General features: G+C 46.4%; 88 protein-coding genes and 1 pseudogene (2 of these 89 running past the window's edge). 40 read left to right on the top strand and 49 right to left on the bottom strand.

Features of this window, described 5'->3' with window-relative positions; all coding sequences use genetic code 11:
- On the bottom strand, window positions 1-409 hold the 5' portion of the coding sequence (locus ABIE50_RS31670; RefSeq protein ID WP_142685894.1) for a heme exporter protein CcmB. Its footprint begins 260 nt before the window's first position; 409 of the gene's 669 nt are visible here — the first part of the coding sequence; its start codon is at window positions 407-409; the stop codon falls past the left edge of the window.
- A gap of 125 nt (window positions 410-534) precedes the next feature.
- On the opposite strand from ABIE50_RS31670, the gene accC reads away from it, so the two are divergent.
- Together accC and ABIE50_RS31680 are read left to right on the top strand one after the other, a co-directional pair.
- On the top strand, window positions 535-2025 hold the full coding sequence (gene accC / locus ABIE50_RS31675) for an acetyl-CoA carboxylase biotin carboxylase subunit (RefSeq protein WP_209863131.1): 1491 nt from the start codon (window positions 535-537) through the stop codon (window positions 2023-2025).
- Window positions 2026-2101: 76 nt separating this feature from the next.
- A complete protein-coding gene (locus tag ABIE50_RS31680; RefSeq protein WP_209863133.1) occupies window positions 2102-2584 on the top strand; it encodes a GtrA family protein in 483 nt (160 codons plus the stop codon).
- Between the two features lie 35 nt (window positions 2585-2619).
- Here the strand turns inward: ABIE50_RS31680 and ABIE50_RS31685 are convergent, their stop codons facing one another.
- The gene (locus ABIE50_RS31685; RefSeq protein WP_142685891.1) at window positions 2620-3189 is read right to left on the bottom strand and encodes a thymidine kinase; all 570 of its coding nucleotides are present in this window, start codon (window positions 3187-3189) and stop codon (window positions 2620-2622) included.
- Window positions 3190-3279: 90 nt separating this feature from the next.
- Between ABIE50_RS31685 and ABIE50_RS31690 the strand changes: the two genes are divergently transcribed.
- A complete protein-coding gene (locus tag ABIE50_RS31690; protein WP_209863136.1) occupies window positions 3280-4227 on the top strand; it encodes a DUF8457 domain-containing protein in 948 nt (315 codons plus the stop codon).
- Here ABIE50_RS31690 and ABIE50_RS31695 read toward each other — a convergent pair.
- Window positions 4197-5459: a 3-deoxy-D-manno-octulosonic acid transferase gene (locus ABIE50_RS31695; RefSeq protein ID WP_209863139.1), complete on the bottom strand. Its 1263-nt coding sequence runs from the start codon at window positions 5457-5459 to the stop codon at window positions 4197-4199. The genes ABIE50_RS31690 and ABIE50_RS31695 overlap by 31 nt on opposite strands.
- Window positions 5460-5568: 109 nt before the next feature.
- On the opposite strand from ABIE50_RS31695, the gene ABIE50_RS31700 reads away from it, so the two are divergent.
- The 6 genes from ABIE50_RS31700 (at window position 5569) to rfbD (ending at window position 11546) form a co-directional block, all read left to right on the top strand.
- Entirely contained in the window at window positions 5569-6708 is a 1140-nt protein-coding gene (locus ABIE50_RS31700; RefSeq protein WP_209863142.1) for a DegT/DnrJ/EryC1/StrS family aminotransferase, read from the top strand.
- A complete protein-coding gene (locus tag ABIE50_RS31705; protein WP_209863144.1) occupies window positions 6705-8018 on the top strand; it encodes a UDP-glucose dehydrogenase family protein in 1314 nt (437 codons plus the stop codon). Before ABIE50_RS31700 ends, ABIE50_RS31705 begins: the two co-directional genes overlap by 4 nt.
- 20 nt (window positions 8019-8038) lie before the next feature.
- A complete protein-coding gene (locus ABIE50_RS31710) occupies window positions 8039-8983 on the top strand; it encodes a UDP-glucuronic acid decarboxylase family protein (RefSeq protein ID WP_142685886.1) in 945 nt (314 codons plus the stop codon).
- 14 nt (window positions 8984-8997) lie between these two features.
- The gene (gene rfbB / locus ABIE50_RS31715) at window positions 8998-10053 is read left to right on the top strand and encodes a dTDP-glucose 4,6-dehydratase (RefSeq protein WP_209863147.1); all 1056 of its coding nucleotides are present in this window, start codon (window positions 8998-9000) and stop codon (window positions 10051-10053) included.
- Between the two features lie 55 nt (window positions 10054-10108).
- Window positions 10109-10585, top strand: coding sequence for a dTDP-4-dehydrorhamnose 3,5-epimerase (gene rfbC, locus ABIE50_RS31720; RefSeq protein ID WP_354028272.1), 477 nt, complete (start codon window positions 10109-10111; stop codon window positions 10583-10585).
- Between the two features lie 94 nt (window positions 10586-10679).
- Window positions 10680-11546: a dTDP-4-dehydrorhamnose reductase gene (gene rfbD, locus ABIE50_RS31725; protein WP_209863150.1), complete on the top strand. Its 867-nt coding sequence runs from the start codon at window positions 10680-10682 to the stop codon at window positions 11544-11546.
- A 102-nt stretch (window positions 11547-11648) separates the two neighbouring features.
- On the opposite strand, the gene ABIE50_RS31730 is transcribed toward rfbD, so the two are convergent.
- On the bottom strand, window positions 11649-12344 hold the full coding sequence (locus ABIE50_RS31730; RefSeq protein ID WP_209863152.1) for a TapB family protein: 696 nt from the start codon (window positions 12342-12344) through the stop codon (window positions 11649-11651).
- A 179-nt stretch (window positions 12345-12523) separates the two neighbouring features.
- Here ABIE50_RS31730 and tyrS point away from each other — a divergent pair, with 179 nt between their 5' ends.
- Window positions 12524-13804 carry a tyrosine--tRNA ligase gene (gene tyrS / locus ABIE50_RS31735; RefSeq protein ID WP_142685881.1) on the top strand — a complete coding sequence of 427 codons (1281 nt, stop codon included), beginning with the start codon at window positions 12524-12526 and terminating at the stop codon, window positions 13802-13804.
- A 104-nt stretch (window positions 13805-13908) separates the two neighbouring features.
- Here the strand turns inward: tyrS and ABIE50_RS31740 are convergent, their stop codons facing one another.
- A complete protein-coding gene (locus tag ABIE50_RS31740; protein WP_209863155.1) occupies window positions 13909-15186 on the bottom strand; it encodes an amidohydrolase family protein in 1278 nt (425 codons plus the stop codon).
- Between the two features lie 30 nt (window positions 15187-15216).
- A complete protein-coding gene (locus tag ABIE50_RS31745) occupies window positions 15217-18264 on the bottom strand; it encodes an amidohydrolase family protein (RefSeq protein WP_354028273.1) in 3048 nt (1015 codons plus the stop codon).
- A 188-nt stretch (window positions 18265-18452) separates the two neighbouring features.
- Here ABIE50_RS31745 and ABIE50_RS31750 point away from each other — a divergent pair, with 188 nt between their 5' ends.
- The 4 genes from ABIE50_RS31750 to ABIE50_RS31765 all read left to right on the top strand — a co-directional run bounded on the left by ABIE50_RS31750 (window position 18453) and on the right by ABIE50_RS31765 (window position 22328).
- Window positions 18453-18896, top strand: a complete 444-nt coding sequence (locus tag ABIE50_RS31750) for a DUF4890 domain-containing protein (protein WP_209863158.1) — start codon at window positions 18453-18455, stop codon at window positions 18894-18896.
- Between the two features lie 26 nt (window positions 18897-18922).
- Window positions 18923-20293 carry a glycerate kinase type-2 family protein gene (locus ABIE50_RS31755; protein WP_209863161.1) on the top strand — a complete coding sequence of 457 codons (1371 nt, stop codon included), beginning with the start codon at window positions 18923-18925 and terminating at the stop codon, window positions 20291-20293.
- A gap of 84 nt (window positions 20294-20377) precedes the next feature.
- Entirely contained in the window at window positions 20378-21553 is a 1176-nt protein-coding gene (gene uxuA, locus ABIE50_RS31760) for a mannonate dehydratase (protein ID WP_209863164.1), read from the top strand.
- Window positions 21554-21857: 304 nt separating this feature from the next.
- Window positions 21858-22328, top strand: a complete 471-nt coding sequence (locus ABIE50_RS31765) for a MarR family winged helix-turn-helix transcriptional regulator (RefSeq protein ID WP_209863166.1) — start codon at window positions 21858-21860, stop codon at window positions 22326-22328.
- Window positions 22329-22334: 6 nt separating this feature from the next.
- Here ABIE50_RS31765 and ABIE50_RS31770 read toward each other — a convergent pair whose 3' ends face one another.
- Entirely contained in the window at window positions 22335-22538 is a 204-nt protein-coding gene (locus tag ABIE50_RS31770) for a hypothetical protein (protein WP_209863168.1), read from the bottom strand.
- Entirely contained in the window at window positions 22522-23058 is a 537-nt protein-coding gene (locus tag ABIE50_RS31775) for a hypothetical protein (RefSeq protein ID WP_209863170.1), read from the bottom strand. Before ABIE50_RS31775 ends, ABIE50_RS31770 begins: the two co-directional genes overlap by 17 nt.
- Window positions 23059-23102: 44 nt before the next feature.
- Here ABIE50_RS31775 and ABIE50_RS31780 point away from each other — a divergent pair, with 44 nt between their 5' ends.
- The gene (locus ABIE50_RS31780) at window positions 23103-24401 is read left to right on the top strand and encodes a hypothetical protein (protein ID WP_209863172.1); all 1299 of its coding nucleotides are present in this window, start codon (window positions 23103-23105) and stop codon (window positions 24399-24401) included.
- Here the strand turns inward: ABIE50_RS31780 and ABIE50_RS31785 are convergent, their stop codons facing one another.
- The 4 genes from ABIE50_RS31785 to ABIE50_RS31800 form a co-directional block, all read right to left on the bottom strand.
- Complete coding sequence (locus tag ABIE50_RS31785; protein ID WP_142685872.1) at window positions 24402-24638, bottom strand: hypothetical protein; 237 nt, start codon at window positions 24636-24638, stop codon at window positions 24402-24404.
- A gap of 101 nt (window positions 24639-24739) precedes the next feature.
- Window positions 24740-25897: an alginate lyase family protein gene (locus ABIE50_RS31790; RefSeq protein ID WP_209863174.1), complete on the bottom strand. Its 1158-nt coding sequence runs from the start codon at window positions 25895-25897 to the stop codon at window positions 24740-24742.
- Between the two features lie 4 nt (window positions 25898-25901).
- Window positions 25902-27701, bottom strand: a complete 1800-nt coding sequence (locus tag ABIE50_RS31795) for a glycoside hydrolase family 36 protein (RefSeq protein ID WP_209863177.1) — start codon at window positions 27699-27701, stop codon at window positions 25902-25904.
- 68 nt (window positions 27702-27769) lie between these two features.
- A complete protein-coding gene (locus ABIE50_RS31800) occupies window positions 27770-30292 on the bottom strand; it encodes a glycoside hydrolase family 95 protein (RefSeq protein ID WP_354028274.1) in 2523 nt (840 codons plus the stop codon).
- Between the two features lie 362 nt (window positions 30293-30654).
- Here ABIE50_RS31800 and ABIE50_RS31805 point away from each other — a divergent pair, with 362 nt between their 5' ends.
- Genes ABIE50_RS31805 through ABIE50_RS31815 form a run of 3 tightly spaced genes read left to right on the top strand, consistent with a single transcriptional unit; the run spans window position 30655 to window position 32554 of the window.
- Window positions 30655-31536, top strand: a complete 882-nt coding sequence (locus ABIE50_RS31805) for an AraC family transcriptional regulator (protein ID WP_209863181.1) — start codon at window positions 30655-30657, stop codon at window positions 31534-31536.
- A gap of 51 nt (window positions 31537-31587) precedes the next feature.
- Entirely contained in the window at window positions 31588-31866 is a 279-nt protein-coding gene (locus tag ABIE50_RS31810; RefSeq protein ID WP_209863183.1) for a hypothetical protein, read from the top strand.
- A 22-nt stretch (window positions 31867-31888) separates the two neighbouring features.
- Entirely contained in the window at window positions 31889-32554 is a 666-nt protein-coding gene (locus tag ABIE50_RS31815) for a siderophore-interacting protein (RefSeq protein WP_209863186.1), read from the top strand.
- 11 nt (window positions 32555-32565) lie between these two features.
- Here ABIE50_RS31815 and ABIE50_RS31820 read toward each other — a convergent pair whose 3' ends face one another.
- The 5 genes from ABIE50_RS31820 to ABIE50_RS31840 all read right to left on the bottom strand — a co-directional run bounded on the left by ABIE50_RS31820 (window position 32566) and on the right by ABIE50_RS31840 (window position 40709).
- On the bottom strand, window positions 32566-33168 hold the full coding sequence (locus ABIE50_RS31820) for a response regulator transcription factor (RefSeq protein ID WP_209863189.1): 603 nt from the start codon (window positions 33166-33168) through the stop codon (window positions 32566-32568).
- 340 nt (window positions 33169-33508) lie between these two features.
- Window positions 33509-34969, bottom strand: a complete 1461-nt coding sequence (locus ABIE50_RS31825; RefSeq protein WP_209863192.1) for a sulfatase family protein — start codon at window positions 34967-34969, stop codon at window positions 33509-33511.
- Between the two features lie 381 nt (window positions 34970-35350).
- Window positions 35351-36694: an alpha-L-fucosidase gene (locus ABIE50_RS31830; RefSeq protein WP_209863195.1), complete on the bottom strand. Its 1344-nt coding sequence runs from the start codon at window positions 36692-36694 to the stop codon at window positions 35351-35353.
- A gap of 36 nt (window positions 36695-36730) precedes the next feature.
- On the bottom strand, window positions 36731-38890 hold the full coding sequence (locus ABIE50_RS31835; protein ID WP_209863199.1) for an alpha-galactosidase: 2160 nt from the start codon (window positions 38888-38890) through the stop codon (window positions 36731-36733).
- Between the two features lie 22 nt (window positions 38891-38912).
- Window positions 38913-40709, bottom strand: coding sequence for an alpha-L-fucosidase (locus ABIE50_RS31840; protein ID WP_209863201.1), 1797 nt, complete (start codon window positions 40707-40709; stop codon window positions 38913-38915).
- 678 nt (window positions 40710-41387) lie between these two features.
- Here ABIE50_RS31840 and ABIE50_RS31845 point away from each other — a divergent pair.
- The 4 genes from ABIE50_RS31845 (at window position 41388) to ABIE50_RS31860 (ending at window position 46147) form a co-directional block, all read left to right on the top strand.
- Entirely contained in the window at window positions 41388-41960 is a 573-nt protein-coding gene (locus ABIE50_RS31845; protein WP_209863204.1) for a TetR/AcrR family transcriptional regulator, read from the top strand.
- A 39-nt stretch (window positions 41961-41999) separates the two neighbouring features.
- A complete protein-coding gene (locus ABIE50_RS31850) occupies window positions 42000-42440 on the top strand; it encodes a universal stress protein (protein ID WP_209863206.1) in 441 nt (146 codons plus the stop codon).
- A 355-nt stretch (window positions 42441-42795) separates the two neighbouring features.
- Window positions 42796-45375 (top strand): phosphatidylglycerol lysyltransferase domain-containing protein, encoded by a 2580-nt coding sequence (locus ABIE50_RS31855; RefSeq protein WP_209863209.1) that lies wholly within the window; start codon window positions 42796-42798, stop codon window positions 45373-45375.
- A gap of 55 nt (window positions 45376-45430) precedes the next feature.
- Window positions 45431-46147: an AcvB/VirJ family lysyl-phosphatidylglycerol hydrolase gene (locus ABIE50_RS31860; protein ID WP_209863212.1), complete on the top strand. Its 717-nt coding sequence runs from the start codon at window positions 45431-45433 to the stop codon at window positions 46145-46147.
- On the opposite strand, the gene ABIE50_RS31865 is transcribed toward ABIE50_RS31860, so the two are convergent.
- The 5 genes and pseudogenes from ABIE50_RS31865 to ABIE50_RS31890 form a co-directional block, all read right to left on the bottom strand.
- On the bottom strand, window positions 46137-46832 hold the full coding sequence (locus ABIE50_RS31865; protein WP_209863214.1) for a LytR/AlgR family response regulator transcription factor: 696 nt from the start codon (window positions 46830-46832) through the stop codon (window positions 46137-46139). The genes ABIE50_RS31860 and ABIE50_RS31865 overlap by 11 nt on opposite strands.
- Window positions 46833-47758: 926 nt before the next feature.
- The gene (locus ABIE50_RS31875) at window positions 47759-49123 is read right to left on the bottom strand and encodes a TlpA family protein disulfide reductase (RefSeq protein WP_209863216.1); all 1365 of its coding nucleotides are present in this window, start codon (window positions 49121-49123) and stop codon (window positions 47759-47761) included.
- 199 nt (window positions 49124-49322) lie between these two features.
- The gene (locus tag ABIE50_RS31880) at window positions 49323-51506 is read right to left on the bottom strand and encodes a DUF5916 domain-containing protein (protein WP_209863217.1); all 2184 of its coding nucleotides are present in this window, start codon (window positions 51504-51506) and stop codon (window positions 49323-49325) included.
- A 185-nt stretch (window positions 51507-51691) separates the two neighbouring features.
- Window positions 51692-52135 carry a chitobiase/beta-hexosaminidase C-terminal domain-containing protein gene (locus tag ABIE50_RS31885; RefSeq protein WP_354028303.1) on the bottom strand — a complete coding sequence of 148 codons (444 nt, stop codon included), beginning with the start codon at window positions 52133-52135 and terminating at the stop codon, window positions 51692-51694.
- A gap of 3 nt (window positions 52136-52138) precedes the next feature.
- Window positions 52139-54305, bottom strand: a pseudogene (locus tag ABIE50_RS31890) (family 20 glycosylhydrolase); the annotation flags it as partial.
- An 895-nt stretch (window positions 54306-55200) separates the two neighbouring features.
- On the opposite strand from ABIE50_RS31890, the gene ABIE50_RS31895 reads away from it, so the two are divergent.
- Window positions 55201-56784 carry an FMN-binding glutamate synthase family protein gene (locus ABIE50_RS31895; protein WP_209863222.1) on the top strand — a complete coding sequence of 528 codons (1584 nt, stop codon included), beginning with the start codon at window positions 55201-55203 and terminating at the stop codon, window positions 56782-56784.
- A 175-nt stretch (window positions 56785-56959) separates the two neighbouring features.
- Here the strand turns inward: ABIE50_RS31895 and ABIE50_RS31900 are convergent, their stop codons facing one another.
- The 6 genes from ABIE50_RS31900 to ABIE50_RS31925 form a co-directional block, all read right to left on the bottom strand.
- Window positions 56960-57736: an amidohydrolase family protein gene (locus tag ABIE50_RS31900; RefSeq protein ID WP_209863225.1), complete on the bottom strand. Its 777-nt coding sequence runs from the start codon at window positions 57734-57736 to the stop codon at window positions 56960-56962.
- A 115-nt stretch (window positions 57737-57851) separates the two neighbouring features.
- On the bottom strand, window positions 57852-58577 hold the full coding sequence (gene pgl / locus ABIE50_RS31905; protein ID WP_209863227.1) for a 6-phosphogluconolactonase: 726 nt from the start codon (window positions 58575-58577) through the stop codon (window positions 57852-57854).
- A 46-nt stretch (window positions 58578-58623) separates the two neighbouring features.
- The gene (gene zwf, locus ABIE50_RS31910; protein ID WP_142685849.1) at window positions 58624-60129 is read right to left on the bottom strand and encodes a glucose-6-phosphate dehydrogenase; all 1506 of its coding nucleotides are present in this window, start codon (window positions 60127-60129) and stop codon (window positions 58624-58626) included.
- Between the two features lie 24 nt (window positions 60130-60153).
- Window positions 60154-61572: an NADP-dependent phosphogluconate dehydrogenase gene (gene gnd, locus ABIE50_RS31915; protein WP_209863230.1), complete on the bottom strand. Its 1419-nt coding sequence runs from the start codon at window positions 61570-61572 to the stop codon at window positions 60154-60156.
- A gap of 143 nt (window positions 61573-61715) precedes the next feature.
- On the bottom strand, window positions 61716-64295 hold the full coding sequence (locus ABIE50_RS31920; protein ID WP_209863233.1) for a phosphoenolpyruvate carboxylase: 2580 nt from the start codon (window positions 64293-64295) through the stop codon (window positions 61716-61718).
- Window positions 64296-64639: 344 nt separating this feature from the next.
- Window positions 64640-65482, bottom strand: a complete 843-nt coding sequence (locus ABIE50_RS31925; protein WP_209863236.1) for an energy transducer TonB — start codon at window positions 65480-65482, stop codon at window positions 64640-64642.
- A gap of 1076 nt (window positions 65483-66558) precedes the next feature.
- On the opposite strand from ABIE50_RS31925, the gene ABIE50_RS31930 reads away from it, so the two are divergent.
- The gene (locus ABIE50_RS31930; protein ID WP_209863239.1) at window positions 66559-67389 is read left to right on the top strand and encodes a YitT family protein; all 831 of its coding nucleotides are present in this window, start codon (window positions 66559-66561) and stop codon (window positions 67387-67389) included.
- Between the two features lie 47 nt (window positions 67390-67436).
- On the opposite strand, the gene ABIE50_RS31935 is transcribed toward ABIE50_RS31930, so the two are convergent.
- Entirely contained in the window at window positions 67437-68492 is a 1056-nt protein-coding gene (locus ABIE50_RS31935; protein ID WP_209863242.1) for a cellulase family glycosylhydrolase, read from the bottom strand.
- Between the two features lie 186 nt (window positions 68493-68678).
- On the opposite strand from ABIE50_RS31935, the gene ABIE50_RS31940 reads away from it, so the two are divergent.
- Window positions 68679-69800, top strand: a complete 1122-nt coding sequence (locus tag ABIE50_RS31940) for an acyltransferase family protein (RefSeq protein ID WP_209863246.1) — start codon at window positions 68679-68681, stop codon at window positions 69798-69800.
- Window positions 69801-69909: 109 nt separating this feature from the next.
- Window positions 69910-70695 carry an SDR family oxidoreductase gene (locus ABIE50_RS31945; protein WP_209863249.1) on the top strand — a complete coding sequence of 262 codons (786 nt, stop codon included), beginning with the start codon at window positions 69910-69912 and terminating at the stop codon, window positions 70693-70695.
- Between the two features lie 183 nt (window positions 70696-70878).
- Here the strand turns inward: ABIE50_RS31945 and ABIE50_RS31950 are convergent, their stop codons facing one another.
- The gene (locus tag ABIE50_RS31950; protein ID WP_209863251.1) at window positions 70879-71529 is read right to left on the bottom strand and encodes a hypothetical protein; all 651 of its coding nucleotides are present in this window, start codon (window positions 71527-71529) and stop codon (window positions 70879-70881) included.
- Window positions 71530-71658: 129 nt separating this feature from the next.
- Between ABIE50_RS31950 and ABIE50_RS31955 the strand changes: the two genes are divergently transcribed.
- Window positions 71659-72894 carry a glycoside hydrolase family 88/105 protein gene (locus ABIE50_RS31955; protein ID WP_209863254.1) on the top strand — a complete coding sequence of 412 codons (1236 nt, stop codon included), beginning with the start codon at window positions 71659-71661 and terminating at the stop codon, window positions 72892-72894.
- Window positions 72895-72950: 56 nt separating this feature from the next.
- Here the strand turns inward: ABIE50_RS31955 and ABIE50_RS31960 are convergent, their stop codons facing one another.
- The 4 genes from ABIE50_RS31960 to ABIE50_RS31975 form a co-directional block, all read right to left on the bottom strand.
- A complete protein-coding gene (locus tag ABIE50_RS31960; RefSeq protein WP_209863256.1) occupies window positions 72951-74381 on the bottom strand; it encodes a SusD/RagB family nutrient-binding outer membrane lipoprotein in 1431 nt (476 codons plus the stop codon).
- Between the two features lie 13 nt (window positions 74382-74394).
- Entirely contained in the window at window positions 74395-77577 is a 3183-nt protein-coding gene (locus tag ABIE50_RS31965) for a SusC/RagA family TonB-linked outer membrane protein (RefSeq protein WP_209863258.1), read from the bottom strand.
- Between the two features lie 346 nt (window positions 77578-77923).
- On the bottom strand, window positions 77924-78313 hold the full coding sequence (locus tag ABIE50_RS31970; protein ID WP_209863262.1) for a hypothetical protein: 390 nt from the start codon (window positions 78311-78313) through the stop codon (window positions 77924-77926).
- A gap of 195 nt (window positions 78314-78508) precedes the next feature.
- Window positions 78509-79342 (bottom strand): N-acetylmuramoyl-L-alanine amidase, encoded by an 834-nt coding sequence (locus tag ABIE50_RS31975; RefSeq protein WP_354028275.1) that lies wholly within the window; start codon window positions 79340-79342, stop codon window positions 78509-78511.
- Between the two features lie 54 nt (window positions 79343-79396).
- On the opposite strand from ABIE50_RS31975, the gene ABIE50_RS31980 reads away from it, so the two are divergent.
- Complete coding sequence (locus tag ABIE50_RS31980; protein WP_209863265.1) at window positions 79397-80377, top strand: lysophospholipid acyltransferase family protein; 981 nt, start codon at window positions 79397-79399, stop codon at window positions 80375-80377.
- 45 nt (window positions 80378-80422) lie between these two features.
- Entirely contained in the window at window positions 80423-81454 is a 1032-nt protein-coding gene (locus ABIE50_RS31985; RefSeq protein WP_209863268.1) for a fatty acid desaturase family protein, read from the top strand.
- Here ABIE50_RS31985 and ABIE50_RS31990 read toward each other — a convergent pair.
- Together ABIE50_RS31990 and ABIE50_RS31995 are read right to left on the bottom strand one after the other, a co-directional pair.
- Window positions 81402-82106, bottom strand: a complete 705-nt coding sequence (locus ABIE50_RS31990; protein ID WP_209863271.1) for a DJ-1/PfpI family protein — start codon at window positions 82104-82106, stop codon at window positions 81402-81404. The genes ABIE50_RS31985 and ABIE50_RS31990 overlap by 53 nt on opposite strands.
- Before the next feature lie 68 nt (window positions 82107-82174).
- Window positions 82175-83071, bottom strand: coding sequence for an aldo/keto reductase (locus tag ABIE50_RS31995; protein ID WP_209863274.1), 897 nt, complete (start codon window positions 83069-83071; stop codon window positions 82175-82177).
- 1591 nt (window positions 83072-84662) lie between these two features.
- Here ABIE50_RS31995 and ABIE50_RS32000 point away from each other — a divergent pair.
- A complete protein-coding gene (locus tag ABIE50_RS32000) occupies window positions 84663-85616 on the top strand; it encodes an ADP-ribosylglycohydrolase family protein (RefSeq protein ID WP_209863276.1) in 954 nt (317 codons plus the stop codon).
- 129 nt (window positions 85617-85745) lie between these two features.
- The gene (locus tag ABIE50_RS32005) at window positions 85746-86555 is read left to right on the top strand and encodes a DUF6515 family protein (RefSeq protein WP_209863279.1); all 810 of its coding nucleotides are present in this window, start codon (window positions 85746-85748) and stop codon (window positions 86553-86555) included.
- Window positions 86556-86626: 71 nt separating this feature from the next.
- Here the strand turns inward: ABIE50_RS32005 and ABIE50_RS32010 are convergent, their stop codons facing one another.
- Entirely contained in the window at window positions 86627-88297 is a 1671-nt protein-coding gene (locus ABIE50_RS32010) for a TPM domain-containing protein (protein WP_209863282.1), read from the bottom strand.
- Window positions 88298-88370: 73 nt separating this feature from the next.
- Between ABIE50_RS32010 and ABIE50_RS32015 the strand changes: the two genes are divergently transcribed.
- The 4 genes from ABIE50_RS32015 to ABIE50_RS32030 all read left to right on the top strand — a co-directional run bounded on the left by ABIE50_RS32015 (window position 88371) and on the right by ABIE50_RS32030 (window position 91682).
- Window positions 88371-88895, top strand: coding sequence for a hypothetical protein (locus ABIE50_RS32015; RefSeq protein ID WP_209863284.1), 525 nt, complete (start codon window positions 88371-88373; stop codon window positions 88893-88895).
- Between the two features lie 183 nt (window positions 88896-89078).
- A complete protein-coding gene (locus tag ABIE50_RS32020) occupies window positions 89079-90176 on the top strand; it encodes a hypothetical protein (protein ID WP_209863287.1) in 1098 nt (365 codons plus the stop codon).
- Between the two features lie 99 nt (window positions 90177-90275).
- Entirely contained in the window at window positions 90276-90740 is a 465-nt protein-coding gene (locus ABIE50_RS32025; protein WP_354028276.1) for a VOC family protein, read from the top strand.
- 306 nt (window positions 90741-91046) lie between these two features.
- Entirely contained in the window at window positions 91047-91682 is a 636-nt protein-coding gene (locus ABIE50_RS32030) for a DUF5710 domain-containing protein (RefSeq protein ID WP_209863290.1), read from the top strand.
- On the opposite strand, the gene ABIE50_RS32035 is transcribed toward ABIE50_RS32030, so the two are convergent.
- The 3 genes from ABIE50_RS32035 to yhdJ all read right to left on the bottom strand — a co-directional run bounded on the left by ABIE50_RS32035 (window position 91677) and on the right by yhdJ (window position 94502).
- Entirely contained in the window at window positions 91677-92528 is an 852-nt protein-coding gene (locus tag ABIE50_RS32035; protein WP_209863292.1) for a tetratricopeptide repeat protein, read from the bottom strand. The genes ABIE50_RS32030 and ABIE50_RS32035 overlap by 6 nt on opposite strands.
- Window positions 92529-92597: 69 nt before the next feature.
- Window positions 92598-93635, bottom strand: coding sequence for an endonuclease/exonuclease/phosphatase family protein (locus ABIE50_RS32040; RefSeq protein ID WP_209863295.1), 1038 nt, complete (start codon window positions 93633-93635; stop codon window positions 92598-92600).
- A gap of 39 nt (window positions 93636-93674) precedes the next feature.
- The gene (gene yhdJ, locus ABIE50_RS32045; protein ID WP_209863299.1) at window positions 93675-94502 is read right to left on the bottom strand and encodes an adenine-specific DNA-methyltransferase; all 828 of its coding nucleotides are present in this window, start codon (window positions 94500-94502) and stop codon (window positions 93675-93677) included.
- Between the two features lie 192 nt (window positions 94503-94694).
- Here yhdJ and ABIE50_RS32050 point away from each other — a divergent pair, with 192 nt between their 5' ends.
- On the top strand, window positions 94695-95333 hold the full coding sequence (locus tag ABIE50_RS32050) for a Pr6Pr family membrane protein (protein WP_209863302.1): 639 nt from the start codon (window positions 94695-94697) through the stop codon (window positions 95331-95333).
- Here the strand turns inward: ABIE50_RS32050 and ABIE50_RS32055 are convergent, their stop codons facing one another.
- From ABIE50_RS32055 to ABIE50_RS32080, 6 genes are all read right to left on the bottom strand, one after another.
- Entirely contained in the window at window positions 95334-96356 is a 1023-nt protein-coding gene (locus ABIE50_RS32055; RefSeq protein WP_209863305.1) for a glycoside hydrolase family 5 protein, read from the bottom strand.
- Between the two features lie 12 nt (window positions 96357-96368).
- Complete coding sequence (locus ABIE50_RS32060; protein ID WP_209863308.1) at window positions 96369-100526, bottom strand: hybrid sensor histidine kinase/response regulator transcription factor; 4158 nt, start codon at window positions 100524-100526, stop codon at window positions 96369-96371.
- 109 nt (window positions 100527-100635) lie between these two features.
- Window positions 100636-101235 carry an IPT/TIG domain-containing protein gene (locus ABIE50_RS32065; protein ID WP_209863310.1) on the bottom strand — a complete coding sequence of 200 codons (600 nt, stop codon included), beginning with the start codon at window positions 101233-101235 and terminating at the stop codon, window positions 100636-100638.
- 18 nt (window positions 101236-101253) lie between these two features.
- Entirely contained in the window at window positions 101254-102390 is a 1137-nt protein-coding gene (locus ABIE50_RS32070; protein WP_209863313.1) for a glycan-binding surface protein, read from the bottom strand.
- A 33-nt stretch (window positions 102391-102423) separates the two neighbouring features.
- Complete coding sequence (locus tag ABIE50_RS32075; RefSeq protein ID WP_209863316.1) at window positions 102424-104106, bottom strand: RagB/SusD family nutrient uptake outer membrane protein; 1683 nt, start codon at window positions 104104-104106, stop codon at window positions 102424-102426.
- An 11-nt stretch (window positions 104107-104117) separates the two neighbouring features.
- Window positions 104118-107300, bottom strand: a complete 3183-nt coding sequence (locus ABIE50_RS32080; protein ID WP_209863319.1) for a SusC/RagA family TonB-linked outer membrane protein — start codon at window positions 107298-107300, stop codon at window positions 104118-104120.
- Window positions 107301-107758: 458 nt separating this feature from the next.
- On the opposite strand from ABIE50_RS32080, the gene ABIE50_RS32085 reads away from it, so the two are divergent.
- The 3 genes from ABIE50_RS32085 to ABIE50_RS32095 all read left to right on the top strand — a co-directional run bounded on the left by ABIE50_RS32085 (window position 107759) and on the right by ABIE50_RS32095 (window position 112518).
- On the top strand, window positions 107759-108787 hold the full coding sequence (locus ABIE50_RS32085) for an aldo/keto reductase (RefSeq protein ID WP_209863321.1): 1029 nt from the start codon (window positions 107759-107761) through the stop codon (window positions 108785-108787).
- A gap of 169 nt (window positions 108788-108956) precedes the next feature.
- On the top strand, window positions 108957-110006 hold the full coding sequence (locus ABIE50_RS32090; RefSeq protein ID WP_209863323.1) for a helix-turn-helix domain-containing protein: 1050 nt from the start codon (window positions 108957-108959) through the stop codon (window positions 110004-110006).
- A gap of 127 nt (window positions 110007-110133) precedes the next feature.
- The gene (locus ABIE50_RS32095; protein ID WP_209863325.1) at window positions 110134-112518 is read left to right on the top strand and encodes an outer membrane beta-barrel protein; all 2385 of its coding nucleotides are present in this window, start codon (window positions 110134-110136) and stop codon (window positions 112516-112518) included.
- Between the two features lie 5 nt (window positions 112519-112523).
- Here the strand turns inward: ABIE50_RS32095 and ABIE50_RS32100 are convergent, their stop codons facing one another.
- Window positions 112524-113651 carry a tetratricopeptide repeat protein gene (locus ABIE50_RS32100; RefSeq protein WP_209863327.1) on the bottom strand — a complete coding sequence of 376 codons (1128 nt, stop codon included), beginning with the start codon at window positions 113649-113651 and terminating at the stop codon, window positions 112524-112526.
- Window positions 113652-113908: 257 nt separating this feature from the next.
- On the opposite strand from ABIE50_RS32100, the gene ABIE50_RS32105 reads away from it, so the two are divergent.
- The gene (locus ABIE50_RS32105) at window positions 113909-114337 is read left to right on the top strand and encodes a hypothetical protein (protein WP_209863329.1); all 429 of its coding nucleotides are present in this window, start codon (window positions 113909-113911) and stop codon (window positions 114335-114337) included.
- A gap of 15 nt (window positions 114338-114352) precedes the next feature.
- On the opposite strand, the gene ABIE50_RS32110 is transcribed toward ABIE50_RS32105, so the two are convergent.
- Window positions 114353-115099: a LytR/AlgR family response regulator transcription factor gene (locus ABIE50_RS32110; RefSeq protein ID WP_209863333.1), complete on the bottom strand. Its 747-nt coding sequence runs from the start codon at window positions 115097-115099 to the stop codon at window positions 114353-114355.
- Window positions 115100-115115: 16 nt separating this feature from the next.
- Window positions 115116-115343 carry the final stretch of a histidine kinase gene (locus tag ABIE50_RS32115; RefSeq protein ID WP_209863336.1) on the bottom strand. Its footprint extends 1686 nt past the window's final position, so the window shows 228 of its 1914 coding nt (coding positions 1687-1914); its start codon lies beyond the right edge, outside the window — the gene reads right to left on this strand; the stop codon is at window positions 115116-115118.

Genomic DNA, 115343 nt, shown 5'->3' on the forward strand with positions numbered 1-115343 from the left:
GTAGCACCATTCCCACAAAATAAACGGGATTGATAATGGGATTCCCCAGGAAAGCAATGCTGCAAACCAGCGCGATGATGCTCATGAGGGTCATCAGAATCACATTATAGATCAGTTTTGCTGCAATAAAGCAACGCGGATTCACCAGGGAATAGAAATACAACAGCCGTCCACGGCTTTCCTGCATAAAGCTCTTGGCCACTGCATTTACGGCTACAAAAAGCTGTATCACCCAGAAAAGGGCGTTCCATACCTTATCGTCCGGCCGTCCCATCATCAGGTTAATAACGAATACGGTAGACACGATATAGAGCAATACCCCATAAAAGGCATACTGCTGGCGGAGTTCCAGTGTAAGATCCTTTTTTACAAGGGTGAAAGTCTGGTGCAGAGGGTTGCTTTTTTTCATGATCAGGCGCAAAGATAGCTAATCACAATTAGCTTTCAGCCGTTACTCATTTTTAAGTATATTTAGCCCCTCATTAAAAAATGACATCCCCATAGCAAAGGGGCCTTTTTAAAAGCAAACTGCCGATGAAGAAAATTCTGGTTGCCAATAGGGGAGAAATTGCATTACGCATTATGCGTTCTGCACGTGAAATGGGGATAAAAACAGTAGCGGTGTATTCCGAGGCTGATCGTACCATGCCTTTTGTACAATATGCAGATGAAGCCGTTTGCATTGGCCCTGCTCCCTCCAATCAGTCGTACCTGCTGGGCGAAAAAATAATTGCCGCGGCAATTGAAAAAGGTGCGGATGGTATTCATCCCGGTTATGGGTTCCTGAGTGAAAATGCCCGCTTTGCACAACAGGTAACTGATGCCGGCATTACCTTTATTGGCCCCTCGGCGGCTTCCATCGAGGTAATGGGAAGCAAGCTGGCAGCCAAACAGGCCGCGCAGAAATTCGGTGTACCGATGGTGCCTGGTACTGAAACGCCCTTACGCAGCGTAGAAGAAGCCCGGGAAGTAGTAAAGAAAACAGGTTTCCCTATCCTGATCAAAGCTTCCGCCGGTGGTGGAGGTAAAGGAATGAGAGTCGTGAACAATGCCGAAGAATTGGACGAACAGATCAGGATGGCTAAAAGTGAAGCCCTTAGCGCTTTTGGTGATGATGCTGTATTCATAGAAAAATATGTGGGCTCCCCACGCCATATAGAAATACAGATACTGGGCGACCGCCATGGTAATTGTGTGTATTTATTTGAAAGGGAATGTTCCATTCAAAGACGCCACCAGAAGCTGATTGAAGAAGCGCCCTCTTCCTGTCTTACGCCGGCAATCCGCGCGGCGATGGGACAATGTGCAGTAGATGTAGCCAGGGCCTGTGATTATTATGGGGCCGGCACTGTAGAATTCCTGGTGGATGAGCAGTTGAATTTTTATTTTCTCGAAATGAACACACGGTTGCAGGTAGAGCACCCGGTAACGGAGCTGATTACCGGCCTCGACCTTGTGAAGGAACAGATAAAAGTAGCCCGAGGCGAAAAATTGTCCTTTACCCAGGATAGTCTTAAAATAAATGGCCATGCCATTGAACTGCGCATCTGCGCCGAGGATCCGGCCAATAACTTCCTGCCCGATACCGGTAAACTGGAAACTTATATCCGTCCGCAGGGCTATGGTGTAAGAGTAGACGACGGATATGAACAGGGAATGGACATTCCAATCTACTATGATCCTATGATTGCCAAGCTTATCGCCTGGGGCAGCAACCGCGAGGAAGCAAGGCTGCGCCTGATCCGTGCCATCGGGGAATACCAGGTAAAGGGGATCAAAACCACGCTGCCTTTTGGCCATTGGGCTTTACAGCAGCCCGCATTCATTGAAGGAAACTTCGACACCAATTTCATCAATAAATATTTTACGCCACAGTCGCTGCTCACAGACGAAAAAGATATCAATAAATTGGCCGCCATACTGGCTGCATATGTGTGGCAGCAAAACAATATAAATTTACAGGAAGCGACTATCAGCAGCAATCCACGTGAATCGGCCTGGAAAAAAAGGAATATGTTAAGATAAGCTCAAACAGTTGTTAACTTTCGTTAAAGTGTTTTCAAAAAACGCCAAAACGTCTAACTTTGCGCCAATTTTAATTATGTTACGTAACATCATTTTACAGATCCTGCAATTCTTTTACCAGCCCTTTTCCAAGGTGATGCCCTGGCAAACCTTCCGCTACCTTGCGTGTGGCGGGGGCAATACGGTATTGGATATAGCACTGTACTCAATATGTTATAACCTGGTATTGCATAAGCAAATTGTTCACCTGGGCGCTATTGATATGAGCGCGCATATTGCCGCCCTTTTTATGGCAATGGCCGTTACGTTCCCTACCGGTTTCCTTCTCAGCAAATATGTAGTGTTTTCTGAATCCAATTTAAGGGGGCGCGTACAATTGTTCCGCTACTTTATGCTGGTAGGTATCTGTATTCTGCTGAACTATTTATTTATGAAGATATTTGTGGACCAGCTTCACTTCTATCCTACCATTGGTAAAATATTTACCACTGCGCTGGTGGTAATTTTCAGTTACCTTACCCAGAAGAAATTTACTTTCAAAGTGAAACAACAGGTATAAAAGAAAGAGGAAGGTCGGCGACCTTCCTCTTTCTTTTATACCTCCTCATAATAACAATGCCTGCATCTCGGCTCATACAAATCCTTCTCTCCTAATAACAACGTTTCTTTAGACGCCGATTTACGGTAAGAATAATTGGCGATATGCCCGCACTTTACACAAATGGCGTGCAGCTTGGTAATGTAATCTGCCTTTGCCAGCAGAAAAGGCATCTGGCCAAATGGTTTTCCTGTATAATCCATATCCAGCCCGGCAATGATAACACGTACTCCACGAAGTGCCAGCTGGTCACATACATTAGGTAACTCATCGTCGAAAAACTGTGCCTCGTCAATGCCCACTACATCTACTTCCTGGGCAAGCAGCAATATCTGTTGGGAATTTTCTATCGGGGTGGAAATGATCTTATTTTCATCATGAGAAGTGATGCTTCCTTCATCATAGCGGGTATCTACTGCGGGCTTGAATATTTCCACTTTCAGGTTGGCGATACGCACCCGTTTGAGCCGGCGGATCAGTTCTTCGGTTTTCCCTGAAAACATAGAGCCGCAAATAACTTCAATCCAGCCCCTCCGCCCTCCTGCAAGAGAAGGTTCAATAAACATATTATACTAATTTGATTACTAATTAATTAAAATATTCTAATTTTATGAAAATAAAATAATTTCAATCACTAACCCGTTAACAATTAAGGCATGGAAAAAATTAATGCATTAATTGATAAACTGCAGGAATTAAAAAATTCCGGGGCTGAGCTTTCAGCAATTTCGTACTACGCGCAATTGCTCCAGGCAGAGGTGTTGCATGCGCGTAACAAGCTGCATCAGCAACAGGTACAGTCCATCCAGGGAAATATCGCGGTAATTATGCCGACACAGCAACCTGTGGCAGTAACAATGCCCGCAGCTGCTGCGCCGCAAACTACAACATTACCTTCAAATAAACCGGCGGAAGCACCTGTTGCCTCGCCTGAACCGGAAGAAGTGAATGCCCGTGCGGCAAAACTAAATGATGTACCTACCCGTAACACTGTAATAATCTCTGAAGATATTAACACCCGCGCCGCAAAGGCAGAAGCCCCTTCAACAAACGAACAGGCAACAGCGCCAACGGCAACACCTGCGGAAATACCTCCTGCGGCAGACCTGGTTCCGCCTAAACCAGAACCGGTGGTAACAGCGCAACCTATTCCCACGCTGGTAGTTAACCAACCGGCAGCGGAAAAGCCCAGGTCCACGCCTGCAGCCACCTTGTTTGATGATATCCCGCCTGCAAAAGATACAGCATCCCCCGGTAACGGTGAGCTTAGAAAAGATCTCAACGAACTTGTTGGCAGTACCGGTACATCATTAAACGACCGTTTACGCCAGCAACAGGTTGAGGTAGCACAAAAGCTCGGAGAAATGCCTATTAACGATCTCCGCCAGGCCATTGGCATCAACGATAAATACCAGTTTATCCAGGAGCTGTTCAGGGGCGACCGTGACCTGTACGAACGTTCCATTAAAACCATTAATGAATTTGGTAATCTCCGGGAAGCCGACTACTGGATACAGCGTGAAATAAAAATTATACAGGGCTGGGAAGATGACAATCAGCTGGTGCAGCACTTTTATTCATTGCTGAGAAAGCGTTTCTCCTGAATATAATCCAATACTTTTTGGGTGGCGCCTTTATTGGCCGCCACATAATTCCCGGCAATGGCCGCCACATTGGTATAAGACGTTTTGTCGGCCAGCAACCTTTCCATATAAGTGTGGAGGTTCCTGTAATTATGTACCACCAATGCTCCGCCTGCCGACACCAACTCTACTGCTTCAAAATACTTTGCAAACCCGGGTCCTATGATCACCGGCTTGCTGTAAACCGCCGGTTCCAGTACATTATGTACACCATCTTTGCCGAAGCCGCCGCCTACGTAAGTAATAAAAGCGTACCGGTAAAGCGTGGTGAGCATACCAATATTATCTATGATCAGCACATCCGATCCTTTACCGTCCCCGTTCTTCAACCCCGAAAAAAGTTGTGCCCCTGGGAATAACGCAAGGATCGACTGGACGTGGCTATCATGAATTTCATGTGGGGCAAGGATGAGCTTTATGCCGGTTTCTCCCTTTTCTTTCCACCAGTCGCTCAACACTTTTTCATCTGCCGGCCAGGTGCTACCCGCCACAATCAACCTGCTTTCTCCGGAAAAAACGGAAATTTCAGGCAATTCCCGATGCTCATTCAGTAATGCAGCTACCCGATCGAATCGGGTATCGCCACTAACACTGCCGTTTTGAAGCCCTATTCCGCGGAGCAGTTCCAGCGAGGCATCATTCTGTACAAAGATGTGTGTGAGCTGCCGCAGGAGGCGCCGGAACATATTTCCGTATCCCTTAAAAAATACCTGGTCGGGCCGGAAAATACCTGATACCAGCAATGTTGGAATATTCCGCTGATAGAGGGTAGTAAGATAGTGATACCAGAATTCATATTTTATAAAGATGGCCAGGACGGGCTGAACAATATCCAGGAAATCGCGGGCATTGCGGCTGGTATCCAGCGGCAGGTAATATACATAATCGGCGCCCTTGTAATCTTTCCGTACCTCGTATCCGGAGGGCGAAAAAAAAGTTAGCAGGATCTTATACGAGGGCCAGGTAGTACGAATAGCTTCCAGTACGGGCCTTCCCTGTTCAAATTCGCCCAGTGAGGCAGCATGGATCCATATCACCGGGTGAGTGCCAATACCATCCTGTTGCATGCGCAACCGCCAGTTCTGCCGGCCCTCCAGCCAGCGGCGGGCTTTGGCTTTCCCTGCAAATGCAGCCAGGTGTACCCCCGCTTTATATAATTGAAGCCCGGCATTATAAATTCCTTTTGCTATCATTCTCCTGCGTACTTTTACTTAATTTTCAGCTGAATGCAAAGATAATCCCCATCCAATCCCAAAATTTGTAAATTTGCACACTTTAAACAAAATAAAAATATACGATCATATGGTTCCTATTCAGATGGTGGACTTGAAACGCCAGTATACGAAGATTAAATCACAGGTGGATGCAGCCATCGGCGAAGTGCTGGATAGTTCCGCTTTTATTAATGGTGGTGCGGTTCAAAAGTTTAGCAGCGAGCTGCAATCGTACCTGGGAGTAAAACATGTGATCCCGTGTGCAAACGGTACAGATGCGCTTCAAATTGCCATGATGGCGCTCGGACTGGAACCTGGTGATGAAGTAATAACTCCTTCTTTCACTTTTATAGCTACGGCTGAGGTAATAGCCCTGCTGCAGCTGAAACCTGTTTTTGTGGATGTGGACCCTAAAACATATTGTGTAGATATAGCGGCTGTAGAAAAGGCAATTACACCCAGAACCAAAGCCATTGTGCCGGTACATTTATATGGTCATGTAACGGATATGGAGCCGCTGATGGCATTGGCAGCAAAACACAAACTGTATGTGATTGAAGATAATGCGCAGGCGATAGGTGCTGATTATACCTTTGCCGACGGCACAAAGAAAAAGGCCGGTACCATTGGGCATATTGGCTGTACTTCTTTCTTCCCGTCCAAGAACCTGGGTTGCTACGGAGATGGCGGTGCTATTTTCACCAACGACGATGACCTGGCGGCAAAGATCCGCATGGTGGCCAATCATGGCCAGTCTGCACGTTATTATCATGATGTGGTGGGTTGTAATTCCCGTCTCGATTCCGTACAGGCTGCTGTATTACGCATCAAGCTTCCTTTGCTGGATGAATATATTACAGCGCGTCGTGCAGTAGCAGACGCTTATGATGCTGCATTTGCAGATATGCCCCAGATAACAACACCTTACCGCGCCCCTTACAGCTACCATGTATTTCATCAATACACCCTGCAGCTGAATGGCGCCGACAGGAATGAACTGCAAAAATACCTGGCAGAAAAAGAAGTTCCTGCAATGATCTACTATCCTGTTCCTGCTCACCGCCAAAAAATGTTCGAGCACTTCGGCGGCGCAGCTTTTGATCTCCCCGTAACCGATAATCTCACCACCAAGGTGATTTCCTTGCCAATACACACTGAAATGGATCCCGATCAGCTGGAATATATTATCCAGTCAGTTAAATCATTTTTAAACAATCTCCCCACATGAAGATTACAGTAGTAGGAACCGGTTATGTAGGTCTCGTGACCGGTACCTGTTTTGCCGAAACAGGAAATGATGTCACCTGCGTAGACATTGATGCCAACAAAGTAAAAAAGCTTTCTTCAGGCCAGATCACCATTTACGAACCAGGGCTGGAAAAATTATTTGAACGCAACCTCAAAGAAGAACGCCTGTCCTTCACTACCAGCCTGGAAGAAGGGATTAAAGACGCAGAAGTAATATTCCTTGCACTTCCCACGCCACCCGGAGCGGATGGGGCAGCGGATTTGTCTTTTGTGCTTAATGTTGCTACACACCTGGGGAAAATCATGACAGACTACAAGGTGATTGTAGATAAAAGTACAGTACCGGTTGGAACCGCAGAAAAGGTGACGTCTGCTATCGCACAAAACTGCAAAACTCCGTTTGATGTGGTTTCCAACCCTGAATTTTTGCGGGAAGGTGTAGCAGTAGATGATTTCATGAAACCAGACAGGGTGGTGATCGGTACAATGTCCGAAAGAGCGAGAAAAGTAATGGGTGAGCTATATGCTCCTTTTGTGAGACAGGGAAATCCCATTCTGTTTATGGATGAGAAATCTGCAGAGCTTACCAAATATGCCGCCAACTCCTTCCTGGCTACAAAGATTTCCTTCATGAACGAAATTGCGGTGCTATGCGAGAAACTGGGTGCTGATGTGGATATGGTACGCAGAGGCATTGGTAGCGACGATCGTATTGGTAAGCGTTTCCTTTTCCCTGGCATCGGTTACGGAGGCAGTTGCTTTCCTAAAGATGTACAGGCGCTGGTAAAATCATCGGAGGATGCCCAGTATGAATTTAAGATCCTGAATGCCGTAATGGATGTAAATGAAAATCAGAAGTTATTCCTTCTTCCTAAAATAAAAAATTTCTTTAAAAACGATCTGAAGGGCAAACACTTTGCTTTGTGGGGGCTTGCCTTCAAACCTAATACAGATGATATCAGGGAGGCACCAGCATTGTATATCATTGATGCCTTACTCGCTGAAGGAGCCACTGTAAGCGTTTTTGATCCTGAAGCTATGGCAAACGTAAAACAGGTACTTGGGGATAAGATTAAATATGCAGATCATCAATACACTTGCCTGGAAAATGCAGATGCCCTGATCATTGCAACTGAGTGGAGTGTGTTCAGAACTCCCGACTTCAATAAGATATCAGCCAGTCTTAATAACCAGGCTATTTTTGATGGCAGAAACCTTTTTGAGGTGTCCCGTATGAAAGAACTCGGCTATCATTATGAAAGTGTAGGACGCATACCGGCTACTTTGTAACTATTATTTATACCTGACATATGGAAAAGAAAAGAATACTCATTGCAGGTGCTGCCGGATTTCTGGGGTCTCACCTTTGCGACCGGTTCATAAAGGAAGGATTTCATGTAATTGGCATGGATAACCTTCTTACCGGCAATATCAAAAATATTGAACACCTTTTTCCGTTGCCGGAATTTGAATACTATCATCACGATGTCACCAAGTTTGTGCATGTTCCCGGCAAACTTGATTACATATTGAACTTTGCATCCCCGGCCAGTCCGATCGACTACCTGAAGATGCCTATCCAGACGCTGAAGGTAGGATCACTGGGCACGCATAACCTATTGGGACTGGCAAAGGAAAAAAAAGCACGTATCCTTGTAGCATCTACTTCCGAGGTGTACGGAGATCCGAATGTGCATCCACAACCTGAAGAATACTGGGGAAATGTAAACCCCGTTGGCCCGAGAGGAGTATATGATGAAGCCAAAAGATTCCTGGAATCCATTACAATGGCCTATCATAATTTCCATGGTGTTGAAACGCGTATCATTCGTATCTTCAATACTTACGGTCCCCGTATGCGGCTTAATGACGGACGTGCATTGCCTGCATTTATGAGCCAGGCACTGAATGGACAGGACCTGACCGTATTTGGCGACGGTAGCCAAACCCGTTCATTCTGCTATGTAGACGACCTGGTGGAAGGTATCTACCGCTTACTGTTAAGCGACTACCATCTGCCGGTTAATATCGGTAACCCACAGGAAATTACCCTGAACCAGTTTGCCGAAGAGATCATTGCATTAACAGGTTCCAAACAAAAAATTGTTTATCATCCATTACCCAAAGACGATCCCAAACAACGGCAGCCGGACATCACCAAGGCCCGCACCCTGTTAGGCTGGGAGCCCAAAGTAGGCAGGCAGGAAGGGTTAAAAATCACTTACGAATATTTTAAAGAGGCCTTATTAAAATAAAATTTTTCTCTGGAATGAAGCGTAAACTATTAATTACCGGCGGCGCCGGGTTTATTGGCTCTCACGTAGTACGGTTATTTGTCAATAAATATCCTGATTATCAGATTGTTAATCTTGATGCTCTCACCTACGCTGGTAACCTGGAAAATCTGGTGGATGTAAAAGATAAACCGAATTACATTTTTGAAAAAGGTGATATCACAGATGAAGCGTTCATTGATGAGCTTTTCGCCAGGTATCAGTTTGATGGGGTGATTCACCTCGCCGCAGAAAGCCATGTGGACCGCTCCATCATGGACCCGCTGGCATTTATTAAGACAAATGTACTCGGCACTGCAGTATTGCTGAACAATGCACGGAAACACTGGAAAGATAACATGAGCGGAAAACTGTTCTATCATGTGTCTACCGATGAAGTGTACGGATCACTGGGCGATGAAGGATTTTTCCTTGAAACTACCGCCTATGACCCGCGTTCGCCCTATTCCGCTTCAAAAGCCAGCTCGGATCATTTTGTAATGGCTTATTATCACACTTATCATTTGCCGGCTGTTATTTCCAATTGCTCCAATAACTATGGATCTCACCATTTCCCCGAAAAGCTGATCCCCCTGGCTATTCACAATATCAAAAACAATAAGCCGGTGCCGGTTTATGGGAAAGGTGAAAATATTCGCGACTGGTTGTTTGTAAATGACCATGCCCGCGCAATCGATACTATTTTCCATCACGGAAAAATAGGTGAAACCTATAATGTAGGCGGATTCAACGAATGGAAAAATATTGACCTGATTCAATTACTGTGCAAGATCATGGATAAAAAACTGGGGCGGCCTGAAGGCACCTCTGCACAGCTGATCACTTTTGTGAAAGACAGGGCAGGACACGATCTCCGTTATGCTATTGATGCTACCAAGCTCAATAAAGAACTGGGCTGGGAGCCTTCTCTCCAGTTTGAAGAGGGGCTGGAAAAAACAGTAGACTGGTACCTGGAAAATGAAGCCTGGCTCAACAATGTTACCAGCGGAAATTACCAGCAATACTATAACGAACAATATCAAAAAAGATAGTGATGCCGCAGTTAGCCTAAAAACTAACTGCTCATTGCTTTTATAGCTATTACACATGCCTTTTCAACAAACCGGGATACCCGACCTGTTAATTTACGAGCCCAAAGTTTTTGGCGATCACCGTGGTTATTTTTTTGAAAGTTACAATGCCAATACCTTCAGCGCCGAAGGTATTGAGTACAAATTTGTACAGGACAACCAGGCCCGCTCTACCTACGGGGTACTCCGTGGGCTTCATTATCAGCTGGAGCCTTATGCACAAACCAAACTGGTAAGGGTACTGGAAGGAAGTATTATCGATGCCGTTGTAGATATCCGTAAGGGATCTCCTACCTATGGTAAATCCTTTGCGATAGAACTCAGCGCCAGCAATAAATTACAACTGCTGGTACCTAAAGGGTTTGCACATGGTTATGCGGTGATCAGCCAAACAGCAGAAGTGATGTACAAATGCGATAACTTCTACCATAAAGGCAGCGAGGGAGGAATTATTTATAACGACCCCTCTCTTGGTATTGATTTGGGGCATTAACCTGGATGATGCCATCGTTTCCGAGAAAGACCTGATCCTCCCCACACTGGCAAACATTCAACATAATTTTATTTTTAACAGCTGATCATTTGCTATGAAGAATATTCTTGTTACCGGCGGAAATGGCCAACTAGGACAAGCCCTGCAAAAAGTAGCAGGCGATTATCCGCAATTCAACCTGTTATATACCGATTACCAGGACCTGGATATCACTGATGCAGACGCCCTGGCGGCCTATTTTTCTGCACAGCAGATCGATGCATGTATTAACTGCGCAGCATATACGGCAGTGGATAAAGCTGAGGAAGAGGAAGACAAGGCATTTCTGCTGAACTTCCAGGCAGTACTGGGTTTGGCTGAAATATGCGCACAACATAAGGCACAACTGGTGCATATATCCACGGATTATGTGTTCAGTGGCAAACAGAATGTGCCTTATACTGAAAACGATGAAACTGATCCGGAAAGCATCTACGGTGCCTCCAAAGTACGTGGCGAGGCAGCTGCCGCAGGCTACAATCCGGATACTATTATATTGCGGACCTCCTGGCTTTACTCTGAATACGCGGTTAACTTCGTAAAAAGAATGCGGCAGCTGATGCAGGAAAAACAGGAACTGAACGTGGTTTTCGATCAGGCCGGCACCCCTACCTATGCGGGAGACCTGGCCAAAGCCATCCTGGATATATTGCAATACAAGGCAGCTAATCCCGAAACTGCCATTGGTGGTGTATATCATTACAGCAACGAAGGCATTACCAGCTGGTTCGACTTCGCCGTAGCCATCAAAGAAATGACAAACGCCACTACTGCTATTTACCCCGTTACATCCGATAAATATAAAACAGCTGCCAAACGCCCCGCATACAGCGTATTGAATAAGGAAAAAATTAAAAGCACTTTTGGCCTCAACATCCCTTACTGGAGGGATAGCCTGGCCAAATGCCTGAAAAATAGCTAAAAGGAAAGTGGCTGTCTCCGAAATAGAAGACAGCCACTTTTTATCCGGGTCCTGATGGGAACATGTAAAAAGATGATCTACTTTTAATACATCCCTTTTGCTTTATTTCTTCAATGCGGTGATCATTGTTCCTCCCATATCTTTCCCATCCTTACTGGATGAGGTTTTCACCGGTCCGAAATCCTGCGCAAACCATTCCACTGCACTCAATTTCATTGGAATCCCCTGCCCCATCATCTTCATCTGGAAATTAATATCATAAGCAATTTTGAAACAATCCCAGCTTCCCGCAGGAGTGGTCACCTTCTCTTTTCCCAGCACCTTCCGGTTACTGATCTCATAACTGATCCCTATTTCCATTCCGTTCATATTCCCGCTCATTTCAAAAGTACCACCAGGCAGCTCCTGACCGGCATGCATTCCGGAGGGATAGTCAAGAAAAGACGCATTGGTTTTACCTTCCATTTTCATGTCTTTCATCTGCGGCATTGCCGGAATGCTCATTTTCATATCTATGGACACGCCATTGCCAGTGCACTTAAAATGCCCGGTTCCGGAGGTTACCTGCTTATTGCTTTTATCGTAAAACGTATTTGTAAAATCAGATACTGTTCCACCCGCTTCCCTGCGCACATTGGTAACCTTATAAACGCTTTTCCCGCTGGCAGTTCCCTTCGCATCGAAAATGGACATTTCAATTTCTGCATTATTAAGCAGATAATAGTATCCCTTGCAATCCTGTGCCAGCACCGGTACTGCAAAGCACAGCACAACAAAAAAAATAAAAGCTTTTTTCATAATATACCTGGTTTGGGGTAAGAAAGAATTTTGTCACATGCGTCTCCGGCTGTAGCTGGGGACTAAAGGCCGGTCTTCTTTATAAATTTACATAGATATTTGTTATACCAGCCAGGAATCCTTAAAATGGGCGAATCCTGTGAATTTTATGTAGGTTTGCAAAAATTATTATTAAAATCATGAATCTGATAGATGAACTGCGCTGGCGGGGTATGCTACAGGATATGATGCCTGGCACGGAAGAGCAACTGAAAAAGGAAATGACCACTGCGTATATTGGTTTTGATCCAACCGCAGAATCGTTGCACATCGGCAGCCTGGTTCCCATTCTGTTACTGGTGCATCTGCAAAAGGCAGGACATAAACCCCTGGCGCTGGTGGGTGGCGCTACCGGAATGGTAGGCGACCCCTCTTTTAAAGCGGAAGAAAGAAAAATGCTGGACCTGGATACCCTGCAAAAAAATGTAGCCGGTATCAAAGCCCAGCTGGAGCGCTTTCTCGACTTTGATGCTGCAAAACCAAACGCAGCAGAAATGGTGAATAACTTCGACTGGTTTCAACACATTACCTTCCTCGACTTTATTCGCGATACCGGTAAACATATCACCGTTAATTATATGATGGCCAAAGATTCGGTTAAAAAAAGGATCGAAGGCGACAACGGGATGTCATTCACAGAATTCACCTATCAGCTGATACAGGGCTACGATTTCTATCATTTATATACCGCCAAAAACTGTAAACTGCAGATGGGGGGCTCAGACCAGTGGGGCAACATTGTTACCGGCACGGAGCTGATCCGCCGTAAAGCAAGAGGCGAGGCATTCGCATTTACCTGTCCGCTGATCAAAAAAGCCGATGGTACCAAGTTTGGTAAAACTGAACAAGGCACCGTATGGCTTGATCCTAAACGTACTTCTCCCTATGCTTTCTACCAGTTCTGGCTTAGAACAACTGATGTGGATGCGGAAAGCTATATCAAAATATTCACCTTCATGGAACAACCGGAGGTGGAAGCTTTGATAGAAGAACACAGGAAAGATCCGGGGCAGCGACTGTTGCAGAAACGTCTTGCCAAAGAGGTAACGGTATTTATTCACGGTGAAGAAAATTATAACTTCGCAGTAGAAGCAGCGTCTATACTATATAATAAAAACACCGCCGAATTACTGTTATCCCTTTCCGAATCGGACCTGATCGATGTGATGGATGGCGTACCTCAGTTTGAGGTACCAAGAACAGACCTGGAAGCAGGTAAGGATATTGTAAGCCTGCTCGCTGAAACAGGCATTTTCCCCAGTAAAAGCGAAGCCCGTAAAACAGTACAGGGCGGGGGGGTAAGCGTAAACAAAATAAAAGTTCCCGGTATTGACATGATCGTAAATACATCTTCATTACTGAGAGATAAATATATTTTGCTGCAGAAAGGCAAAAGTTATTTCCTGGTAAAGGCTGTATAACCCTTCATCATAAAAAGAGAAGAGGGAAGATAAAAGCAATTATCCGCTTTTTATCTTCCCTCTTCTCTTTAAATCAAATATATCAGCAGCAAAACAAACTTTGCTTACAATCCATACTTCTTCTCATACTTTTCGTATAACTGTTTCTGCTTATTATCCAGATTTATTTCCCTTCCCTGGATAAATGTACGCGTAATTACGCTCGACTTCATATCAAGAATATCGCCGGTACTCACCGCAATATTTGCGTCCTTGCCGGCTTCAAGAGAGCCTGTCGTTTTATCGATCCCCAGTATTTTAGCGGCGTTAAGCGTAACGGCCGACAAGGCTTCTTCCTTTGTTAACCCATAAGTACTTGCAGTACCGGCTTCAAAACCCAGGTTACGTTGTTGCCAGAACCCTTCATTGCTTAAACAAAACAATACGCCTGCTTTCTGCAATTGCGCTGCTGTTTTGTAGGGCTGATCTACATCATCATCCTGCATTACCGGCAAAGCATGCGGTTGGGCCAGTACTACCGGGATATTATGCTGCTTCAGGATATCCGCAATAAGCCAGGAATCTGTTCCTCCCACAATCACTACATCGAGCTGAAATTCTTTGGCAAAGTCTGTTGCTATCAGCATTTCCTTTACCAGATCGCAATGAATAAACAGCTTTTGCTCCTTTGTAAACAGCTTCCGCATCGATTCAAATTTCAGGTTGGTAGCGGTGTGCTTACCTTCTTGCTGATAAGCTTTAGCCTCACGGAAAAATGTTTTCACCGCTTCTATTTGTTCCATTGCCACCTTCAACCGGTCGGGTGAGCCAGGGCCACCGCCAACAGGCGATACACGGGGCATAAAAAAGTGCAGTGCATTGTCTGTTTTATAGGCGGCATCTTCCCAGTTCCAGGCATCCAGCTGTACCACGGAGGAAACGCCGCTGATGATGCCTCCCTCCGGTGTTACCTGTGCCAGCAATATCCCGTTGGAGCGCAATGTATTGATTACTTTGGAATCTGCATTATACGCAATGATGGAACGTACGGAAGGATTTATTTCCCCTACTTCGCGTGCATCGATCGTAGCACGTACACTCTCAAATTCTACCAGCCCCAGGTTGGATTCGGGTGCAATAATGCCGGGGTATATATGCTGCCCTTTCATATCCAGTATGGTGGCATCTCCACCGGCTTCGGGAATGTTAGCGCCTACTGCAGTAATTTTCCCTTTGCTGAAAGCAATGGAACCATTTTCAATTACCTGTCCGTTACCTATATGAATAGTAGCATTGGTGAGGTATACGGGTTTATTTTGCGGACCCGCCGGAGATATCGTTTCCTGCGCCCGGGCAGCATACGCTCCCAGTACCAGGCTTAATAAAATCAATTGTTTTCTCATCGCTTGTTGCATTTAGCGGTGCTTAAAAAATTAGTTACCAATAGCCTGCTGATGTCCTCCCTGCAGATCTTCACAATGATATATTTCTTCCGCCACCAGTTCAGCCTTCCGGGTAGGTGTACCTTTTTTCTTTTCCCCGAGCAGCAGTTGGGTAAGACGGTTGCGCTCTGCTGCTATACGTTTGCGCAGCTGTAAATCGTAATCGCGGTCAAATTCCACGATACCATCAACAATGGTCTTTTCGGCTTTGGCGTAAATGCTCAGCGGGTTGTCGCTCCACAATACCAGATCGGCATCCTTACCCGCTTTGATACTGCCCATATGACTGTCTACATGCAGTAGTTTAGCAGGATTGATGGTGATCAGCTTAATGGCTTCTTCTTCTTTCATACCGCCGTATTTAATGCTTTTGGCTGCTTCCTGGTTCAGGCGCCGGGCCATTTCCGCATCATCGGAGTTGATGGCAGTGAGCACGCCCACTCCTTCCATAATAGCGGCGTTGTAGGGAATAGCGTCCTGCACTTCCATTTTATAAGCCCACCAGTCGGCAAAGGTACCTGCACCGGCTCCATGCGCTTTCATTTTATCGGCTACTTTATATCCCTCGAGGATATGGGTGAAAGTATTCACTTTAAAGTGGAAGCTGTCTGCCACATGCATGAGCATATTGATTTCACTTTGCACATAAGAGTGGCAGGTAATGAAACGTTTCTGATGCAATATTTCCACAAGGGCGTCCAGTTCCAGGTCACGGCGCTTGCCGGGGCCCTGTTTTTCATAATCAAGCGCACGGGTAAACGCATCTGTATAGATCTGCTCTACTCCCATCCTTGTTTGCGGGAAACGTACGGTATTACGTTCGCCCCAGTTGGATTGCTTCACATTTTCGCCTAATGCAAACTTGATGAAGGGATCCCAGTTGGTTACTTTCAGGGCTTCTGCATTTTGTCCCCAGCGGAGCTTGATCAGCTGTGACTGGCCACCGATGGCGTTAGCGCTGCCATGCAGCAAATGGGAGGCCGTTACGCCACCGCTCAGCTGACGGTAAATATTGATATCGTCAGGATTTAATACATCGGCGATCCGCACCTCTGCAGTCACGGATTGCGATGATTCATTCACTCCCCTGCTGAGTGCAATATGCGAATGCTCGTCAATGATGCCGGCGCTCAGGTGTTTTCCTGTACCGTCTATCACCCTGGCATTGCCGGCAGCAAGGTTCTTACCTACCTGGGCGATTTTACCATTGCGGATCAAAACGTCTGTATTTTCCAGTATTCCTTCTTTTTCGCTGGTCCACACGGTGGCGTTTTTAATCAGCAGGTCTTGTGGAGATGGCAATTTTTCCCAGCCATAACCATTGAACGGGTAATACACCGGGCCAGTGGCCAGGGGTGTTTCCTTCTTTACTGAATCCGCTTTTTCAGGAGCTGCCTTTACAAATACTGCTGTCCATTTTACAGGGTTGCCGCTGGTGTCGGCACCAGTACCTGTCCAGCTGTTATCACCGATAATACCGCTGAGACGTACATTGCTTTTACTGTTTTTAGCCAGTGGGAGCGACAATGTTACCAGCTTCCCGTTTACATCAATACGCCCGGGAAGAGTGTCTTTCTGTAAAACAGACAGTAAAGGCGCGGTAGCAGTGCCTCTCACTTCTACAGAGTAGCTGCCGCCCGGACTAAGGTTTACGGTATAGATACCGCGGATATCATTCCAGCCGTCGGCTTTAATGGTATAGCGGTTACCTTGAACCCAGTTTTGGTAAAGAATGGTCTTTTCGTTAAAAACGGGGCCTGAGGTAATGAGGAAGTTGGCCAGTTTACCGGGTTCCAGGCTGCCTACTTTATCATAAGCCTTTATGAGGGTGGCCGGTGTTCTGGTTAATGCCTCCAGTGCTTTTTGTTCGCTGAGGCCATAACTGATGGCTTTCCGTACATTGGCCATGAATTGTTTTACATCTTTCAGATCAGCGGCAGTTAAACAAAAGGGGATACCTGCCTTTTCAAACGCAGCAGGCTCACCGGGGGCCATTTCCCAGTGCTTCATGTCGGCCAGCGAAACGTAGCGGGCGTCTGCGGGATCTTCCATATCAATAGCGCCGGGGAAATTAAGCGGCAATACGAAAGCCGCTTTGGTAGCGGCCATTTCACTGATGCGCTGGTATTCATTACCACTGGCCCTGATAATATACTGTACTCCAAACTCGTCACCTATTTTATCTGCGCGAAGCGCGTCCCATTTATCGGTAACTTCGAACAGCTGGGGCAACTGCTGGCTGGCATTCCATGCTTCCAGGCTAAGGTTCACGCCTTCTTTTGCGGGCCGGGTCTTATACCACCGGGCATCCAGGTAAGTTTGCCGCAACAGGGCGATACAGCCCATGAGGGAGTTCGGGTAATTCTGGGTGGAGCTGCCTTTATCGAACGAATAGGCTGCTGCTGCTTTTTCCAGGATAACGGCTTTGTTTTCCCTGGTAGCAGCCAGGCTTACCAGCGCTGCCGTGCCACGGGCAATACCATCCGGCTGATGGGTAAGCACGGCGCCAAAGCCCGCTTCCCGCAGAGGCGCGGCCTTTCCATCATTTACTGCAAAAAGATCCACGGCATTTACTTCGCTTCTGATAGCCTGGTTCCAGCCATATGCGCCTTTGGTGTTAGACAGGAACTGCGGAGCCGCATTCCATGGAGACCCTCCTCTTTTGGGCTCCGATAAGCCATAATTACTGGAAATATCTACAAAGGAAGGATAAATATACTTTCCCTTACAATCCACTATCACCGCATCTTTTGGTATAGCTGCCGAGGTACCGGCCGACACTATTTTCCCGTCGCGGATCACCAGCGTGGCATCGTTAAAAGTGGTTTGCGGATCTTTTACAAGAGTAGCGTGCGTAAAAGCGAAGCATCCTTCGCGGGGATCGGCGATCCCGTTTACCGGGAAGGTTTCCTGGGCGCTGGCCACAGCACCGGTTGCCAACAGGGCCAGTAACAGCAGTTTACCGCGGTGCCGCTTCATAGCATAGGTAATACGCCGTAACAGCAGGGCTGCTCCGGGGTTCTCAAAAGCTTTTTTCATGTAAATCTTTATTTTTTCGGTTCAGATTCAGTTGATCCGCTAAATGTAATAAATCATTGAGGCGGGAATAAATAAAACGGCATATTTTTTATGAGTGGTAGGTGTATTTTGCATTCACACGAAAAAGGGATAATTTGAAAAGGGTTTACAGCTTAAGTTTGTTTAAATTCGTATAATACTTGCTGACTATGAAGTTTATTTCTGTTTATACATGGATGCTGCTCTCCGTTTTCTTTGCGGCAACTGCCCTCACCACCAATGCCCAGGTAAAGGATACTTCCGGCACAAGAGGCCGCTGGACGGCAGAAGGGAGAGCCGATAAAATTACGGACAAGATTTCTCACAAGGTAAATCTGAACAAAGACCAGGAAAAAAAGATCCTCGTGATCAACCAGGATATTGTGCGCCGGATGGATGCAATAAAAAACAATCCTTCCCTCACCAAAAAGGAACGTATGACCCAGTTTAAAGCACTGGATTCAGAACGCAGCCAGCGCTTTAAAAGCGTTTTTACGCCTGCACAGTATAAAAAGTGGAACGACTGGGAGATGAATAAAAAGGAACAACTGGAACAAAGAATGGAAAAAAAGCGGCAAAAGAAGGAAGCCAGGGATTCCACCCAGCAACGATAAATTTCTTAACTTGAAAAATATTGGCAGTGAGCTATCTCACTGCTTTTTTTATGCCTGTAAATATGATCAACACAACTGCCGATATAAAAGATATTTTCATGCAGGGCGTTGCTGCAGTACATCCGCAACAGCTCATCAGGAAAAATGTAGAGATAATGCCTGCCTCCCGGGTTATTAATATTTCGGGAGATAGCTACGCCATCGCCGAGCACGCGGTTGTTTGGATCATGGGGGCGGGGAAAGCTGCCGCCGCAATGGCACAGGAACTGGAAAGCCTCCTTGCCGGGCACTTTTCTTTGCAGGGAATGGTAGTTACAAAATACGGACATGCGTTACCGTTACAGCAGGTGGAACTGGTAGAGGCAGGCCACCCGGTGCCCGACGAACAAAGTGTAGCCGCTTCCGTTAAATTGCTGGAGATGGCGGCAAAAGTACAGCGAAACGACCTGGTTATCTTTTTGCTTTCCGGCGGCGCCTCTGCACTGCTGGCCGATGTACCGGCTCACAGCAGTCTAACTGAAGTACAGCAGTTGTTTGAAGCGCTGCTGAAAAGCGGCGCCGATATCCGCGAAATGAATACGGTACGAAAGCATCTTTCCGGCATCAAAGGAGGACTACTGGCCAGGAGCATATACCCGGCAACGTTATGTACCCTTGTGCTCAGCGATGTAGTGGGCGATGACCTCAGCGTAATAGGCTCCGGGCCTACAGTGGCCGACCCCTCTACATTTTCAGATACGATGGAGGTACTCCGCAAATATCATCTCACTGAAAAAATTTCAACGCACCTTCTTCAACACATCGAAAACGGTGTGGCAGGAAGGATCCCGGAAACGCCCAAGCCGGGCGACCCTTCACTGCTACATACACATAACTACCTTACCGGCACCAACCGCATCGCATTGGAAGCAGCTGCAGAAAAGGCCAGGGACCTGGGTTATCATCCTGTGTTGCTCTCTGATACTGTTACAGGAGATGTACATGCTGTAGCTGCCGACCTGGTGCAAACCGCGCTCAGATACAACGGGCCTCTGCCTGCCTGTTTGCTGGCTGGCGGGGAAACCACCGTGAAAGTGACCGGAAATGGCCTTGGTGGCCGGAATCAACAACTGGCACTGGCAGCAGGCATTGCACTTGAGCCTTATCCTTTCCTCACCTTTTTAAGTGGCGGCACAGACGGCAGCGATGGCCCTACCAATGCTGCAGGAGCTATCGTAGATGCATCAACGATAAAAAATGCCGGGAAAATGCAGCTCGATCCAAATAGTTTCCTGCAGCGGAACGACGCATGGCATTTCTTCTCAAAGGCAGGCGGACTAATGATTACAGGCCCTACTCAAACCAATGTGATGGATCTGATGATCATGCTGATCACTGTAGACGGCCTTAAAATTTGAAATCAAAGTTTGTATATGTGTGGATAGATTATATTTTTGGGGTTTGGAACTAGAAATTCTGGATTTACTAAACGTATTTGCATTATGCTGAGAATGGAACAGACATGGCGATGGTACGGGCCCAATGATCCGGTTAGCTTGTCTGATATTAAACAGGCAGGAGCTACCGGTGTTGTAACCGCATTGCACCATGTGCCTAATGGAGTGGTATGGACGAAGGAGGAGATACAAAAGCGGAAAGCCATCATAGAAGCAGCCGGTCTTACCTGGTCGGTTGTGGAGAGCGTGCCGGTACATGAAGATATTAAAACGCAAAGCGGCCGTTTTAAGGATTATATCCACAATTACCAGCAATCATTGCGAAACCTGGCCGCATGTGGTATTCGTACGGTTACGTACAACTTTATGCCGGTGCTTGACTGGACACGCACCGATTTGTCTTACACCGTAGAAGATGGCTCCAAAGCACTGCGCTTTGAGAAAGCCGCGTTTATGGCATTCGACCTGTTCATGTTGCAAAGACCGGAAGCAGAAAAAGATTATAGTGAAGAAGAAATTGCCCGTGCGAAGGAACACTTCGACAGCATGACCGAAGCAGATAAGGACCTGTTACAAAAGAATATTATTGCCGGGTTACCAGGATCAGAGGAGAGCTTTACACTACAGCAGTTCCAGGTAGCGTTGGATAAATACAAAGGCATTGACGCCACACAACTGAAGCTGCACCTCTTCTATTTCCTTCAGCAGATAGCGCCGGTGGCAGAAGAAGTGGGTGTTAAACTGGCCATCCACCCTGATGATCCTCCATTCCCGATCTTTGGGTTGCCCCGTGTGGTAAGCACCGAACAGGATGCCCGTGAGCTGCTGACTGCAGCTCCATATGCCGCCAATGGCCTGTGCTTCTGTACCGGTTCCTACGGTGTAAGGGCAGATAACGACCTCCCCGGCATGATAGAGCGCCTGGGAGATCATATCCACTTCATCCACCTGCGCAGCACACAACGTGATGCACTGGGCAACTTCCATGAAGCCAACCACCTGGAAGGCGACGTAGACATGTTTGCCGTAGTAAAAAATATCCTGCTCACCATGAAACGCCGCAATGTTTCCATTCCAATGCGCCCGGATCACGGACACCAGATGCTGGATGACCTGCATAAGAAAACCAACCCCGGATACAGCGCTATAGGCCGTTTACGCGGACTGGCAGAACTGCGTGGACTGGAAATGGGCATCGCCGGGGCTTTAGGCTCTGATTGACTGACATCTACCAGCATCAGGTCTGCACAAAGAGTAAAGGTGGGGATAAGCAATACCATCGTCGGACTGAGATGCTACACCAGGGCAGAAAGCGTATTTGAACATATACCGTAATGGCTGATTACGCGTACAAATAACACTACCCTTATAATATATTAAAGACCCGCCCCACCGGCGGGTCTTACTGTTTTTAAATAAACGATTATAAATTTTAAGTCACTGCACGAAAAATCACTGCTTTTTTGTAGCATTGCATCAGGACAAGATTTTATCAACTGTACACTTTTACCAAACCTACAATATGATGAGCGCAACTATAGATGCGAGATATGAGGCATGCCTAGCCAAAAGACCGGATAGCCTTGCCCGCCTGATCAATTTGTTCAAAAAAGATATAGACCTGCGTATTACACAGAAACTACAGGAACGCGGATACAAAAATTTCAAACTGGGCGATATGGTCCTCCTCGTACATATCGATGCCCAGGGCACTATTAACAACGACCTCGCCAGGAAAGCGCGTATCAGTAAACAAGCCATGAGTAAAGTGGTAAAGAACCTGGAAGCAGATGATTATATAGGCACACGTAAACATGATTCTGACAACCGCGCCAGCATTATCTTTCTCACAGAAAAAGGAAAAGAGTTTATGATCAATGCCTACGAAGCGGTGGACGAAGTACAGGACCTCTACGCCAGTATAATAGGTGAGGAAACGTTTACACAACTGAAAACAATCCTTAAACAATTAACGGCAGGCTTAAACCTGAGCTGATACTTCTTATTTCAACGTTATGTAGTACCTGCTGCCACTGTCTTTTACCAAAGGAACCTTAAGCGCCCTTTGCAGTGATACCAGTGTTTCATCTGCAGATTTATTCCCGAAGCCGACAGTGAGGCTGCGTTTATACAGGCTGGCTGCGGAAGGTGGTACCTGTATGTCGAGCCGGAAGTAACTGTTCACGGCATCAATCACTTCTTCCAACGGAGTATTCCGGAACGTGAGCCCGCCTGTTTTCCAGGCCAACTGTAAAAACCGCATTCCGTGTATACAGATCGGTATGCTCATCCAGTTGCATCCGTACCCGCACAGGCAATGCCACTTCAAACCAGGTATCTCCACCCAGCACATGTAATTTCGGGATTGCAGTGAACCCCTTCACATAGGCAAGCGAAGCGCCTTTGCCTGTAATAAGGGTACAACCCGGCACTGGCAGCAAGGTATCAATATGGCCGGTATTGTTCACATAATGTATTTGCTTCACCGGGGCCAGCCGGTAAAAATAAAGCAGCGTACCCACAACCACTATCAACACTGCCGCAGCGGCAACCAGCCATCTGCAGCTAACACGACGGGAAGATGACGGAATAGCCCAAAAGGTATCCTTTTCCGGTACGGTAACCCCTTCTGCCAACCATGCCGCCAGCCTGCTTTCCAGGTAAGCAGCCTGCTCAGGCCCTTCACTGCGGAAAACGGCGAATAAATAATTAGGCCACTTCCGCAAGGTTTAATATTTTTAATACAGAGGAACCGGCAAAAACGATATGTATGTCACCTGAACAATTAATAAATAACGACCAGGAATATATTGAGGGATTGCTTCACCATAAACCAGCAGTAATTGAAAATATCTATCAGCGGTTTGCATCTAAAGAAAAGCGGTTTATACTGCAAAAGAGCGGCCACGTAAAAGACGCAGCCCATATCTTCGAAGAAGCCCTGATGGACATTTATTACTTCGCCCGCCGCCATCCGCTGAAGGTCACTGACTTTGAGCCATTTCTCCAACTATTATGCAAGCGTATCTGGGAACAGGAACTGGAAAGAAGAGGACAGCGCATTCCCGGCCTGGAAGCTGAGGAGCTTTCTACCATGAGCAGGGATGATATCCAGGATGTGGAAGATGTGCTTAAAGAAGGAGAAAAACGGCGGCTCGCCTATCACTACTACCTTGCCCTTTCAGATGATTGTAAGGAACTGCTCCGCTGGTCACTCACTGATGGCTGCCTGCAGGAAGATATTGCCGCAGAAACAAGCATTCCGGTTAAAGAGCTTCCCGGCAGAAGAGCTGATTGTTTCCGCAGCCTGTTCAGGGATATCGATACCAAATTAAAAGCTAACAGTCTTTCCGAAAAAGACCTGCTGGAAACAGACCGCTTTCTCAGCGGCCAGATGAACGAGGCTGAACGTAAAGCCTTCTCCGACAGGCTGCAGGGCGATGCCTTGCTTACCCAGCAGGTAAAACGCTTCGACGCCGTTCGCCAGCTGCTGGGCCAGAGAATCTGTAACGATACCAACCGGGATGAATTGCAACACCTGTTATTCACTCATCGCAATGCGTGGTATACACTGAAAGATAATTCCCCTATTCCCATCCGGAACTATGTTATCCTCACTGCACTGATAGCGGCAGGATTGGCCATATTGCTGTATGTGAGCCCCTGGAGAAAAAATATTTACCGGCAATTTGCCTCTACGGAAATGCAGATCCCGGACATAGACAGCCTGCGGCTTCCCGAAGAAGCCATCGTACAGTTTAATCATGGCCACTTCAATGAGGCGGTAATGTTGCTGAACAAGGCATTGGCTGCCAATCCCGGCAATTTATACGCCCGCTACTATCGTGGTGTAGCACTGATCGATCAAAACCTGACCGGGGCCGCACGACAGGACCTGCTGACTGTTTTTAACAACAGCAGTGAGCTTCGCTATGAAGCTTCATTTTATATGGCCTTGAGCTACCTGAAAGAAGGGCGTAAACAACAGTGCCTCGAATGGCTATTGAAAATTCCATCGGGTGCGCCGAATTACCTCAAAGTGCAGAAACTGATAGAAGAATTAAAATGATTAATTCAGGTATTGTCCTTTACTACAGTGGATAATATTTTCTACTTCCCCTTTAATTAACTCATAAACAGGCGTCTTACCTGTTTTGATCTGTACCAGTTGTTGCAATACCAGGAAATAGATCTCTCCGCGGTTGCAGCCATCAATCTGGGCTTTTAAAATGTCATGCTTTACCTCTTCACAACCGGTGGCATCCAGTTTCTGGTAAATAACATACAAGTCATCCATCCAACTCATTTCTCTAAAGTTTAAACATAGTGTATAGTTACCTAAAGTTAAGGATTTATATTAAGAAAATAAAGCATCTGAATCTTAAATAATTGTAAACTCTAACGCACTCATAACCAGATAAGAGGATTTCGTACGGGCAGGTTCCGCAACACTTCCTCTTCTTCAGGATCCCGATTGAGCGATAGCCACAACCGGTAATATTCAGGGCGCTGAAGCGCCGCTGCGCCGAAAATAAGGAAAGGTTGTGCCACCGGCCAGTTATCCCAGTACATCACATCATGTGCATAAGGCCAGCTATTCTTATTATTTACAAACGGGTAGAGCCAGGCAATTCCTTTAGCGATACTCTTACTGCTGTCGGCCGTAAAGCGCCACAGGTCATTATCCGGGGTGCTAAGCAACTGGCAGATGGTGCTCATGGCATCGAGATTAAACAATGAATAGCCATAAGGTTTGGTACGTTTCAGCTCCAGCGGGAAACTACCGTCGGCAGCCATCTGGCGGGGTAACAATACCGTCTTATAACGGGTCCTGCAGAAGTCGAGTATTTCCCGGTTACCGGTAAAACGTGCAAATGCTGCTACCTGCATTACCCAGCAGGTGCCATGGTTATTGGCCGCATTCATTTCATCTTTCCCGTATGGATGTGTGGTAAGCCATTGCAGGTATTCGCTAAACCAGTTCTTAAAAACCTGCAGATCAGCGGCTGGAATAACGCCTGCCTTCTCCATAATACCCAATGCCTGCACCACTTCCATCAGGTGGATAGTGTCAATGATACCAATGCCACGGCCGGTTACTTTCCCTTTAATTGCCTGTGCATACAACAGGGCAGGGTTCATGCGCGTGGCGGCTGTTTCAAACCAGGCCTTCGCATGCAATAGCGCGTGCTGCAGATAGGTATTGTCTTTGGTAGCGATATATCCTGCTGCCAATGCTCCCATCACCCGGCTGAAGCGGATCATAGCCTGCCGGTGCGCCACGAAGTTGCCGGGATTAGTTTCACCGTCACGCTGAATATACACCCCGTTGGGGTTTTCCGGGTCCGGCCACCAGTAATCTCCTTCCGAATAAAAATCGTGTATCCCGCCTGCACTGCGCTCGCAGCGGAAAGCCGTAATTGTTTGAGGCGCCTGTTGGAGCGCCCAGGCTGCCCGTTTGATCACTTCCGGCCGCGTATCTTTAAGCAGTTGCAGCTGAAAAGGAGATTGCCCATGTATTGCACAGGAAAGCGTTATGAAAAAAGCCAGCAGAAAAATACGCATGGATCTATTTTTTGGGTGTTAATAACAATACCCGGCCATCATGCCCTGCCAGGTCCATTACAAAAGAACCGTTATGAATCCCAAGATCGGCGCCTGTCCAGTAGTCTGATACCTGGTATCGCTGATCCAGTTTTACTGTTAATTTTTTGGAAGATGATTGCCAGTTGAGAAGAATTACCTGTTTACCTGCTGTTGTGGTCAGTTGCCCGATTTCAAAACCAGTGCCTTCAAAAGCAGCGGCCTTCGCCGCCGGTGGTAAAGCCTTTCTCAAAACGTGTAACCGTTCCTGTGATATTTTTGTAAGATCATCTCCACTCAGCAGCATACCGCCGGTTGCATATAACAGTGCTGCATGAAAATTAAATTCATTGCCGGGCATGTTGCCGGTCAGCACCAGACAATCAGGATCATTCCACCATAAGCGGCCGTTTTGCCAGGCACGGTAAAGGTTTTCCCTTCCCGAACGCTCAAATACAGACCAGCTGCGTTTGATGTCCATAGAGCTACGGCTGCCATGAATCAATCCCAGCGAAGGCCACAGCGGATGATTGCATCCCAGTATAAAAGCATCCCCACTCCCTTTGAGAATGGCCTCCATACCCCGTCTGTACGCTTCTACCCTTGTAGCCTGGGTGTCATAAAAATGACCGCCATGAATGGCGCCCCAGAAATTGGCATCAAGCTTAAAATAAGTAACGCCCCATTCATTGCGCATGGTGCGAAACAATTGCTCCAGGTGCTGTTGCACAGCGGGGTTTGTTCCATCCAGCACATACCAGGGCTTCAGCCGCCAGCCGCCAAAAGTAACCAGGTCGCTACGCAAAGGTGCGCCCGATGCATCTTTTACCAGCCAGTCTTTATGATTCCTATAAACAGCGGAATTACTGTCGCAAATAAAAGGTGCTACCCAAATGGCCGGTTCAAAACCCTTTTCGCGGATCGTATGCAATACCTGCTGTACATTTCCACCGAAAGAATTTCCCGACTCAAGCCAGTCGCCCATATGTGGCTGGTAACCATCATCTACCTGTATATACTTCAGTGCTGGTATATTGTTCTTTATATAATCCAGGTTGTCATAAATATTCTGTGCGGTTACCTTTGGACCAAAGCAATACCAGGAGCACCAGCCTGTAGGCGGTTGTTTAAATTGAAGCCGGGGATGATGTTCCTGTATCCTGGCAGCAAAGCGGTCCAGCAGCACGTTCCCATCCCTGCCGGTGATCATCATTAGTTCTTCCAGGTTGAAACCAGTACCTGGAGCCAGTTCCAGATTCTCCAGGTCGGTTACGGTCTTGATAGTATCTGCCGAAATATAGAATTTGCTTACAAAACGCCTGCTGGAAGTATAGCCAAGTAATACCTGGTCGCCGTTTGCAGGGTATAAACGCAGCAGGTTATATACCGCCAGGTATCCTTCCGGCTGGGGAATTTTATAATGCCCGGCATCTGTATAGTTACCCAGCGTTTCAGGGTGGGCAAGAGTGCCTGCCGTTTGTGTAAGCATCTGGAATCCTTCTGCATAAAACGGGGTAGTGGGGGGCAATATCTTACCGGCTATGCCCGTCACTACTTCTTTCAATCTCAGCGGCCTACTACCGGTATTGACTATACGTATTTCACATTGATCATTCTTCCAGTTACGGATCACTTTGATATAACCGGGCGCTATGCGGCCATCAGCGGTGTACACCATCGGGGTACTACTTTTCAGCGTCTGAACAAACTGCCCCGGAGTTCCTGCCCGGGTATTAATTATTCCCAGGAGCAAACAGGGAATCAAAAACCAGCTATATTTTTTCATCGTGGATATTATTTGTTTATAGCATTCGCCCAAATAGTGTTAGTAGCTGAAGTAAACGGCGGAACAGTTCATAAAATATTATAAGTTTTACCGGGTGCAGTTGAAAAATCATACTCAAAAACTTTTTTCAACTGCAACACCGGCAATTTCGTTGGATCCTTTACAACAGTCCGCACAGGGAGCTGTAACTGGTAAAACGGGTTTGTATTATTACCAGCAGCCACTTTTGCCGGCTTACCATCAATACTAACGGGCAACTGCGTACGAATACGGCAGCTCCCGCCTAATGCAGAACGGATTACAGCATGTGCAAGCTGTCCGTTCTTCCATTCCATATCTACTTCAAAGCCGCCCCTGGCCTTTAATCCCTTTACACTGCCTGAAGGCCAGGCATCCGGTAATGCCGGCAGCAGGTATAGAACACCATCATGGCTCTGTAACAGCATTTCTGTAATACCAGAGGTTACGCCAAAGTTGCCATCAATCTGAAACGGAGGGTGCGCGTCGAACAGGTTGGGATAGGATCCTCCGCTGTTATCGGCTACACTCACTGCCTGCCCTCCTGCCAGGAATAATTGTTTGTTCAACATGGTATAAGCGTGATTGCCATCTTCCAGGCGCGCCCACCAGTTTATTTTCCATGATTTAGACCAACCGGTGCCTCCATCTCCCCTGAGCAGCAAGCTACGTATAGCCGCTGCCGATAGTACCGTATCTCTACGTGGTGAAATGAAATTCCCGGGGAACAAGCCATACAGGTGTGACACATGGCGGTGGGAATCTTCCGGATCATCCCAGTCTTTATACCATTCCTGCAATTGGCCATACTGCCCCGTATGGAACGGATACATTTCCTTCATGGTTTGTTTTATACGCGCTATAAGGTCCGCATCCTGCTGCAGCACCTCCGCCGCACGGATCGTGTTATTAAACAGGTCGTGGATAATGGACAGGTCCATGGTAGTGGCAATACTTACAGATCCTTCCCGTTTACCATTCACCATAAAATTATTTTCCGGTGTGGTAGAAGGGCTTGTTATCCATTGACCATTATTATCCTTCACCAGCCAGTCGAGCATAAAAACTGCTGCTCCCTTCAGATCCGGATATACCTGTTGCAGCATTTTCTTATCACCGGTGAACAGGTAATGCTCCCATAAATGCCTGCTCAGCCAGGCGCCGCCCATAGGCCATATAGCCCATTTGGGGTTACCGCTGGGATCAGAAAAATCAAAACCGCCAGCCGGGTTGGTCATACCCCATATGTCGGAATTATGATGAGCTGTCCAGCCTTTAGCTCCATAGTTAACGGAAGCGGTTACACGCCCGTGCCTGGCCAGCTGTGCGATAAAATCGAATAAAGGACCACCACATTCCGACAGGTTAGCGGTTTCTGATGGCCAGTAATTCATTTCCGTATTGATGTTAATAGTATAGTTGGAGCCCCATGGCGGCTGCATTTCTTTATTCCATAATCCCTGCAGGTTCATGGCCGGTCCTCCTTTACGGGAGCCTGATATCATCAGGTAGCGGCCGTATTGGTATAGCAGTGTAGTGAGTTGCGGATCGCGGTTGCCTCCGTGAAGGGTATATACTTTCAGTCGTTCATCTGTTGGCAGCAAGGCGGAACTGTCTTTTCCAAGATCGAGCTGCACACGGCTGAATAATGACGTATAGTCGTGTACGTGATCATCAAATAACCGGGCATAGCTTCCGGCCTGTTGTAAAGGGGTTATGGCAGCCAGGTGGGGATCCTTGCCATCGGGTAATCCATCTTTATAGCTGGTGCCTACTGATAAGAGAAGGACAGCTTCGGTAGCGCCGGAAATATGTATACCGCCGGTATCAGCTTTTACCTGTCCCCCGCTTACGCGTGCATCAAGATGTACCTCATAGTTAATACCTTTATTTCCGTAAACAACCTGTTTTGGTTCATAGGCCCTTGCCGCCACATACTCCGGGCATCTGCCTTTCATTACTACATAGTGTGGATTCACCACAGAGTTCGTATGCGGCATGGGGTTGGCGAAGCGGGTGCTGAAACTAAGCCCTCCGGGCTTACTGGTTGCATATCGTACCACCAATAACTGATTGGGATAACTGCAAAACACTTCCCTCGTATAGGCAATGCCGTTAGCCACATAGCGGACCCTGGCTATTCCATTGTTCAGATCCAGTTCACGTTTATATTGCGTAGCCTCACCGGGTATATCGCTGTTGATAAAAAGACTCCCCAATGTTAGATACCTGGCGCTATAGGTGCCCATCATTTTGCGGGCCAGCTGATCCGCTTCCATATATTTTTCCTCCGCCAGCAGGCGGCGGATAAGGGGCAGCACTTCTTTTGCTGCGGGATTATTACCATCACGGGGAACACCGGACCAGAGATAGCCTTCATTAAGCTGCAGTTCCTCCTGCTGTATACCTCCAAAAACCATGGCGCCAATGCGACCATTTCCAACAGGCAAGGCTTCCACCCATTGCCGGGCGGGTTGCCGGTACCAGAGCTTCAGAAGGGAATCTGCCGGTGATGCGGCACCGGCGCCTACGAAGGCTAACATCAGCCAAACTGCCAACAAATGCTTTATCATCAGTGTATTATTTTTGGAGTGTCTGAGCATGCAGACATTCGTCTTTCATCATGGAATTCATCAGTTTTCCGGCAAATGTTTTCAACACAACTCCGGCTGCTTTAAATTAGTATAGTCTGTATTTGTGCAAGACCTTTTAATGCTTGTTGTATCAATATAACCCGAAACTATGCAATCGGTTGCAAATAAACATATGCAATTTTACCTTTTTCAGGTATCTTTTTGAGGCAGCACAAAAAAGAAAGGAATACGGAGAAATGCAGGCTTGTTGAAATGAAAAAAGTATCTGTCGTTCAAAAAGAAAAAAAATTATACAATAATTGTTTCCCCTGATCGTCTGATAATAAAGTGAGGATGTTGCTATGAAAAAAGAAAAACAATCCATCATTGCATCATACCGGCTGGAAGAACTTCAGGTTGTTCCGGGGTTGATGATAGATGTTCATTATAAAAAAGCCGGGGAACCGGCGCATCACCCCAATGCTGATCTGACAACTGCCCACCGGCATGAGTTTTACACATTGGCGGTAACGGGTAAAACGGGAAGTCAGCATATGATAGATTTCAGGCTGATAGATATGCCCCCGGAGAGTATGTTCCTGCTGGCACCATGGCAGGTACATTTATCTTCGGATGCGGATCAGGCATTGGATGTGTACCTGATCTCTTTCACGGCTGATTTTTTACCAGCTGGTTTCCCTGCCTTACCTGTATGTATGGAATGCCCGGTAACACCCGACAGCCGTACCTACCAGGAGATATGGCACTTATGCGCACAGTTGCTGCAGGAGTTTAAGACCCGCAAAGCGCTTCAGGAGCAGGTATTACAGCATTACCTGGCAGTACTGCTGACATTCTTTATGCGTTGTCTTCCTGAAAACACCAAGGGATCCTCCCTGCAACCGGAATTATTGACCCGTTACCGGGAACTGATGGAAAAACACCTGCTGAGCTGGAGCAGCTCCGGCGATTATGCAAAGGCGCTGCATGTTACTACAGATCATTTGAACGAGGTAGTAAAACAGGAAACCGGGCAAACAGCTTCTGCTTTGCTGGCTGCAAGACGGATACTGGAAGCCAAGCGTATGTTACTGCATTCCACCCATGGCATCAAGGAAATAGCGTGGTGCCTGCAGTTCAACGAGGTTACCTATTTCAACCGCTTTTTTAAGCAACATACCGGGCAAACACCTGTTGCTTTCCGGATATCGAGCCGGGAAAAGTATAACTATAACCCGGAATAGTATAATAGTGGAAAAGTAAGGGTCCGTTAGTTTTGCTGAAACAATTAGTTTATGAAACCATCTGCAATTTTACCCGATGATGTTAACCATGTTGAAATAAACGGTCAAACCCTGAGGAAAGGTTCTGTAGCTGCTTTCCTTGCTAACGTTGCAATTATTGAGCAATGTACGGATACTCACAGTGAAGCCTACACTGCAGCGCGGAAAGACATGCTTGAACTGGTTCCTGCACTGGAAACCCTGAGCGTTTTCAAACACCTGAGCATCAGGTCCGAAAATATCAGGCGCCTTATTATCCAGGCTTACCCCTCTATGACCGGCATCTTATAATCACCCAATTATATTTACTTACATGATTTCGATTAAAGACAGGGCGACCAGTTTCCTGATGTCGCGCATAGGAAAAACTGCGCGTGTAATAAACCTGGCGCGGATAGGAAATTTTTTACTGGAGATACACCTGCAACTGCCACAGGCATTACCTGAACGGAGCACCCAGCATCTTAAATGCGAGGTGGCGCCATACACTTACCGCGATTATACTGTAGCAAACTGGGATACCGCTAAACAAACCGCCACACTCATAGTGGATTGCGGGCATGAAGGCGTTGGCAGTTCCTGGGCATTGAACCTGCAACCTGGTGATGAGGTATATTATGCCGGACCTGGTGGCGGCTTCCATCAACCGTCTGATGCACAATACCTGGTTTGCATAGGAGATGCAAGTGCCACCGGGCACTTCCATTCTTTGTATCTGCGAAAAGCAGCCGCACAGCAGTTTTATTGTTTCCTCCAACTGGAAGATCCTGCTACACGACAGCTACTGCAAATGCCTGTGCAACCGCTTTCCAATAACGGTCATTATCTCACCGATTTGCATGAATGGCTATACCATTATGATTTCCCGACAGGAAATACTACTTATTATGTAGCAGGTAATCAGCAGATGGTGATACAGGTGCGTAAATCATTACGTCAGCAAGGTAAACAGGTAAAGGCACAGGGGTTCTGGGGCTAAATCTTACAGCATCAGACCAGGTGTTCTTTCATTGCCTTTACAATAGCATTGGAGCGGGAATTTACATCGAGCTTACGATAAATATTCATGATATGGGAGCGAACTGTTCCCACGCTGATATGGCATCCGTCGGCTATCTGCTTATAGGTGTCGCCGTTTACCAGGCAACGTAAAATTTCCTTCTCCCTCGGCGATAATCCATAGGGATCCTGATAAACCTGTTTCTCCTTCCGGAAAAAGGCCAGTACTTTGTTTACTGCTACCAGGTTCGATTGCAAAGCGGTTTCATATACCTGGGCAATAAATTCCGACAGGGAAACCGGCGGTACATGATCTACTTTAAACGTATCGGTGGCTGCCGGTACCGGCCTTAGTTCCTGCTCCGTTTCATTCAGGGTGAGCAATAGCACATTTATATCAGGGTAAGCTGCTTTTACTATGCTGGCGGCTTCTATCGCGGTCAGTCCGGGTATCTCTATATCCATAAAAACCAGGTTGCAGATATCTTTTGCTAATTGTTGTAACGTTTCTGATGATTCGCTGTGCAATCCCGAAACGTCTAAAACAGGCGCTCCTCCTAAACTACCAGGATTAATAGGCCGCACTTTTTTCATAATATTTCTTTTGGGTTATGTATATTCATATGAAGTTTCCCATTAATAACTGCTAGTTCCCGGAGGCTGGTATGGTTGATAAATTATAATGGAAAAGAATCATACGGTTCCCATACCCGTAACAAATTTGAAACAATTACATGCAGCAGTCAATCGGATACATATATGATTTTTCAATAAATATTAATATACAATTCATTTTATATTAGCGATAAAACGAAAATGTAACGTGGTTGTCGGCAGTCTTTTAATGGAATAACGGGAATCTAATCGGTTACTAATCAACTATTTACAAGTTAGCTCATCTCTCGTTTAAACAAATTATACTTTAGTATATATATTACAATTGCACTTTTCCAGCCGCCCGTCGTTCTGTTCCTTTTGCCCCGGTGAGGTCGTCTCCGAGTACCAACCGGTACTTTTCTGCTATTGCCTCCAGGGTTTTCACTACTTCAGGAAACTGCTTCTGCACATCCAGCGTTTCTCCCGGGTCACGCCTCATATCATATAAGGCCATTGGCACCTCTACTTCCGGCTGCGCTCCCGGAAAACCGTCATACCCGGGAAGATTTAGTTTATATGTTCTCGCCTTATGCGGAAGCACCAGCTTCCACGGCCCTTTCCGGACAGCTTCCAGACTGTTCACCTGATAATATACGGCCAGTTCATCCCTTGGGTTTGCATCCGCTTCATTAAACAATAATGATTTTAAATCCACACCGTCAATTTTGCGGACAGGCAATGCAGCACCGCATAAATTAGCAACAGTAGGTAACACATCTATAGTAGAGGCCATTTTGTTACAAACGCTACCGGCAGGAATTTTTCCCGGCCAGCGCATTATACACGGCACCCTCACCCCGCCTTCCCAGGATGTACCTTTACCTTCACGCAAACCACCTGTGTTTCCGGCATGATTACCATACGACAACCACGGACCATTATCACTGGTAAAAATCACCAGGGTATTATCAGATAAGCCATTTTCCTCCAACGCTTTTAAGACCTGACCAACAGACCAGTCTATTTCTTCCACTACATCTCCAAAAAGCCCATCCTTACTTTTCCCTTTATACTTATCAGAAACCGCAATAGGGACATGTGGCATGCTATGCGCCAGGTAAAGAAAAAATGGTTGCTGCCTGTTGTTCTTTATAAAGCGGCAGGCTCTTTCGGTGTAGAGGGTGGTGAGCTGCGACTGGTCTTCCAATGTTTTAATATACCTCAGTGGTTTATTACCTTCAATCAGGGGCAAAGGCGGATATTTTCTCCGGGGATTGGCAGATGTATCTGCATATGGCTTTCCATCATAATGCACCGGCCACATATCATTGGAATAAGGCAGGCCCAGGTACTCATCAAAGCCATGTTGTAAAGGCAGCCAGGGCTCCTTGCTTCCCAAGTGCCACTTACCCACCATCCCGGTACGATAACCCTGCGCTTTCAAAATGGATGCAATAGTTTGTTCTGCAGTGTCCAATGCTATAGGTGAGGCCGGCGACAAAGCACCGTGTATACCTACCCTGTTCGGATAACAGCCTGTAAGCAACCCAGCCCTTGATGCGGAGCAAACTGCCTGTGCAGCGTAAAAATAAGTGAAACGCATGCCCTGTGCGGCCATACGGTTAATATTAGGAGTATGCCAGGGTGTGCCGGCGAAACATTCAAGATCACCATATCCCATGTCATCCATGAAGATAATTACGATATTCGGCTTTTTTGCAACCGGCAATGGTGGTGTAAAACTGAAGGATACAGCCACTAACAGGAATGTACTCAGGCAAAAAAAGGCGTTTTTCATCCAGGATGTTTAACAATAAAAAATGGTTAGTATAAAAATATACATCTTCCCGAGATTTCCTAAAAAAATCTTAGACCCTCGAATTTTGTCTTGGAACACTGATTACGATGATTATAATGATTAGTTTGATTTAGTTTTTTTGTAGGATGATAATAGGGGGAGATATAAGCGGATTTTTTCCTGGAACACTGATTACGTTGATTATAATGATTAGTTTGATTTAGTTTTAGAGTTTGAAATTGGTTTTAAAATTTGAAAATAAAAGGGAGATAAAGCGTGTTAAGTCGCTTACATCTCCCTTATCACCAGAGAATTCAGAAAGTAAAAATCAGGCTGATCATTATAATCAGCATAATCAGTGTTCCAGGACCAATTCCGTTATTATTGAAGCACCAGTTCTATTACCGGTATCTCCACATCGGGCTTGCGCACCGGAAGTTCCAGGGCCAGGTCGCCTTTGTCGGTGCCCCTCATTTTTATTTCGGAACCGTCATTCAGCAACTGTGCATATTTAACCTTGCCTTTCATTCCGGGCAATTCAAAACGCTGCAGCGGGTAATCGAGCAAATGCACATATAACCGTTTGGTAGTTGGGTTATAAGTCAGCAAGGTGTTATCCGGGCGTTTGAATTCTGCCGGCGCCTCGGTACAGCCATAAATAGAACGGCTGTTCACCTGCATCCATTCGCCCATTCCTTTAAGCCTTTCCTGCGCGCGGGCATCGAAAGTACCGCGGGAAGTAGGCCCCACATTCAGCAACAGGTTACCGCCTTTACTTACGGATTCAATCAGCAGTACAAGCAGCTGCTTGTTATCTTTCCAGGAGGTTTCATCCCGGTAATATCCCCATGAACCGGAAAAAGTCTGACAGGTTTCCCAATGAATGCGTTTCCCATTACGGGTAGGCCATTCAGATACCTTATACTGTTCAGGGGTGGCAAAGTCGCCGCCATCCTCATACTCTCCCAGGTCCAGCCGGTCGTTGATAATAATTCCGGGCTGCAGCTTGCGGATCATCTTAATAAGCTCCAGTGAGTTCCAGTCGTTATGATCTTTGCCATGTTCTCCCGGAAAAGAAAAGTCGGTCCAGAGAATATCAATTTTTCCGTAATTGGTCATCAGCTCCTTCACCTGGTTCTTCAGGTAGGTACGGTATTTTTCCATATCACGTCCTTTATTCAGCTTCTCATAATCCTTTGGATCGGCAGGGCGCTGCGGGTGTACACGGTCAATCGTATAATCAGGATGGTGCCAGTCGATCAGCGAATAATAAAACCCTATTTTCAATCCTTCTGCACGAAAAGCATCCACCCACTCCCTGATAAGGTCCTTTTTCGCTGCTGTATTGGTTGCTTTATAATCCGTGTATTTTGAATCGAACAAACAGAAACCTTCATGGTGCTTGGTAGTGATCACCGCGTATTTCATACCTGCCGCCTTCGCCTGCCGGGCCCATTCGCGCGGATTATACAGGTCCGGGTTGTACAGGTCAAAATACTTCTGATAGGCGCTGTCTGTAATATGCTCATTGCTTTTCACCCACTCGTGCCGGGAAGGCATGGAGTATAGTCCCCAGTGAATAAACATCCCGAAGCGGTCGTTTAACCACCAGGCCAGCCGTTGCTCTTTTTGCGCGTCCGTTTCGTTAAATATTCTCTTTTCCTGTGCATTTACTGCTGCCAGCATCACGAGGAAAGTGAGAACGCAAAGTGATAGTTTCTTCATAACTAATAAATTATACAGATTTGATTTGATACAGGTTTACTCCGCCACCAGCCAGGTATAGCCGTTTGCCGGAATGGTTACTTTTACATGTGCCATGTAACCACGGTCAAGCGTATACGTTTTTAGCGCGCCTTCCTTTTCGCGGATACGGACATTTTTTGTAAGACCGCTGTAATACAGCGGCAAAGCCACTTCCCGGGTAATTGCCTGTTGGGTTGGGTTATACAGCATCACCAGGGCTTTCTGCGGCAGTTGTGCGCTTACGTGCATAATGCCATCCCAGTCGCGGCCGTCGGCCCTGCGTAAATGAATAATATCTGTATTGAGGATACTGCGATACTTTTTATACCAGTCGATCATATTCCTGACAACGGCTTTGGTACTATCGGTATCGTATAAACGCGGGCCCCGGTAACAGGCCTGAACCCCGGCTCCATAATACTGGGCCATCAGCTGGTCATAAGCGTCCAGGTGGTCTTTCAGGGGTTCCAGGGTGGCTGCGGCGCCGCCTCCCTGGTATTCGCTGAGCGGTACAAAGCCCCAGCTCATGGAAGGGGTTTTCTCCCAGGTGCCGTCAAAAATATTCTGCCTGTTCAGGATCAGTTGTTCCGCCCGTGGCAGGGAAAAATTTACTTCGCGGTAGCCCAGCGCTATTTTGTTGGTACCATCCAGGAAATACCAGTCCGGGGCATTTACATATACGCCTCTTTCATTGAGCCAGTGATACAATCCTTTTTGCAACTGCATTTGTTTCCATTGGGAATCTTCCAGCCCGGTGTGGCCGGGATGGGTAGTGGATGCGCAAACATCGCCCGGGTAAGGGCCATCATTTTCAAAGATATCAAAGCCAGTAGCGCTGATAAATTTTTTAATCTTTTGCAGATAACCCAGGCCCCACTTACTACCCATACAGGGAGCGTTACCAAAAAATGCACCACCAGTTTTACCGGTAGCAGGGTTAATCACATCATCTTCCTCACTGATACGCCTGCTCGAAAACAGGGAGTAGCCGCCAAGCATTACTTTTTTACTGTGTGCATAATCAGCCAGCGCTTTGAACTTCGCGATATTGGCAGCGCTGGTATCTTCCATATTCAAACCACTACCAAAGCTAAGGATCACGCCTTCATAGCCGGTTTCAGCACACTGGTCAATGATAGCTTTTACTTTTACCGGATCGGTGTTTACCAGGTGCATGAAAACAGGGTTCTCTGTGGTCCAGGGTGCAATAGTGCTGTAAAATCTTCTTTTAGCCAATCCATTCCTTTCACGGTCATATCCATCAAACAATAACTCATAGGTACGGATAGATTCAAAATGTTCGCCGGCGGCCAGGGTAACGCCAACAGGCACCGTGGGGTATACTTCCAGCACACAGGGTGTTTGCAGGTCGTAGTTCACCTGTGAGGTGTAGGTACTGTCGGCCTTCCAGTGTGTGGTTTGATCACTGAGATTTGCCTTCATGGCGTTATTGAAAGCATAATTGCTTTCGATATAAATTCCGTGTGGCACCTGCATTTTATTCACACTGCCAACTACGGCCGATTCTTCTTCCGGTGTGGCCAGTATTTCATTCACTACTTGTTGCAGTTTTACCGGCTGCCCGCTCTGGTTAACTATTTCCAGCCATTTGGAGATCAGCGGTATTCCATCAAATATATCGTAGTGTATTTTTACCTGAATGCCTTTCAGTTCAGGCGCCTGCGCTTGGTAGGAAAAAGTAAGCTCTTTCCCTGTAGGCTGCTTTGAGTTACTGCACCATCTCCTGGCCTGCCATTTTAAATAGGGGGAGATGGATGTTACCTGGTGGCCGCTGTATATAAAATCTGATGATCCGGCTTTCAGGTTATCCAGCCATACAGGGAGCAGGTATGCCTGTTGCTTTTGTCCATATGCACCACCTATCATATAGTTGTGCCCGTTAATTGTGAGCCTGGCTTCCGGCTTAATGGCGCGCAATAATTGTTCTCCGCTTACCAGGTTGCGGTAGTCGGTACAAATCACGTTGGGGGTTATACGAAAACTACGGCTCAGCAATCCATTGCTGAGTGTGATTTCCTTGTTCTTTTCAGTTACCGTGGCGGTATAGGGCTGGTGATTTATTAACCAGTCGGGCGCAGGTGTTTTTACCTGCGCAACTGCTATACCTGAACCAAGACTGGCAACCAGTCCTAACAGGAGGTTTGTTTTTTTCATGTTCTTGTTCTTCTTATAAAAGTTATTTAACCGGTTGCAGGATCACTTTCCTCAACCAGCATAATTCATTTTTGTTACCGGAAACCGGTTTCACTGCGAGGTTTTGTTTTCCTGCTTTATCGATATGTATGATACCTATTGCGTGTTGAATAAAATTCATGGGCTTATGACTGCCGAAGCTGCCGGTTTCCAGTGTAAGGAACGGCAGCTGCTGTCCGCCCAGGGTTACCAGCCCCTGCTGTGAAGCGCTTGAAGGCTCGCAGGCATAGTCAAGTATAATTTTATAGTCGCCTGCGTCCTGCACTTCCAGTGGAAATATGATGGCATCGTTGGGGGTTACCATACCGGTTATGCAGTTATCATGCTTCCAGTCACCGAAGTAATGGGAGTAAGTAAAAAGCCTGCTCTGGGCCTTCCCATTAAAAATGGCCCATACAGCGGGTATCTCCGCCTGTGGATATTCACTGCTCACGGTTTGTGTACGGAGCTGCGATAAATCTGTTTGCTGTCCTGCGTACACCAGCTCAAGCACAGTACTTCGTGTATCCGGCAACGTTACAGGCAGATTAATAATGGTTTCCTCCGGCAGTTGTTGCCATGTGAGTGGATTTTTATTGCCCAGTATTTTCACCGACTTAATTTTTGCGGTTAGTCCCGGTATGCGTAGCTTCCTGTTGGCCGGCATCTGCCATACATGCAGGAATAATTTTCCCGGTTTGCTGGTGGTTACACCCCATGGTTGTGCGGGGATCAGTCCCCAGGTGGTACCGTAAATGCTTTCTCCATAGGTTTTCAGCCACTTGCCCACAGCTTTCAGGTAATCCACGGAGTAAGCCGGCCATTTGCCGTTTCCATCGGGCCCTACGTTGAGCATAAGGTTTCCACCTTTGGAGGCTACATTTCCCAGGAGGTGTATAATTTCTGCGGGAGATTTAAAGTTCAGATCGTGGCGGATATATCCCCAGGAGTCGTTATGGGTATAAATTGATTCCCATGCGCCGGAGATGGGAACCGGCGGCACTTCAGAGTCGCCAAAGTCGCGGTAATCACCAAGGTCATGCCCTACGCGGCTGCTGAAAAGGCAGCCTGGCTGCAGCAATCGCAGGCTATCGATCATTTGCCTGGTCTGCTCAGCGGTCAGGCCTCCAGGCATATCAAACCAGATAAGGCCGAGGGGGCCATAATTGGTTAATAGTTCTTTCAGTTGCGGGATTGATTTGGTGCGGTAATATCGCTGGTAATCTTTCTCTTTATTTTTAAAATCCCAGTTATTCCCACCACCATCCGGCTCATGCCAGTCGAGGAACTGTGAATAATAGAATCCGAACTGTATCCCTTTTGCGCGGCAGGCAGCAGAAAGTGCCTTCATCGGATCTTTTTTATAGGGGGAAGCATCAACAATATCGAAATCGGTTACTTTGGAATCATACATACTGAAGCCTTCATGATGCTTGGCGGTGATCACCATGTACCTGATACCTGACTGCCGGGCCGTTTCCGCCCATTCCTCCGCATTAAACCCTACAGGATTGAATGTTTGAGCTACTTTGGCATATTCAGCTGCAGGCGCCTTTGCGCGGTTCATAATCCATTCGCCGCTGCCGTAATAGCTGCTGTCGTGCCAGCGGCCACCCAGCTCAGAGTAAAGGCCCCAATGAATGAACAATCCGAATTTTGCTTCTTTAAACCATTTTAGCCCCGGATGCGATCTGTTATTTACGGCACCTTTATTCCACATGTCCGGCATATCCTGGGTGCTCGCTCCTAGCGGGTTGAGCAGGCATAACAGTATCAGCAACGTGGGAATCCGGTGGAACATATAGCTAAATTTAGTAGTAATGTCCGTATAAAATATACATATCCGCCGGTATATGCAAATGCCTGGAAAATGGTATCAGGGAAAGGGAAAATGATACAATCAAAGGCTTTCAGGGTAAGTTTTCGTCATTAACCAATGATTAACGATTATTATAAAGGGTAATATCTAATTTCGGTAGCAGAGAAGTTACGGTAATTAAGCCTATAGTAACTTTCCAAATTCAGCAATCATCTTATTCAGCTTAATAACAGGCTATAATGTGTTATCAGCATCTGACGCGATTCCGCAGATGCCATGTGAATGTTTTAAACGCCTCTGCTGTTTGTCATCGGCAGAGGTTTCTTTTTGCCCGGCTTTCTCTCCCGTTATACAATTCTTATTTAGATTTAATTAACTCTCTGCACTACGAAAGCAATTAATATTGTTTCCATTCAGTGATCTTCTGATAACTGAAAAAATGCGTACAACTAAGAAATGTTCTACAGTACCTATTGGCCTTTTCGGGCCGACGGGTGATTTCTGTCGCCCGCGACGCGCAACCCCGTTAACAATCACCCACCGGTTAAACAACCAATGGGTTTTTGATTTAATCATCATCTAGCTACAGCGCCTTTGCAGTTTCCACTGCGGAGGCTTTTTTGACTTTAAAATGAATATATATTCGCTTATATTTGTAGTGTGAAACGGAAAGATGATAAGAAAATAGCCCAGATCTTCCAGGCGGCGCTCAGGTTGGTGGCGGAAAAGGGATTATCCGGCGTTACGATGGGCGACATCTCCAGGGAAGCCGGCATTGCCACAGGCACCTTATATGTTTATTTTAAGGGGAAAGATGAGCTGATCAATGCCTTATTTGCTGCCTGCCGGGAAAATTCGGTACAGGTATCCTTTAAAGGTTACAACCCGCAAATACCCTTCAAACCCGGGTTTAAAAACATCTGGCTCAATATCCTGCGCTATAAGCTGCAACATTTTGAAGAAGTTATTTTTATGGAACAATGTTATCATTCACCGTTTATCACCAACGATACGCGGGAAAAGGCCCTGCAACTTTCTGCCCCCTTCTACGCCCTGATAGACAGAGGCCAGAAAGAACAACTTATCAAGCAGGCAGATACCGGGTTATTGCTCACCTTTATTATCGGCGCCATGAACGAACTGGTTAAACAAACGCATTACAGTAGCATCACCCTTAACAGAAGCAGGATCAATACCGCCTTTGACCTCTGCTGGGATGCACTGAAAGCATAACAATAATGAATAAATATTCACAAACTAATACATCTGCATATGTCAGACATTATGATCGCAGTAGACCTGAGCAGCTTTTCAGAAAACCTGATCAGGACCGGCCTGGAACTGGCCGATAAAATGAATGCTTCCGTTACCCTCTACTCTGTGGTAGAAATAGGTATCGGTATCGGTTTGCCGGAAGGCGGCCCTGTATTCACCGACGATATTCCTGCACGGATCCGTGAAGTGGAAGAAAGACTGGAAGCGTACAGGCAAAACTACCCTGATAAAAAGAACATCAGCATCCTGGTAGGTACCGGGAATCCTAAAAACGAGACCCTGGCACAGGCACATGAAAGCAATGCAACTATGCTGATAGTGGGCACGCATGGCAGAACCGGCCTGGATCATATGCTCCTGGGCAGCAATGCGGAATATATTATCCGTCATTCCCGTATACCCGTGCTGGTGGTTCCGTATAACCAGGAAGAGCATTAAGACTAACACTCAACAATTAATACAACCATATTGATACTGACTCCCGGCGACCCCCGCCGGGATTTTTTATGGCCCATCCGGAACTTTTAATAATGAATAAACCTACGCCCCGGCAGCTGCAACAACGGAATTACTATGAGCTGGTCTTGCCCCCGGTACCTACTTCCTCCGGTTAATTGGTGAAATAATGAACTTATTCATACGGAGAAGGTTATACTAATGAAATAAAAACCGGAAGATCATCTCCCATAAATTAAAATCCCCTTAAACTCCCCGCAGTTACAGGGATTCGGTTAAAAGTTGGTATAACTTTGCGGGTCAGTGCGAACAACAGATTAACGAAACCCACGAACCCTTGAAAAAGAAATTTTTTACTGCGGCATTCCTACGCAAGCTCCATCTGAAAGAGCTGCTGGCAGTGTTATTTATATTGCTGGCTATTTATTTTTTCCGTTCACAGCGCCATGAATTATATTCCCTGATCCCTGCTATTGAGAGGGCGCACAGGGGCTGGGTAGTACTTGGGGTAATGGTAACCATTGCCTATATTTTACTGCAGGCAGCGATGTATGTATTCAGCTTCCGGGCAGTAGGCGCCAGGCTGAATACCGGCAGAAGTACCGAATTATTCCTGAAACGCAATCTTTTATCGGTCTTCCTGCCGGCAGGAGGTATCAGCTCACTGGCTTACCTGCCGCAAAGCCTGCGCCGTACCGGCTTGCATAAACAACAGATCCACCAGGCTTCGGGCATCTACGGATTTGTTGGCATCCTTTCCGTTTTCCTGGTCGGCATACCTGTGGTGGCATATGCAATGCTCCATGCGGGTACTATGAAAGATGCCCTGGGGGGACTTGTGGCTATTTGTTCACTGCTGCTCGGAGTAGTATGGCTGGTTCGCTCCATGCAGGCTAAGGGCAGTGCCTACCGGTTACTGGTAAAATACTTCCCGGGGGCAGCGCAACAGGTAGATGAAATATTTACATTTCAATTATCAGTGCCTTCTTTCATGAATACGGTAATCGCATCGGTGCTGATAGAAGTAGCTGGTGTAGGCCACCTGTACCTGAGCATGCTGGCCGTGGGTGTTACGCCTTCATTGGAAGCAGCTTGTGTAGGATACATCGTGGCTACCATCTTTTTAATCATTTCTCCTTTTCTGCGTGGGTTGGGCGCCATTGAATTGTCGCTCGCCTATATCCTCAGCAACTACGGGTTCAGCACTCTGGAGTCGCTGGAAATCACTTTATTATTCCGCCTGTTTGAATTCTGGTTACCACTGATTGGGGGCATGTTTGCCTTTGCATTGAAGGGCAGGGACCTGGTATTACGGTTACTTCCGCCCATCCTGATCTTCCTGTTGGGTATGGTGAATATTTTTTCCGTGCTCACCCCTCCCCTGGCCAACCGAATGCATTTATTGCGGGCTTATATCCCGGGCACTTCTATCCACGCCACTAATTTGCTGGTAGTGTTTCTTGGGCTGGTGCTGCTGGTAACCGCCACCTTTTTATTCCGTGGTTTGCGAAGCGCGTGGATTGTTGCACTGGCAGTGTCGCTGCTATCGGTATTCGGGCATATAGGGAAAGCGCTGGATTATGAAGAAGCGTCCCTGGCCCTGGTGACCAGTATTATATTGCTTATTACTTCGCGGCAGTACCGGGTTAGAAGTAATCCCCAACTGGTGAACATTGGTGTGGTAACGGCCATGGCTACACTGTTTGTAGTCCTGATCTTTGGTACCATCGGTTTTTATTTTCTGAATGTGCGACATTTCGGTATAGATTTTACCTGGCAGCAGTCTATCCGCCATGCCTTCCATTGTTTTATGCTGCTGGAAGACGATGGATTGCAGCCGGTTACCAGGTTCGGGAAAGAATTTATGTCGGCCATCCGTGTGTTAGGCGTGAGCGCATGGGCTTTCCTGTTTTACACCATCATACGGCCTTACCTGCATGTGACCCAGCAAACCAATACCAGCCTGGAGAAAGCCCGGTTTTACCTGAGCCAGTATGGCGATTCCCCGATGGATTACTTCAAAATAGGGCAGGACAAATTATTGTTCGTATCTGAACAGTATGAAGGTTTTATCGCTTACCGGGTAGCCGGCAGCTTTGCTATTGTACTGGAAGAACCGGTGTGCAGTGAAGATAATAAACTGCTGGTATTACAGGAATTTGAGCAACAATGCCGGAAGATGGGCCTCCGGCCGGCTTTTTACCGGGTAGATGAAGACAGCACCTATTATTTCAGCCACCTGAAAAAGAAAAAGATGCTGATTGGCCAGGAAGCCATTATGGATATACGGGATTTTACGCTGAGTGGTAAGGATAAGAAATCGCTGCGCAATGGTTTGAACAGCCTGGCCAATAAGGGCTATACAACTGCTTTCCATACAGCGCCACAGTTGCCGGCAATGCTGCAGGCTTTAAAAGCAGTAAGCGATGAATGGCTGCATCAGTATGAAGTAAAAGAGCTCACCTTTTCACAGGGATTGTTTGATGAAGATGTGATCCGGAACCAGGATGTGATTACCGTAACAGATGCAGAAGGACAGGTAGCGGCCTTTCTTAATATAATCCCCGACTATGCTCCCGGTGAATGTACATACGATCTTATCCGGAAACGCGCCGACGCCCCCGGTGGCGTAATGGATGCGCTCATCATTGCATTGATCCAGGATGCGCAGCAAAAAGGGCTGCACTACCTGAACCTCGGGATGGTACCCATGTCTGGCATTATTCAGCCGGAAAACACTGCTGAAAAAATGGTGAAGTATGCGTATGAAAAACTGCGATTCTTCCGGCATTATCAGGGCTTACGGGAATTTAAGGAGAAATATGCCACTGAGTGGACTAACAAATACCTGGTGTATGAACATGATTTTGACCTGATACAATTGCCATCTGCATTGAGTAAGGTAATGCAGCCGTAGGCAGGCGAACAATCGCGGAACGGATTTTGTTTTATGGGAGTGGTTAATTTAGTATATGGCACCAGGTAAAATGTTCAATACAGCAAAGCTGCTTAGCTTTTTCTTCTTATTTACAATATTTCAGTCAAAAGCGCAGAGCGGGATCAGTAACCTGCCGGTAGTTATCAAGGCGCCTGCCGCCGGCAGTACTGCTCCATTGATCCTGTATATAACAGGAGACGGTGGAATGAAGAAATTCTCAGCCAATGTGATTGAGTCGTTCCGTCAGAAAAACTACCCGGTGGTAGCATTGAATGCGCTGAAGTATTTCTGGAGCAAGAAATCGCCCCAGCAGGCGGCAAAGGATATCGCCTCCCTGATCACTTATTACCAGGGCCAATGGGGCAGTAACCACGGCGTTGTGCTGATCGGGTATTCACTGGGCGCAGATGTGCTTCCGTTCATTTATACCAGTTTGTCACCGGAAGTTGCAGGGGAAGTAAAACACCTGGTATTTTTATCCCCCTCCCTTTATACTGATATGGAAGTACACCTCTCAGATATGCTGGGAAAATCCAGTAACAAGGGAATGAGTGTTCCAGCTGAGATGAATAAAATTACCAACAAGCCGTTATTGTTGGTTTTCGGAGCAGAGGAAAAAGACTTCAACCTTTCAGCATTGAATGTCCGGTACGAAAAACTGATACTGCCTGGCGGGCATGCTTATGATGAAGATGCTGCCGGTGTAGCAGGAAAGATACTGGCAGGTTTGCATACAGGAGTTACTCCATAGGCAGCTGGTATCTCCTGACCAGTTCCTTCCTCATTTGCTTTGTCAGGGTTATCCTGGCTTCTCCAATCATTACATGATCTTCCGCCAGTGAGGTAATGTGGCGAAATCCTATTACAAACCAGTGATGCACCCGCATAAAAGCATTTGCAGGCAACTGGGAAATGATCCAGTCCAGTTTTTCGGTGGTAACCAGCTTCTGATCGCGAAGATGCAGCATGATATGATCATCCATTACCTCTACATACTGCAGCTCGTCATAAAATACTTTTTCAATGCGGTGCTGCGTTTTCAGGGTGAAATAATCCGCTGAGTAACGGGTGGGGCTAATTGTTGCTTCCATTTCTATAGTCTTGTATATTTTAGAAAATACTTCATTTAACGCATTGGCGGTAAAAGGCAACTGCATAAGTGCAACAGGCAGGAAGTCAAATCCTGCAGATGAGGTATCATTATACACCATCAGTAAAACCGGCAGCACGCCGGTTATAGTCATGGGTGGAGAGAGCAGATCATTGTAATCTCCTGCTATCAGTACGTGAATGGTTTGTGTTTCTATCCAGAAACGAGCCTCCTGCATTGTTTGGCTGCGGCAAACCAGGTAAACATAGGGGATAGCAGACAAATAATTTTCCAGTTCTTCAAATCCCTCCGGGTCATTACCCAAAATAATACAGTTTAGTACCATAGGGTTGATTTTGGTCAAATAAGGATACGTAAATTTACTTGAGTCAGTTGCCACGGAAACAGACGATTTAAACAGAGCAGGTGACTGAACAGAAACCCGCGTATAATCTAAAATCTAATCTAAACCGCGTTATGAAAAAAAGTTATTAGCATAAGATTTAATCAAAAGCTGACAACAGTAAATTTGACCCTATTTGTAATGATAACAGTTAATCGAATGTTAAGTATTTTGGAAAAAGAAAAGGTGGACAGTTAAAGTAATTGTCTGTGAAGACAATACTTTCCCAGTCCACCAGTTAAGGAAGATTACATAAAAGATCCGGGAACAACTGTCGTGCAGCCGTGCAGCAGATCTAAGGCCCTGAAAGGGGCGGCGCGGGCGCAGGGAGAGCTAACAGGGAGGCCGGTTAACTGGTCGGTGCGCGGACCATATTACCAAATAAGGAAGCATAAAAGGAACATCGTACTCACGGCGACCAGGTTTTTCGAGAACCTGACGTTGAAGCCGCCTTTTTCTGAGTAGAAGTAACTTTCTTTGTACCGGTCGTACTCAATGGGAGCACCTAACTCCTTCATCATTTTGAGGAATTCATAGAGTGTTCTTTCGGAAATACGAAGCCGCTTGGCTAACTGAGCGGGCTTACCGGTCCCTTTGATCCTGATGAGGTAATCAATGGTCTGTAGTCTGTCAAAATAACGCTTTGGCATGTGGCATAGAGGGGTCTTAACGGTTATTTACTGAATATACGATTTGTGTCTTTATTAAACCAGCATTATCATATATATATTTAAACGTAAATATTAACAATCTGGTTTAAATGGGTTTTCGAAATTTTAGCTGCGGAACAATGGCGCTGATGCGGATTAGCTGCGTACTTTTACTAAACGTACCAGTGTTGTTTTTATTTGCATGCACGTTAAAAAAACTCACTGCAGTAATGCTTCATAGATAATGTTGGCAAGGGCTGTTCCCTTGTCTACTGCGGGATCCGGAGGTCTGGTGGCATATACTTTTCCATTCTTTCCAACAACAATAAATGAGGGATACTTACTAATGCTGTATTGTGTAAGCACTTCCCTATGCTGGTCATCCAGCTGCCATATCCATCCCGGCAAATCCTTTGCAGCAGCGCCATCGCAGCAGATATTCACAAACGTAACCGCGTTATTGAAGCAGTCTTTTATTGCTGTAAGGGCAGGCAACACCGGGACTGATCCACTGTAGAAATGCAGCAGTACTACCTTTCCGCTGAATTGCTGCAGGCTTATTAATTTCCCCTGTGCATCCGGAAAACTAAAAACCGGTGCCGTTACACCTTTACTGATCCCTTTCCTGGATCGTCCGTAAAGCTTTGTAATAGCCTGTTTACATGCTTCATCCTGTACCAGTTCCAGGTAATCGCGCACACACCACTCCTGCTCTTCTGCCGGGTTACCTGCCGCGAAACCAAGTGTTAATGAATGCGCCAGCAACCTGTCGCGCAACCGGCCACTGTAATGGATTTTCAGCCACTCGTAAATAGCCCTGTTGTTACACTCATAACGATGCCGTATAAAATAATCCGCCTCTGCTTTATGCAGCAGATAACTCAAATAACGTATAGGCGTAACTGTTGTATCCGGAAGGAGTACCTGGGGCAATGCAGGCAATATGTTCTCTTTATAAAAGAGCACCTGTCTTTCTTCCAATGTACTATCCGGCGCTGTGGCCACTTTCCATAGTGTACCCACCAGGCCTGATGCCGCTTCACCCAGCACATGCGCCCTGGCTATCGCCCAGGTGGCCGGGCTCAGGCTGTCGCGGTATAACGCCATCACCCTGTTGCCGGCCTCTAATTGCTGACGGTAGGCCGCTGCCAGCTGCAATGCATCGGATGATGCAGGAACGGTTATACGCAACTGTGCGCGCCTGGCCTCATAAACGGCCCTGTTCAACCCTGCAGCGCTTCCTGCAAACCGGATACTGTCGCCCTGCATCATCAACTGCAAACTATCTCCCCCTCTGATCATCCCATAAAAATTATATCCGCTACCGGCATCTGTATAAAAAAATATTTCCTTCCCCACCGGCAATGGTATGCGGAAATAAAAAGAATCAGGTTTTAATAAGGTGTCCTGAGTAACAGCAGGAGAAATACCCGGGTCATACCAGTAGGTCAATGATACCTTCTGTACAGGGCGGCCCGCTGTCTTACCCGTAATTACGGCGGAAGATTGTGCTGCAGCAGTTCCTGCCAGCATAAGTAAAACACAGCTGTTACGCAGCAGCTGCCTTATCACAGGACGGTTCATAATCAGATTTTTAGATGGTAACAATCCCCATGGTAAAAACCACAGGGAGGTAATATTCACAACGATAGTAAATGAAAACTTTATATATATCTTAACGGGTATAACCGTTCATTATATCAATCTTATAGTGCAATAATAAAGGGTACAAATAAGGAAAGTGTTAATCGAATCTTAACTGTTAATACAAAACAGGATTTATTTAGAGATTAAGCCAGTATACCAGCTTCAGTACCAAAGCCCGGTTCCTTACATAAAACGGTTCGGGGAGATAATTATCCGTATAAACGATGAAAAGATCCGAGGCCGGCCTGTAACGCCACTGGAAGCGGGTATTGAGGTTCATATTCTTCTGCTGCCCGTTGTATTGCATAAAACCGGTAAAGAAAAGCGTGTTTGTCATCGTTACATCCAAACGTGGGCCTACCAGCCAGAAGGAATTATTGCCCCATGGCTTTGGCAAATTGATATTGTTGTAATTAGCGCTCAATGCAATACTCACATATGGCTGGAACCGGTACCCCAGCTCAGTATTGGTCATCAACCGGCTGCCATCCGCATAATAGCCTCCATAACGGGCCGACAAAGAATAGGTGAACAAACTTTGAGGTTTGGATACATAATCGGCACCTATGGTATTCCAGTTATGCCGGCTCCCGTTCACTAAACTATCTTTTCCTGTATTGGTGGGATCGAAAGGTTGCAGCAATTTGATATAGGTGTTGGATGCCCAGACATTGAGCGTGTTCCGCTTCCGGAACACGATACCATAATTGAGCATGGTTTCATTATCTGTACGATGCATATTGGCTTCATCAAAGAACCAGGTACTGGTTACCTGCGGCCCATGACTCAATACAGACCCCGATAAGGGAAAGAAAAGACGGGTCACCTGCGGTGCTATCTTGATATAGCCCTGCCTTGGCACATATCCTACCTCCGCATTATAGTTGCGCCCTACGTATTCATGCTGCCAGCCAATATTCCATTCCTTGCTGGTGTATTGCAGGTTAGCCGCATGGGCTATATCATGACCGGTTTTGTTGGGCGTATATGACTTCAGCAGCATGGCTTTCCCCGTCCAGAAGTTATTGGAAGACGCCAGGTTGTATTCCAGTCCCATGTTCCGGTTATACCTGTTGTAAAGTGGTTTATCTGTCACTTTAGAGGGATCATAATTCACCGATTCCTTGTTGATAAAAATAAACCCGATATTGGAACGGGAAAATACCCGGCGCTGCAAAGCAGCCACAGTAAAGTTCTGCGCGGGCAACCCGGTTTCCTCCTGCTTTCCCGTTTCCATGTTCATAATGCCCAAACGCCAGTCTTTATTGAGCTTACCACTGAGCCTGGCGCCAAAACGGATCGGCACACCACCAAGACCAATACGCCTGGAGAAGAACGGGCGGATAGTAGCGTACCCGAAGTTGGACATCTGGTCGCCGTTCTCCAGGAAAAACTGCCGTTTTTCGGGGTAAAACAATTCAAAGCGATCCAGGTTGGTGACCTGTTTATCTACGTCTACCTGTGAAAAATCCGGGTTTACCGTGAGGTCAAGATTCAATGAAGAGGTAACGGCTACTTTAGCGTCCAACCCTGCATCCCGCCGGTATTTGGTAGGGGTTGCCTTATCGTAGTCCTTCAACATGCCTCCCAACACATAAGGAATCAGCGACACATTTGCACCTGCAGGGGGAGGCGCTGCATCCCATACAAGGTTACCGGTATACGCCAGTGAAGCAGTAGGGAATTGTCGCGGTACCGGCGCCCAGGCCGACTTCTCCGTTGTTTTCAGATCGTTCCGGCTGAAATTGATTCCCCATTTGGTAATCCCCTTTTTGTAACGGATGGTTTTAAAAGGGATCACCGCTTCAAACACCCATTTATCGGGATAATTTTTTACTACAGATGTCCATTTATTATCCCAGCTCAAGTCCACTTTTCCACCATCGTACATCAAACCGTCCCATTGTGCCCCCGCTGCATTGGCGCCAAAGGAGAAACCATTGGTCTGATCGTCGAACGGGTCCATAAATAAAAGGAAGTTATCATTCTTCAAAAAAGCAAAATCACGGCGCAGTGATTCTACCATGTAAGGCCCGTTACCAACGGTATAGTTTTCCACCACGAGATAGAGGTTCTTATCGTCATAGGTCATCCGCACGTCCGTACGCAGCCTGGCGGCGCTGGTATCCATCGGCAGCACCATGTGAAAGCCGGTGGCAATATCAGCCTGCAGCCATGCCGCTTCATCTATTACGCCATCTATTTTGATGGGGGAAACTGCTTTGCGGATCTGCAATTGATAAGCGTCATTTTTCTTTTGCGCACGCACTGAGAAGCAAATAAAACTACAGCTGATAATAAGTGGAATGATACGATACATCAGATTGCTATGGGTTTCCGGACAAAATACAAAAATTGCAAAAGGGGGAAGAAGAAAATGGATGAAGGGTAAATGCAGCGGATCTGTAAAAAATCAGGAAGATGTAAACCGGGATAATCCTTCAATTGAAAGGCGGTGAGCTACAGGTTCCCCTGCTGCCCACCGCCGCTCTATCTTCCGGAAAATTACAATTTATTATTCTTCATCTGCGTATCGGCCACAGGAACCTTTACTGTTGTAGTTCTGCTACTGCGGCCCCTCGTACTGAATACCTTCAGTTTCACCGTTTTGCCACCTGCGGCAACAGGCGTAGTATATACAGGGCTTTTTAACGTAGGTTCGTCACCGTTAGTTGTATACCTGATCACTAATCCAGGCATCTGCACATTGGCGCTCAGCACGCCATTGTCTACCTTTGCACCTGCAGTCGGGATACGCCAGTTAAAGCCACCGTCGTAATAGTCGAGGCGGGGCATTTCACGTTTACCCATCACGTTGCTGAACACGCTCCACGCCTGTGCATACAATGCATCCGCTTTTGCGGTATCTTTTTCTGTAGCCCATTCCGGATCTTTTGCCCATGCTCTTTCTGCAAGACCCAGCAATTTCGGTAACATCATATATTCCATGCGTTCGGAACTGGTCACGGTTTCACTCCACAGCAATCCCTGTATACCCGGTATATTGGACGCGCCAAAAGCTGTTAACCGGTCCTTTCCAACAAATAACTCCGGTGTAACCGGATTACCTTTGCCATCTACTTTTGAATTCCTGTAATAATCAAACGGAATAAAGTAAAACGGTTTATCCACATCTACAAATCCTCCCCAGTAGAATCCCGGTTCATCAAAAGATTTCATGTAAGCCATATCAAAATAGAAATTGCTCACACCCGATAAAACTACTTTGTAGCCTGCATTGGCAAGACGATATGATAGATCTTCCTGTCCTCCGCCAATCACGTTATTCCATACATTCAGCTGAAAATGATCATTTACAAAATCAGGATTGGGAATACTCTGCGACTCGTTGCCAATAGTTGTTTTACGCATCCCTGCTTCTTCCCAGCCGGCTACGGATAAGCCGCGGGCTTTCAGCAGGTCGTTCACTTTACGATAGTAATAATACCAGAGGTCATTTACATGCTGCAATGATTTATCCTGCTGCATCAATGCAATACAGGCGGGCGATTTTTCGAACACGCCACCCGGTACTTCATCGCCGCCCATATGTACTGCATCCAGCGGTGCGCCGGCTTCTTTATACATTGCCTGCAGTTCTTCCACCACTTTATCGAGGAAATGATAGGTAGATGGCAGGGCCACATTCATCACGTTGTCGTTCCAGTATTGCACAGAATGATATTCAGATTTATCTTCCAGATCGGTGAGCAGGTATTCTTTTGCCTCCTGGTCGCGGCCCGCTGCTTTCAGCCTGTAGTAGCGTGATTCCATTGATTTCACTGCTGCGCGGGCATGTCCCGGACTTTCTATTTCCGGTAAAACCCGTATATGCCTTGCCGTTGCATAACGGAGGATCTCAATAAAATCGTTGCGTGTAAAATAAACCGCTACCTGCTGTATTGGTGGTATCAGGACCGGAGCCATATGATGGAGGCAGCATATTTTTCCAGTCGCTGCTATGGCCGCGCTTAGCGCCTACAGCCGTCAGTTCCGGCAAGGAAGGAATTTCCACACGCCAGCCTTCATCATCACTGAAATGAAAATGCAGCACGTTTAATTTATACAGTGCCATCAGGTCGATGATGCGGAGCATATCACGTTTGCTATGGAAGTTACGGGCTACGTCTATCATAAAGACCCGATAACCAAAACGCGGTGCATCGGTCACCTCCACACCCGGGATAGTGATGGATTTCTGGTTGCCTGCAAATGCAGCAGGAGGAACCAGTGTTTTCAGCGACTGGATCGCATAAAAAGCGCCTGCTTCCGTACCGGCGGTGATGGTAATCCCTTCCGGCGTTACCCTCAAACGATAACCTTCCGGGGCAGTAATAGCGGCATCATACACAAGTCTGATGGTAATTGTTCCTTTTTTTCGTTTGCCCAGCAACGTTAGCAACTCTGTATCCAGTATTACAGCGCTGGCAGACAGTTGTGGATCCGCTTTTACTTCCGGCAATGCGTCCAGCACCAGGTTGCTGCCGGTGGCTTTGTACGATTCAGGCGTAGGAAAAACCAGCTGGAGCTGTGCTACCGGGATATCCTTTACAGTAGCATTCTGTTTGAATATATCCGTTGGCGTTACTACGGCGGTTTTATCACCGGGATAGCGCATCAGTTGTTTTGCAGTGGTAGAAGGCCGGATGCTATAATCTTTTATAGAGAACCCTTTTTCGGGTTGTTTGTTCCACACAAGATACAAACCGGAGGGAGCGTCTGTAAAATTTACAGCCCACGCATCGCCGGTAATGGCCAGCTTCAGTGAATCGCCGGGAGCGATGCCGGTAAATCCTTCTGCCGGTGTAAAGCGGTACAGGTCACCATTAATGTGCTCCACTTTTACATGCCCCGGCAGTTCACCTGGTGTTACCATCCTGATAAAATTAAAGTACAGCTGCCACCCTTTGGAAGGAAACGGTTTACCTGCTGTGTTTATAAAAGTGAAGGCCGACTGGAAATTGTCGCGGCCCTGGTAATGGTTTTCCACCACTTCCCAGCTGGTTTTCAGCCGGGCTGCATCATAGGGTGCGGGTTGTTGTGCCCGGACGCCCGCTACAGTACTAAATAAGAGTATGCAAGTTGCAATCAACTTGCCAAGATCATTGTATCTTTTCATGTTGTGGATGATTGAATTGGCTTATTTTGAAAGATAATAAAATAATTTAAAAACTAGAGTTTGATTTTCGCGGGGGGCTGACGCGGATTTTGTCTTTTCCAGGATTTTGATGATTACACTGATTTTCATCTTTTAAGCGAAGCGGAACAGTGCGATTTTGTCTGACTAAGGGATTTTGATGATTATGCTGATTTTTACTTTTAACCGAAGTGGAATAGTGCGGATTTTGTCTTTTTTAGGATTCAGATAATTACACTGATTTTCATCTTTTAAGCGAAGTGGAATAGTGCGGATTTTGTCTGTCCTAGTATTTGATGATTACACTGATTTTTACTTTTTAACCGAAGCGGAATAGTGCGGATTTTGTCTGATTCAGGATTCAGATGATTACACTGATTTTCATCTTTTAAGCGAAGCGCAATAGCGGATTTTGTCTGTCCTAGTATTTGATGATTACACTGATTTTTACTTTTTAACCGAAGCGGAATAGTGCGGATTTTGTCTGATTCAGGACTTTGATGATTATACTGATTTTTACTTTTTAACCGAAGCGGAATAGTGTGGCTTTTGTCTGACCAGGATTCAGATGATTACACTGTTGACTGAAGCGGATATTGAGCGAAGATTATCTGACTCTGAATTATAATGATTAGCGGACAAACCCGGTTCTTATTTTTTGAAGAGTAAGAACCTGATTAAGTCCTTATCGCCTTTACCTATTAACAGAAAGTAAAATCAGGTCAATCAGCGTAATCATCTGAATCCTGAAAAAGACAAAATCCGCGAAAGATTTAACAAATTTATCTGACATACGTTAATTAGATTTATAGGAACAATAGCAAAGGAAGTATTCATAATCTCCAAAGGAGCATCAAAAAATCAAAAAAATACGTCTATGGTCAAAGCATTTATCGGGTTCGCAGTTGTGAGTATAAGTGTTATCGTTGTTTTAGGATTATTTTTCCCCTGGGTTTTCTGGCTGTTTGTATTGGTGTTACCCATTGTTATCATGGGTATACTCGACATCATGCAAACCAAACATGCTATTATCCGGAACTACCCTATAGTAGGCCGTATGCGATACTGGATGGAAGCATTGCGGCCTAAGATCTATCAATACTTCGTAGAGAGTGATATTGATGGCAGCCCTATTAACCGGGTAGACCGTTCCACTATTTACCAGCGCGCCAAACGGGAACTCGATTCCCAGCCATTTGGTACCCAGTTCAATGTATACGCTGAAGGATATGAATGGATGGCACATTCTATTCAACCGCAGAACTTTGATAATATGGAGAAGGACCCGCGTGTAACCTTTGGCGGGAAAGACTGTAAACAACCCTATTCCGGCAGTATCCTGAATGTTAGCGCTATGAGCTACGGATCACTCAGTAACAACGCCGTACAGGCATTAAACGGGGGCGCTAAAATAGGCAACTTCGCACATAATACAGGTGAAGGCGGCATCAGCGACGCTCATCTCAAACAGGGAGGGGATATTATCTGGCAAATTGGTACCGGTTATTTTGGCTGCCGCGATGATGACGGTAATTTTTCCGATAGCTTATTTGCGGAAAAAAGTGCGCTCCCACAAGTTAAAATGATAGAATTGAAAATTTCTCAGGGCGCTAAGCCTGGTCATGGCGGTATATTGCCGGCAGCCAAGAACACGCCCGAAATTGCCGCTATCCGTCATGTTAAACCACATACCACTGTATTCTCTCCGCCTTATCATAAAGCATTTAACAGTCCGCGTGAAATGATGCTGTTTATCCGGCGCCTGCGCGACCTCAGTAAAGGCAAACCTGTTGGGTTCAAATTATGCATTGGCCAGCAACGGGAATTTTATGCTATCTGCAAGGCCATGATAGAAACAGATATTTATCCCGACTTTATTACTGTAGATGGCGGAGAAGGTGGCACCGGTGCGGCTCCTCCGGAATTCTCCAACTCAGTGGGAATGCCGCTGATGGACGGACTGTCGTTTGTTCACGACACACTTACCGGGTTCAATATCCGTCATCATATGAAAATCATTGCCTCCGGTAAAATACTCACGGGCTACCATATGCTACGTGCAATGGCACTGGGCGCAGATACCTGTAACAGTGCCCGTGCAATGATGATGGCACTGGGTTGTATCCAGGCACTGGTATGCAACACCAATAAATGTCCTACCGGTGTAGCCACTCAGGATAAATGGCTGTCGGCCGGCCTGGTGGTGGACGATAAAAAACACCGTGTAGCCAATTATCACCGCGATACCATAGAAAGCGCCATAGAACTGGCCGGTGCAGCCGGTTTAAAAGATCCGCATGATATTACCAGGCGGCATATTTTCCGCCGGGTATTTATGAACCAGGTAAAAACTTTTGAAGATATCTACCCTAGCACAGCCCCGGGCGCATTACTGAACGGGCTAATGCCGGAACATCTGAAAAGGGAGATGGAAACAGTGGGCATTGATACATGGATCTAGTATAAAGGACCTGGGCTTTTATCTTTTACAGATAAAAGCCCAGGCCCTTTTTTCTTCCTGAATATTTTCAAATTCTAAAAATATAATCAACTCTTAAAGTCTACCCCCCATCTGCTTACATCTCTCAACATCTTTAAAAATCCAAAAGAAAAACTCAAAGTAACCAGCAAAATCATTATAATCCTGAGTCGGACAAAATCCGCGGCTGGTATAATGCCAATGCGTTTTCCCTGCATATTTTAGCGGCAATTTTCTCGGGGAAATTCTGCAGGATCAGTTGCAGATCTGCTGCCGCAAATGGGCGTGGCGCACGGGTAGAGGGCATATCGGTACCAAATAATAATGCACCCGCATTAATAGCGGTAATCTGCCGCATGGCAGTTAACACATCAAAATCGCAACGACTAAAACCAGTTGCTTTTATCCACGCTCCTTTTTCTACCAATGGCAATAAATATTTGAACCCTGCTTTAGATAACCCCAGGTGATCAATTACCACAGCAGGCAGTTTATGCAGGGTGGTCGATAATCCCGGCAACTGCCGGGAATCCACATACAGCTCCACATGCCATTTCACCAGTTCATATACACGCAGCCCCAGCTGTTCCAGGTGTTTTACACTTTCGGAACCTCCACGCTGCACATTAAACCTTACTGCACGTACACCTGCCTCATGCAGGGCTATTATTTCCTCATCGCTGGTACTGGCAGGTATCTGCGTAACGCCTACATAGCCAGGCCCCAGCTGCTTCAACGCTTCCAGCAGGTAGCCCTGATCAAATCCCTGGAAAGAGCCGGATACCACAGCGCCTCCATCAATATTCAGCGGAGCGGCCTGTTGCCGGTAGTCAGCTACTGAAAAATCCGATGGCAGAAAACCCTGGTTAGGCTGCATGGGAAACCGGTGATCAATGATGTGCAGGTGTGCGTCGAATACGGGCTTATCAAACATAATCTCATCGTTGTTACAATACACAAGCTACAGAAAATAGCTGAAAGCAGAAAGCAGAAGGCCCGGAGGGATCCTGCAATCCGTCCGGGCCTTTATGGCATTGCTTTGAGTTTTGTTAAATTTCCATTGCGCCGGCAGCGGCTTCGTCCACAAACCAATGTAACTCCCCTTCCTCCGGCCTGATCAGCTGGGAAGGATATTTCTCCGCGTCAAAGGTGCCTTCTATCACACTTTTCAGCGTGATGGCTTTATTGGCGCCTGTGGTAAGAAACAGCACACAGGCAGCCCTGTTCACTACAGGTGCGGTTAAGGTAATGCGGTACATATCCTGTGCTTCCAGGAAAAATGATTTCACCCAGGCCTTTTTTTCATGTACAATGGGTAAGCCAGGGAACAGCGACAATGTATGTCCGTCGTCTCCCATACCCAGTAATACCAGGTCAAAGGTGGTATCCTCTTTTCCGAAATATGATTTCAGGATTTTCTCATACTCAGCAGCAGATTCTTCCGGGCCAATATCGGTGCGCATTACATGGATGTTTTCGGGATTCACGCCTACTTTGTCAAGTAATGATTCAAATGCCATGCGGGCATTATTGCGTTCATCTTCAAAAGGCACATCTCTTTCATCTCCCCAGAAAAAATGTATTTTCTCCCAGGGTATTACCATATTGTAAGGAGCTTTCGCCAGGAGGCTGTATAACTGCTTTGGCGTATTGCCGCCCGACAGTACAAATGTGAACCGCTCCTGGGTTTGCAATACTTCCAGTATGTAGTTACTGATCCATGCCGCTACATTTTCACTCAGTTGGGCAGGATCTTTTGCGATATGTAGTTCCATAAAACAAAAAGAATTACGGACCATTTATACAAATGGTCCGTAATCATTATTTAGTAGGTAAATTAATCCAGGTATGACCGTCGCGGGCAACGAGTGCATCGGCATCGTCGGGTCCCCATGAATCGGGTGCATAGTTCGGAAAGTCTTGCGGCATGCGGTTTTCCCATGTTTCCAGGATAGGCATGATCACTTTCCAGGCAGCATCTACCTGGTCGCCGCGCATAAACAGGGTGGCATCTCCTTCCATCACATCCAGCAGCAATGTTTCGTATGCTTCCGGTGCATGTTCGCCATTAGCGGCATCGTAATTAAAGGTCATGTCTACCGGGTCAAGCGTCATGGTCTGACCGGGGCGTTTTGCCTGGAAGCGGATCCGGATATCCATTTCCGGCTGAATGCTGATGGTGAGCCTGTTGGGGCGCCATGTCTGGGCAGCTTCAATCGGGAAGGAATAAGGAGGTGCTTCCTTAAAGGTGACAATAATATTGGTCGCTTTCTGATGGAGGTATTTACCGGTCCGTACATAAATCGGAACGCCCTGCCAGCGCCAGTTATCAATATAAAATTTAACCGCTGCGTAGGTATCGATATTGGATTTGGGATCCACTCCTTTTTCTTCGCGGTAGCCGGCTACTTTATTTCCTTTCATCCAGCCGGAAGAGTACTGTCCGCGTACGGCATGTTCATGTACTTTATCCGGTGTAATACGGCGGATGGCGTTGAGCACATCCACTTTCTTGTTGCGCACTTCGTTGGCATCAAAAGATACCGGTGGCTCCATGGCAAGGATACACATGATCTGCAGGATATGGTTCTGCACCATATCGCGCAGGGCTCCTGCCCTTTCGTAATAACCACCCCGGCCTTCCAATCCTACGCTTTCAGCGGCAGTGATCTGGATGTTATCGATGTAGCTACGGTTCCATACCGGCTCAAACAATGCGTTTGCGAAGCGGAACGCCAGGATATTCTGGATAGTTTCTTTACCGAGGTAGTGATCGATACGATAGATCTGCTCTTCTGTAAATTTTTTCGCCAGCAGTTCATTCAGCTCATGCGCACTTTGCAGGTCATGGCCAAATGGTTTTTCCACTACAATGCGGGTACAATGTTTATCGGAACAGAGGTTCAGCTCCCCTAAACGGGTGGCTATATTCGGTACCAGCTGCGGCGCTACCGCGAGGTAAAAGATAACGGTTGGATGTACGCCCCACTCTTCTTCCTTCTTTGTTACAAAATCGGTGATCTTGCTATAGGATGCAGGATCTTCTGCATCCATCTGCAGGTAAGTAACATGATTACTGAAATCTTTCCAGTGACCATTCTGCTCGCCCTTCCGACGGGAAAACTTACTGATCCCTTCCAGCAGGTGATTATTATAGTCTTCGTTGCTGTAAGGGCTGCGGCCCAGGCCTGCAATAGCAAACTGTTCGGGCATCCAATCATCCAAAAAGAGATTATATAACGCAGGCGTTAGTTTCCGGTAGTTTAAATCGCCACTGCCTCCGAATATGAACAGGATGGATGCAGGCGGGCGTTTATGGATCTGCATATGTTTAATTAAAGATGAACATTTTTAGTGTTGCTGCCATTCTGTATGGAAAGTGCCTGGCATGTCGATACGCTGGTAGGTATGTGCACCGAAGTAATCGCGCTGTGCCTGGATCAGGTTGGTAGCCATGCGGCCGGTACGGAATGCATCGAAATAAGACAGCGCAGACATGAATCCGCCTACTGGCACTCCTGCGGAGGTAGCCTGGGCGATTACGCTGCGGGTGTTGCTTTCCACCGATTGTACCAGGTAAGCTACGCCTTCATCCAGCAGGATATTGGCCAGGTCGGCATTTTTCTGGTAAGCCTGGGTAAATATTTCCAGCAGGGAAGAACGGATGATACATCCTCCTCTCCATACTTTCACCACTTCCGGTAACGGGATCTCCATTTTCAGGTCGGCAGAAGCTTCTCTCAGCATAGCCAGTCCTTGTGCATAGCTCAGGATGGTAGCGAAATAGAGGGCATCATGTACCTGTTTGATCCACATTTCTGCGTCGGCGTGAATAGTATTTTCAGGAGCTTTATAGATAGCTTCGGCCTGCAGGCGCTGCTCTTTGTAACCGGAGAGGGTACGCATAGCCACAGCAGTATCTATTACAGGTACGGCTACCGGCAGTTCCATAGCATCCTGTGAGGTCCATTTACCGGTTCCCTTGGAACCTGCTTTATCGGAGATCACATCTACCAGGCGCTTATCGGATTTATCGTCGTTCTGCAGGAAAATGTCGGCGGTAATTTCCACCAGGAACGATTGTAATGCGCCCTGGTTCCAGTTCCTGAACACTTCATGCAGCTGATCGTTGTTCAGCCCGGCCCCTTTTTGCAACAGGGTATAGCTTTCACTGATCAGTTGCATAATGGCATATTCAATACCGTTGTGCACCATTTTCACATAGTGACCGGCGCCTTCTTTACCGAGATAAGCCACGCAGGGAGTACCCTTTACCTTGGCGGAAATCGCTTCCAGCATGGGTTGTACCTTTGCATAGGCATCCTTGTCGCCACCAGGCATAATACTTGGGCCGGTACGGGCGCCCTGCTCACCACCGGAAACACCGATACCCATAAAATGGATACCTTTTTCGCGGAGATGTTGTACACGGCGTAAAGTGTCCGTATAGTGGGAGTTACCACCATCTATTACTACGTCGCCCTGCTCCAGCAGCGGCAACAGGGAAGCTATCACGTCATCTACCGGCTGACCGGCGGGTACCAGCATCATTAATTTGCGGGGACGTTCCAGCAACTGTACCATAGCGGCCAGCTCTGCAACACCTTTAACGGTAGTACCGGGGGTAGCGGCTGCTTCCAGTGCGCTGTTCTTGGCAGCGTCTTTATCAAAGCCGATAACGGAAAAGCCATGATCTGCCATGTTGAGCAACAGGTTTCTGCCCATTACGCCGAGGCCGATCATTCCAAAGTCATATAAGCTGTTTGCCATATATAGAGAAGTTACTTAAGGAGGTGTAAAAGTAGGGAAGAATTACGAAATACGGATTACGAATTACGGAGTCAGATGGAGACAGCCACCGGTATTACCTTCACTGTATCCACATAACTCCGTAACCTGTTTATGAATCATATTTATGCCGAGTTTCTGCCGGCGTTGATAATACCAAAAGAGCAGCGCATAATGAGCTTCTCGTAGGTTTCCCTGCCATGCCCGTTGTCGGGATGTGAGTCCAGCTCCCGTATCCGGGTAAGCGCATACTGCTGGGTAGTGAGCAGCGGCAGCACAATTCTTTCCCTCATCTGGATAGACAGCAGGTCGATAGGGCTGCCGGCCATCAGTTCAGACTCATTGGTAAGCCGCAGCAGGTATTTTTTAGTCAGCTCAAATTCATTATAGATCATCTGCCATACCTCTCCATATTGCGGATGTTTCTCCAGATAGGCAGTGAGCGGGAAATAGCTCTTCTTCATCGCCATTACGCAGTTATCGAGCAGGGTCCTGAAAAACAGGGAGTGTGCGTATAATGCTTCCAGTTCTTCCCATTTGCCTTGCTGGTCCAGCTGTTCCAGGGCGCTGCCCACACCGTAGTAGCCGGGTACATTTTGTTTCAGCTGGCTCCATGCGCCTACGTAAGGTACCGCTCTCAGATCATTGAGATTGAGCTTGGCAGAGGCATTACGCTTGCTGGGGCGGCTGCCTATATTGGCTTCCGCATAATACCGCAGGGGACTGGCATGATCAAGATAGGCCAGGAAATGCGGATGCGTCTTTAATTTATTGTAAGCTTTATAGCCTTCATCAGCAAGGGATTGCAGCAAATCTTCTTCCGCTTTGCTGAGTGTTACTTCCCGTGAAGAAAACAGTTCATTGCTGATGCCGGCATGTATCAGCTGTTCCATATTAAACTGTGCAGCGTCTATGGTGCCAAAGTTGGAGCTGATAGTTTGCCCCTGTATGGTTTGCTGTATTTCCTTATTGGCAATATTCCTGCCCATAGAAGCATAGAACTGGTGGGTTTTTCCGCCGCCACGTGCCGGGGGGCCTCCCCTGCCATCAAAGAACACCACGTTGATGCCATAATCTTTGGAGATAGCGGTAAGTTCTTCTTTCGCCTTATAGATGCTCCAGTTGGCCATCAGGTACCCACCATCTTTTGTACCATCGGAGAAGCCAAGCATAATAGTTTGTTTACATTGGCGGCGGCGCAGATGTTCCCGGTAATCGGCGTTTTCATACAGCTCTTTCATTACCTGTCCTGCATGACGCAGGTCATCGATAGTTTCAAACAGCGGTACAATATCTACTGTCATTTCCTCTTTCTTCCAGCCGCTCAGCAGGAACAAACCGTATACTTCCATCACATTTAGTACACTGGTACTATGACTGATGATATATCGGTTACAGCCCTCTTCCCCGTTGGCTGCCTGTATTTCCCGGATAGCAGCAATGGTTTGCAGCGTATCCTGGTGCAGCGGGTTTTCCAGGGATTGAGGATCTATAGCCTCTTTTATATTAAGTAAGGCACTGATCTTTTCTTTATCATCCAGGGAAGTATAGTTATCCGGCAGCGCCGCTGTTCCCGCGGCTACGGCTTCCAGTACCGCTTCATGAACGGAGCTGTCCTGGCGTATATCCAGGGAAGCAAAGAACAACCCGAAAATCTCCACTTTACTAACCAGGTTATCTACCAGATGGACGAACAGCCCATTCAGGTCGGCCATGATCGTATTTCGTATATCCACGAGCGTGTCCAGTATTTCCTGGCGGCTGATATCAGCTTTATGCCCTGGCAGGAACAGGTTGCGGGATAATTTGGATTCCAATGCGGCCACTACATTCTCCACTCCTTTAAAAGTAAGGCGGCGGCGCAGGTTGCGGACTTCCCGGAAATAGCATTTCATGATGGAAGCACGAAGGGCAGCGGCCACTTCAACGGTGGTAGGCGCTTTTACAAACGGGTTCCCATCACGGTCGCCGCCAGGCCAGAAACCCATGCGGATTACGGCGTTCTCACTACTGATAGCCCCCGGAAACTGTGCCCGGATAGACGACAGGATGCGGCCGGCCGACTGGTAAAAAATATTTTCGAGAAACCATACCAGGCTGATGGCCTCATCGTATGGTGTTGGTTTTTCCTTTTTGAAGAAGGGTGTTTTACCCAGCTGTTGCAGGTACATATTTACCTGGCTGGTATTTTCATCAATGAGCGCTTTAGACAGATCATTAATAATTCCAAGTACTTCACTGGGATAAAACTGTGTAGGATGCGCAGTCAGCACCAATCTCACGGAAAAATCCTTCAGTTTCTCCTTCAGCTTGTCCTGGGCCTGCTCCTGGATCACTTCAGATTGCAGATGCCGTAAAGTACCGGCACCCTGCAGGTCGCGGATGTTCCGGAAAGCAGCATCTTCAAGCGCATCAAACAGTACTACCTGTCTTTCAGCATATTGCACAAAGCGGAACAACAGGTCCGTTCGCTGTTTTTCATCTGTATAGGTGGTATACTGAGAGAAAAAAGAGTTCATGATCTCTTCAGGGCTGTTACCTTTGGAATATCCTTCTTCGCAATGAAGCAGGAACAGGGACAGAAAAATACCTGTCTTTTCCACGCGGTGGAAAGGCAAAGAGGTGAAGAGGCTATTATACAGCTGAAACTTGGTCCCAACGAGGTTTTTGAACTGTTGCAGCGAATTATTTACCGGCGCTTCCATACTAATTATCCGTTTATAGTGCTAAAGAAGAAGACTAAGCGGCTGTTAAATTAATAATTATTATGGTAATTTCTTAGTTTTTTGATTTTTGTTTGGCATAAAGTGATAATGTTTGAATATTATCTAATAAGAAGCAGCGGTCTTAAAAAGCAATCCCGGCCGCTAAATGCGGACCGGGACTGGTATCAGGAATCAGAATGCGCGGGTTAATGGATGCAGGCCGGGATAAACAGGATGATAAAACTTAAAGAGATAATAATATAGGAGGTCACACCGCCATAACGATGACAGCACGTTCCGGGTTATTAATTAAGGTTTAATTGAAATGAAAGAAGCGGGGAAACTTAGTTATCGTTTAGCGAGAAACGAACCGGCAGGTTAAAATATACTGCCACGTACTGCCCGTTCTGTATACCGGGTTTCCATTTAGGCATTTTACCCACCACGCGGATGGCTTCTTCTTCCAGGCCACCGCCTTTAGCCGCGCCAACTGTTTTCACCTGAGAAATACTGCCATCACGGTTTACGACGAACTGAATAAATACCGTGCCCTGTATGCCGTTCTCCTGGGCTATATGCGGGTAACGGATGTTATTGCCAAGATACTTTGCCAGTGCAGCTTCACCACCGGGGAATTCGGGCATTATTTCCACAATGGTAAGTGGCACATCGGGATTGCTGGCGGCAGGAGGAGCAGCTACCACACCATTACCACCGCTGCCATTGGCCATCAGATCAATATCTGCGCCCCCTGCTACCCCATCTGAGTTGGTAAATCCTACCACCCCATTCTTCTGGTCAGCAATCTTTGGAGGCATTTCATCAGGAGGTACATCTGTATCAACAATCACGGGTGTAGTGGCCCTGATAGATGCGGCCAATGGCGGGGGCGCGGAGTTTACCGGTGGCGGGGGAATGGTAACAGGAGGTTCCGGCGGCATCTCCAGCGTTTTCAATTCAATTTTCTTTTCTGCCAGTACAGGCCGGTGTACATTCTCAGCCGCCATCAACGTGTTATTCAACACATAGCCGCCAATCATTACCAGCATAATAGAAGCGGTGCCCATTACTGCATTGCGAACGCGCCTGTCGTAACGACTGCGCAATTCATAGGCCCCATAATCTTTGTTCCTTCCATAGAAGAGAATGTCGAGGAAATCATTCCCCGGGATTTTAGCTGAGTCCATGGTAATATGTTTTTTCAATTAGATGATGCAGTAAAATATTTTCCATAAGGTTTTTGAAAATATATTTCAGGGAGATGGGTAACGGGACGGGGTATATTATATTGGAACAATTGAACGGGGTATATAAAATAGAAGTCCCGACACGTGTCGGGACTTGCTGGCACTGGGGACCTTACCTGAAAACAAGTGGTTCCTTCATTTTAATTAGGCTTTCCGAAAAAAGTATAGGCGTCTACGTTATTATGTATCAGCCCCGACTGCTTCCGGAAAATATCTTAATGAACGGTTGGCTGGAAGCAGTCTTCAATGATCCGATAATGGCTTCAGTTCCCGGGGCAATCACCAACAAAACCCACCAGTAATGTTTGAGGCAACGCCCCTTTTGAACTGAAGTTGATCGTTTAATCTCAATGGATAGTAACCCAATTCTGTTTCGCTACAAATACACAGACAGCGTGTATTCGTATACGTTATATCGTTTTCACGCTGCTTAACCGGTTTGCCTGTAAAGGCATTGAGGCCGAACAGATGACATATATCTTCATGTTGAAAAAATGAGAGAGGTCTGGTTTAAGATTTCAGTTGACAAATGCCAGGAGGATGCGGGGAGGTACGTTGCTGATAAATTTACCACCAATAAATTTGCAGCACACCTTTCCCGCAAGCCTGACCAGGCATTCTATTTACAGCTTACAGAACGCAAGATTTTTCCTTCAACAGCGGCTACAATAAGCGCCTGCTATCTGAATGTAACGGGAACAGGTGATATTTACCACTGTATTTTGCGTGTGGTATCGCATTCCACTAGTTAGCGTGTGCCTTTTCATAGTGTATTTTTATTTACACATTTTTCAATAATGATGGCAGCAACACCTTGCTGGTGGATCAAAGGATGCCGGAAGCGTTTGCCTGATGCTTCCCTGTGGTGGTAGATCTTATTAGTCTACTGATTTGGTAGACAAATATACATCGAGTTTTATTAATTCCAAATATTTGCCTGATTTTTTTCTGATTTTTTTGTTTTATCAGCATGGGTAAATCAGCTGCTGCGTATCGCAAAAGCGTATTTTTGCAGCATGAAAGACCATGTAAAAAACATTTTACTCATTATAGCCGGGGCCTTCATCTTCGCTGCAGGCATCAACTACCTGGCCATTCCCAATAAGTTATCGGAAGGAGGTGTAATAGGGATTACGATTGTCACTTATTATTACTGGGGATGGTCGCCGGGGATAACTAACTTTATTATCAACGCTCTCCTGATTATAACGGGATACCGGTTGCTGGATAAAAGAAGCATGTTGTACACGATCCTTGGCATCCTTTTTTGTTCTTTGTTCCTTTATCTCACTGAAAACACATTCACACCGGTTACCACCAACCCACTGCTGGCGGCTATATTTGCCGGCCTGCTGGTAGGCATTGGCATTGGCCTGGTATTCCTGTCAGGCGGTACCACAGGCGGCTCCGCTATTGTGGCAAGATTATTCAATAAATATTTCGGCTGGTCGCTGGGTAACGCTATGCTCATTTTCGACATTGTTGTGATCATATCTTCTTCCTTTATAATAGGCATAGAAAAAACCATGTATACCTTTATTGCGGTATACATCGGGGCCAGGGCGGTAGATTATATTGTGGATGGCCTTAACACCAAACGCGCCATTACCATTATCTCCGCACGAACAGAAGCCATTGCAGCAAAGATCACCGGCGAAATGAAACGCGGCGCTACCGTATTGCACGGGCATGGGGCCTTTACCGGCGCGCCCAAAGAAGTGTTATATGTAGTGATCGGCAAACAGGAACTTATGCGCCTCAAGTCACTGGTGCAGGAAACGGATCCTGAGGCTTTTGTAGTGATACACGAAGTACATGAAGTACTGGGAAGGGGATTCTCAAAATAGTTTGGCTGCAGCAGCTTACAGGATATCCTGTAAGCTGCCGGCCTATATTACTTACCGGTTAGCCCACGGATCACTTTCACTTCCTCCTCGCTGTAAGGCGTTCCATCCGGACGGAAAATATCATGAAACCAGGTAGGAGGCTCGCTGCCATCGGGCATTGGAGTGCTCCAGGCATATTTGGTATTGGTTTTACCAGCTACCAGTCCCCAGTTAATGGCGCCGATATTTTCCTTTTTCAGCAAAGGCATAATATTATCGAAACGGCTGCTGCGGGTACGGGCCATATATTCAGTACAGATCAGCGGCCTTCCTAACCGGCGCAAGGTGTCAATATCCCGCTGATGTTCTTCTGGCGGGGAATAGTTATGATAGGTGATCACATCTGAATGCGCCTCCTGGAATGCCGACAGGTCTTTAAGCTTCCAGTCCCAAATACCAGCTGATAGAGGCTGTGAAGGATTCACCTCTCTTCCCCAGGCAAACACTTTTTCCAGCAGGGGTAAGCTTTTGTTACCATGGCCGGAATTGCCGGGCTCATTATAAAGATCCCATAACAGGATACGCTTATCGTCAGCAAAAGATGTCAGTATATCTTTCACATATCTTTCCAATGTATCTACCAATGCGGGGCGCTGATGGATAGCTAGGCCCGGATCCTGCACCCAGCCTGAATTGTGGATACCCGGCCTGGGCGCCCGCTGGGGACCGGCCTGGTAAGTGCTGTCCCAGCAATCATCAAAAAACACGAATAAGGTGGAGATGTGATGCCTGTCGGCGATGTCCAGGTAAGTACTTATCCGTTGCTTAAAACCTGCAGAATCAACCACCCAGGGCACATGGTGCAGGTAAACCCGCATGGTGTTCAGCCCGATGCCTTCGGCATAGCCCAGCTCCCGGTTAATAGTAGCGGTATCAAAAGTTGCAGCCTGCCACATTTCCAGCTGGTTAATAGCTGTACTTGGAATAAAATCGCTTCCCCTGATCCAGTCTTTGCCTGCATACCAGGCATTGGCCTTTTCCTTTGACCATATACCTTTTTCGGGCTGTTTGCAGCTCATCTGGATAAGCGCGGCCACGCACAACGCAATAAATCGGTAATTCATAACGTAACTTTTTAGTGGAGTTACCAAAATAGTAATTATACGTGTCTCACGTTAGTCCATATGTCTCAATTTGTTACTCTCCCCGGGAATTCATATTTGGATTTTGAAATTTAGATGTATATATTGTAGTCAGCTCAACGCTCTTTCATTCCTTACCATCTTATCAACCAATACAATTAAAGGGAAATGACACAAAGCTCTCAACGCTTTTTACCGCTGGATGTATTCCGCGGGCTAACTGTTTGTTTCATGATCATAGTGAATACAGGCGGTACTGGTGGAACATACTGGCCACTCGACCATGCTGCCTGGCATGGCTGGACACCAACCGACCTGGTATTTCCCTCTTTCCTTTTTGCTGTAGGCAATGCCATGAGCTTCAGCATGAGGAAATATGAACAACTGGGAAATTCAGCGGTGCTGGGAAAGATATTTAAACGCACCCTGATCATTTTCCTCCTCGGATACCTGATGTACTGGTTCCCGTTTGTACATCATACCGATAACGGGCTTGCATTCAAACCATTCAGCGATACCCGCGTACTGGGTGTGCTGCAGCGTATTGCCTTATGCTACTGTATTGCTTCCCTTCTCATCCACTACTGCTCCAAAAAAGTGGTATGGGCTGTAAGTGCCGTATTCCTCCTGGGATACTGGGCTATCATGTGGTATTGCGGCACTCCAGGTGAACAGTACACCATGGGTGGCAACGCAGGCATCCTGCTCGATAAACTTATTTTAGGTGAAAGCCACATGTACCATGGTGAAGGCATTGCCTTTGATCCGGAAGGTATCCTCAGCACTATTCCCGCGGTGGTAAATGTAGTGGCAGGTTATTACACCGGGCTGTTTGTTCAGCAGCAAGGCAGAACGAAAGCGGGCCTGGGCCGCATGGTGGGCATGGGTATATTGCTCTTGCTGCTGGCCTATGCGTGGAACACAGTATTCCCCATCAATAAAAAACTATGGACCAGTTCCTATGTATTACTCACAGTGGGAATTGATCTGTTGTTATTGTCACTGCTGATTTTTGTGATAGATATCCTCGGCTTTACCAAAGGCAGCGGTTTCTTTACGGTATTTGGCAAAAACCCTTTGTTCCTTTATCTCCTGTCGGAAGTGCTGGCCATCCTGTTCTTTTTCTTTATGGTAAATGGCGATTCACTCTACAAGTGGATCAATGACACCATCTTCCAGCCATTGTCGCCGGGTAAATTCGGATCGCTGCTGTTTTCGCTGGCGTTCATGCTCACCTGCTGGCTGGTAGGGTTTATCCTCGACAGGAAAAAGATCTATGTTCGCGTATAAGTAATACCGTCTTACTAAAATAAAAGGAGAAGGGAAGGTCAGCGATCTTCCCTTCTCCTTTTATTTTAGTAAAACATTTTTTGCTACATTGTACATAAAATGATCACGGATGGACCTCTCACTTAAAGGAAAAACAGCGCTCGTGTGCGGCAGCTCCCAGGGCATAGGACTGGCTACAGCAACAGAACTGGCTTTGCTGGGCGCTGAATGTATTTTATTTGCAAGGAATGAAGACAGGTTAAAAGCGGCGCTGTCAACACTTAGTACAGCCAGCGGGCAGCAACACAGCTATGCTGTGGCAGATTTTTCCGATATAACACAGGTAACGGCTGCAGCAGAAAAGATCGCTGCAAGCGGCCCCGTTCATATACTTATCAATAATACCGGCGGGCCTGCAGGAGGTCCTATCCTGGAAGCCGGCGCTGCTGCATTCACGGCCGCTTTCTCACAGCACCTGCTGTGTAACCAGGCTTTGGCCCAGATATTTGTACCCGGAATGATCAGCGCAGGTTTTGGCCGTATTATCAATATTATTTCTACTTCTGTAAAAGCACCCATAAAAAACCTCGGAGTATCCAATACTACCCGGTGGGCGGTTGCCGCCTGGTCCAAAACCCTTGCCACAGAACTGGCCCCACATGGGATTACGGTGAATAATGTGTTACCCGGCTCCACCTCCACGGCCAGGTTGGAAGGATTATTTAAGAGCAGCGCGGCTGCGCGCAATGTATCGCCCGAAGTGGTAGAAGCTGAATGGCTGAAAGAAATTCCGATGCAGCGTTTTGGAAAAGCCCATGAAATAGCTGCGCTGGCGGCATTCCTGGCATCGCCCGCTGCGGCTTACATTACAGGTACCTCCACTGCTGTGGATGGAGGGAAAACGCCGGTTGTCTGACGCAGGATTAAACTGATTACGCTGATTACGCTGATTTGATTTTTGTAGGATTTTATAACTGATTTAAAAGGACCTGGGGAGATTTAGGCGGATATATTGGCTTAAATCTTCCCAAATCCTTTTAAATCCAAAGTAATCAAATCAGCGTAATCAGTTTAATCCTGAGTCAGACAAAATCCGCTCTTAACAAGGTATAAAATTGACCACCCTTACCAGGCGGCCATTTTCAAAATGTAGTTGCACACTGCTATCATTGTCTTTATTATAGGAATCACGGAGTATGATCATATCTTTTTTACCCTCGTTTTCTGCCTGCAATACCGCATTGGGATAAAAACGCTTTACATCTTCCCAGGTAGTGTTGCGGGTGAGCATAACTTTCCCCGCGGTGAGTGAATTGTTATCTGTAAAAACAAATTCCTCGCAAGCGAGTGAATCTTTGCAATGTTCGAAAGTGGATCCGTCTTTATAGAAAAAATCAAAATCTTCCTCAAACTGCGATCCGCAAATATCTTCCCCATTGGCAGAAATTATACTGTCTGCCGCACCAATGGCTGCTTCCAGGCGATGCCTGGTGGTAAACAGCGGCACTTTATTATTAATAAGCGCCTGGGCAAAAGGGAAAACTTCAATCTGTTCCCAGGAAATATTACGCCTGATCTCCTGCAGGGAATCTTCCTCGTCTGTAAGCGGCCGGATGTTTTCCGAAGGCGCTGCTACCACAATGTTATCTGCTTCTTCTATACTGTTCTGCCGGCAGGCTGTTAGCAGCAACAAGGCCATAGTAAATAAGTATTTACGTTCTTCGTATAGCCTATACCGTATTTTACGCATGATCCAGATAATTTAAAACCGATCTAAACACATAATTAAAATAAATTATATTAAGATCCAAGTATTTTTTATGCAATCGTTTGCATAAATCAGGAATGCAGGTTATATTGTTCTAATAAAGTTCCGCATATGAAAAAGCAAACCCTTCTCTTCCTGGGCCTGGCCTTACCATTTGCCGGCTGGTCGCAGGATAATTCCGCCGATGCTGCAGTTGTAAAAAAAGTAGCCGACTATGCCATTGCTCACGCCGCCTTCCGGTTCAAAGGAGATAATAATGAAACCTGGAGCAGCAGCAGGGAAATACCTGCCGGTGCAACGGCCAGGATATCAGACCACCTGAGTGAATGGCATTATCCCAATGGTGTGTTGAATATTGCTATGACAGATCTGGGGGAATACCTGAACGATAAAAAGTATACCGAATTTTCGCAGAAACATGTAGCCTTTGCGTTCGACAACTACGCCTATTTTGAGGCACTCAGTAAAAAAGGAGTTAAATACAAAGGCTTTCCTTTTAACCAGTTAATCAATACCCGTGTATTGGATGATTGCGGCGCCATGGGAGCCAGCCTGATAGACGTTTATGAAAAAGTAAAAAGAAGCGATTACAAGGCTTATATTGATAAAGCGGCCAACCATATCAGCAAAGTACAGGAAAGGCTGCCCGACGGCACTTTATGCCGGCCTTACCCTTACAAATGGACCCTATGGGGCGATGATCTGTACATGAGCGTTCCCTTCCTTGCACGCATGGGCAAGCTCACCGGCAACAACTCCTACTTCGACGATGCCGTTGCCCAGGTAAAACATTTTTCATACTACCTCTGGGACGAACGGAATGAATTGTATGTGCACTATTACTATGAAGACCTGAAAAGGCTGGGCGTTGCACACTGGGGCCGTGCCAACGGATGGATCATGCTGGCAAAGGTGCAGCTGCTCAATTACCTGCCCGTTAGTCATCCCGGCAGGCAGGAGGTAATTGCAGATGTTACCCGACAGATCCTCGGGATCGCCAGATACCAATCGGCCAGTGGCCTGTTCCACCAGGTACTGGACCGTACAGATTCCTATACGGAAACCTCCTGTACCGCCATGTTTGTATATTCTATTGCACGCGGCGTAAATGAGGGCTGGCTCGATAAACGTTATATCACTATTGCGGAAAGGGGCTGGGAAGGATTGGTAAAAGAGAAAATACAGGAAGATGGGCAATTGAAAGACATTTGCATTGGTACAAACACTTCGGCGGACCTTTCTTTCTATTATAACCGCCCAACAGAATTAAACGACTTTCACGGTATAGGACCTGTGATAGAAGCAGGTATTGAAATTATGCGCTATCACGCAAATGCCAAAAAATAAAAAGTGACGGATCTGCAGGAAGATCTTCTGCAGATCCGTCACTTTTGATATTTCTCCTAGTACATGTCGAACCATACCCTGGTAGTCAGCAGATCCGCACCCTGGCGAGCCACGGCCGCTTTATAATTAGCGCCGTTCAACGCCTGCTCGCTGGAAGGATATGATAAACGCAGCGGCATTTTACCCTGTAATGCTCCGGTATAAGCAGGCTTTAACTGCGGATAATCCAGCCGCCTCCATTCTGCAAAGGCTTCCAGTCCTTCGCTGAATAATGCCAGCCACTTCTGCTCTCCTATCGATTTTTTATAGTTATTGGCATCATATGCTACGGCAGGCTGTGCAAGGTAAGTGTCTACCTGCGTGCCTGTAACACCGTATTGTTTGAAGGATGCACGGATAGCCTGTGCGTATAAGTCGGCCGCATTGCCGCTGATCAGGTTGCGTTGAGCCGCTTCCGCCAGGATAAACAGTTGCTCTGCATAGGTGAACACATAGGCAGGCGCCTGCGTAGCTGTAAACGCTGCACCAATATCAGAAGTTTTACTGAAGCCCAGACGGGAGGCTGAATCGGCCGACAGCCCGTTCGTAACACCGATATATGCATTGGTATCAGCCGGTAGTGCAGCGTATATGCTTAACCGTGGGTCGTTCAGCGCTTTCAGTTTATCGATCACAGTTTTACTGATGCGATAGTCGTTCCTTGTTTCCCTGTTCCGGCCCACCGGGTTCTGGTTAGGAGAAGTGAGGTAGTTTAGTTTTACCTCACGGTCGCCGGCAGCCAGGAAAAAGTTGCCTTCCGCAGCCAGTTCGGCAAATACTGCCTTTGCAGCGGCCGGATCGCGGTCGGCCAGCCGTAATGCAATACGGGAGCGAAGCCCGTTGGCAAATTTCTTCCAGCCATTCATATTTCCCGCCAGTAAGGAGTCTCCGAGGATAGGATTGTCTGAAGGAGAAATAATGCTTACTGCATTCTTCAGTTCAGCCAGCAATCCCCTGTATACTACCCGCTGACTATCATACACCGGTGTAAGGTATTTATCAATATTGCCTGCCTGTGTGTAAGGAATATCTCCGTATAAATCAGTGAGCACCTGGAAAATCCAGGAACGCATGATGATGCCCACTGCTTTGTAATTGGGATTGTGCAGGGTATCTCCCAGCTCTGCCAGTTTGGTAAAGTCTGCTATACCCTGTGCATAGAAATTATTCCAGACAGTCTGGATGTTGGTAGAAGCAGGAATATAACGATCAGGATCAGGATACTGGATCTTAGCCCAGTATTGTATATACAACAGGGTGGTTTCCATGGTGGCATCGCTGCCCCAGTAAGTATCCACATTGGCTTTAATACCATTGCTCAGCAGGTAGTCCGGCTGCACAACGATAGGTTCATTCGGATTTATATTAGTACGCTCCAGGTCCTTCTGGCAACCCGCCAGCCATATTGCAGCGATTAATAAAGAGAAAGATATCAACAACTTTTTCATAATCATTCAGTCATTAAAATGAAACATTCAGGTTAAAGCCAAAGCTGCGGGTAGTAGGTATCTGCAACGTTTCCAGTCCCTGGCCATTACCGGTATTGAAGGCTGTTTCAGGATCTATGTTTGGCGTATTCTTATGCAGGTATCCCAGGTTCCTGCCTACCAGTGCCACATTCACCGCCTGTAATCCCCACTTCTTCACCAGCGAAACAGGTAAGGTATACCCTACTTTGATTTCACGCAGCTTCACAAAAGAGGCGTCGTATACGGCACTTTCGTTCAGGTTGCTGCTGTATACGGCTTTATAGTAGTTCTGTGCAGAAAGGATGGCGGTGTTTTTCTTTCCATCTGCTGTATAGCCGTCAAAAATGATCCCGTCGTGCTTTACGGTAGCTCCGCCTGGCGCGGTAGCATTATGGTCCGGCAGCTGGATATTTTTTGAGCCGTCGTTATAGTAAGGCAATCCTCCGTGCTCTTCGTCGCGGCCAGGCATTGTTGCGGCCAGTACGCCTGTGCTCATACCTGTGGCGTTGGTTCCCGACCAGATGGAGCCGCCTTGTTTGGTATCTATCAGGAAGCTCAGGTTAAAGCCTTTAAAGGAGAAGTTATTATTAATGCTCCCTGTCCATTTTGGCGTATAGTAGCCCAATATTTTTTTACTTGGATCTACTGAAGGAGTGCCATCTGCATTCACCAGTATCCTGTTCTCGCTGTCTCTTTTATAAGCAGTACCGTAAAGGGCGCCATAGCGTTGTCCTTTGCTGGCCAGCACCTGGATATTACCTGAGCTGCCGAGTACATAGTTGGTCAGAAATCCATCTGCATCCAGTTCTATTACTTTACTCACATTGCGTGCATAATTGATGTTCGCATCCCAGCGGAAGCCGGAGCGGGTAGAGATGGGCGTTAGTCCCAGCATTACTTCCACACCATGATTACTCAGCTCACCTGTATTCAGTAATTTCTTCAGGTAGCCGGTAGTGGAACTTACATCCGCCAGCAGGATCTGGTTGCGGCTGTGAGAGCTGTAGTAAGTAACATCCAACCGTACGCGGTTATCGATGAAACCTGCTTCCACACCTACTTCTGTTGAAGTGGTAATTTCCGGTTTAAGATCTTTGTTCAGATACTTGTCTGATACAGTGAGTAATGGCAGCGAGCCAAACGGTTGATTAAACGGATAGGTATTAATTTCCTGGTAGGGATCCGTATCCTTTCCTACCTGGGCCCAGCCACCACGCAGCTTCAGCAGGGAGAGCACCGGGCTCTGGATATGCAGGGCTTCCGACAATATCAGGCTGGCGTTTACCGAAGGATAAAAATATGAGTTATTGCCTCTTGGCAGCGTAGATGACCAGTCGTTGCGCGCCGTTAAATTCAGGAACGCATAATTGCGGTAGCCTACCTGTGCCGCTGCAAAACCGCTGTATACTTTCTGCCTGTTGAGCAGGCTGGTAGAAACAAGCGGATCGCGGGAGTTATTCAGCGTATATACATCTTTTACAGCAAGACGGGGGGCCTGCTGGTAGTTCTGTTCCAGCTGGTTGGAGCGCAGGTTGGCGCCGGCAAGTACATCTATATCAAAATCATTACCCAGCTTTTTCTTTGCATTCAATGTAAACTCCCCGTTTGTTTCGCTTACTGCATAAGCGTCTTCTGTATAGGAGCCAAATGGCGTACCATTGGTGTAGTAGGCGATCTTATACTTACGTCTGTCCTGGTAATAATCAGTACCAATGCGGAAATTGGCGGTGAGCCAGTCCACGATCTGGTATGATAACCTGGCATTGCCCAGGAAGCGGTTACGCAGCATGCCCACTGTATTTTCATTCTGGATCCAGTAGGGATTGCTGTAATAGCTATGGTTCCAGTTGTAATCTGTACCATCTGCATTCTTATAATTTTTCAGTTTGCTCACATCTACCTGGCGGCCAAACCAGATGAACTGGAGGGTAACGCTGTTACCACGTCTGCCGTCTACACCAGGAAGATTATCAGCGGAGCTGCGCACATAATTAGCGTAAGTGCTGAGTGTGAGTTTCGGTGTAATACGGAAAGTGTTGCTCGCAGTGAAAGTATTACGGGTAATACCGGTGTTGGGTAAAATACCGCCTTGTTTGGTGTTATTATAAGAGAAACGGTAATCCAGTTTTTCGTTGGTACCACCTACAGATAAACCATTGTTCAGTGTATACCCCGTTACATAAAAATCTTTCACGTTATCAGGATGTGCTACAAATGGTACGGCTTCTCCATTGGAAAAGAATTGCGGGATAAGGCGACCATCCATTTTGGGTCCCCAGCTTTCATCCACTCCATCGTTGATACCACCGCCTTTACCGTCTTTATAAGAGAATTGTCCGCCGGTACCCTGACCGTAAGAATTCTGAAAGTCGGGCAGGATCAGGAGCTTATCAATGGTAGCGCCGGAATTTACGGTAATGCCCATGCCTCCTTTCGTATCTTTCCCGGTTTTTGTTTTGATCACAATTACACCGCTGGATGCGCGGGAGCCGTATAATGCAGCTGCATTGGGACCTTTCAGCACACTGATGGAGGCAATATCATCGGGATTGATATCTGAAATGGCGTTGGCAAAATCGCGGCCTGTTCCTATGCCTAACTGGCTGTTATCTACCGGTACCCCATCCAGCACAAACAGGGGCTGGTTATTACCGGCAATGGAGGTTTCTCCGCGGATAACGATACGGGAAGAGCCGAGGTTCCCCTGGCTGTTGGTTACCTGCACGCCGGCTATTTTCCCGGACAATGCATTCACGAGGTTGGTTTCCTTTGCTTCAGAAAAATCTTTTGATTTCAGTTCCTGTACGGCATAACCGAGTGATTTCTTTTCGCGGGAAATACCCAACGCGGTTACTACTACTTCTTCCAGCTTCCTGTTACTGTTTTCCAGGGAGATGTTGATCACTTTATTGTTTCCAACAACTGCAAACGTTGTTTCAAAGCCTAGTGAGGAGAATTGCAGCGTATCATTCACCTGTGCGCTAATCGAATATTTCCCATCCGGATCCGATTGTGTGCCGCGTCCTGTTCCTTTCACCTGAACGATTGCGCCGGGTATGCGTTGTGCGTCTGAGCGGGATGTAATGACCCCGTTCACCCTGATTTCCTGGGCCATGCTTTGCTGCAGCCACAATAAAGCGGGTAGCAGCCATAACAGCCTTTTTACGTAATTCATGCTTTGTACTTGATTTATAAGTTGACTCAGATCTTTGCGGAGATGGTACACCGTTCAGATTTTGGCATTTGTTGTTTGGTGTATAATCAGTTGGTGATATCGGGGGCAAAAATAAGCCACAATTATTAATCTACAAAATTTATAGACTATATGGATTGAGAAATGCCAGCGAAAAAATATGCTAAATATTTAGCAGAGAATGCCCGGTGGGAGCAGATCCTGGCGATAGGAACGGGTTTGTTGTATAGGATAAAGTGCCCGGAAAGCACTTAACAGCATGAAGAAAATAATCTTCGAAAATTTACCGGGAAAAATATCTCCCGGTAAATCATCTTCAAAAAATCAGCTACTTAGCTTCCAATAATTTTTTCAACTCAGCTTTACAATCTTCAATAGTTTGCCAGATCATCCTGTCTTCACACAGAGTGCCTTTGTATTTAATGGTCACCTTTGTTTTGCGCAGCACTACCTGGTAATACTCCGGTGCATCGGGAGAATTTTCCCAGGTAATCTTGCCATTTTCTTCAATACCGCCCGCAAGTTTATCTTCTATGATATCATTTACCTTTTTGTGCAGGTTATCTGCAAAATCGTAGCTGACATCGGTTTTTACAAGGCAGGAAGAATCATTGGCGTAGTAATTCTTTTTCAGGGCGGCGGCTTGTTTATGAGGCCAGCATAATAGTGCGGCACTGGCTGCTGCCAGCAATAACGGGAATCTCAAAAAATGTTTCATAACAAGAAAGATTAGTATAACATGGAGAATAGGTATATAACAAGTCCGGGTAACTATCTCTTTGATTGCTGATTTTGGTTTTTATCTCTCTTCAACTCATTATTCATTATCAATATATGATATTTATCTCACTTCACAAAATAATCCTGTGATGCGCGTAGGGGTAAAAACAAAGTTGCGTGTCTTCCTTACAGATCATTGATATTGCTGCTGCAGGTTGAACAGTATTTTCCTCCCGGCATCATTAAGCCCGGGAAGACTGTCGCCTGGTATAAAATGGCGCTTAAAGGCCATGATAGCGGCCGATGAGTCTTTCACATCGTAACCGATGAGCCGGAGTGAAAGCAGCGGATCGAATGATTCGGGTACAACGGTGGCGCTGGTATCTTTATACCATAGTCCAAAGCCTTTATCCGCCAGCTGCTGCCACGGGAACCATGCGCTGGGATCTACTTTTCTGCCGGGTGCAATATCGCCGTGACCAATAAAGTTGGCTGCAGGAATATTATATCGGTGCTGCAGTGTATCCAGCAATACCAGCAGGCTGCGGATCTGTGCAGAATCGAAGGGCTCCTTGCCGTTATTGTCCAGCTCTATACCGATGGAAGATGAATTGATATCCGTAAGGTTGCCCCATTTGGCAATACCTCCGTGCCAGGCGCGGAGATAATCGTTCAGCATATGATGGATGGCTCCGTTGCGGCATATCACATAATGAGCGCTTACCTGGGTCCTTTGCAGGGTAAACGTTTTCAATGTTTGTTCACACGAATTCTGAGCAGTATGATGTATAATAACAAGATTGGGCTTACGCATATTGAAGTTCACCGTTCCCACCCAGGACGGGGATTCAATGCCACCGTCGCCATTCAGCGCTCCAGGTTGTTGCCGCAGCGTTTTTGCATAGGACCTGGCTTCCTGCCGGTACACCTTGTTGGTAGCAGCATACGGATTTCGGGCACAATAAGAAAGGCCACCAATCATTGCCAGCAGGCAGCTATATCTCGCAAATCGGGCTATGGTCTTCATCTGCATCTGTTAAAGTTTATACAACACTACACAATAAAGATACTAAATGAACCGATGCGCCGTTTTTTTCATGGATGCTATGAAAAGTGTTCTTTAAGCCATACATTTACATTTTCAATAATACTTTTCGGAGTATCAAAAACCTATGCCATATTGTCTGCTATTGCCTACTACTTGCTGTTACCACTGATTTACGCGCTATCGCTCCTGCCATTTCGTGTTCTTTACCTGGTTTCCGACGCAGTGTACCTGTTATTGTATTATGTGATGGGCTACCGTAAAAAAGTAGTTCTCCAAAACCTGCGCAATTCTTTCCCGGAAAAGAGCGATGCGGAGATCCGGCGTATATGTAAGGATTTTTATCACTATCTGTGCGATCTTTTTCTCGAAACATTTAAAACTCTTACCATCAGCAAAACAGCAATGGTGAAGCATTGTAGCTTTACGCCGGCCACGGTGGAGCTTTTTAACCGCCTCGAAGCGGAGAAAAAGAGCGTAGTACTGGTAATGGGGCACAAAGGCAACTGGGAATGGGCGGGCAATACGTTCAGTATCCTGTGCCGGCAGCAGCTGTATGTAATTTATCATCCGCTGGCCAACAAACATTTTAACGGGCTCATGTACCGCATGCGCACGCGTTTTGGTACCAGGCTGATTGCCATGCGGGATACCTTCCGCGATATGGTACAAAACCGTGGCGAAGTAAATGCCACTGCATTCATTGCCGACCAGGCGCCGCAACCTAAAACTGCGCAGTGGCTCAGCTTCCTACACCAGGATACCCCTGTTTTCAAGGGTACGGAGAAAATAGCACAGAAGATGAACTACCCGGTGGTATATGTAACGGTACAACGTGAGAAAAGAGGTTATTATACTGTTTCTGCAGAACTACTCACTGCATCGCCGGCAGAAGAAAAGGACGGGGCGATCACTGCCGCACATACCCGCAAACTTGAAGAAGACATTGTTGCCCAGCCGGCCACCTGGCTATGGTCGCACAAAAGATGGAAACATAAACGCACTGCGGCTATATAATCTCTTTACATTACTAAAACTATAGACAGATTATCCTACAACAATATGCTGGAAGGTAAAAAACTGATATTGGCTACAAAGCCATATGCGCGCGAAGAAAGAGCCAAAAGCTGGCTCTACACAATATCAACGCTACTGCTGTTGATAATGGCTTTAACAGGCACCCTGGCATTACCTTACCTGGTGTTGAAAATAATGGCCAGTATTCTTTCAGGATTACTGATTGTAAGGATGTTTGTTATTTATCACGATCATCAGCATCATGCCATCCTGCATAAATCGTGGTTAGCAGAAGTGATCATGGTTACTTTCGGGATTTATGTGCTTGCCCCGTCCAGTATATGGAAACGCTCACATGATTATCACCACAAGCATAATTCTAAATTATTCAGTGCCAGCATTGGCTCATATCCCATCATTACCCGCAAAAAATTTGAATCCATTACACCGGCAGAAAGAAGAACTTACCTGTTCAGCCGCCATCCGATTACCATTGCTGCCGGCTACCTGTCGATGTTTATGATAGGCATGTGTGTGCAGTCTTTTGCCAGCAGTCCCCGTAAACACTTCGACTCTTTACTGGCGCTCATTATCCATATTGGCGGCAGTGCGGGGATAATTTATTTCCTGGGCTGGGAAAGCTGGCTGCTGTTTGTACTGGTTCCATTTACCATTGCCTGCGGACTTGGTGCATATCTTTTTTACGCACAACATAATTTCCCGGGTGTCACATTCAACGTGAACAAAGACTGGTGCTACGATAAAGCAGCGCTGCTTTCTTCGAGCTATATGGTAATGAGTCCTGTTATGAAGTGGTTTACGGGCAATATTGGTTATCATCATATTCATCACCTCAACGCGCGCATACCATTTTACCGTTTACCGGAAGTAATGCAAAACATCCCGGCCATGCAAAAGGTTAAAACCACCAGTCTTGGGTTTCGTGACATCTGTGCCTGTTTCCGGCTGAAAGTATGGGATCCTGAACAAGACCGGATGATCAGTTTGCGGGAAGTACGAACCATCAGGAGGGCCCTGCTGAAGAGGGCGCCCGATCCTGCAATAGTTGCCGGATAATTTTCTTCCGGCTTTCCAGTATATACGCGGTCAGCTCCTTTGCCTGCTGCAATACCGGCAACCCTGCAGTATGCGGGGACCCAGCCCTGAAAGGCGGAGCCGGGTTGTACTCAAGTTGCAGCTGTACAATTTTGGCAGCTTCATCTCCACCAATAAGGGCAGTCAGCACCAGCCCGAAATCAATACCGGCAGTTACACCTCCTCCGGTAATACGGCTCCTGTCTTTCACCACCCTTTCTTCCAGCGTTTCCACACCAAACATCCGCAGCAGCTCCAGCGAACGCCAGTGTGTAGTAGCTTTAAACCCATCCAGCAGCCCGGCGGCAGCAAGCACCAAAGCACCGGTACAAACGGAAGTAATATACTTTGCTTTTAAAGCCTGATCTCTCAGGAACTGCAAAATTGCAGTGTTGGTGAGTAAGGCATTGATTCCTGTTCCACCGGGAACAAAAATAACATCCAGCTGTGGGCAATTGGCCAGGGCCACTTCCGGCTGTAAAAGCAGGCCCCCTTCTGCCTGGATAATACCAGTGGTTTCACCGATAATAAGCACTTCAAAGCAGGGTGCTTTTACAAATACATCATAAGGGCCTGTAAAATCAAGGATCGTTAACCCCGGGAACAATAACATTCCCACTTTCAGTTTTTGCATAACAACATGCTTTAAGATGGAATACAATATAACGCAGACGGTATGAAAACAAGAAGCAGCGGATCGTGTTATCGATGCTGCTCATAAGTATTTATTGCTACTGCCTGTTGTAATTTCTTTATTTCATCCGGCAGTAAAGCGGAAGCATTTGCTGCGTTCAGCGCATCTTCCAGTTGAACAGGGGTACGTATGCCAGCAACGGCACTTGTTACGGCGGGTTGTTGCAATACAAACCGTAATGCAGTTTGTGCTGCGTGCCTTGAAGAAGTGCTTGCCTCCTTCACCGCAGCAGCTGCTGCTGCAACCTCTTTAGCCGTATAGTTGAGGTAGGCCGCTGCAGGTTTATCAACCAGCAGCCCTTTGGCCACGGTGCCTCTTGCCAGCACGCCGATATTATTTTCCTGTAACAGCGGGAAGACCGTTTCTTCCGGCCGCCGGTCCAGCAAGCTATATTGCATCATTATACTCACTATGTGCGACCGTTTAACATATTCACGGATCACATTGGGGCGGATGGAAGAGATACCGTACCAGCGTATTTTCCCTTGCCGTTGTAAAGTTTCAAAAGCATCTATCGTATCGTCGATAGGATCATCAATAGTTCCTCCGTGCAATTGGTACAGATCGATATAGTCTGTTTGCAACCGCTGCAAACTTGCCTCCACAGCGGCCATGATATAGTCTTTACGCGGATTCCAGTCCCACCCGCTGCCGTCTTCTCTCCACTGGTTTCCCACCTTGGTAGCGATGATAACAGATGAACGCCTGTCTTTCAGGGCTTTACCAACAGTGATTTCATTTTGCCCATGTTCATACAGATCGGCGGTATCAAAAAAATTGATGCCCCTGTCGCAGGCCTGATGAATGAGACCTGCATTAGCGGCATCATCACTACCGAGCGACATGCAGCCAAACCCGATTTCACTGACAGCAAGATTTGATTTTCCGAGGAGATGATATTGCATGGATTCCGGGTTTATGGTGTTTTTAACAAAGACGCTTGTGCAGCGTGCCCATAACGAAGTTATAGCCAAAACTTTCATTTTTATATAAATCCTTTTAAAAATTATGGGCTGTTTTGATAAACAGCCCCTGTATCCATTTTTTACGTCCACCTTAAAATAAATTATGTTGCAGTAAGCACGGCTTCCAGCCGTATTACCATGTATTGATCAGTAGAATGGGGCCGCCTGGAAAAACAGCCCCTGCTTTATGTCGGTATTAAATCCTGTCCAAAATTATCTATATCGCAGTAAGCACGGCCCCAACCGCGTTACCATGAGTTGATCAGTAGAATGGGGCCGCCTGGAAAAACAGCCCCTGCTTTTTTAGTATGTCCGATCCATTGTGAATATGTCTGGTTCTTATGATCTGTGGAAGAAATGAGGACCATCTGGAAAGATGGCCCTTACTTACCCAAAATCAAATTGAACCCATGAAAAGTATTATATCAGGAAGGCTTTCCCAGCCTGGTTTTTAAAAATCGGGGACCGTCTGGAAAAACAGTCCCCCGGATTTTCCGAATCAATCGCAGCATAAATAATCTCTCTGCACCGGTAGGTTTAACATATGGCTTTATATATAAACAACATGCAGGGCTATGAACCTCCATATTGATGATTTCTGTAAGAGGGACCGTCTAGAAAAACGGTCCTGACCTACTATTTCCGTTGTATTTGCACTCCAATTATCGTTTTAAAAATATACAGGATCAATAATCAGGGGACTACCTGAATAAGTGGTCCCGTTTAGCAAGCGTCGCAAAGACTTCGACTAAATGTTCTGTCTTAATAATCGAATTAACCGGACTGCCTGGAAAAGCTGTCCGTTCTTGTAGTACTATCACCCCTTGTGAAAGTATTTGATTGGTTAACTGTAGCCGGGAACAAACAATGAATACTGTAGCTGCAAGTGCACATGCCATTCCCTTACAGGTAAACCGGTAATACCAGGTCTGACCAGTTGCCGGTGTATCAATACCAGCTGCATCTTGTTCCTTATGCCCGTCTGTTCTGTCGTCTGATCAGAACCTGGCATACGGAAAGCAACAATTCCTTCGTTAATTCAATACAAAAGAAAATAACTGGTGATGGTAATGCCCAAGAAATGTGCATGTTTGAAAATGCCTGTTGAACAAAAAAGATTGCATGTGGGTTAATTTTCATTATCATAAAATAAATACATGGAATAGCCCGCTATTCAGCGGAACCAGTAATGGTTGAATAACCTTTATTTTGCAGCCGGGTTAACTGTGATAATAAGGTTATATTAATGCTCAGGACAAACTAAAAAAACAGATTTTCGGTAATTGCATTCAGCGATATATTCATCGTGATAGTGCAAAGATAGGTCGTTATCATTCTCCGAAACCACGTTCTACAGGCATTATGAGAATGAACAATTCTGAACAGCACAAAAAAATGCTGAATAAAATGAATAATGGTAATTAAGAAAATTATTGTATAAATATCAAATTCCGGTTATCAGAATTAATGAATCAACCGTATATTCATTATCACATTTACATACATCCTTTAACGTTAGTTATTCCATCTCATGCAGCAACAAATTACAGGCGCTTTTTACGGTATCGCTATTGGCGATGCGCTGGGCGTACCGGTAGAATTCAAAACACGCAGTTATCTCTCAGAAAACCCAATCACCACATTCACCGGATACGGATGCTGGAACCAGCCCCCGGGAACCTTTTCAGATGATTCTTCCCTAACTTTCTGCACGGCAGAAAGTCTCATTACAGGTTATAATCTTCAGAACATGGCGGATACATTCGTCCGCTGGTCGTTGGAAGGCTACTGGGGGGCGCACAACGAGGTTTTCGATATCGGGCATACTACCCGCCGCGCCCTGCAACGCTGTGCCACAGGCACTTCCCCACTGGTTAGCGGCGGCTTTGAGGAATTTGAAAACGGCAACGGATCCCTGATGCGCATGATGCCTCTCGCCTTTTTCCTTATCAATGAAAATGATATTCACGCCCGTTACCAGCTTACCAGGGAGGTATCCGGCATTACGCACCAGCATTTCCGGTCGGTACTGGGCTGTTTTATTTATGTTGAATTCCTGCGTGCGTTGCTTTCCATAAAAAATCCCAGGGATGCGTATTTACAAATGCAGCGGAGTGTAAATGCATACCTGGGTACCCAACCCTTCAACCCGGCAGAAATAAAGCTTTATGAGCGTGTTTTACAGCAAAACATAGCCGAAATACCGGAACAACAGATTATCAGCTCCGGCTACGTGATACATACCCTGGAAAGTGCGCTCTGGTGCCTGCTGAACACATCCGGCTACAGGGATTGCGTACTCGCAGCAGTAAATCTCGGCGGAGATACCGACACCACCGGTGCAGTGGCCGGCGCCGCAGCAGGCCTTCATTATGGTTTTGACCAGCTCCCGGCGCAATGGATCGGCCAAGTGGTAAAATCAGCGGAAATAGGACATCTCGCCAACCGGTTTATGGCCGCCATCAATACCGCCAGCACCCAATAAACAGTACCTTTCAGCAAACCGGCCGCATTTTTGCTTTATATGGACTATAGTTAAACTTCAGCTCCCTTTTACCGTCTAACAAATAACAGAAAAGAGATACTGAAGAGACGATTACCAAATGTTAAAGAAATGAAAAACAGATTTTATATACTGTTTGTGCTGGTTGGCCTGTTAGGCACATTTACAGTAAGCAATGCCAGTGCGCAACGTGTTCATTCAGGCCAGGGCGGAAGTCGGGGTGGCGGCGCTCATTTTGGCGGAGGGTTCCGTTCCAGCGGCCGGGTGTATACATCCCCCCGTTTATATTCTCCCCGGGTGATAGCCCCGGTAAACAGGGGATATTATCACGGATATTATGGTCCCGGACGTGTTTATTACAGGCGTCCCTGGTACCGCCCGTACTACAATCCATTCTTTCCTCCATTAGGATTATATGTTTCCTCACTGCCTTTTGGTTACTTTTCCCTTGGTGCTTCCTTTGGCCCGATGTACTATTACGGCGGAACGTATTATGAGTCCACCGGCGATTCCAAAGGTTATAAGGTAGTGGAAGCCCCTCTTGGCGCTGCAGTTCCGGATCTGCCGGATGGCGCACAGGAAATACAGGTAGACGGCAACACCTATTATGAATTAAATGGTACCTATTACCAGGAATCCATGACAGATAACGGCCGCCGTTATATTGTAGTTGGCAAAAATGGTAAAATAGGTGACAAAACTGTGAATATCACCGATGACCAGGGCAACAACAACAACCCCGACAACGGAACCGGTAACACAGATATGATTTCACAGTTACCGGATAATTGCCGCACCGTGAATATCAATGGTCAGCAGTACTTTTTATCACCAGACGGCATGTACTACCAGTCTGTTCTGAACAGCGATAATTCTATCGCAGGATATAAAGTGGTTGGTAAGATGAATGCCGATAATTAAATCAATATAGTTATTCAGTTTAACAGGGGAGCCGGTTTTACACCGGCTCTTTTTTATTCCGGGAACAAGGCTTACCAGCTGCTGCTTGCTCCGCCGCCACCAGAAGATCCGCCGCCCCAGCTGGAAGAAGAGGAAGAAGAAGAGGAACTTCCGGATGAAGAGGAAGAAGAGGATTTGGATATCTTCGGAATAACAAACTGATAATCGTGTGCATAGGCACAGAAGGCGCACACATACTCCCTGATCCCCCATCCTTCCGAGGAAGTAGTAGCCCGCCGTTTGGTCACCGTTTTTTTACATTTATACGTCTTATGCTTACAGGAAGGACAATCTGTAAGCCCTGAACGCATATTGGTGTAATTCAGTACCGTTTGGGTGTTACAGGTGTCGCAGCGCCATACGTCATAATCCACCGATTCCAGTTTTTCCTCCATCACCTGCCCTTTATCGAGGTAAGTGTTATCCTCTGTTTCATCCAGTTTATGCATGGAATGGGAGCATTGCGGGCACTCATACACATCATTCCGCAAATGATTGAGCCGGTATTGCAGCCATTTCAGGTAGAGCCATAAATACGGTAATGGAAACACATAACCTGCTATCCGTAAATCGCGGCGCAATACTTCCAGCCGCAGCCATTTGAGATGCCTGTCGTCATTCCGGAGCATCACCGCCGAACGGGCTGCAATCAGGAGTACGGCCACATGCATAAATGCCAGCCACACCAGGTAATAGATCAGGAATACTTTCAGGAAACCTACATCTGTATGCCGCTTTGTAGTGATGTAATAGATGATATAAAAAGCAACGGCATGAATAATGATCAGCCCTATCCAGCGGGGACGCAGGAATTCATTAGGGATGGCCGATATTTTCAACGGTTCTGCATCAGCATCGTCGTCCCGCCTTTTGGCCTTCTTCCCAAAAAAAAGATGCATCATCGCCGCCGAAGCGAATAACCAGAATATCACGGACAGGAAGGAGAAATCACCGGTATAGTCATTAGACACTGAGTTGGTGGCAATGTCTGTTTGGGCGAACGACTGCGGCGCTACGTCCACTTCATCTCCCGACGCCGTGGCCATGTCTGCTGCGGCCGCCTCCTGCCCTTCGCCGTCCGCTGCCTGTGCATCAGCAGATACCTCCACGGTGCTGTCGGCGGCCATCAGGGAGGCATCGGCAGGAGGAAGCTCCGGCAGCCTGTCGTACGCATAGTTGCCATTATTGAACAGGGAAACCACAGACCTGATGCCGTCTGTAAACGCGGCGTCATAGTTATGCTCCTTAATACGCGGTATCATATACTCCTGCTGGATGCGGAAACAAATAATATCAGGCATATCGGCCTCCAGCCCGTACCCCGTTTCAAACTCCAGCCGGCGGGCATCTTCCACCATCAATACCAGCAATCCGTTGTTCTTCTCCTTATCCCCGATTTTCCAGTAGTTAAACAGCTTATGGACAAAATCCCGCGATTCATTATCACCGATACTACGCAATATTACCACCGCTACCTGCGCTTTGCCATCCCTATCCAGCACCGATAATTTTTCATTCAGTTCACTTACCGCGGCATCGGAAATAAGATGATCCGGATTGCTTACATAACCCCCGCCTGATTTTTTCGGATCGGGAACATCCTCTACACTGAACTTTTGTTTTTTACTTTGATCACATGACGCCAGGAAACCAGTGAACAGCACCAGCAACAAACATCTGAATAAAAACGATTGATATTTCATCGGGATATTTTCTGTGCCGAAGATATGTTTATTTAATTTTTCCTTTCAGCAGAAAAAAGTATTTTAACTGCTGATGAAGCCTGTTTTAAGCATATGGATACTACTATCCTGCCTTGCAGTCACCCGCAGCTTTGCACAAACCAAACCTGCCGATACCACTGTAAAACCACCCGTACAACTGAAAACAGTGAATATTGTACAGTATAATTTTTTTAAAGATTCTGCCGCTTTCCGGGAAGAGTATAGTAAAGAGATGACTTTCCGTCGTCCAAAATGGTACGAAGTTTACAAGATCACTGCCGTAGATATTCATAAGCTATACCAGGTTACGCAGTTTAAAAAGAATAAAAAGAAAATAGCCTTCCGGCATATGTTATTGAATAAAGAACAGGAGATGTATATAAACAGTATATACACGCCGTCGCTGGTAAATAAGGTGACCCGGCTCGACGGCGACAGCCTGCAACTTTTTATGCGATACTACCAGCCGGATTATTCCTTTATCAAATCAGCGTCCGACTATGACCTTTATGCGGAAATAAAAAAGCAGTACGGGATATTTACCAGGGTCCGCGACAGCATACCTCCACGGCCATAAAACATGGCAGGTCCCATTTCTTTGGCATCCCTGCTGCTAAAAATACTATATTTCAGTATCCATACGTTTTACTATTTCCCGCTATTATTGCGGTAATGGTAACTGCTGTGGCAAAGATTACATAAATTAGTGATCTCAAACCACTTAACGTTGTTAGTTTTAAAGATTCTCAATACAGCTCACATGAAAAGGTTTTTCATATTGGTTGCCCTGCTCGTTCCGGTAGTACTTACCGCGCAAACGAAACTCAGTCAGAATATTGCAGACGATTTCTCCGCACGGGTAGCCGCTCATTATCAGTTGCCGCACGATTCCATCACGGGGTACATTGCCGAACAGCTCACCCGCAGCGGTAATGCCGGCCTGGATATCGACTCCACTGTTTTTGACCTGAAAAAAGACCCGGTAGCCCTGGACGCGGCACTGAAATACCTTTATCAGTACAGTGATTGCAACCGGCAGCGGTTTATTGCCAACCTGCGCAGTATGGGGCTTCAAACCAACAGCGTATTTCCCATCGCCACCTATACCGCCAATAAATACAAAGGGGAGGTGAAAGCCCTCCTGGATGATAAAAAAGATTTCCTGGCTACTTATACAGGACCGGTAACCGGTAAAAAGCCTCCTGCTACCATTGCTGAAGTTGCCGCCGCCAACCAGGCAGCAGCCGCCGCACCTGCCACCACATCCGGTGGCAATGAAAGTACTGCTGCCACAGCAACAGGCAGCACAGATGCTGCTACCCCCGCTGCTCCGGCTGCGGATACACGAAACTGGGAGGTACGCCCTCTGTTCCAGGTACGCACCCCCGAACAACTGGTAGAAATGTACGGAGCCAACAATGTTACCCAACATGACGCGATTAACCTCTCCGGCGAAAAAGACGGTGAAGCCTACCTGATATACCCGGATACAGACAATGAACTGGAAGTACAGTTTGACGGTGAAAATGGCAACATCCTTACTTTCTCCCACTACCCTTCCAAATGGAAATCGCCTTATGGCATAAAAGCCGGCGACCCGTTGGATAAACTCATTAAGGTAAACGGCCGCCCCTTTAAACTGAATGCTTTCGAATGGACCAACGGTGGTATGGTAACCAGCTGGAACGGCGGAGCCCTGGAAGGCAAAAACGTGATCGTAATACTGAAAGCCAACAACACCGGCGATCCCAAACAATACGACCAGGCTACCGGCGATAAAATACTCCGTTCGGATATGCCAGCCCTTAAAAAGCTGGATATTGTCATCGAATCAGTAGCGTTTAAAGCAGCGAATTAAGCTATTGCTGAAAGTGCAGGCAAACATTGGCCAGGACCGGGCTCACCGGTAAGCCAATTTCCGTTTGCACTTTTCATTTACGCTGATTATCTTGTTTGTATGAAAAAATTTATATTCTCCGGCGGCCTCCTTCTACTGGCGCTTACCGGTATTTCTATTCACATGAACGGACAAACGAAAAAGTATCCATCGCTGAACCACATGGCGCTGTATGTTGTAGACCTGAAAATAAGCACTGAATTTTACAGGGATATTATCGGGCTTGAGCCAATGGAAGAGCCTTTCAAAGATGGCAGGCACAGTTGGTTTAAGGTAGGGCCTCATAGCCATGTACACGTAATCTCCGGCGCAGCCAAAGCCACTACGCACGACAAGAACACGCATCTTTGCTTTAGCGTACCCGATATGGAGGCCTTCATCGGGGTATTGAAAAAACATAATATCGCCTTTGAAGACTGGCCGGGCAAAGCCGGGGCAGTAAATAAAAGAGTGGATGGCGTACAGCAGATCTATCTCCGCGACCCGGACGGATACTGGCTGGAGATCAATGATGATAAATACTGATCATATACACAGGCACCACATATGGTTGCCGTAACCTTATTCCAACCGGCATACAACGAAGGCATTGACCGCTTTTTTAAGGGCTGATCATTGTCTTCGTTGCAGTTATTGCCTGGTATCTATTATACCAAAGCAGGTTTCAACATCGCCAATGTTTTTGTTGTGATTAACCCCTGTTTGCCCCCTACCGGCCGCTCCGCCGCTACTATCTGAACAGATCCGTTAAGTAATCGTGAACAGATCTCCAAAATCCCCTTTTTTTCCTTAAATTCATTAACGAGAGTCTTTAGTCATACCCTGCTTTTTATGTCATTACTACTGAATGTTCCCAACGCGGAAAAAGAGCATGCTGCATCTATGGGCGCCCAATGGGACCAGGTAGCGCATACCTGGTATTTACCGGAGGACCGGTACGACCGGCTGATAGACGTGGCCCGGTGGATACCGGAAAAACATCCCGCGATCATCCTGCCCAATGAAATAAGTATTGTACATGCAGGCAGGCCGTGCTGGAAATGCCAGCATCATAATCGCGTGATAGCCATTGCGGGTAATTATTTTTATGAGAAAGATATGAATGAGCGGGATGAACTGGTATGGCTGGCCCAGGATTTCTTTACTGTATTCCAGCAGGTATCTGCTATTTCTGAAAATCTTCAAACACTGCTGAACGATCACTATCCGCGTTATAAGCGGGCCTGGTCAAATACGCAGGGAGATCACTGCTGGTCTAACCACTGTGAATCCTGCAACAGTATTCAGGGCGACTGGTTCCTTTTCGATGAAGCCGGCAGCGTATTCAACCCAACAGAAAGAACCGAAGCCTCACAGCTAATGATCCGCAATTACACCCTGAAATACGCTCCATTGATAGATGCAGTATATTCCTTAGGCGATCATGCACGGCTTATTAATGAATTTGCAGAAAGACCCGATCTATAACTGTACCCTTGTTTTCAGGAAATCAAAATAACGGGCATCTTCTTCTGCAAAAATCTCCTCTCCCTCCAGCATATACGCCCTTAAAAGATATTCCAGCGATTGCTCCATCTGCTTCAGCTCAAACAGGCTTTCTCCCAGGCGCAGGTTTACAAAGCCGTTAGCCTGTGCATCCGGGCCATTAAGCGCATCAAAAAAGTTATTGGCCGCAGCCTGGTAATCGCCTTTAAAATAGTACATATCGCCTATGCTGGCATACAACCAGGTACTGGCTTCCCAATGCTGCGCCGGTGGAGGCAGAAGTTGCAGCGCTTCTGAGAACCGGGCAATAGCGCCGTCAAAGTCATCTGCATCAGCCAGGTTGTTACCCGCTTCAGATAAAGCTTCTATCTGTTCGTAAATATCTGCGGGCAGCTGTTCCACCAGGACAGCCAGGCCGGGAAATGCATGGAGGTATTTTTCGTCGGCGCCTTCAAATACCCGCCCGTTGGACTTATTCAGAGCAGTTATAAAATGCGTTCGCGCGCCTTCCATATTACCGGTTTCAAACAGCGCTTTTCCCATCACGAATTCACGTTCGCCATCGCCGGGACGTGCAGGATCACACCGTTGCAATATGCTGGCCCAGCGTATTAATGCGTCAGGATTTTTTAAAATAAAATAAGTTTCCGCAATAGCAAGGGCAATATCATAGCTCTCTTCATACCCTTCTTTGGGGGCTGGTAATAGCTCCCATGCTTCTTCCAGCTTCAGTACGTACCGGGCAGGATCATTGTTTTCAAACAAGACCTCTGCTTCCTGCCATATGCCTTCAATAGCGGTCACTATTTTCTGATCGGCTAATTCCATATATCCTGGTTTAAAATAAAGTCCCTGTACAACCGGAACTGTACAGGGACAAAAATAAGATGGAATATTTTAAATACTTAGTCTGAATATACTTAGCACTCCTTTATGATCTGTAGGCCAGGTACCGGTTGGCGGCAGAAAGTAATCCTGCCCCTGTTCCTTCTCCCGCCGGTTCCTGATAATACTTCCTGAAGGGCCTACCACGGCGCTCTTTCGCAAGGTGAGCTTCTTGTCGGGGTAAAAATAAATATAATCTATCCTTTCCCTTTCATCTGCATCCGGCGCCCAGGCCAGTTTTTTCACATCTACTGCTTTATTATCTGCAGGAAAAGTAAAACCCGGATGAGTAACAGCAGACGGGTAAATAACCCGATAGCTGTCTTTAAACCCTTTATCCTGCAGCATTACAGAACAGGTCCAGGGCGCAACCACACCATGATGATCGTAAAGATCTTTTGTGGCAGCGGTCCAGTCGAGATGACTGGCCTCATTAAAGTCGCCACCGAGGAATACGATCCGGTTACGGCTTATATCATCCGCTGCTGTCTTTAAAAACGCCGCAACGCCTTCATCCCTTTTGGATGCAAGGTTAGAGGCCATGATAGTATCGAGGTTAGTACAGGGTGCTGCCATCTTTTTCCATGTAACACCATCATATCCTCTTGGCAGATACACTGCATAATTCAGGTAATCGAGATGGGCTGAATACACCGCTACTTCCCGGCCATGCACATTGGCTACCAGTTTGCAGATCGCTCCATTATCGCTGAAGATAACGGAGCTGTCTGTGATCGGGTACCTGCTAAGCAGCCCCGCGCCCTGGCTCAGAAAAGAATAATACTTTTTGCCTTTTGTATTCAATGAAGCCACCAGCCTGTCGCACAGCCGGGTGTTATTATAATTCCTTACTTCGCTCAATGTTACAAAGTCGGCATCTACAGCAGCTATTTCATCTACAATAGCATTATAACCACCGGGCACCACGGTTCCCTCCTGCCAGATGTTGAGCTGAAATACCGATAAGCGGATATCTTCCGAAATTCCTTTAAAAGAGAAAAACAAGATGTTTCCTGCAATGAGCAGAAATGTTCTCAGATGTCTGATCATATGATGCCGTTCATTTATCACTGTTTATTGAAACGGTGGTTAGATAATACCGTTTTCAAAGGAGCGCATTTCACGTTGTAATTTTTCTCCCTTGTATTCTTCAGCGAGCTCCAATCTTCTCAGCCCGATCTTTATATATTCTTCCTGCATCTCAATACCGGTGCAGTTCCTTCCCAGGGCTTTGGCCACAGCGCAGGTGGTAAAGGTACCGGAAAAAGGGTCCAGTATCCTGTCGCCGGGATTAGAACTGGCTTTAATAATACGTTCCAGGAGCGCCACGGGCTTTTGTGTGGGATGATTTTCATATTCATCCATGCGGTAGCGTACCCGTGGAAAGTCCCATACATTACCCGGCACCTTTTGCGTGTTATATGCAGCAGGCGTACTTTTGCGGTAGTCGATCAGCTTTCTTTTTGCGCCGGTTTTTGCTTCAACCAGTATATCGGCAGCGTTGAAAGTATAATTACTTTTATCGTTCACGCAAAACAGGATGGGCTCATACATAGACCCAAAATATTTCCGGGCCTGTACGCCGGAACTATCGTAGCTCCATACAATACGGGACAGGATATTTATTTTTCCGCGCAGGTAAATATCGAAATATGGCATAAACTGGGTAGCTGTCATTACATAGAAGCTACCTGCCGGTTTGAGCTTCCTGATACAAAGATCCAGCCACTGGTAGCACCATGTAAGGTATTCTTCTTCCGTATCCCATTTCTCAATATGCCCGTTAAAGTTTTTACCGATATTATAGGGAGGATCGGCGAAGATGAGATCCACTGAACGATCCGGCACCAGTGTTTGCAGGGCCTGCAAAGCATCTCCATGTATTATTGTATGACTCTGGGTACCGAAAACTTCCATTTCCTTCTTTTATGCCGATAAATTTAGCTAAAAAAGGCCAGGATAAAATATCCTGGCCTTTTTCCGGAAGGTATTGTAAAAAATGAGTACAGGAATAAATAAACAGTGCTGCAAGTTAGAAATAAGTTATTCAACCTGGAATAACACTAAGTGGGGATTATATGATTATATTCGTATAAATACTAATGGAAGATGAGCCTTCAAAAACCCATTCCAATAAAAATCTTCCTGGCGATCTTATCCTGTTTCGCCTGGTTTGCACTTATTCCACAGTTTTTTATCACTATCGGCAACGGCAACGCTCCATGGTTTGAGAATTTCATCCGGTATTTCAGTTACTTCACCCTGCTTACCAACGCCATGGTAGCGGTTTACTGCACGGTACTGCTGGTTGCTCCAAACAGCCGCTGGGGCCGGTTCTTTGCGCGTACAGGCACTGCTACCGCGATAACCGTATATATCACTATCGTAGGCCTGATCTATAATATAATACTCCGGAAGCTCGCGCAATTTGAGGGGTTACAAAAAATATTAAACGAGGTACAGCATGTAATAGTGCCGGTACTATTTGTTTTGTACTGGTGTGTGTTTGTAAACAAAAGTTCCCTCCGGTGGAAGGATTTTCTTCCCTGGTTGGGGTATCCTTTTATTTACCTTTTGTTTGTACTGGTGCGCGGTTCTTTCTCAAACTTTTACCCTTACCCGTTTATCCATTTAGGCAATATAGGTTTGCAGCAAACGCTGATTAATGCTGCACTGATGGGTGTTCTATTTATTTTAATGTCCCTCGCATTCATTGGCATAGGAAAACTGTGGTCCCGGAAAAAATAGTTATTTGCGGGTGCTGTACCCCCTCAGTTTCGCGCGGATATACTTTCCTGATTCCGTAAGCTGATTGGCTGTCCATCCGCCATTGGCAGGGGCTCCCGGCAAAAGGATAGAACATAGTTCATTTGGTTTGTCGGATACCGACCAATTGATCCAGCTCACCTGGTTGTTTTCCAGGAAAGAGAACCATGCTTCCCATTGCGGATAGTCGATATGCCCGCTGCCGGTGGCTTCGGAGCCATTGCACTCCGTTACAAATACCGGGATATTTTTACTGAGTGCGTAGGCGCAGTCGTCCCGTAACCACTGCCCATGCGACGCCGCATAAAAATGAACGGTATACATAATATTACTGTAACCGGTTAAAGGCGCATCTGCTACTTCACGGATCTTTTGGTCCCAGTGCGGGCAGCCTACAATGATAATGTTATCCGGGTCATATGCGCGGATGCCTGCAATTACCGCGGCGGCGTAGGCTTTTACCTGTTCCCATGTTTGCGTTTTATTGGGTTCGTTGATGATCTCATAAAGGATATGCGGATGATGACCATAAGTTTGGGCCATCTCTTTAAAGAAAGCCACCGCTTCTTCCTGGTGAAATGCTTCACAGTGCCAGTCAATAATTACATAACTGCCTTTTGCCAGCGCAGCATCCACCACGTTCTTCAGCAATTCAAGCTGGCGTGCACGGTCGTTCAGATAGGCGGGCTTTACATCTACCCCCATAGCAGCACGGACAATATCTGTTTTAAAATCATCCGTGAGCCAGTTCACCACGCCCTGGTTCCAGAACTGCGGCCACCAGGTGCTCCAGCCGAAGCTTTGTCCACGCAGGGTGATGGTGTTGTTATGCTGATCTTTCAGGTAACGGCCTGATACATGCAGGGCTCCATAACGCTGCACCGGTGAGCCGGCCGGCAACGTATAGTCACCGGGGCTAGTAAATACAGGCCGTGCCGGCTTTGCCTCCGTAAAAAATCCGGCAAGAAATATTGCAACGAAGAAATAACATTTTAGCGTTTTCATATCTGCTATAATTTATCCTGCTTTCTTCGGTGAATCTTTACCGGACTGCCGGATATAGGCAGATGGTAATACTCCGAATTCAGCTTTAAAAGATTTGGTGAAATAATGTGGGGTATTGAAGCCCACTTCATAAGATATCTCTGCAATGCTCAGCTGGCTCTTTTCCAGCATCTGCGCCGCTTTCCGGAGCCGGATGGAACGTATAAAATCAACCGGCGTTTTGCCGGTAAGCAATAGCATCTTTTTATATAGTGATACCCGGCTGATGCAAAGATGCTTACTCAGTTCAGCTACGCTCAGGTTGGCATTCTGCAGGTTTTCTTCCACAAATGCCAGTGCTGCTGCCATAAACTTTTCATCTACCGACTGAATGCTGATATCCGCTACCTGTACTTCTACCTGTTTCGTATATACTTTCTTGATAGTGGTTTGTAAAGTAAGCAGGTTCCTGATCTTAGACAACAGCATTTCAAAATTGAATGGCTTGCAGAGGTAGTCGTTAGCACCGGTTTCCAGTCCTTTCATCTGGTATTCTTCTCCTACCAGTGCCGTAAGCAGGATAATCGGGATATGCGAGGTTCTTTTATCCTGTTTGATTTTTGTACATAGCTCAAGGCCATTCATTTCGGGCATGCTCACATCGCTCACAATCAGATCGGGGTGCAGGGCCAGCGCTTTCTGCCATCCTTCCTTTCCATTGGCGGCTTCCAGCAAACAAAAATGTTCCTGTAGATTGTCTTTCAGGTAAAACCTGAAATCTTCATTGTCTTCTACCAGTAAAACAGTTGGCTTCTTGTTCTTTTCCCGTTGGGGAGCGCCATGCTGCTGATTTTCTTCCACTGCCACCTCCTTGCCGGCCGGCGCTGTTTGCAACGGCAGTTCTACAATAAAGCAGCTGCCACCGTTAGTAATGGATTCCACACGGATATTGCCCTGATGCAGTTTTACAAACTCCCGCGTGATAGATAAGCCAATACCACTTCCCTGGTTGATAAGTGAAGCAGGAATATCGTGCTGATAGAACCTGTCGAAGATCTTATCTACCTTCTCCGGGGGAATACCAATTCCGGAGTCCATTACATTGATACGAAGATGCACCGTGTTACTGCCGGCTTCAGCAGGAATGAGGTTCAGGAAAACACCCACATGGCCACCTGCCGGTGTAAACTTAAACGCATTGGAAAGCAGGTTGAACAGGATCCTTTCTATCTTATCAAAATCAAAACTGGTTTCCAGGGAAGGAACATCTGTATCAAAGGCAAATTTGATATTTTTCTGTTCGGCAATATCCATGAAGGAAAAAGACACTTCTTTGATGAAGCGGATGATGTCGCCCTGCCTGGCATCCAGTTTCAGGTCATATACTTCCATCTTCCTGAAATCCAGCAATTGATTTACGAGGTTCAATAAACGTTTTACATTACGCTTGATCATACTTACCTGCGCATTCTGTTCCGCCAGCTGCGGGTCTTTCAGCATTTTATCCAACGGAGCTATGATCAGCGACAGCGGTGTTCTGAACTCGTGGCTTACATTCGTGAGGAACTTGATCTTCAGGCGGTCAAGCTCATGCAGCCTCCTGGCTTCCTCCCTTTCCTGTTCCCGGATCCGTAACGCTTCCTGCTTTTCCTGCTCCTGTAAAAATTGTGTCCTTATTCTTTTGATGCCCCGGTATCTCAGGTAAAATAAAATGGCTAAAATCAGCAATACATATGCTACATAAGCGATCTGTGTTTTCCAGAACGGCGGCAGGATACGGATATTTACCGTCAGTACTTTTCCGTTCCATGTGTCGTGTACGGTAGATGTTCTCACCTTGAATACATAGTTCCCCGGGTCTACATTAGTATAAGTAGCTTTCCGGGTCCTGTTATCAGCTGCTATCCAGTTTTCATCCAGTCCTTCCATCATGTACTGGTACCTTACTTTATCGGGGCTCAGGTAGTCCAGCGCGGCAAATTCTATCGAAAAAAAATTCTGGTTATAATTCAGTACAATATTCCTGGTAACAGTAATTGAAGCCGGAAGGATCACCCGGCCGTTAATTTTCTCACCGGGCTTTACAGTATGATTAAATAACTGGAAATCTGTAAATACCAGTTCCGGTAAGATGTTGTTGATCTTAATGCTTTCCGGGTTGAAAAAATTAAAGCCATTGAATCCGCCAAAAATCATTTCGCCCTCTGTGGTTACCAGGGAAGCGTCTTCATTAAATTGCTTACCCTGCAAACCATCTTTTACATCATAGTTAATAAAATTCATTTTATATATCCCGTTCTCCACTGATACAACTCCATTAGAAAGACCGTTGGCTGTACTCAGCCACAGATGATGTTTTTTATCTTCCCGGATACCCAGGATATTATTATCTGGTAATCCGTTCTCTTCCCTGAACAGGGAAAACCGTTTAGTACGCGGATCAAAAATATTCAGTCCCTCACGTGTGCCAATACAAATGTATCCCCTGCTGTCTTCGATCATGGAAAGGATATTATCATTTGCCAGGCTGTTGGGATTATTATTATCGTGCTGGTAATGTACAAATTTCCCGGTCTTTTTCTCCAGCACATCAATCCCGTTGGAAGTGCCTATCCATATATCTTTCCGGAGATCTTCCAAAAGGGTGAAAATATAATTGGAATGGATGCTGACGGCATCTTCTCTTCTTAAATGTTTAAATGTTTTTGTTTTCCGGTCAAAAATATTGATACCGCCGGACAGCGTCCCCACCCAGATGCGATGTTCACTGTCTTCCATAATTTCATATACCCTGTTATCAGACAGGCTATTCGTATCCTGGTCATCATGACGGTAATGGGTAAACGTTTTTCCATCGAAGTAATCGAGCCCGCCGAGATAGGTGCCTATCCATATTTTCTGTTCATGGTCTATACAAAGACTTACAAGCACATTAGTGCTTAAGCTATTCGGATTGGATTTATCGTTTACGTATGCCTTATAGGTACCTGTTTGCGGGTTAAAGCAGGTAAGGCCACCGCCGTTGCTGCCCAGCCAGATATTCCCCTTTGCATCCTCTGCAAAAGCGTTTATATCGCTGTAGTTCAGCGCTTCCGGCAGCATCGGGTCATGGCTGTACAGCGGAAATTTAAAGATGTCAGGGTAATAGTAATTGACGCCTTTTTTATAGGTGCCCAGCCATATCATACCGGTAGCGTCGCTGTATAATGTAGTGATACTGTTTTGGGTAAGACTGTTTTGATTACGCTCATCCATCACCAGGTGCTGTATATGAAAGTCTGGTTTGCTGAGCAGGTTAATGCCGCCGGGATCAGTGGCAATCCATATCTTTCCCTGCTTGTCCTGCATCACCGCATTTACTACATTGGCGCTGATCCTGTTTTCCGGTGCATCTTTATAAAAATGTTTGAATTGGTTATGCGTGGGACTGTAATAGTAAAGTCCGTCGCTGTTGCCGGTAAACAGCCAGATATCATGCTGATGGTCAACATACAACTGGTATCTTACAGGTTTCTTTTTTGCTACAGCGGCATATAGAGGGATGGCCCGGTATACTACTTTCCGGGTGCGGGTATCAAACTGTTCCACCCATCCGTCCTGGTAAGCAATCCACAGGTCGCCACGTTCATCCAGTACCATATCAGACATAGCGGTGGAATGAAGGGAAGTGCTGTCGTTTGCTATAACACCGTAGGCTTTTACCTGCCGGGGATGTTCATTCAGGATAATGATACCATGTTCCGCATGTAAAAAATAAAATTCTCCATCGGGGCCTTTCAGCACTTTTTCCACCTGGTAGCCCTGAACTTCCAGCGGATGAAGCAATCTGGCCACATCATCGTTAAAACTGTCTGTTTCCGGATCATAGATGGAGAATCCCAGCTGTGTCCTGATCCAGAACCGGTTCCCCGGGGCATCATAAATATTGGTGATAAAATTATCGCTGAGAGAAGAGGCATCATTCGGCCTGTGTTTATACACTTTAAATTTAGACCCGTCGAACCGGTTGAGACCATTAAAAGTACCCAGCCACAGGAAGCCCTTTGCATCTTTAATGATGCTCGTAACCCCGTTGTGCGACAGCCCGTTATTTACATCCAGGTGCGAGAAAGCATACGATACATCCTGCGCGGTAACAGATGTACAATACATCCATAACAACAGCAGGTATTTTATACTGGTAAGTTTCATCTGGTAACGTGGATACGATTAAAAAAGTTGGTAAAGCCCCGCTGCAGGGTGGCTGCAGCGGGGAATATGAAAATACGATTCCTTCGTTTAAATGTATAGTATTTTCGGATTACTCGATCACCAACGGGGTTTCCGATGTTATATCCACCGGCGCCGTACCATCAGTGCTGAAAATCAGGGGGCCGGTGGTGGCGGTGGCAGGTACTTTCAGCACCAGGTCCGTCAGTGATTTACTGACAAATTCCGTTACCACCGCATCGTCGTTACCAAAAGTAACACGGGTTATCCAGTTTACAAAAGTACCTTTAATGGTGATGGTTGCCCCTTTGGCAGCGGTAGCCGGAATAGTGGTAATAGTTACGGGTACATCCAGGTTTAAAATTGTTTTCGATATCACGTCACCTTCGGGCGTTTTCAGGCTTACTATTCCTTTCTCCGTTTCCTGTGGAATGACGATCACGATACGCTCCGCGGTCCGTTCTGTAAAGGCCGCGGCTTCCACAGTAGCCCCCTTCAGCGCTATAGCGGTTACTTTATCAAGACGGGTGCCTATAAAGCTGATCTTATCACCCGGTTTTGACCCCGAAGGGCCAAAGCTCAGGAGTGTTACCTTATCGGATTGGGAGGAGTCTTCATCTTTGCTGCAGCCTGTGGAACCCGCGATGAGCAGGAGCAGCCATAGCAAATGTTTATGCAGAACAGTTTTCATTGCAGGTAGATTAATTTCTTATTTTTTAATCACTTTTGGTACTATGCGGAAGTTATCAAAAGACATATCACAGTCGAGCTCACCGGCGCCGTTGAATACCACCCGCGTATAATATCCGTTGGGTTGTACGGTTTGTCTGGCATAGCTGGCGGTTATTTCCTCATAGGGGATCACCACTGTTTGCCATACCCCCTTCGTATCGTAGGGTGGCATCCAGGAGAAATCTCCCTGTTTGTCGTCCTTCACTCCTATACAAAATTTAAGTGCGTTATTGTTGTACGGTTTCTTGGTATTCAGTTCAAACTTCAGGTTATAGTTTTCCGGTTTCAGGATGGCTTCATCCGGGATGTTTTTGCTGATAGGGCCCATTGCATCAGCAGGTCCGCCGGCCAGCTCTACCCACCCCCAATTGCCGATGGGTTGTTTTACACGGATGTAGTTGCCATTGATCGCCGTGGGATCTTCCGGACCAGGGTTGGATACCACGAAGGAGGCATTCCACCAGCCGGTGAAAGGATCGCTGCTGATGAATATGTTCCTGTTATCACGGAACCAGAAATCTGAAACGGCTTCCCCGAAATTGGTCTTAACCATGATCTGCCCGGGCTGTGCGCCGGCAGGCACTCTTACTTTCAGTTGTTTATCCGTTATTTCCACTATTTCGCCGGCGGCTCCTCCAGTGAATGTTACTGTTACCGGTGCATAGAAAAAATCGCCGGTAATAGTGGCTATGTCTCCGGCAGCTATATATTCACAATCCATCCGGGTAACCTGCGGTTTACTGATCTTCACAGGGAAATTATATTCGAGCTTTTTACCACTGGCAAAGAAGAGCTTTACTTTATTGTCTACCTCTACGGGGATCTGTGATGGTACGCTCACCAGGATTACGGTGGAGGTAATGTAGGGCTGCGTAAGGCTTGCCTTCTGATCATTGAACCAGATTTCCCGGACATCGCCCAGGTTTTCACCTACAATGGCAATGAGCACACCCTGCCCGGCTTCCACCAGGAGGGAATCTGCAGTAGCCGGATCTGTTAAGCGTACATAACTGATGCGCGGCTCCCCGTTGTTGGGGAGATTATCTTTTTTAGTGCAGGACAAAATGCCTATGCACATTATAAGAAAGGTAATGGCGCTATATATCTTTTGCATGGGATGTTATTTTTTTTATAAAAACGTATAGCCTTATTTGTTATAATAATCAACCGCAGGCTTCTTCAGGTTAGGCGCCTGGCTTAATTCTGCTGCCGGTATTGGAATCAGGAAGTTCCCGTCGTTGGCAACAATTTTCCGGAAAGAAGCCCATGATGTTTTCACACATTTCCAGGAAGTAGGATCGGGCATTTTATCCGGCGCAGTGGCAAACAGGCCCCTGTCCTGTGCATTCAGGATGGCATACGTTTTTGCCTTGTTATAATAGTGAAGCGATACCAGGTCGTACCATGCCATTCCTTCCATGGCAAATTCCACGATGCGTTCATTGAAGATCACATCGGCGGTAAGCGGTTTTTCAAAACGGGGCAGGCCTGCCCGGGTATGAACCGCATTAAAATATTCCAGTGCTGTGGCGTCGGTAGTGCTGGCATTGTTGCCCAGCACGGCTTCTGCATAAATAAGGTACATTTCGGCCAGTCGCATCATATAGGTGTCGTTGCCATAGTTTTGCTGGGCTGATTGCCCGCCTACGTCTGCGGCTCTTCCTGTTACATATTTTTTTATACAGAGGAAGTTATTATCACCGGTAACATAAGGATAAATCAGTTTGGGGGTGGTGCCGTCTGCCAGCTTCTCTGTAATCTCGGGGTAATAAGCGCCGGGCATAAAGAAGGTGGCTTTCAGTCGTTGGTCCAGCGTCCGGCCACTGATCAGTGTATCGCCTGAGTTCACGAATCCTTCATACTTACCTATCATCCACCAGGTAGCGCTTTTATCGCCTCCCCAACCGTCGCCGTTGCACATTTTGTTATCATAATTCAGGTCTGAAGGCGCAGCGTTAGAAGCGCCCCAGTCGCCAGGTGCGTATACCCATTGCAGTGAGAACATCGACTCTGCATTGTTATCATACGGGAAAAGAAAAAGATCGTAGTAGCTCCTCAGCAAAGCATACTTACTTTTGGTGATCACCCTTTGGGAGAAGTATTTGGCGCTATCGAGATCCGACTGGTTACGGGCTCCGGAGCCGTTTGCCCCAAGGCCTGACCTTGTAAGGTAGAAGCGCGCAAGCATTCCTTCCGCCGTCCATTTTGTGATGCGGCCTTCACGGGCAGGTACTTCCGGTAGGTCTTCCGCAAGAGACCGCATTTCGCTGATTACAAATTTCCATACGCTTTCCACGGTGTTTTTGCGGAGAGAAGTATCTGAGATCAGCTTCAGGTTATCTTCAATGATGGGCACTTCTCCCCAGTTCATCACCAGGTAACGGTAAGCCAGCGCCCTCATGAACCGGGCTTCTGCAATAGCCATTTTCTTTGCTGCAGGCGATACTTCCGGGCCTGCATATTTATTGATATTGGATATTGTGAGATTGGATTGCCCTATCACGATAAAGAAAGACCGCCAGGATGCGCCATTAGCCGCAGTATTGGCAGTAGTATTGAATTCCACGTTCTCTTTGTCGTTCCATCCTGAGTAGGCAGTTCCCGCCCTGAAATCTCCAATACTGATAGCCGAGCGCCCGTTGTAATCAGACCATACTTTACTATAAAGTAATGCCGTTGCCGCCATCAGCTGATCATCTGTTTTATAAAAACCCGCATCCACAATGGCGTCTTTGGGAGGACGGCGTAAAAATTCCTTTGAGCAGGCAGCCAGTAACACAACAGGCAGCAGCAGGAAGAGGTGATATATATTGAGTGTCTTCTTTTTCATAACCAGCAATTTTAGAAGTTAACGCTTAGGGCAAAAGTGTAGATACGGGTAAGTGGATAACGTCCGTAATCAAGTCCTATGGCTTGGTTGGCAGAACTGGCGTCTCTTCCCACATAACCGCCTACTTCCGGATCATATCCTGAGTACCCGGTGAGCGTGGCCAGGTTTTGCGCGCCAAATGTAAACCTGGCGCCCCTTACAATCTTTTGTTTTGCCAGCAGGGAAGATGGTAAACTATAAGAGAGAGAAACATTTTTCAGCCTCAGGAAAGAGCCATCTTCCACATATCTGTCGGTGATCCGGCCATAGTTGGCATTTGGTCCGTTAGAGATCCTTGGAATACTTGTTCCGGGATTGGCCAGTACTATGTTACCATCTTTATCTGTTACCGGTTTGGCATAATCTATTGCGGCTACCATCATGTTGCGGCTAAGATTAATCTGGTTAGGATTGGAATTTACCCGGGCCAGGTAATTATATACATCATTGCCATAAGTACCGGTAATTAAAATACTCAGATCAAAACCTTTATAGGAAAAGGTATTGGTGAAACCGCCAAATACTTTGGGATATGGATTACCGATATAGGTCTGATCGTTTACATCAATGATACCATCAGGTTTCCCCTGCGGGCCACTCACGTCTTTGAACTTTATATCTCCCACCCAGATATTATCTACGTTGGTTGGCAGGCGTTTCCCGGTATTATCTACCGGTACGGCGCTTTTATTGATTTCATCTACCGACTGGAATATGCCTTCCTGGATATAGCCCAGGAACAGCCATGGGGCCTGTCCTACCACCGATTGCTGGGTCCAGTTGTCGAGCCACCATGAGGTGCGGTTCAATACACCGGCATCTGTGTTGAATTTCTTGATCTTTGTTTTGAAACCCGACACGTTGAGGCTGGATTCCCATTTGAAATCTTTCGTCCGGATATTAGTGGTATTGATAGTTACTGCCCATCCCTTATTTTCCAGGGAGCCAATATTTACAGTGGGCGCGCCTACGGCGCCAATTCCATTGGTACCCATATACCAGGGCAGGGGAATATCCATCAGCAGGTTGTTGGTATTCTTGATATAATAATCTGCCTCAATAGTAATTTTATTATCAAGGAAGCCCAGGTTAATACCAATATTATTGGTTTGGGTAGACTCCCATTGCAGCGCGGGGTTAGCATACCGCGATGTTAAAAAGCCCGTGCCTGTTGGTGTGGCTGCCGCCTGCATGGGTGCATAGATTCCCGCGCTCCAGCCAGAGTTACCGGTAACACCCGTTTCAAATCTTAATTTAAGATCGCTGATAAAAGGCACGTGAAAGAAGCGTTCCCTGGAAACCCGCCACGCGGCTGAAGCTGCAGAGAAGGTGCCCCAGATGTTTTCATCACCGAAGTTGGCAGAGCCATCTCTCCTGGCGGAAGCAGAAAGGATATAACGATCATCATAATTATAATTTATCCTGCCCAGATAAGACTCCATTGCCCAGTCGCCCTGCCCGCCGGCATTGGTGGCATCGGCTGCCTCGCCGGCATTCAGGTCCAGGATATCGTTGGTAAGAAAACCTTTCCTGCCACCGGTCAAATTTTTCCATCTGGATTCCTGTGCCTCATGGCTCACCATCAGGTTGATGTTGTGCTTTCCCAATTGTTTGGAGTATTCCACCAGCTGATTCCAGTTCCAGTAGGTACTCACATTGCTGCCATTGGTTAAACTGGCCCTGTCGTTTACCGCCCAGCCAATAGAATAGGTAGGCAGATAATTTTCCGTATTGGCAAACCCGAAATTGGTGTTAAAGGTGGTCCTGATATAGAGATCCTTGATGGGATTGATGCTGGCCCCGATCCCACCGAGCAGTTGCCGTCTTACTGCCCTGTTGATATTCAGGTTGGCAATGGCAATAGGATTCACGGGAGTAAAGGTATTTGCACCATTGGTAACATCGCCGCCTCCCCAGGAGCCATCCATATTTTTCACGGGGATCTGCGGTGTAAGCAGCAACGCGGTGGAAATAATATTTTCCTGGCTGGTGGTGAGATTTTCTTTTGTTTGGTTAAAGCTGAGATTTGCATTCAGAGTGATCCAGTTGCGTGGCTTATTGTCGAGGTTTAACCGGAAGCCATACCTGTCAAAGCCCGAGCCGGGGGCAATACCATCCTGTTTCAGGTATTCGCCGGAAAGGTAAAAGGTAGTTTTATCCGTACCGCCGCTGAGGCTCAACTGGTGTTTGCTCATGGGCGCATTTTTGAACAGTTCCTTTTGCCAGTCGGTGCCTTTGCCCAGCAGCGAAGGGTCCTTAAATTCATCCGGAGTATTACCTCCTGCCAGTGCATGGTACTCATTTACCATTTGTGCGTACTGGCGTAAGTCCATTACCGCAACATGCGGAGGGGGTGTTTGTATATTATACTGGAATGCATAATCCATTTTAGTATCGCCGGCCTTACCTCTTTTGGTGGTTACGATCAGTACCCCGTTGGTAGCCCTGGAACCGTATAAGGCAGTGGCAGAAGGGCCCTGCAGCACTTCAATATTTTCGATATCGGCAGGATTAAGGCCTGACAGCGGATTGGAGGAACTGGTTGCTCCGAAAGAGATAGCGGAGCCGGGCATCTGTACACCGTCAATTACATACAAAGGTTCATTAGTGCCATTGATGGAATTCACTCCGCGGATGTTAACGGAAATGCCGCCACCGGGCTGGCCGGAGTTCTGTGTGATGTACACGCCTGCCGTGCGGCCCTGGATGGCCTGTTCCAGTGTGGTATTTACCGTGCGGTCCATTTCTTTGGAGGTGACCGTAGTTTGCGCGCTGGTAAGGTTAGCACGCTTTGCTTTACCATAGGCAACTACCACCAGTTCATCGAGCTTGCTGGTGGCTGAGGTAAGCGATATACGGATAACCTCCTCATCGCCCACGCGGATTTCCCGGGTCTGGTAACTGAGGTAGGTGACTACCAGTATATCTCCTTTTGCCGCGGCAATGGTAAATTCACCATTAAGATTACTGAGCGCCATTGTTTTGGTTCCCTTTACCAGCACGGTGGCGCCGGGGAGTGGCTGCGATTCGCCTGTAATCACTCCCTTTACAGTATGGGTTTGACTGTATGCAGTGAGGGAGCAGCCGATCATTAACAATGAATAGCAGAGGAAAAAACAGCATACGGGTTTTAACCTTGTCAGAACTTTTTTCATTGATGAATGATTTGAGGGTGAGGTAATAAGTGTTTCATAACGTTTGTTTTAAACATACTGACGGTATCTGGTTGATATAAAATGTGGAATTCTAAAAATGTAAACTATTCGTGTACAGGACCTGTTTTATGGCATTGCTGACGCATCATAAAAGTGGTATAGGCCAACTTTATATATGGAATTCACGATGAAGCTATTGTACTTTCATAAAAATCCATATCAGCTTTGATAACGATTATAACACAAATGTTAACCGGGGATAACAAACTTTAAATCAGCATCTTACTAAAAAAATATTTAAAAAAATGGTAGGTTGCAGGGTCAGAAAAATACTACAATTGATAAATAAGTATTAACAATAGTAGTATCTGGCTGATAAATTTTCCGGACAATATTTGCCATTCTTTTGGGCGACTTAACCATATTTTATATTTTAAATCCTGTAATTGAGTTTTCTTATGAAATACACTACCCTTGGAAATACCGGACTTATAGTTTCCCGATTATCATTTGGTGCCATGACCTTTGGCAGTGATCCATCTATTCCTACTATATATAAGGTATCTGAAGAAGAGGCCGGCAGAATGATTGATACGTCGCTTGCCGCTGGTATCAATTTTTTTGATACTGCGGACGGGTATGCTGCTGGTCAATCGGAAGTAATGCTGGGCAAGCTATTGGCTAAGCGCCGGCATGAGGTGGTGATTGCCACTAAGGTAGGTTTCCGGAATGGCGCACCTATTACACAGTCAGGGCTTTCCCGCAGGCATATCCTGTACTCCTGCGACCAGAGCCTGAAGCGTCTGGGCACTGATTACATTGACCTGTATATTGTGCACCGCGAAGACCCGGTTACACCATTGGAGGAAACGCTTACCACGCTCGACGGGCTGGTTAAAAGTGGTAAAGTGCGTTATATCGGCTTCTCTAACTGGTCAGTATGGAAATCGGCGCTTGCCTGGCAGATGCAACGCGATAATGGCTGGGCCACTTTCTGCAATGGCCAGATGAACTACACCCTGGTAGGACGTGATGTGGAATATGATGTAGTGCCGTTTATGCAGCAGGCAGGTATAGGCATGACGGTTTGGGGGCCGCTGGCAGGCGGATTCCTGAGCGGAAAATACACCCGCGAAAACCTGAAAGAAGAAGGGAACCGTCTTTCTGGTTTTGATATTATTCCGTTCGATAAAGAAAAGGGCTTCGTTTTAGTAGACCGGATGAAAGAAATAGCGGCAGCACATAATGCTACGGTGGCACAAATATCACTGGCCTGGCTGCTTACCAAACCGGTGGTATCCAGTGTGCTGATTGGCGCTTCCAAAGCGCAACAGCTGGAAGACAACCTTAAATCAGCCACCATTGAGCTTTCCGCGGAGGAGGTGGAATTACTGGACAGTCTTACAGCACCGGGGCCCTTATATCCCCACTGGTTTAACCATAACCTGGCAGATCCCCAGCATGTAGCAGCGGGACTGGTTAAATAAGAAGATCAGCATGATCCGGGCCAGAGGTCCGGATCATGACATCAGCCGTTCTTTCGGGATCTGCTCCATTATTTTCCTCATTGCATGTTAATATTAACACCTGTCAGTACCGGCGACTTTTACTAAAATTTCGCTTATATTCATTAGTAAAACTCATCGTGTTTCATCCATGAATATTGGCCAGCAAATATTGTTTTTTATAAGCGCGTTAGGAGCATTTAATGGTATCATACTTAGTATTTATCTGTTAACAGGCAAAAAGAAAAGATCTGTTCCTACCATTTTCCTGATCACGCTGCTACTGGCGCTCAGCATCAGGGTAGCCAAATCTGTTTTCCTCTATTTCAATCCTGCTTTACCAAAAATATATCTGCAGATAGGCCTTTCGGCCTGCTTTCTCATTGGCCCTGCACTCTACTTCTTTTTCAGATCCGTACAGGAAAATGTTACCCGTATACCTGCATCCTGGAAATGGACATGGGGAATACTGTCGGGGATTATTATAGTTACCGGCTCCCTTCTTCCCTATGCTGTTTATCCTGTGATATGGAATAAGATCATTGTTTATATCATTTACCTGGAATGGTTTTCCTGCCTTATTGCTACAGGGTTTGTATTGAAACCGGTATTGAAAGCTTTTCTTGTGAACCGGGCTGCTGTGAATAGCACAGAGAGATTCCGCCTGGTGCTGTATGCAGGCAACTGCCTTGTTTTCCTGGCATACCTGTTGTCGTTGGCAAACGTTATATACGGTATCTATATCATTGGTCCGGTGCTCTTTTCCTGCCTGCTGTACCTGTGTCTTTTCTATAATTTACAGGGTAGCGGGTATGAAAATGCAGCACAACCCGTGAAAGCTGAAAGGAAAAAAATAGCCGCACCTGATGCGTTGATATGGATGGAGAAACTGGAAAAAGCAATTGTTGAAAAAGAACTTTATAAAGATCCAAACCTCAAACTCAACGACCTGGCGAAGGCTGTTAATATCTCTGTACACCAGTTGTCCCAATTGCTGAACGATAACCTCGGGAAAGGATTTTCCACGTACATTAACGAATACCGGATCAACGAAGCCTGCAGGCTGATCTCCAGTAATGATCATTTAACACTTGAAGCCATCGGATATGAAGTGGGCTATAACTCCAAATCCACCTTTTATGCCGCTTTCCGGAAAATAAAAGATACGACCCCGGCACTGTACAAAGAAAAAATCTCCTGACCAGCTCACTGGTTATCAACCTGTTAAAATTTCAAACAGTACGGTTTTATAAATCCGTACGCCTGATTTCAGCAAACGAAACTACCGGAGGCAAATCACTTTCTAGGTTTGCAGGAAACCGTTATTCATGATAAAATTTTCAGGTGCGCTCGGTATCCTGTTGATCTTCTGCTGTACTGTTCGCTGCCAGGTAATGGTCACCGGGAAGGTGACAGATGAGAAAACCGGGCAAGGCATAGGATTCGCTTCCGTTAATATTTTGTCGGTAAAGGACTCGGGACTTATTAAAGGACAGGTAGCCGATTCAACCGGTGAGTTCGTGTTACAAAACGTTCCTATGGGAAAATATATAATCCTTCTATCTTCCTATGGTTATAAAAAAATTTACAGAGATATATTACCGGTAAACAGCCTCGTTAACCTGGGACAGCTGGCCATGACAGCCGATCTTACATTACTCAGCGAAATAACAGTTGCGGGGCAAAAACCGGCATTCCGCCGGATGGGCGATAAACTCATTGTTTCTGTTTCAGGAAACCCGCTTTTCCAAACGGCAGCCAATACATTCGATATCCTGAAAAAAGTACCCGGCATCGACATAAACGGAGATGGAAGTATCCAGATGTCGGGCAGAACAGCTCCCGCTATATTTATTAATGGTAAGCCGGTCCAGATGAGCCCGGAGGAACTTCAACAGTATCTTGGAAGTATTGCGCCCGACCTGATTGCCTCCATTGAAGTGATCAATAACCCCTCTTCCCGGTATGATGGCGAGTACAAAGGAATCATTGATATTAAACTGAAACAGGACCTTTCGCTTGGCTGGAAAGGGAATGCCGGTGTAGTGGTGCAGCAAAACGCCTATACTACTGCAGACAATAATTTTTCGCTGAGCTATAAAACAAGGAAGCTGGTATATAGCGTCCGCCTGGGTTATATGACAGGTGAGAGAAACTACCGGTATACTGGCTTGCAGCATCTGGCTAATACCAATACAATGGCCACCAATACGCAAACAATTACCAGCAACGATAATCTTAGCTACCAGCTGGGCATAGACTATCAGCTATCCAAAACCCAACAGTTGAGCTTTACGGGAAGAGCCTACCGGCAAAACCGGCAAATTGCGGCATTCAATACTTTACATACCACCGATTCAACCGGGCAGCACCTGGTTTCCCACACCAACACGGTTACAGGCTCCACCCCGTTGCAGGATAATTACGCCGCCAATCTTAACTATACCGGTAAAGCCGGTGGAGTTACACTGGAGGTACTCGGCAATCTCATGGTGATCCACAATCACCAGAGAGAGGATATCCGGACAAAAAATACGCTCACAGATCATCTGCTGGACTACTGGAAAACCAACCTGTATAACAACATCCTGATACGGTCTGCACAGGCAGACCTTTCAGGAAATGCAGGCAATGGAAAATGGGCGGCAGGCGGCAGATTTGCATTTACTACCACGAAAAATAATTTATACTATGATACCCTCCATACCACCGGTGTATTTATGCCAGACGCCAACCGCTCCAATAATTTCCAATACGACGAATATATTTCAGCCGTTTATACATCTTACGAAAATATTTATCGCAAACTAAATTACACTATCAGCCTCCGGGCAGAGCATACACACAGCACCGCCCATGCCATCACAGCGCAAACTTTCAACACCAGGAATTACCTTACCTGGCTGCCCGGCATCAGCGTCACAATTCCGCTAACAGCATCGCAACAACTTCATATTTCCTACAGCCGGCGCATAACACGGCCCAACTTCGCCCAGCTAAACCCCTTCCGGTTTTATAACAGCCCGCTGAATTACTTCGTAGGCAACCCGTATTTACAGCCATCAACTACCCAAACACTAAACATTACCTATACACGAAAAACACTACAGGTTACCTTGCAGGCCGGCCGGGAATCAGATCCAATGACTCGTTACCCGGAATATGACAGCGTCACCAATATATTACAGTACCTGGGGAAAAATCTTCCCTACAACGACTTCGCCGGCATAGAAGCCAGTTTTCCCTTGCCCGTTAATAAATGGTGGCGGATGAATCATACGGTAAGGGGAGCTTATAAAAAAGAGCAAACTCCTTACCATGGCGTAACCTATGCCATCCCGATATTTGATTACAATATTACCGGCAGCCAGGTGTTTTCTCTGCCGCAGCAGGTTACTATTGATATTTCCTATTACTACCGCTCCAGGAGCGGTACAGGATTATACATCTCCAAACCAGCCGCAAGTGTGGACGCCGGTATCAGGAAAAGCTGGGCAAAGGGGAAATTTAATACAGGGATCAATTGTTATGATCTGTTTGATACTTATCGGGTAAGATATATTTTCCGGGAGAAGAAAATCATTGACAATGCCTTCACTCATTGGTTCGGAAACCGCAGGGCCGCGCTTACGCTCAGCTACAGCTTTGGCCGCTCCACGCATAACAGTAAACAACGTGGTAAAAATGAGGAGGAAAACCGTGCAGGGATATAACATCCCTATTTACTTTGAGCCACTGCGTTATATTTCTTCTCCAGGATCTTAATAACAGCGCTCTTCAAATCATCATACTTAAGATCATCGTTAAACCCGATACCGTAGTTGAAATGCGTACGCCCCTGTGAACCACAGAGAATATATTTGGGACCTCCCATCTCTACGGAAATAGGCGAATATTCCGTTTGTACGGTAAATTCCATATTCCCTATGCTATCAATCACATAAAATACCTGCTTATAGAAGATCCTCTCTTTAGGCCCTTCTTCATAACGTTCATACGCCTGGATGGCTTTATCTTTCCACCTGAACTGGTCAAAGCAAAACATATCTTCCATATTCCCTTTCAGCATTCCCTGTTTATGGGCATCATATAAAATAGTTTTGTAGGGCTTTGCTTTTTCATATGTTTTATTATGAAAATACACCTGTATCAGTTTAGCATATGCATGAAAATCAGACGAATCTGATTGTATAACGCAGAGAAAAGCCGTTTCTGCCTTATCATAGTGCCCGCCTGAAGCTTCCATCTGGCCGATGTTGTACCACGACTTCGTATATCCTTCCGTTCCACGCGGGAGTCTTGTTGTATTATCGTATAGTGCCTGCAATGCTTTTTCCTCCTGGTTCAAATTAAAATAAACCTGTGCCACCATTAAAAACGGGCGCTCTCCCGGGGTTTTCTTTTCTGTTGCCGTCTTGTAATTTTCAAGTGCCGATTCATATAAGTGCAGGTTATAGTAAGCATCTCCCAGCCCCGTATAATACACTGCGGTATCCGGTTTTAAAACAATAGCTGCCTTGAAGCATTTAATTGCCTGGTCGAACCGGTCCATATAATTAAGTGTGGATGCTTTTATGAAATGTGCCCTGTGATCACCAGCATCTTTGGCTATAGAAAGATCCATAAATTTCAGGCAACTGTCATCCTGCTGCTTCATAAAACAGGCGTATCCAACGTAGTATAATGCCGGCGCCGACAAACGATCTGGCTCCGGTGCATATTGCCGGATTACTTCATCAAACTGCCTGTTATCAATTAGCTTCTGCAGATTTGATACAATAGTATCCTGTGCAAAAGAGACTAACCAGAGGAGGGTTAGCGCTATTGTAAGGAATGCTTTATTCATGGTATTGAGAAATAAAATTAAATATTGTCGGTGCTCATTTGCAGGTATTTGCCCATGTTTTGCAGGAGCAATGCCCGCGCCTTCAAATATTTCCTTCGGAACATATATGAGCGTTTGCAGGGGTTGTTTTAAAAGATAAATATACCGGTTTCTCGCCGACCAACATCCCGCCAAAAAAATTTTTATCCGGTAAAAATTTGTGGAGATACCCCGATGATTGCCGGGAATTTAATAATTTAGGGATAAACCCCAAAAACATGAATCGATACAAACCACTGAAAATTACACTGCCGGATCAATACCACTGGTCAGAAGAACACAATAATTCGAATGGAATTAGCTTTCGCGGAAAATACTGGGGCCAGGAAGACAGTCCTTTCCATGTAATATACATATCCCTTACTATTCTTCCTCCCGCGATATTAAATCATACTGGTGACAGCATCATCGAGACTGTGAGCTACCTGTTACCAGATACGGGTGTCAGACTTGAAAAGCACCAGGCAAATGACCATTATGAAGATTGGTTCTATTCTTTTCGGAATGCTCCCCAACATCCACAGCTCTTTGCTTTTTACAGGAAGAGAGAGACCTGCGTTTACTGCGCAAAAATAGAAATCGCCAGGCGCGAACTTTATGTTGTTACAGTTGAAGACTGGATAAATATTTTCTTCAACAGCAGATAGACTGCTTTTACTTTATCAGGATATATTCTCCAGGTACTTCAGCACCTCCTCTCTCTTCCTGCTGGAAACCGGCACCTGTTCATTATTCTGCATTTGCAAAATGCCTTCCCTGTAATATTTCTTTACATACTGGAAGTTGACCAGGTAAGACTGGTGGCAACGAATAAAGCCAAAGGGGATCAGGATGCTTTCGTATTCTATCAGCCCTTTCGAAACAAGGATCTCACGTTTATCTTTCAGGTAAAAAGTTGTATATCCTTTATCGCTTTTGCAAAACATAATATCCTCTATAGATACAATTTCCATATACTCCACCCGCTTTAGTGCAATACGCCTGGTGGCGGTCGCTCCCTGCGCCGCGTAGTGTTGCCTGGCTATTTCCAGCTGCTGCTGGTCAAATTGTTCCTGCTGCCGGTGATGATAGCATTTGTTCAGTATAGCTGCCAAAGCTACTTCATCTATCGGCTTCAGCAGGTAGCCAAAAGCTCCCATATTGAGCGCCTGTATAGCGTATTGATCATAAGCGGTGAGAAAAATAACCTGGAAACCATCATTCCCTATTTCATGAAACAAGCGGAAACTGTCGCCGTCTTTCAGCCTGATATCCGCCAGAATAATATCGGGTTTCAATGCGGGGATTTCCCTGGCAGCCTTAGCTATTTCTGCGGCATGCCCAACTACTTCTACATATGAAATGTCTTGTATAACCTGCAAAAGATGTTGCAGAATACGTACTTCATCTTCAAGAATATAAAGCTTCATGCGTATTTATTTCTGATTAGTCTTTAAGTTCAGGAATAACGATATGTACCGCCACTCCCTGTCCGCCGTTATCCTTTCTATCCTCGATATCAAATTTCGCGTATTGTCCCTGTGATTTAAAAAGGACCTCCAATCTTTCTTTAAGGATAGTTCCTGCGAGAGATTGTTTCTTTTGCTCACCCGGCTCTTTAGTGGTCATCCCCTTTCCATTGTCTTCTATCGTTATAAACATCTGGTGATTATC

This window comes from Chitinophaga sp. OAE865 (genome assembly GCF_040546735.1).
GTDB lineage: Bacteria > Bacteroidota > Bacteroidia > Chitinophagales > Chitinophagaceae > Chitinophaga > Chitinophaga polysaccharea_A.

Excerpts from the sequence above, each read along its gene's own strand:
- ABIE50_RS31745 (WP_354028273.1), bottom strand. The coding sequence starts at position 18,264 with ATGAAAAAAGCTTTTGAGAACCCCGGAGCAGCCCTGCTGTTACGGCGT.
- ABIE50_RS31940 (WP_209863246.1), top strand. The coding sequence starts at position 68,679 with ATGACACAAAGCTCTCAACGCTTTTTACCGCTGGATGTATTCCGCGGG.
- ABIE50_RS31955 (WP_209863254.1), top strand. The coding sequence starts at position 71,659 with ATGAAAAAGCAAACCCTTCTCTTCCTGGGCCTGGCCTTACCATTTGCC.
- ABIE50_RS31935 (WP_209863242.1), bottom strand. The coding sequence starts at position 68,492 with ATGAATTACCGATTTATTGCGTTGTGCGTGGCCGCGCTTATCCAGATG.
- ABIE50_RS32050 (WP_209863302.1), top strand. The coding sequence starts at position 94,695 with ATGAGCCTTCAAAAACCCATTCCAATAAAAATCTTCCTGGCGATCTTA.
- rfbB (WP_209863147.1), top strand. The coding sequence starts at position 8,998 with ATGAAGCGTAAACTATTAATTACCGGCGGCGCCGGGTTTATTGGCTCT.
- ABIE50_RS31800 (WP_354028274.1), bottom strand. The coding sequence starts at position 30,292 with ATGATAAAGCATTTGTTGGCAGTTTGGCTGATGTTAGCCTTCGTAGGC.
- ABIE50_RS31820 (WP_209863189.1), bottom strand. The coding sequence starts at position 33,168 with ATGAAAAAAGTGCGGCCTATTAATCCTGGTAGTTTAGGAGGAGCGCCT.
- ABIE50_RS32105 (WP_209863329.1), top strand. The coding sequence starts at position 113,909 with ATGAATCGATACAAACCACTGAAAATTACACTGCCGGATCAATACCAC.
- ABIE50_RS32040 (WP_209863295.1), bottom strand. The coding sequence starts at position 93,635 with ATGATCAGACATCTGAGAACATTTCTGCTCATTGCAGGAAACATCTTG.
- ABIE50_RS31980 (WP_209863265.1), top strand. The coding sequence starts at position 79,397 with ATGCGCCGTTTTTTTCATGGATGCTATGAAAAGTGTTCTTTAAGCCAT.
- ABIE50_RS31740 (WP_209863155.1), bottom strand. The coding sequence starts at position 15,186 with ATGAGAAAACAATTGATTTTATTAAGCCTGGTACTGGGAGCGTATGCT.
- ABIE50_RS31750 (WP_209863158.1), top strand. The coding sequence starts at position 18,453 with ATGAAGTTTATTTCTGTTTATACATGGATGCTGCTCTCCGTTTTCTTT.
- ABIE50_RS32085 (WP_209863321.1), top strand. The coding sequence starts at position 107,759 with ATGAAATACACTACCCTTGGAAATACCGGACTTATAGTTTCCCGATTA.
- ABIE50_RS31700 (WP_209863142.1), top strand. The coding sequence starts at position 5,569 with ATGGTTCCTATTCAGATGGTGGACTTGAAACGCCAGTATACGAAGATT.
- ABIE50_RS31695 (WP_209863139.1), bottom strand. The coding sequence starts at position 5,459 with ATGATAGCAAAAGGAATTTATAATGCCGGGCTTCAATTATATAAAGCG.
- ABIE50_RS32060 (WP_209863308.1), bottom strand. The coding sequence starts at position 100,526 with ATGAAACTTACCAGTATAAAATACCTGCTGTTGTTATGGATGTATTGT.
- ABIE50_RS32020 (WP_209863287.1), top strand. The coding sequence starts at position 89,079 with ATGAAAAGGTTTTTCATATTGGTTGCCCTGCTCGTTCCGGTAGTACTT.
- ABIE50_RS31785 (WP_142685872.1), bottom strand. The coding sequence starts at position 24,638 with ATGAGTTGGATGGATGACTTGTATGTTATTTACCAGAAACTGGATGCC.
- ABIE50_RS31950 (WP_209863251.1), bottom strand. The coding sequence starts at position 71,529 with ATGCGTAAAATACGGTATAGGCTATACGAAGAACGTAAATACTTATTT.
- ABIE50_RS31920 (WP_209863233.1), bottom strand. The coding sequence starts at position 64,295 with ATGGAAGCGCCGGTAAATAATTCGCTGCAACAGTTCAAAAACCTCGTT.
- ABIE50_RS31930 (WP_209863239.1), top strand. The coding sequence starts at position 66,559 with ATGAAAGACCATGTAAAAAACATTTTACTCATTATAGCCGGGGCCTTC.
- ABIE50_RS32100 (WP_209863327.1), bottom strand. The coding sequence starts at position 113,651 with ATGAATAAAGCATTCCTTACAATAGCGCTAACCCTCCTCTGGTTAGTC.
- rfbD (WP_209863150.1), top strand. The coding sequence starts at position 10,680 with ATGAAGAATATTCTTGTTACCGGCGGAAATGGCCAACTAGGACAAGCC.
- ABIE50_RS31795 (WP_209863177.1), bottom strand. The coding sequence starts at position 27,701 with ATGAAAAAATATAGCTGGTTTTTGATTCCCTGTTTGCTCCTGGGAATA.
- ABIE50_RS32075 (WP_209863316.1), bottom strand. The coding sequence starts at position 104,106 with ATGAAAAAGAAGACACTCAATATATATCACCTCTTCCTGCTGCTGCCT.
- ABIE50_RS32035 (WP_209863292.1), bottom strand. The coding sequence starts at position 92,528 with ATGGAATTAGCCGATCAGAAAATAGTGACCGCTATTGAAGGCATATGG.
- ABIE50_RS31885 (WP_354028303.1), bottom strand. The coding sequence starts at position 52,135 with ATGGAATATATGATGTTACCGAAATTGCTGGGTCTTGCAGAAAGAGCA.
- ABIE50_RS31925 (WP_209863236.1), bottom strand. The coding sequence starts at position 65,482 with ATGGACTCAGCTAAAATCCCGGGGAATGATTTCCTCGACATTCTCTTC.
- ABIE50_RS32000 (WP_209863276.1), top strand. The coding sequence starts at position 84,663 with ATGCAGCAACAAATTACAGGCGCTTTTTACGGTATCGCTATTGGCGAT.
- zwf (WP_142685849.1), bottom strand. The coding sequence starts at position 60,129 with ATGCAGATCCATAAACGCCCGCCTGCATCCATCCTGTTCATATTCGGA.
- ABIE50_RS31850 (WP_209863206.1), top strand. The coding sequence starts at position 42,000 with ATGTCAGACATTATGATCGCAGTAGACCTGAGCAGCTTTTCAGAAAAC.
- ABIE50_RS32015 (WP_209863284.1), top strand. The coding sequence starts at position 88,371 with ATGAAGCCTGTTTTAAGCATATGGATACTACTATCCTGCCTTGCAGTC.
- ABIE50_RS31690 (WP_209863136.1), top strand. The coding sequence starts at position 3,280 with ATGGAAAAAATTAATGCATTAATTGATAAACTGCAGGAATTAAAAAAT.
- ABIE50_RS31960 (WP_209863256.1), bottom strand. The coding sequence starts at position 74,381 with ATGAAAAAGTTGTTGATATCTTTCTCTTTATTAATCGCTGCAATATGG.
- ABIE50_RS31970 (WP_209863262.1), bottom strand. The coding sequence starts at position 78,313 with ATGAAACATTTTTTGAGATTCCCGTTATTGCTGGCAGCAGCCAGTGCC.
- pgl (WP_209863227.1), bottom strand. The coding sequence starts at position 58,577 with ATGGAACTACATATCGCAAAAGATCCTGCCCAACTGAGTGAAAATGTA.
- ABIE50_RS31990 (WP_209863271.1), bottom strand. The coding sequence starts at position 82,106 with ATGCAAAAACTGAAAGTGGGAATGTTATTGTTCCCGGGGTTAACGATC.
- ABIE50_RS31995 (WP_209863274.1), bottom strand. The coding sequence starts at position 83,071 with ATGCAATATCATCTCCTCGGAAAATCAAATCTTGCTGTCAGTGAAATC.
- ABIE50_RS31975 (WP_354028275.1), bottom strand. The coding sequence starts at position 79,342 with ATGAAGACCATAGCCCGATTTGCGAGATATAGCTGCCTGCTGGCAATG.
- ABIE50_RS31945 (WP_209863249.1), top strand. The coding sequence starts at position 69,910 with ATGGACCTCTCACTTAAAGGAAAAACAGCGCTCGTGTGCGGCAGCTCC.
- ABIE50_RS31780 (WP_209863172.1), top strand. The coding sequence starts at position 23,103 with ATGTCACCTGAACAATTAATAAATAACGACCAGGAATATATTGAGGGA.
- ABIE50_RS31830 (WP_209863195.1), bottom strand. The coding sequence starts at position 36,694 with ATGAAGAAACTATCACTTTGCGTTCTCACTTTCCTCGTGATGCTGGCA.
- ABIE50_RS32065 (WP_209863310.1), bottom strand. The coding sequence starts at position 101,235 with ATGAAAACTGTTCTGCATAAACATTTGCTATGGCTGCTCCTGCTCATC.
- ABIE50_RS31705 (WP_209863144.1), top strand. The coding sequence starts at position 6,705 with ATGAAGATTACAGTAGTAGGAACCGGTTATGTAGGTCTCGTGACCGGT.
- ABIE50_RS32030 (WP_209863290.1), top strand. The coding sequence starts at position 91,047 with ATGTCATTACTACTGAATGTTCCCAACGCGGAAAAAGAGCATGCTGCA.
- ABIE50_RS31730 (WP_209863152.1), bottom strand. The coding sequence starts at position 12,344 with ATGAAAAAAGCTTTTATTTTTTTTGTTGTGCTGTGCTTTGCAGTACCG.
- ABIE50_RS31835 (WP_209863199.1), bottom strand. The coding sequence starts at position 38,890 with ATGAAAAAAACAAACCTCCTGTTAGGACTGGTTGCCAGTCTTGGTTCA.
- ABIE50_RS31790 (WP_209863174.1), bottom strand. The coding sequence starts at position 25,897 with ATGCGTATTTTTCTGCTGGCTTTTTTCATAACGCTTTCCTGTGCAATA.
- ABIE50_RS31865 (WP_209863214.1), bottom strand. The coding sequence starts at position 46,832 with ATGGTACTAAACTGTATTATTTTGGGTAATGACCCGGAGGGATTTGAA.
- ABIE50_RS31765 (WP_209863166.1), top strand. The coding sequence starts at position 21,858 with ATGAGCGCAACTATAGATGCGAGATATGAGGCATGCCTAGCCAAAAGA.
- ABIE50_RS31860 (WP_209863212.1), top strand. The coding sequence starts at position 45,431 with ATGGCACCAGGTAAAATGTTCAATACAGCAAAGCTGCTTAGCTTTTTC.
- ABIE50_RS31895 (WP_209863222.1), top strand. The coding sequence starts at position 55,201 with ATGGTCAAAGCATTTATCGGGTTCGCAGTTGTGAGTATAAGTGTTATC.
- ABIE50_RS32080 (WP_209863319.1), bottom strand. The coding sequence starts at position 107,300 with ATGAAAAAAGTTCTGACAAGGTTAAAACCCGTATGCTGTTTTTTCCTC.
- uxuA (WP_209863164.1), top strand. The coding sequence starts at position 20,378 with ATGCTGAGAATGGAACAGACATGGCGATGGTACGGGCCCAATGATCCG.
- ABIE50_RS31900 (WP_209863225.1), bottom strand. The coding sequence starts at position 57,736 with ATGTTTGATAAGCCCGTATTCGACGCACACCTGCACATCATTGATCAC.
- gnd (WP_209863230.1), bottom strand. The coding sequence starts at position 61,572 with ATGGCAAACAGCTTATATGACTTTGGAATGATCGGCCTCGGCGTAATG.
- ABIE50_RS31875 (WP_209863216.1), bottom strand. The coding sequence starts at position 49,123 with ATGAACCGTCCTGTGATAAGGCAGCTGCTGCGTAACAGCTGTGTTTTA.
- tyrS (WP_142685881.1), top strand. The coding sequence starts at position 12,524 with ATGAATCTGATAGATGAACTGCGCTGGCGGGGTATGCTACAGGATATG.
- ABIE50_RS31680 (WP_209863133.1), top strand. The coding sequence starts at position 2,102 with ATGTTACGTAACATCATTTTACAGATCCTGCAATTCTTTTACCAGCCC.
- ABIE50_RS32010 (WP_209863282.1), bottom strand. The coding sequence starts at position 88,297 with ATGAAATATCAATCGTTTTTATTCAGATGTTTGTTGCTGGTGCTGTTC.
- ABIE50_RS31985 (WP_209863268.1), top strand. The coding sequence starts at position 80,423 with ATGCTGGAAGGTAAAAAACTGATATTGGCTACAAAGCCATATGCGCGC.
- rfbC (WP_354028272.1), top strand. The coding sequence starts at position 10,109 with ATGCCTTTTCAACAAACCGGGATACCCGACCTGTTAATTTACGAGCCC.
- yhdJ (WP_209863299.1), bottom strand. The coding sequence starts at position 94,502 with ATGGAAGTTTTCGGTACCCAGAGTCATACAATAATACATGGAGATGCT.
- ABIE50_RS31810 (WP_209863183.1), top strand. The coding sequence starts at position 31,588 with ATGAAACCATCTGCAATTTTACCCGATGATGTTAACCATGTTGAAATA.
- ABIE50_RS32110 (WP_209863333.1), bottom strand. The coding sequence starts at position 115,099 with ATGAAGCTTTATATTCTTGAAGATGAAGTACGTATTCTGCAACATCTT.
- ABIE50_RS31805 (WP_209863181.1), top strand. The coding sequence starts at position 30,655 with ATGAAAAAAGAAAAACAATCCATCATTGCATCATACCGGCTGGAAGAA.
- ABIE50_RS31965 (WP_209863258.1), bottom strand. The coding sequence starts at position 77,577 with ATGAATTACGTAAAAAGGCTGTTATGGCTGCTACCCGCTTTATTGTGG.
- ABIE50_RS31710 (WP_142685886.1), top strand. The coding sequence starts at position 8,039 with ATGGAAAAGAAAAGAATACTCATTGCAGGTGCTGCCGGATTTCTGGGG.
- ABIE50_RS31825 (WP_209863192.1), bottom strand. The coding sequence starts at position 34,969 with ATGAAAAACGCCTTTTTTTGCCTGAGTACATTCCTGTTAGTGGCTGTA.
- ABIE50_RS32090 (WP_209863323.1), top strand. The coding sequence starts at position 108,957 with ATGAATATTGGCCAGCAAATATTGTTTTTTATAAGCGCGTTAGGAGCA.
- ABIE50_RS32005 (WP_209863279.1), top strand. The coding sequence starts at position 85,746 with ATGAAAAACAGATTTTATATACTGTTTGTGCTGGTTGGCCTGTTAGGC.
- ABIE50_RS31840 (WP_209863201.1), bottom strand. The coding sequence starts at position 40,709 with ATGTTCCACCGGATTCCCACGTTGCTGATACTGTTATGCCTGCTCAAC.
- ABIE50_RS31685 (WP_142685891.1), bottom strand. The coding sequence starts at position 3,189 with ATGTTTATTGAACCTTCTCTTGCAGGAGGGCGGAGGGGCTGGATTGAA.
- ABIE50_RS32095 (WP_209863325.1), top strand. The coding sequence starts at position 110,134 with ATGATAAAATTTTCAGGTGCGCTCGGTATCCTGTTGATCTTCTGCTGT.
- ABIE50_RS31880 (WP_209863217.1), bottom strand. The coding sequence starts at position 51,506 with ATGTATCGTATCATTCCACTTATTATCAGCTGTAGTTTTATTTGCTTC.
- accC (WP_209863131.1), top strand. The coding sequence starts at position 535 with ATGAAGAAAATTCTGGTTGCCAATAGGGGAGAAATTGCATTACGCATT.
- ABIE50_RS32070 (WP_209863313.1), bottom strand. The coding sequence starts at position 102,390 with ATGCAAAAGATATATAGCGCCATTACCTTTCTTATAATGTGCATAGGC.
- ABIE50_RS32055 (WP_209863305.1), bottom strand. The coding sequence starts at position 96,356 with ATGAAAACGCTAAAATGTTATTTCTTCGTTGCAATATTTCTTGCCGGA.
- ABIE50_RS31815 (WP_209863186.1), top strand. The coding sequence starts at position 31,889 with ATGATTTCGATTAAAGACAGGGCGACCAGTTTCCTGATGTCGCGCATA.
- ABIE50_RS32025 (WP_354028276.1), top strand. The coding sequence starts at position 90,276 with ATGAAAAAATTTATATTCTCCGGCGGCCTCCTTCTACTGGCGCTTACC.